The organism is Lactobacillus sp. ESL0684 (assembly GCF_029392675.1).
Classification (GTDB): Bacteria; Bacillota; Bacilli; order Lactobacillales; family Lactobacillaceae; genus Lactobacillus.
Genome location: NZ_CP113941.1, coordinates 107,672 through 223,014 on the forward strand (window position 1 = coordinate 107,672; position 115,343 = coordinate 223,014).

The 115,343-nt window shown below is 36.2% G+C and carries 104 protein-coding genes and 1 riboswitch (2 of these 105 running past the window's edge); of the genes, 75 read left to right on the top strand and 29 right to left on the bottom strand.

Going from position 1 to position 115,343, the window contains the following annotated elements:
- Positions 1 to 342, top strand: partial view of a tyrosine-protein phosphatase gene (locus OZX56_RS00520; RefSeq protein ID WP_277139770.1) — the 3' end only. It extends 426 nt beyond the left edge of the window; the window shows 342 of its 768 coding nt (coding positions 427–768); the start codon falls outside the window, past its left edge; its stop codon occupies positions 340 to 342.
- A 77-nt stretch (positions 343 to 419) separates the two neighbouring features.
- On the opposite strand, the gene OZX56_RS00525 is transcribed toward OZX56_RS00520, so the two are convergent.
- The gene (locus OZX56_RS00525; protein ID WP_277139771.1) at positions 420 to 1,493 is read right to left on the bottom strand and encodes a P1 family peptidase; all 1,074 of its coding nucleotides are present in this window, start codon (positions 1,491 to 1,493) and stop codon (positions 420 to 422) included.
- 24 nt (positions 1,494 to 1,517) lie between these two features.
- Positions 1,518 to 2,741 (bottom strand): C39 family peptidase, encoded by a 1,224-nt coding sequence (locus tag OZX56_RS00530; RefSeq protein ID WP_277139772.1) that lies wholly within the window; start codon positions 2,739 to 2,741, stop codon positions 1,518 to 1,520.
- Between the two features lie 384 nt (positions 2,742 to 3,125).
- On the opposite strand from OZX56_RS00530, the gene OZX56_RS00535 reads away from it, so the two are divergent.
- The 8 genes from OZX56_RS00535 to OZX56_RS00570 all read left to right on the top strand — a co-directional run bounded on the left by OZX56_RS00535 (position 3,126) and on the right by OZX56_RS00570 (position 12,238).
- A complete protein-coding gene (locus OZX56_RS00535; RefSeq protein WP_277125121.1) occupies positions 3,126 to 4,490 on the top strand; it encodes an amino acid permease in 1,365 nt (454 codons plus the stop codon).
- A 16-nt stretch (positions 4,491 to 4,506) separates the two neighbouring features.
- Entirely contained in the window at positions 4,507 to 5,094 is a 588-nt protein-coding gene (locus tag OZX56_RS00540) for a M15 family metallopeptidase (protein ID WP_277125119.1), read from the top strand.
- A gap of 190 nt (positions 5,095 to 5,284) precedes the next feature.
- Positions 5,285 to 6,154: a PRD domain-containing protein gene (locus OZX56_RS00545; RefSeq protein ID WP_277125117.1), complete on the top strand. Its 870-nt coding sequence runs from the start codon at positions 5,285 to 5,287 to the stop codon at positions 6,152 to 6,154.
- Between the two features lie 141 nt (positions 6,155 to 6,295).
- Positions 6,296 to 8,245, top strand: coding sequence for a beta-glucoside-specific PTS transporter subunit IIABC (locus tag OZX56_RS00550; protein ID WP_277139773.1), 1,950 nt, complete (start codon positions 6,296 to 6,298; stop codon positions 8,243 to 8,245).
- A gap of 24 nt (positions 8,246 to 8,269) precedes the next feature.
- A complete protein-coding gene (locus OZX56_RS00555) occupies positions 8,270 to 9,715 on the top strand; it encodes a 6-phospho-beta-glucosidase (RefSeq protein ID WP_277125113.1) in 1,446 nt (481 codons plus the stop codon).
- Between the two features lie 31 nt (positions 9,716 to 9,746).
- The gene (locus OZX56_RS00560) at positions 9,747 to 10,079 is read left to right on the top strand and encodes a histidine phosphatase family protein (RefSeq protein WP_277139774.1); all 333 of its coding nucleotides are present in this window, start codon (positions 9,747 to 9,749) and stop codon (positions 10,077 to 10,079) included.
- Positions 10,080 to 10,346: 267 nt separating this feature from the next.
- The gene (locus tag OZX56_RS00565) at positions 10,347 to 11,570 is read left to right on the top strand and encodes an IS110 family transposase (RefSeq protein ID WP_277139775.1); all 1,224 of its coding nucleotides are present in this window, start codon (positions 10,347 to 10,349) and stop codon (positions 11,568 to 11,570) included.
- A 239-nt stretch (positions 11,571 to 11,809) separates the two neighbouring features.
- Positions 11,810 to 12,238: a histidine phosphatase family protein gene (locus tag OZX56_RS00570; protein WP_277139776.1), complete on the top strand. Its 429-nt coding sequence runs from the start codon at positions 11,810 to 11,812 to the stop codon at positions 12,236 to 12,238.
- A 72-nt stretch (positions 12,239 to 12,310) separates the two neighbouring features.
- Here OZX56_RS00570 and OZX56_RS00575 read toward each other — a convergent pair whose 3' ends face one another.
- Positions 12,311 to 13,546 carry an MFS transporter gene (locus OZX56_RS00575; protein WP_277139777.1) on the bottom strand — a complete coding sequence of 412 codons (1,236 nt, stop codon included), beginning with the start codon at positions 13,544 to 13,546 and terminating at the stop codon, positions 12,311 to 12,313.
- Positions 13,547 to 13,724: 178 nt separating this feature from the next.
- Here OZX56_RS00575 and OZX56_RS00580 point away from each other — a divergent pair, with 178 nt between their 5' ends.
- Positions 13,725 to 14,603: a cytochrome C5 gene (locus OZX56_RS00580; RefSeq protein WP_277140332.1), complete on the top strand. Its 879-nt coding sequence runs from the start codon at positions 13,725 to 13,727 to the stop codon at positions 14,601 to 14,603.
- Positions 14,596 to 14,955: a hypothetical protein gene (locus OZX56_RS00585; protein ID WP_277125107.1), complete on the top strand. Its 360-nt coding sequence runs from the start codon at positions 14,596 to 14,598 to the stop codon at positions 14,953 to 14,955. The genes OZX56_RS00580 and OZX56_RS00585 overlap by 8 nt, the downstream gene beginning before the upstream one ends.
- 76 nt (positions 14,956 to 15,031) lie before the next feature.
- On the opposite strand, the gene OZX56_RS00590 is transcribed toward OZX56_RS00585, so the two are convergent.
- The 4 genes from OZX56_RS00590 to OZX56_RS00605 all read right to left on the bottom strand — a co-directional run bounded on the left by OZX56_RS00590 (position 15,032) and on the right by OZX56_RS00605 (position 19,341).
- Complete coding sequence (locus tag OZX56_RS00590; RefSeq protein ID WP_277139778.1) at positions 15,032 to 15,835, bottom strand: ABC transporter ATP-binding protein; 804 nt, start codon at positions 15,833 to 15,835, stop codon at positions 15,032 to 15,034.
- Positions 15,813 to 16,727 (bottom strand): ABC transporter permease, encoded by a 915-nt coding sequence (locus OZX56_RS00595; RefSeq protein ID WP_277139779.1) that lies wholly within the window; start codon positions 16,725 to 16,727, stop codon positions 15,813 to 15,815. Before OZX56_RS00595 ends, OZX56_RS00590 begins: the two co-directional genes overlap by 23 nt.
- Before the next feature lie 27 nt (positions 16,728 to 16,754).
- Positions 16,755 to 17,720, bottom strand: a complete 966-nt coding sequence (locus OZX56_RS00600; protein WP_277139780.1) for an ABC transporter substrate-binding protein — start codon at positions 17,718 to 17,720, stop codon at positions 16,755 to 16,757.
- Between the two features lie 388 nt (positions 17,721 to 18,108).
- Complete coding sequence (locus tag OZX56_RS00605; protein ID WP_277139781.1) at positions 18,109 to 19,341, bottom strand: MFS transporter; 1,233 nt, start codon at positions 19,339 to 19,341, stop codon at positions 18,109 to 18,111.
- A 101-nt stretch (positions 19,342 to 19,442) separates the two neighbouring features.
- On the opposite strand from OZX56_RS00605, the gene OZX56_RS00610 reads away from it, so the two are divergent.
- On the top strand, positions 19,443 to 20,291 hold the full coding sequence (locus tag OZX56_RS00610) for a helix-turn-helix transcriptional regulator (protein WP_277139782.1): 849 nt from the start codon (positions 19,443 to 19,445) through the stop codon (positions 20,289 to 20,291).
- A gap of 76 nt (positions 20,292 to 20,367) precedes the next feature.
- Here OZX56_RS00610 and OZX56_RS00615 read toward each other — a convergent pair whose 3' ends face one another.
- On the bottom strand, positions 20,368 to 23,361 hold the full coding sequence (locus tag OZX56_RS00615; RefSeq protein WP_277139783.1) for a TIM-barrel domain-containing protein: 2,994 nt from the start codon (positions 23,359 to 23,361) through the stop codon (positions 20,368 to 20,370).
- Positions 23,362 to 23,519: 158 nt separating this feature from the next.
- Here OZX56_RS00615 and nagA point away from each other — a divergent pair, with 158 nt between their 5' ends.
- From nagA to OZX56_RS00645, 6 genes are all read left to right on the top strand, one after another.
- The gene (nagA, locus tag OZX56_RS00620; protein WP_277139784.1) at positions 23,520 to 24,674 is read left to right on the top strand and encodes an N-acetylglucosamine-6-phosphate deacetylase; all 1,155 of its coding nucleotides are present in this window, start codon (positions 23,520 to 23,522) and stop codon (positions 24,672 to 24,674) included.
- 164 nt (positions 24,675 to 24,838) lie between these two features.
- Positions 24,839 to 25,003: a hypothetical protein gene (locus OZX56_RS00625; RefSeq protein WP_277139785.1), complete on the top strand. Its 165-nt coding sequence runs from the start codon at positions 24,839 to 24,841 to the stop codon at positions 25,001 to 25,003.
- Between the two features lie 89 nt (positions 25,004 to 25,092).
- Positions 25,093 to 25,662, top strand: a complete 570-nt coding sequence (locus OZX56_RS00630) for an IS3 family transposase (protein ID WP_277139786.1) — start codon at positions 25,093 to 25,095, stop codon at positions 25,660 to 25,662.
- Between the two features lie 232 nt (positions 25,663 to 25,894).
- A complete protein-coding gene (locus OZX56_RS00635; RefSeq protein WP_277139787.1) occupies positions 25,895 to 26,101 on the top strand; it encodes a helix-turn-helix transcriptional regulator in 207 nt (68 codons plus the stop codon).
- 21 nt (positions 26,102 to 26,122) lie between these two features.
- Positions 26,123 to 26,998, top strand: a complete 876-nt coding sequence (locus OZX56_RS00640) for a TdeIII family type II restriction endonuclease (RefSeq protein WP_277139788.1) — start codon at positions 26,123 to 26,125, stop codon at positions 26,996 to 26,998.
- The gene (locus tag OZX56_RS00645; protein ID WP_277139789.1) at positions 26,995 to 27,690 is read left to right on the top strand and encodes a site-specific DNA-methyltransferase; all 696 of its coding nucleotides are present in this window, start codon (positions 26,995 to 26,997) and stop codon (positions 27,688 to 27,690) included. Before OZX56_RS00640 ends, OZX56_RS00645 begins: the two co-directional genes overlap by 4 nt.
- Before the next feature lie 77 nt (positions 27,691 to 27,767).
- On the opposite strand, the gene OZX56_RS00650 is transcribed toward OZX56_RS00645, so the two are convergent.
- From OZX56_RS00650 to OZX56_RS00665, 4 genes are all read right to left on the bottom strand, one after another.
- Positions 27,768 to 28,826: a DNA adenine methylase gene (locus OZX56_RS00650; RefSeq protein ID WP_277139790.1), complete on the bottom strand. Its 1,059-nt coding sequence runs from the start codon at positions 28,824 to 28,826 to the stop codon at positions 27,768 to 27,770.
- 530 nt (positions 28,827 to 29,356) lie between these two features.
- Positions 29,357 to 29,488, bottom strand: coding sequence for a hypothetical protein (locus OZX56_RS00655; RefSeq protein WP_277139791.1), 132 nt, complete (start codon positions 29,486 to 29,488; stop codon positions 29,357 to 29,359).
- Between the two features lie 70 nt (positions 29,489 to 29,558).
- A complete protein-coding gene (locus tag OZX56_RS00660; RefSeq protein WP_277139792.1) occupies positions 29,559 to 30,035 on the bottom strand; it encodes a nucleoside 2-deoxyribosyltransferase in 477 nt (158 codons plus the stop codon).
- Positions 30,036 to 30,050: 15 nt separating this feature from the next.
- Positions 30,051 to 30,851, bottom strand: a complete 801-nt coding sequence (locus tag OZX56_RS00665) for a tyrosine-protein phosphatase (protein ID WP_277139793.1) — start codon at positions 30,849 to 30,851, stop codon at positions 30,051 to 30,053.
- A gap of 144 nt (positions 30,852 to 30,995) precedes the next feature.
- Here OZX56_RS00665 and OZX56_RS00670 point away from each other — a divergent pair, with 144 nt between their 5' ends.
- The 8 genes from OZX56_RS00670 (at position 30,996) to phnE (OZX56_RS00705) (ending at position 38,571) form a co-directional block, all read left to right on the top strand.
- On the top strand, positions 30,996 to 31,475 hold the full coding sequence (locus tag OZX56_RS00670) for a universal stress protein (RefSeq protein WP_277139794.1): 480 nt from the start codon (positions 30,996 to 30,998) through the stop codon (positions 31,473 to 31,475).
- Between the two features lie 244 nt (positions 31,476 to 31,719).
- A complete protein-coding gene (locus OZX56_RS00675; RefSeq protein ID WP_277125075.1) occupies positions 31,720 to 32,655 on the top strand; it encodes a phosphate/phosphite/phosphonate ABC transporter substrate-binding protein in 936 nt (311 codons plus the stop codon).
- Positions 32,656 to 32,905: 250 nt separating this feature from the next.
- Complete coding sequence (locus tag OZX56_RS00680; RefSeq protein WP_277125073.1) at positions 32,906 to 33,841, top strand: phosphate/phosphite/phosphonate ABC transporter substrate-binding protein; 936 nt, start codon at positions 32,906 to 32,908, stop codon at positions 33,839 to 33,841.
- A 171-nt stretch (positions 33,842 to 34,012) separates the two neighbouring features.
- Entirely contained in the window at positions 34,013 to 34,951 is a 939-nt protein-coding gene (locus tag OZX56_RS00685; protein ID WP_277139795.1) for a phosphate/phosphite/phosphonate ABC transporter substrate-binding protein, read from the top strand.
- Positions 34,952 to 35,241: 290 nt separating this feature from the next.
- The gene (locus OZX56_RS00690; RefSeq protein WP_277125069.1) at positions 35,242 to 36,177 is read left to right on the top strand and encodes a phosphate/phosphite/phosphonate ABC transporter substrate-binding protein; all 936 of its coding nucleotides are present in this window, start codon (positions 35,242 to 35,244) and stop codon (positions 36,175 to 36,177) included.
- A gap of 12 nt (positions 36,178 to 36,189) precedes the next feature.
- On the top strand, positions 36,190 to 36,963 hold the full coding sequence (gene phnC / locus OZX56_RS00695) for a phosphonate ABC transporter ATP-binding protein (RefSeq protein ID WP_277139796.1): 774 nt from the start codon (positions 36,190 to 36,192) through the stop codon (positions 36,961 to 36,963).
- Entirely contained in the window at positions 36,956 to 37,759 is an 804-nt protein-coding gene (gene phnE, locus OZX56_RS00700) for a phosphonate ABC transporter, permease protein PhnE (RefSeq protein ID WP_277139797.1), read from the top strand. Before phnC ends, phnE (OZX56_RS00700) begins: the two co-directional genes overlap by 8 nt.
- Complete coding sequence (gene phnE / locus OZX56_RS00705; RefSeq protein WP_277125063.1) at positions 37,759 to 38,571, top strand: phosphonate ABC transporter, permease protein PhnE; 813 nt, start codon at positions 37,759 to 37,761, stop codon at positions 38,569 to 38,571. The genes phnE (OZX56_RS00700) and phnE (OZX56_RS00705) overlap by 1 nt, the downstream gene beginning before the upstream one ends.
- A 40-nt stretch (positions 38,572 to 38,611) precedes the next feature.
- Here phnE (OZX56_RS00705) and OZX56_RS00710 read toward each other — a convergent pair whose 3' ends face one another.
- Complete coding sequence (locus tag OZX56_RS00710; protein WP_277139798.1) at positions 38,612 to 39,178, bottom strand: DNA-3-methyladenine glycosylase I; 567 nt, start codon at positions 39,176 to 39,178, stop codon at positions 38,612 to 38,614.
- A 173-nt stretch (positions 39,179 to 39,351) separates the two neighbouring features.
- On the opposite strand from OZX56_RS00710, the gene OZX56_RS00715 reads away from it, so the two are divergent.
- Entirely contained in the window at positions 39,352 to 40,398 is a 1,047-nt protein-coding gene (locus OZX56_RS00715) for an aldose epimerase family protein (protein ID WP_277139799.1), read from the top strand.
- Positions 40,399 to 40,404: 6 nt separating this feature from the next.
- Here OZX56_RS00715 and OZX56_RS00720 read toward each other — a convergent pair whose 3' ends face one another.
- Together OZX56_RS00720 and OZX56_RS00725 are read right to left on the bottom strand one after the other, a co-directional pair.
- Positions 40,405 to 41,802, bottom strand: a complete 1,398-nt coding sequence (locus OZX56_RS00720) for a basic amino acid/polyamine antiporter (protein WP_277139800.1) — start codon at positions 41,800 to 41,802, stop codon at positions 40,405 to 40,407.
- 277 nt (positions 41,803 to 42,079) lie between these two features.
- Entirely contained in the window at positions 42,080 to 42,730 is a 651-nt protein-coding gene (locus OZX56_RS00725; protein ID WP_277125055.1) for a GntR family transcriptional regulator, read from the bottom strand.
- A 174-nt stretch (positions 42,731 to 42,904) separates the two neighbouring features.
- On the opposite strand from OZX56_RS00725, the gene arcA reads away from it, so the two are divergent.
- The 8 genes from arcA to OZX56_RS00765 all read left to right on the top strand — a co-directional run bounded on the left by arcA (position 42,905) and on the right by OZX56_RS00765 (position 51,233).
- Positions 42,905 to 44,134, top strand: a complete 1,230-nt coding sequence (gene arcA, locus OZX56_RS00730) for an arginine deiminase (RefSeq protein WP_277139801.1) — start codon at positions 42,905 to 42,907, stop codon at positions 44,132 to 44,134.
- 29 nt (positions 44,135 to 44,163) lie between these two features.
- The gene (gene argF, locus OZX56_RS00735) at positions 44,164 to 45,204 is read left to right on the top strand and encodes an ornithine carbamoyltransferase (RefSeq protein ID WP_277139803.1); all 1,041 of its coding nucleotides are present in this window, start codon (positions 44,164 to 44,166) and stop codon (positions 45,202 to 45,204) included.
- Positions 45,205 to 45,315: 111 nt separating this feature from the next.
- The gene (locus tag OZX56_RS00740) at positions 45,316 to 46,734 is read left to right on the top strand and encodes a basic amino acid/polyamine antiporter (protein ID WP_277139804.1); all 1,419 of its coding nucleotides are present in this window, start codon (positions 45,316 to 45,318) and stop codon (positions 46,732 to 46,734) included.
- 17 nt (positions 46,735 to 46,751) lie between these two features.
- Positions 46,752 to 47,693: a carbamate kinase gene (gene arcC / locus OZX56_RS00745; RefSeq protein WP_277139805.1), complete on the top strand. Its 942-nt coding sequence runs from the start codon at positions 46,752 to 46,754 to the stop codon at positions 47,691 to 47,693.
- 296 nt (positions 47,694 to 47,989) lie between these two features.
- On the top strand, positions 47,990 to 49,882 hold the full coding sequence (locus OZX56_RS00750; RefSeq protein ID WP_277139806.1) for an SLAP domain-containing protein: 1,893 nt from the start codon (positions 47,990 to 47,992) through the stop codon (positions 49,880 to 49,882).
- A 298-nt stretch (positions 49,883 to 50,180) separates the two neighbouring features.
- Positions 50,181 to 50,417: a BspA family leucine-rich repeat surface protein gene (locus OZX56_RS00755; RefSeq protein ID WP_277139807.1), complete on the top strand. Its 237-nt coding sequence runs from the start codon at positions 50,181 to 50,183 to the stop codon at positions 50,415 to 50,417.
- Between the two features lie 193 nt (positions 50,418 to 50,610).
- On the top strand, positions 50,611 to 50,868 hold the full coding sequence (locus tag OZX56_RS00760) for a hypothetical protein (protein WP_277125042.1): 258 nt from the start codon (positions 50,611 to 50,613) through the stop codon (positions 50,866 to 50,868).
- On the top strand, positions 50,862 to 51,233 hold the full coding sequence (locus OZX56_RS00765; protein WP_277139808.1) for a type II toxin-antitoxin system PemK/MazF family toxin: 372 nt from the start codon (positions 50,862 to 50,864) through the stop codon (positions 51,231 to 51,233). The genes OZX56_RS00760 and OZX56_RS00765 overlap by 7 nt, the downstream gene beginning before the upstream one ends.
- A 75-nt stretch (positions 51,234 to 51,308) precedes the next feature.
- Here OZX56_RS00765 and OZX56_RS00770 read toward each other — a convergent pair whose 3' ends face one another.
- The gene (locus OZX56_RS00770) at positions 51,309 to 53,630 is read right to left on the bottom strand and encodes a M13 family metallopeptidase (protein ID WP_277139809.1); all 2,322 of its coding nucleotides are present in this window, start codon (positions 53,628 to 53,630) and stop codon (positions 51,309 to 51,311) included.
- Positions 53,631 to 53,908: 278 nt separating this feature from the next.
- Here OZX56_RS00770 and OZX56_RS00775 point away from each other — a divergent pair, with 278 nt between their 5' ends.
- The 6 genes from OZX56_RS00775 to OZX56_RS00800 all read left to right on the top strand — a co-directional run bounded on the left by OZX56_RS00775 (position 53,909) and on the right by OZX56_RS00800 (position 62,570).
- Complete coding sequence (locus OZX56_RS00775) at positions 53,909 to 54,394, top strand: hypothetical protein (protein WP_277139810.1); 486 nt, start codon at positions 53,909 to 53,911, stop codon at positions 54,392 to 54,394.
- Positions 54,395 to 54,447: 53 nt separating this feature from the next.
- Complete coding sequence (locus tag OZX56_RS00780) at positions 54,448 to 55,842, top strand: metallophosphoesterase (RefSeq protein WP_277139811.1); 1,395 nt, start codon at positions 54,448 to 54,450, stop codon at positions 55,840 to 55,842.
- 107 nt (positions 55,843 to 55,949) lie between these two features.
- Positions 55,950 to 57,899, top strand: a complete 1,950-nt coding sequence (gene asnB / locus OZX56_RS00785) for an asparagine synthase (glutamine-hydrolyzing) (RefSeq protein WP_277139812.1) — start codon at positions 55,950 to 55,952, stop codon at positions 57,897 to 57,899.
- Between the two features lie 19 nt (positions 57,900 to 57,918).
- The gene (locus OZX56_RS00790; protein ID WP_277139813.1) at positions 57,919 to 59,187 is read left to right on the top strand and encodes a carboxylate--amine ligase; all 1,269 of its coding nucleotides are present in this window, start codon (positions 57,919 to 57,921) and stop codon (positions 59,185 to 59,187) included.
- Positions 59,188 to 59,311: 124 nt separating this feature from the next.
- On the top strand, positions 59,312 to 60,532 hold the full coding sequence (locus OZX56_RS00795) for an MFS transporter (protein ID WP_277125030.1): 1,221 nt from the start codon (positions 59,312 to 59,314) through the stop codon (positions 60,530 to 60,532).
- A gap of 88 nt (positions 60,533 to 60,620) precedes the next feature.
- Entirely contained in the window at positions 60,621 to 62,570 is a 1,950-nt protein-coding gene (locus OZX56_RS00800; protein WP_277139814.1) for a M13-type metalloendopeptidase, read from the top strand.
- A gap of 92 nt (positions 62,571 to 62,662) precedes the next feature.
- On the opposite strand, the gene OZX56_RS00805 is transcribed toward OZX56_RS00800, so the two are convergent.
- The 4 genes from OZX56_RS00805 to OZX56_RS00820 form a co-directional block, all read right to left on the bottom strand.
- A complete protein-coding gene (locus tag OZX56_RS00805; protein ID WP_277139815.1) occupies positions 62,663 to 64,693 on the bottom strand; it encodes a KUP/HAK/KT family potassium transporter in 2,031 nt (676 codons plus the stop codon).
- 121 nt (positions 64,694 to 64,814) lie between these two features.
- Positions 64,815 to 65,234 (bottom strand): hypothetical protein, encoded by a 420-nt coding sequence (locus tag OZX56_RS00810; protein ID WP_277125025.1) that lies wholly within the window; start codon positions 65,232 to 65,234, stop codon positions 64,815 to 64,817.
- A gap of 113 nt (positions 65,235 to 65,347) precedes the next feature.
- Complete coding sequence (locus OZX56_RS00815) at positions 65,348 to 66,232, bottom strand: hypothetical protein (protein ID WP_277139816.1); 885 nt, start codon at positions 66,230 to 66,232, stop codon at positions 65,348 to 65,350.
- 172 nt (positions 66,233 to 66,404) lie between these two features.
- Positions 66,405 to 67,595 (bottom strand): nucleoside transporter C-terminal domain-containing protein, encoded by a 1,191-nt coding sequence (locus tag OZX56_RS00820; protein WP_277139818.1) that lies wholly within the window; start codon positions 67,593 to 67,595, stop codon positions 66,405 to 66,407.
- A gap of 301 nt (positions 67,596 to 67,896) precedes the next feature.
- On the opposite strand from OZX56_RS00820, the gene deoC reads away from it, so the two are divergent.
- The 5 genes from deoC (at position 67,897) to OZX56_RS00845 (ending at position 73,378) form a co-directional block, all read left to right on the top strand.
- Entirely contained in the window at positions 67,897 to 68,550 is a 654-nt protein-coding gene (gene deoC / locus OZX56_RS00825) for a deoxyribose-phosphate aldolase (protein ID WP_277139819.1), read from the top strand.
- Between the two features lie 21 nt (positions 68,551 to 68,571).
- Positions 68,572 to 69,759, top strand: a complete 1,188-nt coding sequence (locus OZX56_RS00830; protein ID WP_277139820.1) for a phosphopentomutase — start codon at positions 68,572 to 68,574, stop codon at positions 69,757 to 69,759.
- 208 nt (positions 69,760 to 69,967) lie between these two features.
- The gene (locus OZX56_RS00835; protein WP_277139821.1) at positions 69,968 to 70,918 is read left to right on the top strand and encodes a sugar-binding transcriptional regulator; all 951 of its coding nucleotides are present in this window, start codon (positions 69,968 to 69,970) and stop codon (positions 70,916 to 70,918) included.
- A 13-nt stretch (positions 70,919 to 70,931) separates the two neighbouring features.
- Complete coding sequence (locus OZX56_RS00840) at positions 70,932 to 72,230, top strand: pyrimidine-nucleoside phosphorylase (RefSeq protein WP_277139823.1); 1,299 nt, start codon at positions 70,932 to 70,934, stop codon at positions 72,228 to 72,230.
- A 206-nt stretch (positions 72,231 to 72,436) separates the two neighbouring features.
- Positions 72,437 to 73,378 carry an NAD(P)H-binding protein gene (locus OZX56_RS00845; protein WP_277125012.1) on the top strand — a complete coding sequence of 314 codons (942 nt, stop codon included), beginning with the start codon at positions 72,437 to 72,439 and terminating at the stop codon, positions 73,376 to 73,378.
- Between the two features lie 76 nt (positions 73,379 to 73,454).
- Here the strand turns inward: OZX56_RS00845 and thiW are convergent, their stop codons facing one another.
- The 3 genes from thiW to OZX56_RS00860 all read right to left on the bottom strand — a co-directional run bounded on the left by thiW (position 73,455) and on the right by OZX56_RS00860 (position 75,465).
- Positions 73,455 to 73,964, bottom strand: a complete 510-nt coding sequence (gene thiW, locus OZX56_RS00850; protein ID WP_277125009.1) for an energy coupling factor transporter S component ThiW — start codon at positions 73,962 to 73,964, stop codon at positions 73,455 to 73,457.
- 52 nt (positions 73,965 to 74,016) lie between these two features.
- Positions 74,017 to 74,111, bottom strand: a riboswitch (TPP riboswitch).
- Between the two features lie 49 nt (positions 74,112 to 74,160).
- Entirely contained in the window at positions 74,161 to 74,805 is a 645-nt protein-coding gene (locus OZX56_RS00855) for a histidine phosphatase family protein (RefSeq protein WP_277125007.1), read from the bottom strand.
- A 12-nt stretch (positions 74,806 to 74,817) separates the two neighbouring features.
- On the bottom strand, positions 74,818 to 75,465 hold the full coding sequence (locus OZX56_RS00860; RefSeq protein WP_277139824.1) for a matrixin family metalloprotease: 648 nt from the start codon (positions 75,463 to 75,465) through the stop codon (positions 74,818 to 74,820).
- A gap of 151 nt (positions 75,466 to 75,616) precedes the next feature.
- Between OZX56_RS00860 and helD the strand changes: the two genes are divergently transcribed.
- The 4 genes from helD to OZX56_RS00880 all read left to right on the top strand — a co-directional run bounded on the left by helD (position 75,617) and on the right by OZX56_RS00880 (position 79,055).
- Positions 75,617 to 77,911 carry an RNA polymerase recycling motor HelD gene (gene helD, locus OZX56_RS00865; RefSeq protein ID WP_277139825.1) on the top strand — a complete coding sequence of 765 codons (2,295 nt, stop codon included), beginning with the start codon at positions 75,617 to 75,619 and terminating at the stop codon, positions 77,909 to 77,911.
- A gap of 9 nt (positions 77,912 to 77,920) precedes the next feature.
- Positions 77,921 to 78,370, top strand: coding sequence for a GNAT family N-acetyltransferase (locus tag OZX56_RS00870; RefSeq protein ID WP_277139826.1), 450 nt, complete (start codon positions 77,921 to 77,923; stop codon positions 78,368 to 78,370).
- 87 nt (positions 78,371 to 78,457) lie between these two features.
- Positions 78,458 to 78,694: an AbrB family transcriptional regulator gene (locus tag OZX56_RS00875; protein WP_277139827.1), complete on the top strand. Its 237-nt coding sequence runs from the start codon at positions 78,458 to 78,460 to the stop codon at positions 78,692 to 78,694.
- Positions 78,681 to 79,055 (top strand): type II toxin-antitoxin system PemK/MazF family toxin, encoded by a 375-nt coding sequence (locus OZX56_RS00880; RefSeq protein WP_277139828.1) that lies wholly within the window; start codon positions 78,681 to 78,683, stop codon positions 79,053 to 79,055. The genes OZX56_RS00875 and OZX56_RS00880 overlap by 14 nt, the downstream gene beginning before the upstream one ends.
- Positions 79,056 to 79,079: 24 nt before the next feature.
- Here the strand turns inward: OZX56_RS00880 and OZX56_RS00885 are convergent, their stop codons facing one another.
- Complete coding sequence (locus tag OZX56_RS00885; protein ID WP_277139829.1) at positions 79,080 to 79,646, bottom strand: SGNH/GDSL hydrolase family protein; 567 nt, start codon at positions 79,644 to 79,646, stop codon at positions 79,080 to 79,082.
- A 75-nt stretch (positions 79,647 to 79,721) separates the two neighbouring features.
- Here OZX56_RS00885 and coaA point away from each other — a divergent pair, with 75 nt between their 5' ends.
- Both coaA and efp read left to right on the top strand, forming a co-directional pair.
- Positions 79,722 to 80,636, top strand: coding sequence for a type I pantothenate kinase (coaA, locus tag OZX56_RS00890; protein WP_277139830.1), 915 nt, complete (start codon positions 79,722 to 79,724; stop codon positions 80,634 to 80,636).
- A 123-nt stretch (positions 80,637 to 80,759) separates the two neighbouring features.
- Positions 80,760 to 81,332 (top strand): elongation factor P, encoded by a 573-nt coding sequence (gene efp / locus OZX56_RS00895; protein WP_277124994.1) that lies wholly within the window; start codon positions 80,760 to 80,762, stop codon positions 81,330 to 81,332.
- Between the two features lie 78 nt (positions 81,333 to 81,410).
- On the opposite strand, the gene OZX56_RS00900 is transcribed toward efp, so the two are convergent.
- The 3 genes from OZX56_RS00900 to OZX56_RS00910 form a co-directional block, all read right to left on the bottom strand.
- A complete protein-coding gene (locus OZX56_RS00900) occupies positions 81,411 to 82,376 on the bottom strand; it encodes a Gfo/Idh/MocA family oxidoreductase (protein WP_277139831.1) in 966 nt (321 codons plus the stop codon).
- Between the two features lie 48 nt (positions 82,377 to 82,424).
- Positions 82,425 to 83,204, bottom strand: a complete 780-nt coding sequence (locus OZX56_RS00905; RefSeq protein WP_277139832.1) for a hypothetical protein — start codon at positions 83,202 to 83,204, stop codon at positions 82,425 to 82,427.
- A gap of 185 nt (positions 83,205 to 83,389) precedes the next feature.
- Positions 83,390 to 84,187, bottom strand: a complete 798-nt coding sequence (locus OZX56_RS00910; protein WP_277139833.1) for a DUF6612 family protein — start codon at positions 84,185 to 84,187, stop codon at positions 83,390 to 83,392.
- Positions 84,188 to 84,348: 161 nt separating this feature from the next.
- Between OZX56_RS00910 and OZX56_RS00915 the strand changes: the two genes are divergently transcribed.
- The gene (locus OZX56_RS00915; RefSeq protein ID WP_277124986.1) at positions 84,349 to 85,041 is read left to right on the top strand and encodes a 2,3-diphosphoglycerate-dependent phosphoglycerate mutase; all 693 of its coding nucleotides are present in this window, start codon (positions 84,349 to 84,351) and stop codon (positions 85,039 to 85,041) included.
- Between the two features lie 185 nt (positions 85,042 to 85,226).
- Here OZX56_RS00915 and OZX56_RS00920 read toward each other — a convergent pair whose 3' ends face one another.
- Both OZX56_RS00920 and OZX56_RS00925 read right to left on the bottom strand, forming a co-directional pair.
- A complete protein-coding gene (locus tag OZX56_RS00920; protein WP_277139835.1) occupies positions 85,227 to 86,420 on the bottom strand; it encodes an MFS transporter in 1,194 nt (397 codons plus the stop codon).
- Positions 86,413 to 87,912 (bottom strand): FAD-dependent oxidoreductase, encoded by a 1,500-nt coding sequence (locus OZX56_RS00925; protein ID WP_277139836.1) that lies wholly within the window; start codon positions 87,910 to 87,912, stop codon positions 86,413 to 86,415. Before OZX56_RS00925 ends, OZX56_RS00920 begins: the two co-directional genes overlap by 8 nt.
- 246 nt (positions 87,913 to 88,158) lie before the next feature.
- Here OZX56_RS00925 and OZX56_RS00930 point away from each other — a divergent pair, with 246 nt between their 5' ends.
- The 22 genes from OZX56_RS00930 to OZX56_RS01035 all read left to right on the top strand — a co-directional run.
- Positions 88,159 to 89,028: a helix-turn-helix transcriptional regulator gene (locus OZX56_RS00930; protein WP_277124980.1), complete on the top strand. Its 870-nt coding sequence runs from the start codon at positions 88,159 to 88,161 to the stop codon at positions 89,026 to 89,028.
- Positions 89,029 to 89,241: 213 nt separating this feature from the next.
- On the top strand, positions 89,242 to 91,041 hold the full coding sequence (locus OZX56_RS00935) for an FAD-dependent oxidoreductase (protein ID WP_277139837.1): 1,800 nt from the start codon (positions 89,242 to 89,244) through the stop codon (positions 91,039 to 91,041).
- 136 nt (positions 91,042 to 91,177) lie between these two features.
- A complete protein-coding gene (locus tag OZX56_RS00940; RefSeq protein ID WP_277139838.1) occupies positions 91,178 to 92,218 on the top strand; it encodes an alcohol dehydrogenase catalytic domain-containing protein in 1,041 nt (346 codons plus the stop codon).
- Between the two features lie 82 nt (positions 92,219 to 92,300).
- Positions 92,301 to 92,945 (top strand): TetR/AcrR family transcriptional regulator, encoded by a 645-nt coding sequence (locus OZX56_RS00945; RefSeq protein ID WP_277139839.1) that lies wholly within the window; start codon positions 92,301 to 92,303, stop codon positions 92,943 to 92,945.
- Between the two features lie 269 nt (positions 92,946 to 93,214).
- Positions 93,215 to 95,050, top strand: coding sequence for an FAD-binding protein (locus tag OZX56_RS00950; RefSeq protein ID WP_277139840.1), 1,836 nt, complete (start codon positions 93,215 to 93,217; stop codon positions 95,048 to 95,050).
- Positions 95,051 to 95,067: 17 nt separating this feature from the next.
- A complete protein-coding gene (locus tag OZX56_RS00955) occupies positions 95,068 to 95,505 on the top strand; it encodes an FAD-binding protein (RefSeq protein ID WP_277139841.1) in 438 nt (145 codons plus the stop codon).
- Positions 95,506 to 95,598: 93 nt separating this feature from the next.
- The gene (locus tag OZX56_RS00960) at positions 95,599 to 96,786 is read left to right on the top strand and encodes an FAD-binding protein (RefSeq protein WP_277140333.1); all 1,188 of its coding nucleotides are present in this window, start codon (positions 95,599 to 95,601) and stop codon (positions 96,784 to 96,786) included.
- Positions 96,773 to 96,976: an FMN-binding protein gene (locus OZX56_RS00965; RefSeq protein ID WP_277139842.1), complete on the top strand. Its 204-nt coding sequence runs from the start codon at positions 96,773 to 96,775 to the stop codon at positions 96,974 to 96,976. The genes OZX56_RS00960 and OZX56_RS00965 overlap by 14 nt, the downstream gene beginning before the upstream one ends.
- A gap of 242 nt (positions 96,977 to 97,218) precedes the next feature.
- Positions 97,219 to 97,668: a fructose PTS transporter subunit IIA gene (locus OZX56_RS00970; RefSeq protein WP_277139843.1), complete on the top strand. Its 450-nt coding sequence runs from the start codon at positions 97,219 to 97,221 to the stop codon at positions 97,666 to 97,668.
- Positions 97,669 to 97,673: 5 nt separating this feature from the next.
- A complete protein-coding gene (locus tag OZX56_RS00975) occupies positions 97,674 to 97,991 on the top strand; it encodes a PTS fructose transporter subunit IIB (protein ID WP_277139844.1) in 318 nt (105 codons plus the stop codon).
- A 3-nt stretch (positions 97,992 to 97,994) separates the two neighbouring features.
- Positions 97,995 to 99,092 carry a PTS fructose transporter subunit IIC gene (locus tag OZX56_RS00980; protein WP_277124973.1) on the top strand — a complete coding sequence of 366 codons (1,098 nt, stop codon included), beginning with the start codon at positions 97,995 to 97,997 and terminating at the stop codon, positions 99,090 to 99,092.
- A gap of 73 nt (positions 99,093 to 99,165) precedes the next feature.
- Positions 99,166 to 101,832, top strand: coding sequence for a glycoside hydrolase family 38 C-terminal domain-containing protein (locus OZX56_RS00985; RefSeq protein WP_277124971.1), 2,667 nt, complete (start codon positions 99,166 to 99,168; stop codon positions 101,830 to 101,832).
- A gap of 8 nt (positions 101,833 to 101,840) precedes the next feature.
- Complete coding sequence (locus OZX56_RS00990) at positions 101,841 to 104,462, top strand: glycoside hydrolase family 38 C-terminal domain-containing protein (RefSeq protein WP_277139845.1); 2,622 nt, start codon at positions 101,841 to 101,843, stop codon at positions 104,460 to 104,462.
- A 59-nt stretch (positions 104,463 to 104,521) separates the two neighbouring features.
- Positions 104,522 to 105,967, top strand: a complete 1,446-nt coding sequence (locus OZX56_RS00995) for a PRD domain-containing protein (RefSeq protein ID WP_277139846.1) — start codon at positions 104,522 to 104,524, stop codon at positions 105,965 to 105,967.
- Between the two features lie 233 nt (positions 105,968 to 106,200).
- Entirely contained in the window at positions 106,201 to 107,424 is a 1,224-nt protein-coding gene (locus OZX56_RS01000) for an IS110 family transposase (protein ID WP_277139775.1), read from the top strand.
- A gap of 159 nt (positions 107,425 to 107,583) precedes the next feature.
- Complete coding sequence (locus OZX56_RS01005; protein ID WP_277139847.1) at positions 107,584 to 108,120, top strand: PTS sugar transporter subunit IIA; 537 nt, start codon at positions 107,584 to 107,586, stop codon at positions 108,118 to 108,120.
- 14 nt (positions 108,121 to 108,134) lie between these two features.
- Positions 108,135 to 109,013 carry an ROK family protein gene (locus OZX56_RS01010; protein WP_277139849.1) on the top strand — a complete coding sequence of 293 codons (879 nt, stop codon included), beginning with the start codon at positions 108,135 to 108,137 and terminating at the stop codon, positions 109,011 to 109,013.
- A gap of 132 nt (positions 109,014 to 109,145) precedes the next feature.
- Entirely contained in the window at positions 109,146 to 110,057 is a 912-nt protein-coding gene (locus tag OZX56_RS01015; RefSeq protein WP_277139850.1) for a LysR family transcriptional regulator, read from the top strand.
- Positions 110,058 to 110,243: 186 nt separating this feature from the next.
- Entirely contained in the window at positions 110,244 to 111,728 is a 1,485-nt protein-coding gene (locus OZX56_RS01020; RefSeq protein WP_277139851.1) for an FAD-binding protein, read from the top strand.
- Positions 111,729 to 111,754: 26 nt separating this feature from the next.
- On the top strand, positions 111,755 to 112,972 hold the full coding sequence (locus tag OZX56_RS01025) for an MFS transporter (protein WP_277139852.1): 1,218 nt from the start codon (positions 111,755 to 111,757) through the stop codon (positions 112,970 to 112,972).
- A gap of 24 nt (positions 112,973 to 112,996) precedes the next feature.
- On the top strand, positions 112,997 to 114,868 hold the full coding sequence (locus tag OZX56_RS01030; protein ID WP_277139853.1) for an FAD-dependent oxidoreductase: 1,872 nt from the start codon (positions 112,997 to 112,999) through the stop codon (positions 114,866 to 114,868).
- A gap of 4 nt (positions 114,869 to 114,872) precedes the next feature.
- A protein-coding gene (locus tag OZX56_RS01035) for an FAD-dependent oxidoreductase (RefSeq protein ID WP_277139854.1) crosses the window boundary here: on the top strand, positions 114,873 to 115,343 show its beginning. Its footprint extends 972 nt past the window's final position; only the first 471 of its 1,443 coding nucleotides appear in the window; its start codon is at positions 114,873 to 114,875; the stop codon falls past the right edge of the window.

Here is a 115,343-nt window from a genome sequence, read left to right on the forward strand (position 1 = left end):
GATGCAGCCCTAGTCTATCATTGCAGTGCGGGTAAGGATCGAACTGGCATGGTATCAGCATTAATCTTAATGGCATTGGGGATGGATGATGATACGATTGCTCGCGATTATTTATTAACTAATGAACTGTATGGTTTTGCGGTGTCTCATCAATTGCCTACTAACGATGAAATTGCCAATTTGGTTGCTAAAATGAATGTGACTAAAGGTGAAGGAACCGCGATTCGCGGTATTACGGAAACAATTCGTGGTGGCTGGGGCGATTTTGCAACCTTTTTTGAAAAAGAATTGGGTTTTAGTAAAGCTGATTTAACGAAATTGCAACAGTTGTATTTAGAGTAGCAAGTAATAGGACAAACTAAATAAGACAACCTCGAACTATAAGTTGTGGTTGTCTTATTTTTAGTTGTTAATAATGATTAAAGACCTAGTTCTGTTTTAAGCTGGAGTGCTTGTCGATCGTTTCCTAACTTGTTCAAGGCATCTTTTAGCGATAACATTGGCTTGCCTTCACGGTCTAGCGTAGTTTCGGCATGGACTAGAGAACTTAAGATGGCTTCGTTAACAATGTCAACAGTCATGCGGAAGTAGCGATCAATCTTGTCATCGGTAATTGCCTGAATATTACTTAATTCATCTTTAGGAAAATGGCTAACACGATTAGCAGTAGAAAAGGCTAGCGTGATTTCACCACTACCGTTACCAGTGAAGGATCCTGTCCGAGTGATACCAACACTTGAGCGTTTAGCAATCCGCTTAAGTTGGCGTGAGTTAAAAGGAATATCGGTAGCAATTATTGTAACAATGCTACCTTTTTCTTTTTCCTTTTTTAGTTGCGTGATTTTTTGGCCAATAGCATGACCATAGATGTTCAAGTCTTCGCCAAAGCCAAAATTAGACATAACTAGTGCTCCCATGGTAAAAGTCTTATCATCAATTTTAACTTGGCGGGAAGCAGAACCGATGCCGCCTTTAAGGTCATAGCAGCTCATTCCTGTACCACTGCCGACAGCTCCTTCAGTAAACTTTATTTTGGCATTATCAAAAGCCTCAGTAACATCAGTCTCAGTTACCCCTAGATCTCGAATATGATTAATGGTACTGTCATTGCATTCCATTACGATTGGATTAACGCTACCAGTAGATAAGCCGATTTCTGGATTTTGAGCCAGCATTCTTTTGACTAAAGCAGTATAAGCCGTTCCAACGCTAAGTGTATTGGTTAAAACAATTGGGGTTTCAATTGTGCCTAATTCTTCAATTTGTACTAGACCGGTGCTTTTACCAAAGCCATTAATTACGTGGACAGCAGCTGGCATCTTTTCTCTAAAGATATTGTCTTGACAGGATTCAATTACAGTAACACCTGTCTTGAATTTGTCATTGCTGATGGTTTTGTGACCAACAGTGATTCCAGCTACATCAGTGATTAAGTTGTTGATACCTGGTTGTGTATCGCTATTAGCGTTTAAAAGTGGTTTATTAAGTCCCATAATATTACTTCCTTTTCTCAATTATTAATAAATTTCAATGGCCCATTTTCTGACTTGATAAGCCTGCCCAAATTGCTGTTTACTAATCCAATAATGACCATTAATTGGATCAGAAACGTGGAATAGATCTTGGCTAAAGCCGTCAAGCAAGGCTGCATGATTATTCTTATAAGTTTTACCCCAAGGATACGTATCTGGTTCTGGTTTGTCAAAGTTGATTGTTACATAAACTAGAACGGGATTGCCACGCTTTAAAGCGGTAATTAAACCTGACTCAGTTACGCCAGTTAGATCTCGCAGGTAAGTATAATTGCGTCCCCATCTCAGCAATGCAGGTGGAAAGATTGCTTCAAATCTACCCTTAACATTTTTGTAGGGTGATCCGCCGAAACCATGATAAGGATTGTAATCTGGTGCAATTGGCATTTTATCAATGAAGCTTTGATAGTCAGTTGATTCTAGATGGTGGTGATAGTGCAAACCCATTAATAAGGCTGCAGCTTCGCAACCATTTTCAATTTGCCAAAACATTTGGTTAATGTTTTCAGTTGGTAATTGCCAGAGATCTTGGTTGGGCAGTTCAGCAGGTAGCTGACCTAATAGGCAGTCTGTTGTAGGCAAGAATTTATTTTCGCCAACTTGCAAGAACTCGTTACCAAATTGATCATCCATTACTGCTAGTACTTTAAACTTGGTTTTGGCAGGAATGATATTTATTGGCTGACCTGCTTGATTAAAACAACACGTTCCTTGCGGATTAATAACCATGGTAGCTTGCTGGATTAAGTCATGCTGATGTGTAATTAAAGGTTCATTATCGAGCCAAATATCAGCTTGCTTTAGCCAGCCACCATCGATTGTCTTAAGCCATGGTTGGTGGAACAGATCGTACCCATTGCCGATTATTTGGACAGGACTTTTTAGTGGTAAATGATCTAATAATTGGTGCTGGTCAGAATAGAGCTGACTACCATGACTCCGCTTTATACGTCCCCACTTTGATTGTGGATAAAGTTTGACTTCATGAAAAAAGTTAAAGTTGCGAAAATAAGCCTGCGAAAAAGCTACTAGGCCAGTCGTTGTTGAAAAATAGAGTTTACCGTCGTTATCTTGGACTAGCTCTTGTGCTGATAATTGACTGGCATACTCGAGACTGTCGATTACTTGTAAATGATTACTCATTAAGGTAGCAGAGTAACTATTAATCACTATTAGCTGTTGCTTTTTAAAATGATAGATTGTTTTCATATAAGACTCCTTTCTAGAATTGATTAGCTTAATAATAGCATAATTGACTTGCTAATTTTGCCAATTATTAATTAGATAAGGCTTATTGACAAAGTAAGATATTGAGTCTAGTATTTTTATTACAATAGAGGTTGCAATGATTATTAGCTTTACTTGAGCGTGCGAAGAGCGAAGATGGTTAAGTTAAGAGTTATTGCCGAAACTGAAATATTGTTCGCAAAGTATTTTGGTTGGGCTACAAGAGCATATCTTGTAGACTGTCCCAAGCTTTTTGGGGAGTGCTATCTAATTAGGATTTCAATTTTTACCTCATTGTATTTACAATGAGGTTTTTATTTTGATCAAAATTTTTAAATTATCGTTATTATGTTAGGGAGCAGGATATTGAAAGCAAAACAAGAAGAAAATACCCCACATTTGAAACGCTCGATTGGGGTTTTTGGTGGAAGTAGTATTTTAGTCGGTATAATGATTGGTTCAGGTGTGTTTTACATCGGATCGTATGTTTTACAACGTTCGCACATGTCAATGGGTTATGCGTTATTGGCTTGGTTAGTTGGCGGATTAGTTACCTTATTGGGCAGTCTTTGCTTTGCAGAACTGGGAGCAATGAATCCAGAAACTGGTGGAATTTATGTTTATCTTTCAGATGCCTATTCACCAGTCGTTGGTTATATGTTTACCTTCCAAAGCATGGTCATTGGTGGTCCAGGTTCTATTGCTGCGATTGCAATTGCCTTGCCGATGGCATTAACGAGCTTTTTTCATTTTAATGATTTAACGGTCAAAATGATCGCGATTTTGTTGATAATTATTTTTACAATTGTCAATTACTTTGGCGTAAATATCGGTGAAGTAGTGCAAAACTTTTTTACGGTATTAAAAATCTTACCGTTAGTTTTAATTATTGGCTTAGGAATTTTTGGCGGTCACTATTTACCAGACTTATCTTTAAAGATGCCTGTAGGTAATGGCAATTTAATGGATATTGTTCAGATGATTGCCTTTGCGGTAATTGCTTCATTATGGGCATTTGAAGGCTGGACCAATTTAAATACAGTGGCTGGAGAGATGAAAAATCCCCAAAAGAATTTACCTAAAGCATTGATTCTGTCGGTAGGTTTTACGACAATTGTTTATGTCTTATTTAATTTTGCTATTTATCGCTCATTACCAGCTAAAGCCATTGCTAAATCGATTAAAGCTGGTCAGTTATATTTAGGGACAAATGTTGCCCAGAGTTTTATGGGTTATGCTGGGACTATTTTGGTTGCAGTAACCATGGTTTTGGCTATGATTAGTTCATTAAATGGGATGATTCTAGCATTTTCACGTTATTATTATGCAGTTTCTAAGGATGGATTATTATGGAAAACTTTTGGTCATATTCATCCTAAGTACCGCACTCCTGATCATGGTCTATTAATGCAAATGATAATTTCTATTATCTTAGTATTAACACGTGATCTAAATGAACTGACTTCTTTAGTAGTCTTTAGTGGGGCAATCTTTAACCTATTATCAATTTTGGCTGTACCAGTTTTACGTCATCGTAAGCCAGATGCTATAAGACCATATAAGGTTTGGGCATATCCTTGGACCGTGATTATTGCAGTAATTGCGTTTTTAATTATTTTGATTAATAATTTCTTTGATGATCCAGTAACTTCATTACTAGGGCTATTAATTCCAGCACTTTCGGTAGGGGTTTATTATTACTTTAGACACAAATATCCAGTTAACGAATAAAGTTAGGTAGTTTTGAATGAACATAAAACAGATAGAGGCTCAAGTAGCTGCAATTAAGCCAGATCCTGGATTTTTAAATATTCAAAAAGTTGATTCGAACATAATCGTCGATTTAAAGTACGCAACACCAGATAATTTTACTGGACATAAAATTTATGACTTTACTACTGCCATTGCTAGGGCGGGTACGGCTAGAAAGCTAGGCATTGCTGCTAAAATATTGTATGAGCGAGGTTATCGCATTAAGGTTTGGGATGCTTTTCGTCCTAACAGTGCGCAAAAAAGAATGTATCAGATTTATCCACACGATGAATGGGTGGCGGCTCCTAATCCTAATTACAGTCATGAAAAAGGTGTTACTTTTGATTTAACAATTACGGATCTAGCTGGCAAGGAACTGCCGATGCAAAGCGGTTTTGATGATTTTACGGGTAAGGCATTAAGGAATTATCCCAGAACTGGGCAGCAAGAGCGTAATTACCAAATTTTGGATAATGCGATGCAGCTAGCTGGTTTTCATGGGTATGAAAGTGAATGGTGGGATTATCAAGATAACGATGCAGATAGGTATCAACCTGCCCAAGCTAACCCTAATGACTACTAAAACGTAGCACTAATTTGCAATACTTAAAATTTTTTTGCAAATAAGTATTGAAATCGCTTTAACACTTGTTTATAATTAAAAAAGTATTGAGCGTGTTACTGATTCGATCAGGCATTAACCTATGAATAAGCATTACCATAATTGGAATGGTTATTTGTAGGCTTTTTTATTGGAAAAGGGAGTTGGCTGAGTGAAATTTATTAAGAATTTTAACAATAACGCTGCTTTGGTGTCAGATGAATCTGGGGTTGACTGGGTTGTAATTGGTAACGGAATTGGCTTTGGCAAAAAAGCAGGCGATGCGATTGATGAAGCGAAAATTACTCGGCGTTTTGTCGCTGTCCAAAAGAATATCAAAATGATTGATAGTGTCAGCAATATTGATGCAAGGACTTTGAATTTAACTACTGACGTCATTGATTTAGCTTCAAAAGAATTAAATATTACCTTTTCTGATTATCAATACCTATCTCTAGCTGATCACATTGATTTTATGTTTAAGCGTGCCGATGAGCATTTGGAATTAGGTCAAGAAACTGTGCGTTGGGAAGTAGGAAAATTATTTCCTAAAGAGTTTCAAGTTGCTAAGAAAGCACTGCAGTTAATGCGTGATGAGAGCAAATTAGATTTGCCCAAAAGTGAGACAGTTTTGTTAACCTATCACTTTATTAATGCCGATTCGGACCAGACCAAGCTGCAAGATACGATTAAAATCACTAAATTGGTGCGTGGTGTGGTTGCAATTATTGAATACCAATATGGAATTCAATTAGATACAGAATCGTTTAATTTTAGTCGCTTTATGACACATCTACGTTCATTCATGGTACGTCATATCACTAGTAGCGATGATGATATTGGTAGTGGTCAAGAATTGGATAGCGCGTTGCTAAAACTAATGCAGGATAAATATCCGAAGGCTTATGCTACGGTATTAAAAATTGGAACTTACTTGCATAAACAAGCCGGATGGGACTTGCAACCTGATGATGAAGTTTATCTAACCTTACATGTTTGGCGAGTTACCCATAGACAAAGTGATATTAAAGAAGTAAAATAACAAATGTTTTTTAGCCAAAAGGCGTGTTACTGTAATTAACAGGCATTAGCCCGAAGGTTTAGAGAAGATTCTTTTACATGTTAGTAAAGGGAGTTTCTTTAAGCCCTCGGGTTTTTGTTTTGTAAATTTAAGGAGGAAGTTATGGCTTACGAAGAATTAAGTCAAAAGATTATCGACGGAGTCGGTGGCAAGGATAACGTAGCTAGCGTTGTTCACTGTACTACTAGACTCAGATTTAAGTTAAAAGATGAGAAAAAAGCTGACGATGAGGCAGTTAAAGCGACTGATGGCGTAATATCGCTGGTTAAGTCAGGTGGTCAGTATCAAATCGTAATCGGTAATAACGTTGCTGATGTCTATGATACCTTGATTAAAGTTGGTGGCTTTGCTGACGGCGGAGCTGTAGCTGATGACTATGTTGATAATAGCAACATGAGTCTTATGGATAAGTTCATTGACTTAATTTCTGGTATTTTTACACCAATTTTAGGACCAATGTGTGCTACTGGAATGATCAAGGGCTTCAACGCCATGTTTGTTGCTTTTGGGTGGCTCACTGAAAAGTCCGGTACTTATATTGTCTTAAATGCAATTGGTGATAGTTTGTTCTACTTCTTACCAATTGTTCTAGGAATTTCAGCTGCTAAAAAGTTCAAAATTGATAGCTATTTGGGTGCGGTAATCGGAGCAGCACTTTGTTATCCATCAATTGTGGCAATGACTAGTAGTAAAGCTACATTATTTACACTATTTAAAGGAACCATTTTTGAAGCACCAATTCATATGACATTTTTGGGAATTCCCGTAATTTCAATGAATTATACTTCAACAGTTATTCCAATTATCTTAGCAGTTTGGTTTGCGTCTAAGGTACATAAGCTGGCGCGTAAGATTATTCCTGATGTGGTCAAGACTTTCTTAGTACCATTAATGGTAGTAATAATTACAGTACCAATTACCTTATTAATTATTGGGCCAATTGCTACTTGGCTTGGTGACGGGATTTCGGCAATCGTAAGTGGTATTTATAACTTTAGCCCGATTATTGCTGGTATTTTGATGGGAGCCTTCTGGCAAGTCTTTGTTATCTTTGGCGTTCATTGGGGTTTTGTGGCCGTTATGATGGCCAATATTGCAGCAATGGGCTACGATCCAATCTTGGGTCTTTCATTGGCCGCTTCATTTGCGCAAACTGGTGTTGTATTAGCTATTATTTTCCAAACTAAAGACGAAAAAACTAAGAGTTTATCAATTTCGGCTGCAATTTCTGGACTATTTGGGGTTACCGAACCTGCTATTTATGGGGTAACCTTGCCACGTAAGAAACCATTCTACATTAGTTGTATTGCTTCAGCTGTTGGTGGTGCTTTGATTGGTGCTTTAGGTACTAAGGTTTATATTATGGCCGGAATGGGAATCTTTGCGATTCCGGATGCCATGGGCAAGAACGGTATGGACCGTGGATTTTACGGTTTAATCGCTGCAATGGCTTTGGCACTTGTTTTAGGCTTTGTTTTACAAATGATTTTTGGCAAGAGTTCAGTTGATGAACCATTAGTAGAAGCAGCGCCTGCAGGAACTGGCGCAGACGCTACTCATGAAGCTGATAAGGTGGTCACTAATGAAGTAGCTACTGTTATCCCAGAAAAGTTGACAGCACCTGTAAATGGTGAAATAGTACCATTAGAGCAGGTTAAAGATGAAGTCTTTTCAAGCGGTTCAATGGGTAAAGGTGTAGCAATTAATCCTAGCGATGGCAAAGTTTGTTCACCACTTAGTGGTAAGGTTGCGATGGTTTTCCCAACTGGACATGCCATTGGTTTGATTTCAGATAATGGCGCTGAAGTGATGATTCATATTGGAATGGATACAGTAGAATTAGATGGCAAGGGCTTTAAGACTTTAGTTGAAAAAGACCAAACTGTTAAAGCTGGCGATCCATTAATTGAGTTTGATTTAGAGGCTATTAAAAAAGCTGGCTATGTAGTTACAACACCAGTAATTGTTACTAATACTAATAGTTATCAGGAAGTTAAAGTGCTGGCTAACGATCAGGTCAAAATCGGTGATCAGTTGCTTGACTTAGAATAAATTAAATAAGAAAGGTTGGTATATATGAAGACGAATAATTTTCCTAAGAACTTTTTGTGGGGCGGAGCAACCGCTGCTAATCAATTAGAAGGTGCCTATCAAGCAGATGGCAAAGGGTTGTCCTTACCTGATATTCTGCCAGAAGGTCGCGATCGGATGAAGGTAGTCAATGCACCAGACTTTGATTTTACTATTGATGAAGATAAGTACTATCCTAACCATGTTGGAATTGACCATTATCACCATTTTAAAGAGGACATTGCCTTATTCGGCGAGATGGGCTTTAAATGTTATCGCTTTTCAATTGCGTGGTCACGGATTTTTCCTAATGGCGATGAAACCGAGCCTAATGAAGCTGGCTTGAAATTTTATGATGAAGTGATTGACGAATGTTTGAAGTATAATATTGAACCGGTGATTACCATTTCACATTACGAAATGCCATTAAATCTGGTTAAAAAGTATGGTGCTTGGAAGAACAAAAAGTTAATTGACTTCTATGAAAGATTTGCACGGACTGTTTTGACTCGTTATCACGATAAAGTTAAGTATTGGATGACCTTCAATGAGATTAATAGTGCAGCGCATTTTCCGGTAATGAGCCAAGGGCTAGTTGCTGCTAACGGTGCTAATGATAAGAAGAATGTTTACCAAGCTTGGCATAATCAGTTCGTTGCTAGCAGCAAGGCTGTTAAGATCGGTCATGAACTTGATCCTGATTTACAAATTGGTTGTATGATTTTGTATGCAACTACTTATAGTTATGATGCTAATCCTGCCAATCAATTAGCGACATTGCAGGATAATCAAGCTAATAATTTCTTCTGTGCAGATGTACAAGTTCGTGGTCATTATCCAGCTTATACCAAGAGTTTATTAGCTCGTAATGGTGTAAAGCCAGAAGATTTGGATGTTACCCAGGAAGAATTAGACTTACTGGCTGAGAATCCGGTGGACTACATTGGCTTCAGTTACTACATGTCATCAGTTGTTGACGTTACTAATCAGGATGCTGAGACTGTTAATGGTAATTTGATGGGCGGAGTTAAGAATCCGTTCTTAAAATCTAGTGACTGGGGTTGGCAAATTGACCCAACTGGTCTAAGAATTGCGCTTAATCAATTATCAGATCGTTATCAAAAGCCATTATTTATTGTTGAAAATGGTCTAGGTGCATTTGATGAACCAGATACAAATCATTATGTTGCAGATGATTATCGGATTGATTATTTGCGTGAACATATTGAAGCTATCTCACAAGCGATTGATGATGGTGCTGATGTAATGGGTTATACTCCTTGGGGTTGTATTGACCTAGTCAGTGCTTCAACCGGTGAAATGTCTAAACGTTATGGCTTTATCTATGTTGATGAAGATAATGAAGGCAATGGTAGTTTTGATCGTTATAAGAAGAAGTCATTTGATTGGTACAAGAAGGTAATTGAAACTAACGGTTCCGACCTAAAATAACAAAGTTAAAACTTTGGAAAGGCAAAAAGAAATGAAACACAAATTGATAAAAGCGCTGCTTTTAATCTCAAGTTTATCCACCACTTTTCTGATTAGCTCAAATCCCGCTGAGGCCAAGAGTAAGAATACAACTAAGCCAGTGACAATTTATTTAACTCGTCACGGAGAAACAACTGCTAACGTAATGCATCTAGCTCAAGGTTGGAGTGATTTTACCCTGACTGATAACGGGGTCAAAGGTGCAGAATACCTTGGTCGAGGCCTAAAGGGCACTAAGTTCAAGGCTGCGTATTCTGGCGATTTAACTCGTCAGGAAAAGACAGCTGAAGGTGCTCTCAAGTATTCCGGCAATAAAACATACTAACCTAGTAGTGGGTCAATATTCGACGGAATATTGATTCACTGCTTTTTCTTTGTTTTAAAATTGAAGCAGGGTTGAAGTTAATATGCCCTAGTTACTTTTGACGCTTGTACCTAGTACTTGACGCCCTAAATAAAACTGACAGCTTCATCAGTTAAACTTAAATCTCTTCGTAGTATGTTGGCACTTGATGTCCGGTATAGAAAATTAGATATAGTTTAGCTTGTAACTTCTACCCTGCACAATTAAGTTAGTTGGAGGTATTTGAAGATGAATAATTTAGTTGTAGTGGGAATTGACGTGAGCAGTCGTAAATCTGCTGTTTGTATCATGCTTAATAAGCAAGTCATTAAACAGTTTAATATCACCAATGATGCCATTGGTTTTCAGCAGCTACTTGATGAATTAGAATTTTATCACCAACAACCACAGATTGTCTTTGAAGCAACTGGGGTTTATTCTTGCAGATTGCAGGCTTTTCTTAACCAATATCATTATCGCTACACTATGCTTAACCCACTTAAAGCCAAACAGCAATTAGATCAATTTAGACGCAATAAAACTGATCGCCGCGATGCTAAAGATTTAGCTTACTCACAGTTTATTTATCATCGCGGACCAACTTATCTACAAGACCCTAACTATAAGCAGTTAGGTGCCATGAGTCGTTTTTATGAGCAATTAACTCATGATTTGGTTTCAGCTAAGAACCGGTTACACCGCGTATTACAGTTTACTTTTCCTGAGCTAGAAACCTTAACTAGTCATCCTGACGGTACGAATTATTGGCGCTATGTCCAAACTTTTACGCATCCACAAATCGTTAAAAATTTAGGTTACGAAGGAGTTATGCAGTATTTTTTAAGCTTCCATGGTATTGGTAAGCAGCGTGCAAATAAGTTGGCAACTAACTTACTTGAACTGGCTGACACAGCTTATCCAGCAGTTGATAAAGCTGCTTTTGAAGTTGAACAAGCTAGATATTATGCTCAACGACTAACCAAACTAACTAAAGAGCGTGAAAATGTCATTCAAAAGATGTCTGACTTAGCTAGTAAATTACCCAACCGTGATCTAAAAATTCTTGAAAGTATTCCAGGTATTTCACAAATTACCGCAGTTAGATTATTAGGTGAATTAGGCGATATCAGACGTTTTCGTAATCCTAATGCCTTAAATGCCTTTGTTGGTTTAGACTTACGTCATTACCAGTCGGGCGAAATGGAATTGACTGATCATATTAGTAAACGTGGCAATCCCATTGGTCGTAAGATTCTCTACCGTACGATTGGACAAATGGATTCAGTAAGATATTCTGAGCCTTGTCACATTGCCGATTATTACGAAAAGAAAAAACGATCTTCTCAAAGTAGAAACTTCAAGAAGATCGCCATCGCAGCAGTCCACAAACTAACACGGACTGTCTACTATTTGATTGTGCATGATCAATTATATGATTATAGCGTAGTCAAAAATAAACAGGGCTTTAACTAAAACCAATTGATCATAAGATTACTATAACAGCTTAGTTCAAAAATGCAATTGGACTAAGCTTATTTGGGTTACAACATATTATCTAAGTTTAATCTACTTAAAGATAATTCTAATGACGGACTACAAGAATTATGATTTAATACCTTGATATACTTGACTTTGAGTAGAAAAAAGTAAAATTACAAATTGATCAACGTTTACGTGAATGCAATTATGGTAGTTATGAAGGTCGTCCTGATATGGCTAAAAATGTGCCAGAAATTTCGGCATATTTGGGCTATAGTAGCATGGAAGAATTCCAAACTAAGGCTGGTAAGAGATTACAGAATGAAATGCAGGATGGCTACTATGGCTTAGATAAAGAAAATAAGTTGAATACGACTTTGCCAGACGCTTATCGTGCAGAAAGCTCTCAAACAGTTGAAAAGAGAATGACAGCTGCTCTAAAAGCAATCGCTAAAAAACAACAGAAAAAAGGTGGCAATGTCTTAGTTGTAAGTTCAGGCATGTCAATCAACCTATTCTTATCAACACAAGACTATCCACAATATGAAGGAACTGGATTAGCTAATGATTCAGTCACGAAGTTAACTTACCGCAATGGTAAATTTAAACTATCAGGTGAGATTGGTAGTTTGGAATACTATAACGCTGGTAAAAATAAATAATACTCGATAATTTTATACCCTTTCAAAAATAAAAATACTGTCTGTAACTTTAGAGTTATAGGCAGTATTTTTTTACTTAGCTGATTTTTTGAAGCTGAAAAAGATAATTAAAATAAAATTGAGTAACAATGTAATTCCGGTTGTCCAAAAGACACTAGCGTAGTTGAAGACTCCAGAAATAGTCGAGCCCATCAGTGAACCAAAGACTGAACCAACTGCTTGAAAAGATTGGTTATAACTAAAGATCCGTCCAAAACTTTCTGCAGGAGTATTGAGTGTTAGTACAGTCTGAGCAGCTGGCAACATTGCGGCACTAGCAATTCCTAATAAAAAGCGTAAACCGGCTAGAACCCATGGCGAATTAGTTAAAGCCATTGGCACAAACAAGATGGCACCAGCTATTAAGCCAAGTCGTAATATTTTTAAGGGTCCAATTTCATCCATTTTATGACCAACTTTAGAAGCAGCTAGCAGTGTTCCTAAGCCTGGTGTTGCAGCAACAATACCAGCAATAAAAGCGACGTTTTTACTATTTGGCATCATTGACTTAACGTAAAGTGAGACGATTGGATCAATTGACATGTTAGCTGCCTGTACCAATAAGGTTGTAATAAACATAACAATGATTAACTTGGTATTAGGCAGCGTATGCATGATTTCCTTCATTGGTTTCATTTCTGTTCGTGAAATTGGAGTAAAATCTTCATGAACTAAGAAGGTAGAACCAAGGAACACCAATAACATTAAAAAGCCAGTAATGAAGAAAGGAATTCGATAACCCCAGGCACCGCCTAACAAATTACCAAAGAAACTTGATAACACTCCGCCAAGTAAAGGCCCAACTAAATTACCAGCAGTTCCTGCAGTCATCATTTGACTCATCACCCAACCACTTTTTTGGTGGGGAGTTTCACCAGCAATTAAGGCAGTGGCGTTATTAATATAACCGGAAAAGGCACCTTGGATAAAGCGCATCACAATGATATAACCTGCGTTTGGTGCAAAACCAGTGGCAGTAATTGTTAACGCCATTACGCCAGAAGCACGCATACACATTAGCTTTCGTCCTTTACGATCAGCTAAATTGCCCCAATAAGGAGAAACAATTGCTTGTGCAATAAAAGTTACGGCAAAGGCCAAACCAGAATACATGCTGATTTGCAATTGACTATAATGGCCAAGATCAGCAATAAATAACGAAATAAAGGGCATGGTCATTGAATAGCCCATACCAGTGATAAAACAGCCTAGCCATAAGGTGTAGAATGCCTTGTACCAATTGGCTGATAATTTAATATTTTTGGTCAAAATTCACTCATCCTTTTGTAAAAAAACATATCATTTCTATGATAGCACTAAGAATTGCTAAAAAATTATTAAATTTGTAATATTTGCAAGATAATCGTGTTAGGATGATGTTTCTGAAAGGAAGAGTTACAGCATGAGTAAAAATTCACGCATGACTAGAAGCGAGTATCGTAAGCAGATGTCACATGATGTGGAAATTTCACAAACGAACTCTTATGTTCAAGAAAAGGTTGAGGTTTCACAAACGCGAACCAATTATCGCCATTTGAAATTGAATTTTTGGGAAGTTTTTTCTGATCGACCATATCTTGCAGTGGCAATTGCGGTTTTAGCAATTTTCTTAGTGATGGTCAAATTATGGTGGTTATTAGGAATATTATTAATTATCGTGGTAGTTGGTATCTATATTATTGGCCGCAGCCACCATCCTGACCGCGTACTTAGTTTAGAATTTAAGTTAAAGGCTACCAAAAAGTTAAGTATGCTAAGGGCCCTGCAATTTGGTGGTTCGATGGTAATGTTTCTGGCTACTTATATGAAGAAAGTAGTCACCGTTAATTTTTCAACGGCTGGTTCAACTGATGGCTTGCAAGTTGTGCAAGGTGTATTGTCTAATCGCGGCGGGTTTTATGGTCAACAAGGCTCGTATTTGTTAAGCCTGCTTAATACGTTGACTGGCGGACAACTTTGGGGGAAATATCGTTATGCGGCTAATAGCGCTCAAATGATGAATAGTGATGCGGGACGATTAATCATTATGTGGGTGCTATTATTGATGATTGCACCAGCGATTTCGTTCTTAGCACAATTTTTTAAGGAGCCGTATTCAAGAAACGTTGTTTTAATATCAGCGGCAGTTGCAACTGTTAGCTTTATCTTAACGCCTCACTTAATGAATAAATGGATTGTGGCTTATGCCATGGAGAATCAAATGACTCATGCACAGGCACAAGCAGCTGTGCATGTGGGGCCAATGGCTTATGTTGCTATGCTTTGTGCAATTTTAGTGTTAGTAATTGCGATATACCGTGTTTTTAAACAGGATCGATTTGAATAAAAGATTGAAAAGAATATGCGACTTTCTAATAACGTTATTTGTACTGATAATTATTGGTATAGCAGGTTTTAAAGTATTTGATGATTATGGAGAATCTTTACTTAAGAATGCAGTATATTCAAAAATTAAACAAAAAAACACCGTTCACAAATATAGTGTGAATACCAAAACAGATAAAAAACTTATTAATGAAAATACAGAATTAATATCTATAGAATCAGATAATCAAGGCTCTGGAAATATTCTTTATTATATTATAAAAATTGGTAAATCAGATTATGGAGTAATGTTTAAGAGTGCTGGCTTATCAAAACAACCAAAATTGAAAGGTATCAAATATTTAGGAAAATAAAAGTTTCCAAGCAAAAAGCCTCGCAGAAGATAAATCTGTGAGGCTTTATTTTGTCCAATATAAAGATGAAACTTTTTTAAGCTAGCAAGATGGCATCGTCTTTTAGTTCTGTGCCAACGTGTTTTTGGAATAATTCCATGAGCTTTGGGACTGTCATTTGCTTCTTTTCTTCATCAGCAAGGTCTAAGGCTACACGTCCCTGATGGAGCATAATAAGCCGATTGCCATAGCGAATGGCATCTTCCATATTGTGGGTTACCATGAAGGCGGTTAGTTTTTGCTCAGCGATCAATTTCTCGGTTAAATTCATTACTGTGATCGAAGTTTGCGGATCTAATGCGGCAGTGTGTTCATCCAGTAAAATTAAATCGGGACGCCTGAGTGTTGCCATTAAGAGAGTGATAGCTTGACGCTGGCCGCCAGATAGCAAGCCGATTTCGGTATCTAACCGATTTTCTAAGTTTAAGTCAAGCTGGGCTAATTGTTCTTTGAAAAAGCTGCGATCTGCTTTTTTAACGCCAGCACGGAAAGTTCGCCGTTGACCGCGTTTCATTGCTAAAGCAAGATTTTCTTCGACAGTTAGCCGCACAGCAGTCCCCATCTTAGGGTCTTGAAAAACGCGACTAATTCGTTTTGAACGTTTAGTTACTGACTGTTTACTAATATCTTGGTCATTGAGAATAATTTTTCCTTGTTGAATTGGCAAAGTACCAGCAATACTGTTGAGCAAAGTTGATTTGCCGGCACCATTACTACCAATAATGGTAACAAAATCACCGGCTGCTAGCTCTAAATTGACACCGCGCAAGACGCGATTTTCATTAACGGTTCCTTGTTCAAAAGTTTGATGTAAGTTCTTAATTTTCAATACTTGAGACATTGTTCTTTTCCCCTTTGTTTTTATTTGATAAATGAAAATTAGGTAATGCCAAGCAGATGATTAAGACTAGAGCAGAAGCTAATTTAGCATCAGAAGGTTCAACATTCATTTGGAAGACAAGTGCCAAGATTAGCCGGTAAATAATGGCGCCGATTACTAACGTAACTAAGCGCATGCCAATTGGCAAATGCCGCAGTAAAACTTCGGCGATAATAATGGAAGCTAAGCCAATAACTAGGGTTCCAACACCAGAGTTCAAGTCTGCGAAACCATTATTTTGGGCCAATAGTGCACCAGAAAGGGCAATGCTACCGTTAGAAATCATATAACCCCAGATTTTCATACTTTGAGTGTTAATCCCATTAGCAGCACTCATCTCAGGGTTGTCACCTGTTGACCGCATGGCCAAGCCGATTTCTGTTCTAAAGAAGCCAACTAGTAAAATAATTGCTAGTAAGGCAACGATTAGTCCCATAACGATCACGGCATTGTTGTGAGATAACCCCCAATCTTGGGCAATTGAAAAGAGGGTTCTTTTGCCTAATAAAGAAACGTTGGCTGCATTTTTCATTACTCGAGAAGTGATGGAATATAATCCCGTCATGGTTACAATCCCGGCTAATAGAGAAGGGATTTTTAATTTAGTATTTAACACTCCAGTTACTAGTCCTGCTAGCATGCCGCCGCCAAAGGCAGCAATAGTTGCTAGAACTGGATTGACTCCGCTAATCAGGCACATTGTGGTAATTGCTCCGCCTAACGGAAAACTTCCTTCGGCTGTCATGTCAGCTAAATCTAATATTCGAAAAGTTAAATAGACGCCAATCGCCATTAGTGACCACAACAGTCCTTGTGAAGTCGATGATAGCAATAAATCTGTAAAAGTACTCATAGTAATTCTGTTTTCTGCCTTTCTAGCTTACTTAGGTGCTTTAATCGATTTTGGATCAATCTTTAAAGCTTTAGCCATGTCCTTATTAACTACTAATTTTAAATTATCGGCTTTTTCGACTGGCATGTCTTTAGGTTTGGCTTTGCCGGATAAAATTTTAGCGGCCATTTTACCAGTTTGTTTACCTAAAGCTTTGTAATCAATCCCAATAGTGGCTAAACCACCAGTTTTAACTTGATCAGCTGAACCAGCAACTAATGGAATTTTGTGCTTCTTGACTACTTTACCAACTAGGGATGATGCGGAAGCAAAGGTGTTATCTGTAGGAATGTAGATTCCTTGTACCTTTCCAGCTAACGTTTCAGTTACTTGTTGCACGTCATTAGTAGTATTGGCGGTTTTAACTAAAACTTTTACCCCGGATTTCTTCAGTGCTTTAATTGCCAAATCAGCTTGGATCTTTGAATTGGATTCACCAGCATTGTACATAATGCCAATGGTTTTAGCTTTTGGCACAATTGATAGCAATAGTTTAATTTGATTATCAATTGAAACCATATCGGTTGTTCCTGTAACATTGCCGCCTGGCTTAGTATTCGATTTTACTAATTTAGCAGCTTTTAAGTCGGTAACGGCAGTGACCACGATAGGAATATCTTGAGTTGTATTAGCTAAACTTTGTGCTGCTGGCGTCCCAATTCCTAATACCAGATCAGACTTATCATTGATTAGTTTGTCACTCATACTTTTCAAATTATCTTGGTTATTTTGCGCATTTTGATAATCAATTTTCAGATTCTTACCTTCGACATAACCGCCAGCTTTTAGGCCTGCCTTAAAGCCTTTGTATGCTTGGTCAAGCGATGGGTGCTGCACAACTTGCAAAACGCCCACGTGCTTAACTTCAGCTTTTTTGTCTGACTTATTACTGCAGCCACCTAATAATAGTAATCCAGCTAGGCTAAGTCCCAGTAACATCTTCTTAATCTTCATTATTATTGTTCCTCCATAAAAAATTGTAATAAAAAATACCCACTTATTTCTAAGCAGGTATCACAAAGTCATTTTTTAAAATTCATTGTTGTGCTTAGCCACTTAGAATTATGTGACTAACCGCAAACAAATCGCTCTAGCCATCATAGATAAATTCAAACTTACGTTTCGCTTGAACTCATCTAGATGAATCCAAACGCTATCTAAAATAGCTAAAGTAATAACGAGTATTCAATTGTAATTGATGACATTCAGTTCTAGCCATGAGAATTACCTCCAACACTTGATGAGAGAATTATAAATTATTAAAAAAGTAAAGTCAATAGCTAAAATTATTAGGTAGTCTTGTATTGTGATTTTAATATCTTTCGTCAAAAGAAATTTTAAATTACTGTTTTTGTTTAGCCGAATGCATGACGGCTAAGGTAACTATGAAAACACCAATACTAACAGCAATTATGCCATATAATGCGTAATTAACTCTAGTTGTTCCCGCGATACTGGTAAAGATAGTGGTCATTAATGGCCCAGCAATCAATAAAATAGTATTGAGCATCCCCACAGAAGAAGCCAGAATATCGTGATCAACCGAGGTAATCAACCATTGTGATAATTTGGGACTGCCCACTCCAGCAAAGAATCCTAACAGGCTACCAAAGACTAGACAGGCAAGCATATTTTTGGTAAGTAAAGCTATTACCATAGCAATACTAGCAAGGGTGTCTAGCAAAGAAATAATAAATAATGAGGTTTGCTTAAAAATTTTGGTACCAATTGCACTACCTAAAGCCATCCCGATTGAATCAAGTGCCCCAAATAATGCAATTGTGAAACTATAAGTACCAACTAGCATGCTTTTATTACCAGCAACTAGAATTGAAAGTAATGGCTCGATCGTACTGAGAATACCGTTAAGCAAGGCGAATACTAAGACGATAGTTAGTAAGCCATGAGCTGTTTTTACTTGGTGATAGGATGATTTTAAGGTTGCCCAAAAGGACTGTTGATTAACATTAGTGTTGATTGGCTGCTGCTTCTGGTAGTTACGGCCAACATTGAGATAAAGTAATCCTGAAATTAAAAAGGTGACAGCATTAACAATTGCCAGGTTGGTATACGACATGAAAAGCAATAGTCCGGAACCGATAAACTGTGCTAGCATCGTAATAACTTGATTAATTCCGTTAGTAAAGCCTTCAGCTTCAGCTAAATCGTTTTGTCCAACTAGATCGACGATTAACGGAGTTGATAATCCGCCAGAATAGGTACCTGCTAAATCAGAGATGAAATTAAGTCCGATAACTAGTAAAACCAAATTCCAACCCGCTAAGTTGCTAGCAAAGAGCAGACCAACAACTAGGTAAAGCGCGCAGCGGATTAAGGCTAGGGTAACAATCACATGATATTTGTTTTTGGTGCGATCAGCAAAATAGCCGCCAATACTGGATAATAAATTAGGAATAGCTTCCATAATTGCAATTAGCGATAGTGCTAATGAATAGTTTTTTAATTTGCTAGCATAGGTCATGAGGGCCAAGTAGAATAGAATATTACCAGCACCAGACAGCCAACTAGCAACTGAAAGTTTACGATAATTTTTGTTTCTTAAAAAAATGTCCATAAGTTTCTCCTTTATTTAACGATATATTAAGTATATTTAAGTTATAATTAAAAAAACGAAAGTAGCGTATTTGACACTTTTTAAGATAGTGGGTAGCTAAAATGACGATTGGCGAATTATTGAAATCATATCGTGTTAGACAAGGCAAAACTAAAAAAGACTGGGCCGGCAAGGTTATCAGTCCTTCATATTATGGTAAAGTGGAACAAGATCGCCACAGAATTACCGCCCAAGATTTAGTTAAATTGTTGCAGTTTAATAAAGTTCCATTAATGGACTTTTTTAGTGAACTAGATCAAAACGTCGATAATCAACGCCAATTGAAGCAAAAGATTAGTCAGGCAGTAACATATGCTTTTTATCACAAATCCAATAATGAATTGTTGGCTGTTAAAGAACTTGTTAAAAACAGTAATTTGCCTGATAAGGATGAGCAGTTATTGTATATTGACGCGTTTATGGCAATGACTGATAGAGATTTGTCAGAGTTGAGCGAGGATAAGCAGAATAAATTAAGAGAGCTAATTTTTAATATTCCTGACTTTAATCGCGAAAAATTGGAATTATATTGTAACTTTATTGACCTATATGATCTTGATAGTAACTTAGTAATTACCAAGAGAGTCATTAAGCAGTTTCAAAAGACGACAGATGTAAATATTCAAGAACTTTTATTGGGTATTATTGTTAATGTAGCTGATAATTGTATCGAACAAAAACGTGATAATGAAGCTGCACAATTGCTAGAGTTTGCTGACCAGATCCCGACTAGACCAGAAATCTTTTTCCTTAAAAATGTAATTTACTTATTTGCTAATCTGCTTAAGTATCATTTACAAAATGAGCCAATTTATCTGACTAATGTCAAGCTGGCATTACAGAATTTCACGATTTTGGGGATGCCAGAATATGGTCAACAACTGTCAGACTTTGTCGAAAAAAATAAGTAAGAATTTAGCAAACTAAAAATAGCTTTACCTCTTAAACAGGAGATAAAGCTATTTTGTTAATTCAATAATGACCGTTTTATTTCTTGGCTCTAAAAAATTCGATTTCTTTAGCAGCAACTATTGCACCAGATGCTTCATGAATAGTCAGGCGTAATGATTTAGCACGCACGTCACGGAGGCCAACAACCTTGTTTTTACTATCGGCTTTCCAGTGAATATGTTCAGCGTAAGTAGTGTAATTCACCTCATCGGTAGAAATCGCAATACTAATATCAGTAGGATTACCATTATGGTCAATATTGCGTGGTACTAGTACCATACGGCTCAGTTTCTCAATATCTTTAAAGGTAAAAGTTAATTGCAGAGGCTTTTCTTTAGTAGCAACAGTGTTAGTTTGCCATTCACTAGCTAGTTTTAGGTCAGTTAAGTATTGCAATGGATGATTAGGTTCACTGGTAAAATTAGCGGTAACAGCGATATCTTTAATTGCATATTCACTAGCGGCATGTTTAGTGATAACTCCGAAGTAGTCTGACCATTCAGATACTTTATTGCCCATGACATAGCGCATTCGGATAATATAACGGGTATTGGGAGCTAATTCATGGAAAGTAAAGGAACTCCCAACAATTCCTTGGTAAAGAATCTGATTAATCTCTACTTCTACCTGACTGGTTTTTGACCATGCAAGTTCAAAAGAGTGTGCCGTAATCTTGCTTGGATCAACTGCTGGCAACTTAGGTGATGGTAATAAACTATCAGTAATGGCGTGAACGAGGACATTATCGCCATAAACATGATTATGAATAATGATTTCAAACTTGCTAGTAGTAATATCGCGAGCGGCTAATTTGATTTGTAGTGCCGCTTGTTTAGGAGCTTGATAATAGTTGAATGCTGGTACAGGACTGTAATTCGAATTGTAGAAGAAGCCTTCTTTAGCATGGTTAAAGGCATCAATTGTTCCAAATTCTTGTAGTGATAATCTTTGGTCATTAATCTTAACCGTTATTTGATCAGGATAAGCATCACACATAATAGTAAGCATAGTAGGTTGTTCTGGTTCAAGACTTGGATAATTACCCTGAATAGGATCAATGGTTATCGTTAGCTCATTAGCGCTTTTAATGCTGCTAATTTTGGTTTCAGTATGGTTATGAATAAAATCGTTCAGATCATCATCGTCATAAATTGTGGTACTGCTTTGTCCCTGTGGATAGAAGACAAAATTGCGCTGACCAAAGTCAAAAATACTTCCGCCGCGAACAAAAACGGGTAAGTGCCACAAAGCATAAGTAAGATGATTATAAACTCGACCACCAGCATATTTTTCACCAGTAAACAAGTCAATCCACATGGTGCGCTGATCGGGTAAATATAGGTTATCTTTGCGTGAGCGGCCATTGGCATCTTCACGACCATTGGTAATTGGAGCAATTAGTAAATTGGTACCAAGCATAAATTCACTTTTAAACTGTTCAGTATAATTAACTAACTCATTAGGAAAGTTAATAAATATTGGGCCGACAATTGTAGCACCATTTTGAGCTTGATAACTTAGTGTATATAGATAACTTTGGAACTGATAACGTAATTGTAAATATGCTTGGTTAATCTCAGTTATCTTTTTATTGAAAGCAAAAGGTGTTTTACTAAACTCACCTTGATCATCAAGATTAAATAATAGTGGGGTAAAGGCTTTCCATTCAAAGTCACGAATATTAATTTGCGCATTACCGCCGCCTTGGTCGCCGTCAACTGCTGTACTAGCAAAGGGTATCCCAGACAAGCTAGCTCCAATGAGTCCAGCAACTTGGGTAGTGATGTTTTCCCAATTACCACCGATGTCGCTAAAGATGATGGCTGCTTTTGACTGCATACCTATGCTGCCGTGAGTATTTAATACTAGCGGTCGCTTGCTGTTTAGACTAGCTAGCAACTTTTCATTATCTGATGTCACTGCTGCGCTATTATTTGTTAATGTGAAGCTAGTGGTGTTTGGTAAGTCAGTTTCTTTTGCATGCCAATATCCTGGTTGCACATCTTGGCTGTGTGCATATTCATTAAAGCTCGCAAGCGCCTCGTGATCGGGTTGAGTATTATAGTTAGGGATAAACCAGCTTAAAGCAAAGTGTAGTTTTTTGTAACGATCGATCATTGCGCGAGCTGAGAATTGATAATCTTCTTCGCCGTTAAGAGAGGCCTTCTTGGTGGCAACTGTAGAATCTTGAGTACGCGTGTAATAATTTCCAGCAATTTTGCTAGCATTGCGGTCTTTAGCCTGACTTGGTTGCCATAAGGTAGTTTCATAATTACCAATATGACCTAGGCCTAAGCTATATTTTGGCGGCATTAGCGGTTTACCAGTTAAGGAATAATATTTTACTAAGATATCTTGAGTAGTCTTACCAATTAGGTAAAAAGTATCAAAAATCCGATCTTGATGACTAATAGTTGTTAGGCGATGATCATTAACGCCGAAATCATAGGTGCCTGTTTGGTTAGTATTGCGCAATTCGCCATAGCCAGTATTAGACCAAAAGAAAGGAGTTTGCGTGATTACGCCGCCTTTACCAGTAATTTGATCGTGCTTAATCTCAATTTGGCGACCTTTATGGCCGAAATAGCCATTTTGCAAACCACCACCATAGTAAAATTCGTTTTTATTCTGAACCAAAAATTCACTTGTCTGGTTAGCGTTAAGTTCTAAAGGCTTAGCTTGCGCCATCCGAGTTCTATGTAATTCCTCATCAAAAATACTAATTATAGCTGGTTCTTTTCCAAATAAGATTTGATAATGCCCAGCTTGAATAATAAGTGAGTCATTAGTTGCTCGTACTGTAGACTGATTAAAATGAGATTGATCAAAGTTAGCTAATTGAATTAACGAAGTCTGATTTTCCTCAAAAATCTTAGTTGGATCAAGTAAAAATCGGAAAATACCGTCAGCTAATATGTAAAAGCGGGCGACTTCTCCTGTTGAATAATGCAGTTCGTAATAATTTTCACAGCGATTGGCACCAGTTAGTGAGCCTAACTGGTGTTTTGGATTTTGAATATCTTGTATCATGCTTTTGCTTCCTAATATAGTTTTACCTAGTATCCATTATAACTAAAAATTTGCTATTTTCGTTACTATTTGTGATTAAACTGGTCAAGACCAATCTGTTAGGCTAAAATAAGTTTAGCAATAACAATTTAAATTTTTAATTCAGGAAAGGGGAAACAATGACTTATTATATCCATGCAGATAAATTTTTCTTAGAAAATACCACTGAGGAGGGTGGTTATCTGGAAGTTCAAGATAATGGCAAATTTGGTTTTTATTATCGTGAAAATGAAAAACCGGCTGGCAAGATTATCGATTACACAGGTCAATGGATTGCACCGGGCTTAGTTGATACTCACGTTCACGGTTCGCTCAAAGAAGATGTCATGAAGAGTGATTGGCAAGGAATTAATCACTTGTCAGAGGGTTTTTTACGGTCGGGTGTAACTAGTTGGCTGCCAACAACTTATACGGCTGGTGCCGATACACTCATGCAAATTTGTCAAATGTTTGGCAAGCACAAAGGTGAAGAAACAGGTGCCAAAATTCAAGGACTGCATTTTGAAGGCCCGTATTTTACCGCTGAACATGCAGGAGCAGAGAATCCAAAGTATTTACTTGATCCAGATATTGATCAGTTTAATGCTTGGCGCGATGCATCAAGTGGTTTATTAAATAAAATTTCCTTAGCACCTGAAAGAAAGGGAGCCAAGGAATTTATTCGTGAGGCTGTTAAAGAAGGCGTAGTGGTTTCTTTAGGACATTCTAGTAGCAATTATGAACAAGCTACTGATGGCATAGAAGCTGGTGCAACGATGTTTACTCATACTTTTAATGGGATGCCAGATCCTTCTCATCATGCACCAACAATGTCTAATGCGGCAATGGCCTTAAATAATGTTACGGCAGAGTTGATTTGTGATGGTCATCACGTTAAGCCAGCATTGGTGCGTGCTTTTGTGCAATTAAAAGGCCCAGAACATATTGCCCTAATTACTGATTGTATGGAAGCTGGGATGATGCCTGACGGCGATTATAGCTTGGGTGAATTACCAGTTTATGTTAAGGATGGTATGGCTCGGCTAAAAGACGGTGATAATTTAGCTGGTAGTATTTTGCAACTGAATACAGCTGTTAAGAATATCGTTGACTGGAATGTAGCTACTCCAGAAGCAGCAATTATGATGGCTTCTTATGTTCCAGCTAAGAGTGCTCATATTTTAGATGAGTGTGGTTCGATTGCACCAGATAAGGCCGCCGATTTCTTAGTGCTTAATCCAGATATGACCTTGAGTGAAACCTATTTAAATGGTGAATCACGTTATCAAGCTTAAAAATATTGTGCAAAAAAATAGAACCTAGCTTTTTGAGCTTGATCTGAACCCCAAAATTAAGACAAATTAATTTCGGGGTTTTTATTATGTCCAAATTATCTAAACAAGACAAAATTGATATTTATAATCTAATGTTGTTATTAAACCGAAAGGACGCCCTAAGCATGACTCCCAAAGAAAAGCTGATCAAGCAGGAAAATCATCGTCTCAAACAACGGGTCAAGGACTTACAAGAGCAGAACTTGCAGCTTACCATCGAGAACGAATACGTAAAAAAATTGCACGTCTTAGTCAACCAAAGGACCAAGAACCAAAAGCCGAAGAAATAGCGCAGTCAGTTACCCAGCTAAGACGTGAACTTAAAGTCAGTGTAACTTTTATTCTTGAAACGATTAATGCAAATCCAGATCTGCCACACATGTCGCGTAGTAATTATTACTACACCATTAACAAAGCAGATAAAGATGCGAAAAATACGCCGTTAATGACTTTAATTCGTAAGATATATGAAGCTAACCAGCATCGTTACGGTTATCGTCGGATTGCTTTAGCAATTAATAATTTAGGGATTAAAGTTAACCATAAAAAAGTAAAGCGATTAATGCTCAAAATGAAATTATTTGGCATTAGCATCAAGGGCTGGCGTAAATACAACAGTTATCGCGGTATTCAAGGTCCAATTAAACCAGATTTGATTAGACGTAATTTTAGCGCTATTTTACCTAATCACAAGTGGTATTCCGATGTCACCGAGTTCAAACTTAATGGTCAAAAGACTTATTTGTTACCAATTATTGACGGTTGCACGCAGGAAATTATTTCTTACACAATTTCACGTCATCCTAATTTAAAACAGACTATGGCAATGTTAGAGTTAGCTTGGCAGAAGCATCTGGCATTGAATAGACTAATATTTCATACCGTAAGTATAGAGAAATTACGAAACACAATACGTGTGAGAGAATTACTACTTGTTTTATATTTTTAAAATTACCAAAAGTGAGCCTCTCCATTGTGCAAGTCTATTCTCAACGTTTTAGCCAGCAAAACCGTTTTCTGTATCGTCTCGAATAGCCAAGCTTCATTTCAGGTCTCTTTTTAAATGCCACATCACTCAAAATACTCGAAAAGTTTGTTGCTACTTTATCAAAAGTGAAGTTACTCATAAGCCGTTGATTGATAAGCAACTAAATTTTAATCTTAGATTAGGAGGTATTAGTATGATATCTATTGATTTTGGTAAGCGTCTTAAAGAACTCAGAGTTAATGCTGGGATTAGCCAAGAAAAGTTTGCTTTAAAGATCGATATGGATAGAACTTACTACGCTTCTGTAGAAGCAGGTAAGCGAAACATATCCTTATTTAATATTAAAAAAATTGCAGATGGATTTGGAATATCTCTTAGCGAATTATTTGAAAATTTATAATTTATATGAAGGGTAATTACAATGTCGGAAGAAACGGAACTTAAAACTTTTATCATTGATCAACTTAAAGATATGGCTAAAACTATTGTTAAAAATACAGAAAAAAACATTAAATCTAGAACTAATAATCCATTCAATAGTATATCTGATGAAGTTGGAAAGCATATGGGATTAGGAAGAAGTTTTGATTCACAGTTAGGAACACGACTGCAAAAAATAGCTTTATATCTTGCAAGAAGAAAATATGGAAAAGAAAACGTCCCAAATATTATTTTAATGAGTTCTAAGAACAATCAAGATATTGTTAATGTTGTTCGTATAGCATATGACTTGAGTCCTGAATTTGGAATGACACAAAAAGTATATTGGAAAGAACCAGGTTTTGACTTCAAGGGTGTATTTACACATGAACTTATAAAGCTTTATAAAAAAGATCCTAGTAAATTCTGTATCAAAAACGACAGTATTCATTGTACAATTGATGAAATATTAACTATAAAAAACAAAATTAACGAGATAGATGAAAACGGAAATGGAATTCCAGTAGATTTGGTATTCTTCGATAAAAAAGATAATGCACACACATTTGAGCTTAAAGCTGGCGGTAATCTTGATACCAAAAATACTAAGTCAAACGTGAGCGAAGTTGAAAACTTGAAACTTATTTTTAAGATCTTCGGTAACAATGAATCTAAATTTGCAACATGCTATAATAACAATGGAGAAGGTAATACACCTAAGGGAACAATATTTAATAAATTATCTTCTAAAGAACAAGCAGTTGGTAAAAACTTTTGGGAAGAAATACTTCCTAAAAGTTTAACCTACGACAAATTTATACAAATTTATCATAAAGCTTTCAAAGAAGCAAAAGTAGAAGAAACTATCGTAAAATGAGTTTTTACAATATATATAATGCTGATTGTCGTAAACAAATTAAGTTAATTAAAGATTCTTCCGTTGATTTTATATTAACAGATCCTCCATACAACATAGCAAAGTATTCTACAGGTAATATAAACCTTTCAGGAAGAAGTTCAATAAATAACGATGTAGGGAAATGGGATTTAAATGCTATTAATCCTGCTGATTTTTTATATGATTTTAAGAGAATACTTAAGCCTGACGGAAATATTTTTATTTTTACCAGTTACAATTTAATTGGTAAATGGCATGCTGTTTTTGACCCAGAATTTGACACTTTTCAATTCTTTATATGGCATAAAACTAATCCTATACCCAAAATATATAAAAATGGCTTTCTAAATAGTTGTGAAATGATTATCTGTCTTTGGAACAAGGGGCATAAATGGAATTTCTCTTCTCAAACAAAAATGCATAATTTTTATGAATCACCAATATGCATGGGAAACGAGCGCTTAAAGAATCCAAAACATCCTGCACAAAAACCTTTAAAATTGCTAAAGCATTTCATAAAAATAGCAAGTGATGAAGGTGACATTGTTTATGATCCATTTATGGGTGTAGGCTCTACCGGTGTAGCAGCTAACTTGCTAAATCGATCATTTATAGGCTGTGAAATTGATGATATATATTTCAATGCAGCAAAAGATAGATTAAAAATATAGTAAAAAGATTATTTCAATAGCTGAAATAATCTTTTCTTATAATAGCAAGTTAAAATAATTCTGAAGCATCTTAATAATTAGTAGTTTGTAATTATAAGATGCTTTACTTTTTTTTCATTTCTATTCATAAAACTGACTAAATAATTTTTTGTAAAACTTTCAATATGAAATGTATCATGATACATTTCATAAATAAATTCCGTGTTTTTTATTATGAGCATAAATCGTGCTGATGTATGTTTTAAGCAATTAAATAATCGCTTTTGCTCTGATTTGCCAAATTTATTTTTATCGTATGTTGAAAAATCACTATCATAAGGCGGATCAAGAAATATAAAGTCATTTTTATTAAGTCTTAGTTCATCAATAAATTTTTCAAAATCTTTATTTTGAATAGACGTATTTCTTAATTTGTCAAAAACTTCAGTTGATAAAGCATATCTTATTTTTTTTCCAAAGTCTTTTTTGTTATAGCTTATTCCACCATAAGGAACATTAAAATCTCCATTTTTATTATATCTAAACATTGAAGAGTAGCAGTATTCACGTATAAACCAAAAAATAGCTGCTTGCCTACCTTTAGAAAAAGAAGTCATATTATTTAGTAGATAGCGTATATACATATAATAAGCAGATTTAACAGCAGCTTCTATATTGGCCATTTTATCTTTACTAGAAATAGCACCATTTTCTTTTTCTAACTTTGCTGATCTTTTTATTTTTCTAGAAAGGTTACTTTTTAACTCTTTTACAAAAATACGGCTATAATCACTAGTAAATAATTTGAATTCTTCCAAAAATATTCTGACAAAAGTATCTATTGGAATATTTTGGTTATATACATCCAAAACAAGACTTTTATTATCCTCAATTATACTACTGATTAATAAAAACTCTTCGTACTCTTGTTGAATACATCTTACAAAATCCTTATCTTTATCCTTTATACAATTATAAAAGTTTATAAGATCTGACGATTTATCATTAATGTAGCAAGATGGATTACTTGTATCAAAAAAAACTGCTCCACCACCGACAAAGGGCTCGACATATCTTCCGCTATAAGTCGGAATTTTTTTTCTTATTATTTCTAACTCTTTTTCTTTGCCACCTGGCCATTTTAAAATAGGTTTCATACATTCCCCTGTTTTAACTATTTACTATTACTTTTTTAAAATAATAGCTTTATTTGGAATATCATAATATACATTAAATTTCGTTTTTCCCGTCTCCACACCAAGATTTAATAAAAAACTCTTAGGAAGCCTAATTATCATATCCTTTTATAATAAGTATGTTTCTAAATATACGAGATCATCTGTCATAAAAGTATTCCTTGCCTTATATAGTGCTGTTTCAGACTATTATGTGCCTATAATTAGGGAAAAGCAACTTCAGAATTTTGATTTTTAGGTTATGAAATCATCATCGTATAATAACTACTTAATTCTATTTGCACTGTATACTTCCAGAAAAACGTTCAAAAGCTTAATTTTCAATCTCACTGCTGAAGATGACCTACAAATATTAAAGAAGTAAGCGATACCACCGTAAATCAAAATTAGCTTCTCAGTTTAATCTTAAGAAGCCTTTTTCTTTAGTAGCCTATTTAAAAGCATCCCAAATTTAAAACTGAAGTGCAATGTTAATTGTTAAATAAAAAGTATCAGCTGTCAATTAATAACGAATTAGGATAATTTTGCTTGATATTTTGAAGAGCCAGTGCAGGTTGCTGGTCAGTATTTGAAATAAAGCCATGCAAATCAGTTGTGGTTAAAATATTAATTTGTTGTTCCATTTAAAACTCCTTAAATTTAGAATGCAAAAAAAGTTAAGCAGAAGTCGCTTAACTTTTAAATTGTGTTTCTTTAATAAACAGCTCCATCATAGAAATTATAACGAGGCTTATTGAAGTCAAAATCTTTTAGTTCACTAATTTTAATGGCGTTATCGCAAGCACCCCAACTCATTAAGTTGATTGGCTTACCATAATCTTCATCTGGCATAACTAATAAAATGTATTTTCCTTGACCTACGGCGTAACCCATTTCCATTGCTAAACCTGGATCTTCTTCATCTGGCAGATAAACGCCAAGCACTACATCACTTGATTTAATACCAACTAAATCGCCATTGTATGTAGCAGTTGCCCATTCGCGATCATGTAAGTATTCAGGATGCTCGGCTACGTTAATCCCTTTGTATTGATTATCTAGTGGGACATAGCTGTTTTCTAAATCGATCGTAGGGTTGGCTTTTAGTGCTTGCATGGCTGCCTTATAAGCATCATTTTGCTTTTCATTAAACCAACCAGCACCAAAATAAACGGTTTTTGTTTTCGTCATCGGTCTTTTGCTCCTTTATTCTAAATAGATTTTACGCAACTGACTGATTTCATCATCAGTCAATTTCATAATATCACGCAGATAGTTGTTAACGCCACCATAATTTTTATCAAGCGTTTCGAAAACATGGTCAATGTATTCAGGGTGAACGGTTTGGAAGTCCTTAATAATATTTAAGGTAGCCTCGTTTGCTCCTTTTGCTTTGGCTTTAGCTAGGAAATCTTCGACAAAATCCGCGGTTGTCACGTTGGTTAATAAGTAATCTTGCTTAATGGTTTGAGCAGGAACACCTAAAGCGCTCAAAATGAGCAATGCACCAAAGCCGGTCCGATCCTTTCCAGCTGTACAATGGAAAATTAGACTTTGACCGTCTTGATCATTGGCTAGTAGTAGATCAAAGAAATGACGGTAAGCCTTTTGTGCGGAAGCGCTAGTAATCATGTCGTCGTAGGCAATAAACATATGCTTAAAACCAGCCTGCGGATCTTTTTCGCCCATGGCAACGACATTTTCAACACTGCTAGAAGCATTAGTTAAATCTTCGCTAAAAACAGGATCAAAATCATAGCTAGCACCTTCAGGAATTCGATCGGGTTCGGCTTCAGCTTCGGTACTACTTCTGAAGTCTACGATGTATTTCACACCGTAATCTTGCAAAAGCTTTTGATCATTTTCATCTAGTGTTCCTAAGTTTGCCGTCCGCAATAATTTGTGCATCTTTACGGTTTTGCCGTCTTTAGTTTGGTAACCACCCAACTCGCGAAAGTTCCGTCCACTTTTGACACCAATTAGTTGGTTTTTAAGTTTTTCTGTCATCTTTTTCCATCCTTGCCTTTTGACTTTTAAGTTCTATTTTAGCAATAAACCTTTTTATAAACAATTACAAAAAAGCCGAGTTAATTCAAAACTATGTTAAAATAAAATCTAAAGTAGAATACTATATTTTTAGAGGATGATTACATGAGTACGAAAAAAAACAATATTTTAGTTCCAGTTGATGGCTCGGATTCTGCTGAAAGATCTTTTGATAAGGCAGTTAAGATTGCGCTATCAGAGGGGGCGCACATTGATATCTTAAATGTGATTGATACCAGACAATTTTTGGGTGAAATGCAAGATACGGTGATTACTAGTGATACTTTTTATCAGATGACTCAAGATGCAGCTGAATACCTCAAAAGCCTTAAAGCATGGGCTCATGATAATTTTGACTTTGATGATATCGATTATCACATTCGTTATGGCAGTCCAAAGGCGATAATTTCCTATGACTTTATTAAAGATCATCATAATAATTTGATTATTATGGGAGCAACAGGGTTAAATCGAGTTGAGAGAATGTTAATGGGCTCAGTAACAGAATATGTTAATCAGCATGCTCTGGCTGACGTATTGATTGTACGCACGGATATTAACAATCAGCCTCTTAAACAAAAATGATTTTTTTGCTGAATGCTCTTTCATTTTAGCTTAAAATCTGCTATCATCTTGATTGGTTAATTTTGTGGCTAAAGGAGATGGCAACAATGACGATGAATGTTCAAAATTCCAGTATCAATTTTGTTGTTCAGCTTTTACAGTTTCCAAAATTAAATAATTTAAAGTGTAATTTCAAGATGGACTTGATGTGAATTACTTAGGTAATTTGCATTGAGTCTTTTTTTGAGCTTTAGGGAGGCCGATGATGAAGAAATTTAAGCGGATAATGATAAGTGCGTTAGCTGCAATTAGTGTAGTGACTTTAACAGCTTGTGCTAATCAAAAAGAGTCAAAAACTAGTAAAAGTAATGACCCCAAGTCGTTGAATGTGCAATTTGTTCCTAGTGATGCTTCTGGTCGTATGGAAGGTGAGGGTAAACCGTTAGAAAAGATGCTCTCGAAACGGTTAGGTATTCCAGTTCATGTGACTACTTCGACTGACAATAATGCCGAAATCGAAGCTATGAAATCCAAGAAGGTTGATGTTGGCTTTTTGGCGGCGGATGCCTATGTTCAAGCTCATAAGCAAGGTGCAGCCGATGTACTTTTGCAATCTGAGCGTTATGGAATTAAGCAACCAGGCGGAACTTGGACTAAGAAATTGGTACACACGCTGCGTGCTGAGATAGTTGTCAGAAAAAACTCTAACATCAAAAGTTGGAAGGACTTAAAAGGTAAATCAATTTCAATTCAAAGTCCAACTTCAACAACTGGTTATATCTTTCCAGTGGCAGAATTAAAGCAAAAAGGCTTAGATGTAACCAAAAAGTGTAAGTTAGTCACGGTTAATGGTCACGATATGGCAGTCTTAAATGTTATGAGTGGCGATACTGATGCGGCTTTTGTATTTGAGGATGCACGTAATAAAGTCTTAAAAGATGCTCCTAAGATTAAACAAAAGGTAGTGCCGATTTACTTTACTACACCAATTCCTAATGATACTATCTCGGTTTCTCCAAGTATGCCGAAAGCATTTCGTAAGAAGTTGGCTAATGCTTTTATCGATATTAGTAAGACTAAAGACGGTCAAAAATTAATCCAAAAAATGTATGACCAATATGGTTATCGTAAGGCTAAAGACAGTGATTATGATATAGTTCGTAAGTACGAGAAAATCGCCCAATCACTTAAAAAGCATTAACTTGGTTAAAATTTATTGTTGCAGCAACCCGAATATTTATGCTATATTATAATCGTAACGAACGTAAATATTAGTGGGAGGTTGAGGGCAATGATGAATAATATTCTTGAATTAGCAAAGAATTATTACTGCTTGACTGATTATGCACATAAATTAACAATGTTCGTTTTTATTGAAATATTAAATAAAGGTATGATGTGATTTTGCATCATGCCTTTTTACGTGTGCAATTATGCCATGGAGGGGCAAAATGAAAAAAATAAGACGGTTTTTATTAGGCTTTGTTGCGATTTTGGGTACAGTATTGTTAACAGCTTGTTCACAGCAAACTTCACAATCAAAAAGTAAAAGTTATACGCCCAAATCGTTAACTGTAGAGTTCGTTCCCAGTATTGCAGCTAATAAGTTGGAGGGACGGGCTAAGCCATTAGAGAAAATGCTTTCTAAAAAACTAGGTATACCAGTACATGTATTAGTCTCAACTAGTGATAACGCGCTAATGGAGGCAATGCGTTCTAAGAAAGTGGATGTCGGCTTTTTGCCGCCTGATGGTTATGTGGTCGCTCATCGACGCGGTGCAGCTGATGTATTATTGCAATCTGAACGCTACGATATCAAGCAACCAGGTGGTCGCTGGACTAATACGTTAACTAAATCGTTTAGGGCAGAAATTGTGGCACGCAAGGACTCTAAAGTAAAGAATTGGAAAGATTTAAAGGGAAAATCAGTTTCGATTCAAAGTCCCACCTCAACTGCTGGTTATATTTATCCGATTGCAGAATTGAAGCAAAAGGGCTTTGATGTTTTGAAAAATTGTAAATTAGTGACAGTAACAGGTCATGATCAGGCTGTTTTGAATGTGTTAAATGGTGATACGGATGCTGCCTTTGTGTTTGAAGATGCTCGTAACAAGGTGTTAAAGGATTATCCGAAGATTATGAGTAAAGTAGTGCCAATTTACTTTACCAAGGCACGAATTCCGAATGATACTGTTTCGGTAGTACCTAGCATGTCTAAAGCATTTCGGAAAAAGCTGTCTAAGGCTTTTATTGAGATTAGTAAATCCAAAAAAGGCCATAAACTCATTGAAAACGTCTATGCTCATGAAGGGTATGTACCAGTCAAAGACAGTGACTTTGATACTGTACGCAAATATGAAAAAATTGTTAAGACAATGCAAAAATAATTAAACAGGAACGTTAACCCTTACTGCTCATTGGGATAGCAATCTTGTGGGAGCTGAATTTTAAATTTTAACTGGTAAATACTATATATTGTGGTATAGTGATATTGAAAACTATATGTAGTGGACGTAAAAAGACATAATTTTTTAAAATAATCTTCTGGAGTAGCTAAAATGACCAAATTAAAAAAAGTAATTATAACGTTTTTCTTGTTGTTGTTAACTGTAGGTGCAACAGCTTGTTCAAACAAAAAGGAAACTTCAAGCAAGAGTAACTCTCCTAAATCAATTAATGTACAGTTTGTGCCAAGTATTTCAGCCAATAAGTTGGAGTCTCGGGTTAAACCGATGGAAAAATTGTTATCAGATAAGCTTGGAATTCCGGTTCATGTAACCATGTCAACTGACTACAATACGGTAGTTGAAGCAATGAAATCTAAGAAAGTTGATGTTGGCTTCCTGCCGTCTGATGCCTATGTAATGGCACACAAGCAACATGCAGCTAATTTACTGTTGCAGGCGCAGAGGTATGGTATCAAGCAACCTAATGGTCAGCAAACTGATAAGTTAGTTAATTCATATCGTGGTCAAGTTGTTGTTAAAAAGAGTTCTGCTATTAAGAGCTGGAAAGACTTAAAAGGTAAGTCAATTTCTGTTTCTAATCCGACATCTGATTCTGGTTATGTTTTTCCAGTGGCAGAATTAAAGCAAAAAGGTCTGGATGTGCCTAAAAGTTGTAAGTTGGTAACAGTGACAGGTCAAGATCAAGCTGTGTTAAACGTCTTGAATGGTGATACAGACGCGGCTTTTACCTTCGAAGATGCTCGTAATAGTGTTAAAGAGGACAACCCAGATATTATGTCTAAGGTAGTGCCGATTTACTTTACTAAGCAAATTCCGAACGATACTATTTCGGTTGTGCCGAATATGCCTAAATCCTTCCAGAAAAAGTTAGCCAAAGCCTTTATTGAAATTGGAAAATCTAAAAAAGGTAAGAAAATTATCGAAAGAATTTATAGTCACGAGGGTTATACTTACGGTAAGGATAGTGACTATGATGTCATTAGAGAATACAATAAGGTAATTGCCTCGACTAAAAAGAAGAACGATTAAACTAAATAAACCAAAAATTATCCGAAAAAGTTGACTGAAATTCCTTTGCTAAAACGAATATTTTTGTTATCATTGATTAGAATGTATACAGTATAGCTGAAAGGGAGTGAAAGCCATGCAAAGATATGAAGAGCGCAACGCGTTCATTAGTGTTTTTGCAGTTGTTGCTTTTATTCCCCACAGAATAAGAGTATTGTTCGCGTTTTATTTGAAAGAATTATTGAAAGACTTAAGATTAATTCACGTTTGTGTTTTTGCATTAAGTCTTTTTTTGTGTCTAGGAGGGCATAATGAAGAAGTTTAGAAAAGTTCTAGTTGGTGCTGCTGTTTTTTTGGTAGCAATAATGGCAACCGCTTGTTCCAATAAGAGTAAGCAAGAAAGCCAAGATAGTTACACACCCAAGTCTTTAAAAGTGCAATTCGTACCTAGTCAAGCTGCAACTAAGCTCGAATCACGTGCTAAGCCACTTGAAAAAATGCTTTCCGACCGTTTAGGAATTCCAGTTCATGTGTCAATGTCAACTGACTATAACACGGTAGTCGAAGCGATGAAGTCTAAAAAAGTTGATGTTGGTTTCTTGCCACCAAATGGGTATATTTTAGCGCATAAACAAGGTGCAGCTGATGTGTTGTTGCAAGCACAAAGATATGGCGTCAAACAACCTAATGGTCGACCAACTAAGGACTTAGTTGATTTTTATCGAGCAGAGATTGTTGCTAAGAAAGGTTCTAAAATTAAGAGCTGGAAAGACTTAAAGGGTAAGTCAATTTCTGTGCAAAGCCCAACTTCATCTGCTGGTTATGTTTTTCCAATTGCTGAATTAAAGGAAAAAGGCTTGGATGTTCCTAAGAGTTGTAAATTGGTAACTGTTACTGGTCAAGACCAAGCTGTCTTGAATGTCTTAAATGGTGATACAGATGCAGCCTTTGTCTTTGAGGATGCCCGTACAATCGTTCAAAAAGATAACCCAAAGATTATGGATCAGGTTGTCCCAATCTACTTTACAAAGCCAATTCCTAACGATACGATTTCGGTTGTTCCAAGCATGTCAAAATCTTTCCAGAAAAAATTAGCTAATGCCTTCATTGATATTGGTAAAACCAAGAAGGGTAAGAAGGTAATTGAAAGTATTTATACTCATGAAGGTTATGTTCGCGCTAAAGATAGCGACTTTAACGTTGTGCGTAAATATGAAAAGATTATCGAATCAACCAAAAAGAAATAGAGGATATATCTGATGGCAAATTCTTCAACACAGCCAATTATTGAATTAAAGAATGTACAAAAAATCTATGGCAAAGATATTGTTGGCTTAAAGGATGTTAATTTAACAATTAATCAAGGTGAGTTTGTAGTTATTGTTGGCTTATCAGGTGCTGGGAAGTCGACTTTATTACGATCAATTAATCGGTTAATTGATATTACTTCAGGTGACATTTTAATTAATGGTAAATCAATTACGCAAGCTAAAGGTAAGAAGCTGCGATTATTACGGCGTAATATTGGAATGATTTTCCAAAGCTTTAATTTAGTTAAACGTTCAAGTGTCCTGCGGAATGTTTTGACTGGACGTGTAGGCTACTATCCAACTTGGAAGAGTAGTTTGAATTTATTTACTAAAGAAGATAAGCAAAAAGCATATGAAGCTTTAGAGCAGGTGGATTTAGCTGATAAGGTTTATGCACGAGCTGATGAATTATCAGGTGGTCAACAACAACGGGTTGCGATTGCCAGAGTTTTAACTCAGAATCCAGATATAATTTTGGCAGATGAACCAACTGCTTCGCTAGATCCGCAAACTTCACGTCGTGTATTACAGGATCTAAAAATGTTAAATGAAAAGCATGGCATGACTGTCGTAATTAATTTACATAGTGTCGATCTGGCTCGGGAATTTGGTAAGCGAGTAATCGGTGTGCGTAGTGGCGAGATTATTTATGATGGCAAAATGAGTGAGACATCTGAAGCAACTTTTGCCCAAATTTATAATGGCGGTGAGCAGGATGACTGATACCAATAAGGAAATGCTACTGGAATTACCTAAGAAAAAATTCAAAGTTATGAATTTGCTGTGGGTCATTATTTTTGTAGCTGGATTATTTGTTTCAACAGATGTTACTAATACCAATTTAGGGGCGTTGTTTGCCAACTTTAGTCAATTTACGGATATTTTTATTCAGATGTTACACCCTGATTGGTCTTATTTAGGTTCGGTTGTTCCCTTACTCTTAGAGACAATCAAGATGGCTATTTTGGGAACAGTCATTGGTTCTGCTTTGGCCTTTGTCTATTCGTTGTTAATTGCACGTAATATTATTAAAAATAAGGCAGTTACTGGCGTTTTAAGATTAATTATGAATATTATCAGAACAATTCCGGACTTGCTGCTTGGAGCAATCTTTGTAGCAATTGTCGGAATTGGGCCAGTTGCCGGTGTTTTAGCGTTAGCAATTTGTACTTTTGGAATTGTCGTTAAATTGTTTTATGAGGCAATTGAAACGATTGATCCTGGTCCAATTGAAGCATTGACCGCAGTTGGTGCCAATAAATTACAAATTATTATGTTTGCTGTTTTACCACAAGTAATTACGTATTTCATTTCATATTGTTTGTATGCTTTTGAAATTAATGTTCGGGCCTCAACTGTACTTGGCTATATTGGTGCTGGTGGTATTGGACTGTATCTGCAACAGACGCTGCAAGTCTTTGATTATGCCAAAACGGGAACAATTATTATTGTAATTATTTTGGTTGTGGTCTTAATCGATTATGTTTCGTCTAAATCTCGGGAGGCGTTGATGGACTAATGAATACAAAAATGAAAACTTTACCTCCTAAACCAGTTGATTCGAAAAAAAGATTATTGCACTGGTCACTAGGGATAGTCACTGTTGCATTAATTGTTTGGTCTTGTACTGGAATGGACTTTGGTGGAATTAAGGCAACGGCTGGACAGATTGCTGGTGCGATTTTTAGTGGGATTTTTCATCCTGATTGGTCATATGTGTATAATGGTAGCGGTGAAGATTTGGTTTCACAATTATGGCAAACTATCTGTATTGCATTTTTAGGAACGTTTATTTCTGCAATAATTTCCTTACCATTTGCTTTTTGGGCTGCGCATACGAAACATAAAAAATGGTATGTCTCGCGTACAGGTAAGATAGTTTTAGCAATTGTTCGGTCATTTCCAGAAATTGTGTTGGCCTTAATGTTTATTAAGGCAGTTGGTCCGGGTTCGGCAGCCGGTGTGTTGGCCTTAGGATTTCATTCAGTTGGGATGCTAGCAAAGCTATTTTCTGAAGCAATAGAAAACTTGGATGACGGTCCAAATGAAGCTGTTACGGCAGTTGGAGGATCTAAAACTAATGTAACGATGTTCGCAACTTTACCTAACTTAATGCCAGCTTTAATCTCTAATACATTGTACCGATTCGATGTGTCAATTCGTTCAGCTTCAATTCTTGGCTTAGTTGGTGCTGGTGGTATTGGTTATCCGTTAATTATTGCTTTGCAATATCGCCAATGGGATCGTGTAGGAATTATCCTATTAGGTATCATTATCATGGTAATTGTGATTGACTGGATTTCGGGTATGATTCGGAAGAAGCTAGTTTAATAACTAAAAATAAGCAATGCTTGACTGCATTGCTTATTTTTTAGCCATGATATTTAAATACACAGTATTCTAAGTGATCATTAATTAAACCAATACTTTGCAAATATGAATAGATTGTAACTGGGCCAACAAATGAGAACCCATCTTTTTTCATTTGCCTAGCTAAGTCAGTAGCAACAGAATTGGTAGTAGGTAATCTCTCGGTATTCTCAAAATGATGCACAATTGGTGTTTTAACAAATTGTTGTAAGTATTGAGCAAAGCTGCCTTGGGTTGCTTCAATTTTTAAAATCATTTTGGCATTATTAATTGCAGCAGTAATCTTCATCCTGTTACGTATGATAGAACTATCCTGCATTAGTCGAGTAACATCTGTTTCGTCCATCTTTGCAACAGTTAACAAATCAAAATCATTAAATGCTTTGCGAAAGTTGCTTCGTTTATGCAGTACAGTTGACCAACTTAGACCAGATTGAAATGACTCTAAGACTAGCATTTCGTAAAGATGTTTTTCATCTAAGTTTAGTTTTCCCCATTCATGATCATGATATTTCTGCATTAAAGTATCACTGTCGGTGCACCAAGGACAGCGTTTTGTTTCAGTCATGATAAAAGTCTCCTTTGTTCACTATTTTACTTGATTTTAAGTAAGTACGCAAAAAAATGTGGAATTTTTTGCAACTATAAAGAAAACAGTTTATAGTTATTGTGTAAGCGAATTCAATGCCTACCAATTTTAGCTTTGGTAGTATTTAATAAAATACTTAGGAGATAGTATTAATGATAAATAAAACGAGTGGGACAGTAGTAGATTTTGATGAATATCAGGAACAAAAAATTAAAAAGTTCAGTTTGACCAATCAACATGGAGTTACTCTTTCGGTATTGGGCTTAGGTTCAACAATCTATGAAATTAGTGTTCCAACTAAAACTGGTAAACGTAATTTAGTATTAAATTATGCTCATAGTCGAGATTATTTAGATAATCCCTTCTATGTTTGCATGGCGATTGGGAGAACTGCTGGACGAATTGCTAATGGAAGATTGATGCTTGATGGTCAAACTATTCAATTACCAACGAATGAAGGTTCAACTACTCTTCATGGGGGTGCTCAAGGCTTCAATACACAAATTTGGCAGGGTGAAATTGTTCATGCGACTAATGAAGATGTGATCAAGATGTATCACGAACAAGCTAGCAGTGACGGCTTTCCTGGTCAAATGCTAGTCTGTGTTACGTATTCCTTAACTAAGGATGATGTAGTAGAGATTAAGTTTAGTGCTAATAGTAATGAAAAGACGGTTTTTAATCCTACACAGCATACCTATTTTAACCTTGGTAAGACTGAGACTATTAAGCAGCATTGGTTAAAGATAAACAGTAATCAAGTTTTAGAATTAGATAAGCAAAAGATCCCAACTACCAAAAAATTGCCTGTTGCTCATACATCGTTTGATTTTCAAGGTTCAACTAAACTTGGAACAGCAATTGCGGCAATGAGTGACACAAACGAAAAGGGCCTTGACGATCTTTTTGTAGTTCAACCTGATGAAAGTGGAATAATTGCGGAGCTAGCAGATCCAGAAACCAATATCAGTGTAGCAATTGAATCTAAGCGTAATGGATTAGTCGCTTTTACTGCTAACTCCTTTACTGAAGAGCACATGAATCTAATTAGAACAAAAGGTGTTGGACGGCCATACGCAGGGATAGCTTTAGAACCTGAAACTTTGACTGGTCTGGAAAAAGAAAATGATTTTTCTGAGATTGAGTTACAACCAAATAGACCAAAGTCTTATACAATCAAGTACCATTTACACTTTTAAAAATCATTATAGTGATAGTTTTCCAGTGATTAAGACTATTAAGGCAGATAGACCAATAATTGTAATAATTGCGATAGCTAGTTTTTCTGGTAAAGTTAATTTTCGCTTCGCTTTGATTGTGCGATAGTAAAGATATAGACCAGGAATATAAATAATTGTACAGGCAAGAAGATATTTTAAGCCAGCTGAGAGAATCCCAATTACTTCAAAAATCAATGTACCTACTCCAATTAATAATTGTAGTAGGTTTTTTTCTTGCCAGGAAATCTTGACTTGAAAGGCAGCAATAATTAGATAGGTAATGATAATGGCAACAGTACTTAGACTATAGGTTAATTTGTATGCTTTATTAGTAAATAATAGACTGATTAAAAATAGTTGAATTACTGTACCGGTTACTAATAATGCGGTTGTTGGTGCCCCGAAACTATTTTTATTATTCAGCTTATTAGTTAAAAGTTGATCTTGAGCCATTGATTGCATTGTTTCTGAAGGTAAGATAGTTCCGGAAATTAAAGTACCAAGTGAAGATAAAAGTACCCCCACAGTAATTAATAAGCCTCCCCAATTTCCAACTATTTTACTTAACAAATAGGCCATAGGTGGTTGAGGAGCATTAATCAATTGTTTTCGAGTGAAATAGCCATAAGGTAAAATCGAAGTTAGAATATAAATTACGAGTAATAAAATAACGCCTACTAAAGTAGAACGTCCTGCAGTTTTTTTACTTTTTGCGCGTGCGGCTAAAACAGTGGCTCCCTCTAATCCGACGAAGAGCCACATCATAACTACAAAACAATTTTTTACTTGTGAAAAAGTAGTCTGCAAATTGAAGGAATTAGTCAGATTACCCCAAAAGTTACGAGAGAAAAAGCCAACTTTAAAAACTACCCAGCTAATAATGATAAAAGTGATAATTGGAACTAATTTGCAAATTGTAATAATTGAGTCTAGAAAAGCAGCATTTTCAATCCCACGCGAAACTAATAAAATTAACAGCCATGTGCAAATACTAGCCCCTGTAATTGTGTAAGGGCTATTACTTTTAGAAAAAATTGGTAAAAAACTCCCTAATGTACTCATGAAAACAGTTGAGATTGCGACATTACCTAGCCAGCCTGACATCCAATAACCCCAACCGCTTAAAAAGCCAGTGAAATCGCCAAACCCTTTTTTGCCGTAAGCAAAAATACCATCAAGTTGAGGGCATTTATTGAGTAAATTATTAAGTGTTGCTGCTAGTAATAAGCTTCCTAAGCCAACAATTCCCCAAGCAATTAGGGCAGGACCAGGTGCGGCTGCTTGCGCTAACTGACTGTTGAGAGCTAAAACTCCCGCCCCAATTGAAGCAGTTACAATTAACATGACTAAAGTGAAACCGCCTATTTTTTTCTTTTTTTCCATTATCCTTGAATTCCTTGTCCATTAATTCACTATCTTGGAAGCGCTTATATAATAACACATTATTTTAATAGATGCAAAGAAAAAAACAGAAAATATTCACATACAAAATACAATTGATAATAATTTAACTTATCACAAAAAGATTGGATAAAAAATACATTTCAACTTATTCTGTTGAAATGTATTTTTACAAGTACCTAATATAGGAAGAAACTGGAAAGTTTATCATGAACTTATACAAAATTTTCTAGTTTCTTCCTATTATATAGACTAATTATCAAGAAACATCATAGCGAGAATTATTGGGATTCCAATGTACCTCTTCGATATATTTACGTAAGTCAGCTGTATTATGCTGCTTGAATAAGTTAAGGATATGTTGATGCTCAAGAATAGTTTGCTTCAATAGATTAGTAATTTCTGTGTCAGATAGTTTTGCGTAATCCTTGCCAATAAAACTTTTCTTTTTACTTCTTAATTCTTGTCTTAATAATTTATTGGCACACTTATCTAAATAAATATCATGAAATTGTTCTTGTAGCTCATTGTATTTTGTATACAGCCGATTGGCTAGTGCAGAATTCATGCTATCTACGTAAAATTGCATGAGTGAGTAATCTTGATCGGTTAATTGGTCAATAGTTGATTCAGCAATTTTGCCATCAAGTAACCCAATTAAACTATAAAGCTCACGTAAATCTTTTTTGGTATAAAACTTAATTCTAAAGCCTTTATTGGGAATTCTTTCAAGAATATTATCCATGGAAAGTTCTAATAAAGCCTCTCGTATAGGGGTTCTACTCATTCCAAGCTGATCTGCTAAGGATTGTTCCGTGATGTGCTCATGGCGATTAATTTTTCCTAGTGTTAGTTGTTGGGCTAAATAATTATAAACTTTCTCTTTTGGAGAAAAAATTTTGTTGGTCATAAAAAACACCTCCAAGCTTGATTATAATATACTTCCAGCAGGTTTGAAAAAGGTAATTTTTACTGTTCAAATCAAAAAAATGTTTGACAGCGTTTGCAGTTATGTATTAATATTCGACGTGTTGAGTGCACTTCAATCAAAAAAATCAAAACTAGTCACAAAGGAGTGATTTTTATGTCACAACATGCAATTCATGTAACTTCAGAAATTGGTAAGTTAAAGACTGTTATCTTAAAACGACCTGGTGAGGAAGTTGAGAATATTACCCCAGATTCAATGGAGCGTCTATTATTTGACGATATTCCCTATCTGCCAATTGCTCAAGAAGAACATGACGATTTTGCTAATACTCTAAAAGATAATGGCGTTGAAGTCTTATACATGGAGCAATTAGCTGCTCAAGCTTTGGCTGATGAAGGCACTAAAGAACAATTTCTAGATCAGATGTTGGCAGAGTCAGGTTATGCTGCTGGGTCAGTTCATGATGCCTTAAAAGCATATTTACTTAGCTTGGATAACCAAGCAATGGTTAACAAAATTATTGCTGGTGTTCGCAAGACTGATATCGATGTTAAGCTGAATTCATTAGCAGAATTAGCAGAAGATGCCGAATATCCATTCTTGATGGATCCAATGCCGAATACGTATTTTACAAGAGATCCGGCAGCTGCAATTGGAGATGGTTTATCAATTAATCATATGACTTTTGCTGCGCGTAACCGAGAATCATTATTTATGCAATATATTATTGCTAATCACCCACGCTTTAAAGATCAGGGTATTCATGTTTGGCGTGATCGGAACCACACTAGCCGTATAGAAGGCGGAGACGAACTGGTACTTAGTCAGCGTGTTTTGGCAATTGGTGTTTCACAAAGAACATCAGCTAAGGCGATCGAGGATATTGCTCATAATTTGTTTAAGGATTCTGATTTTGATACCGTTTTGGCGATTCGGATTCCACATAATCATGCAATGATGCACTTAGATACTGTCTTTACGATGATTAATTACAATCAATTTACGGTGCATCCTGCGATTTTAAAAGCAGATGGAAAACTTGATGTATACGTTTTAACTGCTGATGAAAATGGTCAAATTAAAGTTGATTATCATGACGATATTGTTGAAGTTCTGAAAAAAGAATTGAATCAATCAGAAATTGACTTAATCCCAACTGGCAATGGTGATCCAATTGTGGCGCCAAGAGAGCAGTGGAACGATGGTTCTAATACATTAACAATTGCTCCAGGAGAAGTAGTAACTTATAACCGTAATTATGTTTCAAATGATTTGTTACGTGAACACGGTATTTTAGTACATGAGGTTCGCTCGAGTGAATTATCACGCGGTCGTGGTGGTCCTAGATGTATGTCAATGCCAATCGTTAGAGAAGATATTTAATAGTTTGATAAGATGGAGAATTAATTATAATGGACAAAAGATTTAACGGAAAAAAGAACAGTATATTCCAAGGTAGAAGTGTTTTATCTGAGACTTCATTAACGCCTGCAGAAATGAACTATTTGATTGATTTTGGTTTACATTTGAAATATCTCAAACGGCATAATATTCCACATCGTTATCTTGAGGGTAAGAGTATTGCTCTTTTGTTTGAGAAGGCATCGACTAGAACTCGTTCATCTTTTGTTACAGCAGCAGTTGAACTCGGAGCTCATCCAGATTACTTAGGTAAAGATGACATTCACTTAGGAAAAAAGGAATCAGTTGAAGATACTGCTAAAATCTTGGGTAGTATGTTTGATGGAATCGAGTTTCGTGGTTTTAAACAATCAACAGTTGATGGTTTAGCTAAGTATTCGGGTGTACCTGTTTGGAATGGATTAACTGATGAATGGCATCCAACACAAACAATTCCAGATTTAATGACTCTAAAAGAAAACTTTGGCTATCTCAAGGGTCTAACTTTGACCTTTATTGGTGATGGTCGCAACAATGTTGCTAATTCACTTTTAGTTGGTGGCTCAATGGTTGGCATAAATGTTCATATAGTAGCACCAAAATCATTGTTACCTTCAGAAAATCATGTTGAAATTGCTAAAAAATATGCTCAAGAAAGTGGCTCAGAAATTGTAATTACTGATGACATTGATAAGGGTGTTAAAGGTTCGAATGCAATCTACACTGATGTTTGGGTATCAATGGGTGAGTCAGATTGGGAAGAACGGGTTAAGTTGCTAAAGCCATATCAAGTAAATATGGATTTAATGCGTAAAACTGGTACTCCAGACGATGAATTGATCTTTATGCATTGTTTACCTGCTTTTCATGACACAAAGACCGAATATGGTAAAGAGATTGAAGAAAAGTATGGCATCACCGAAATGGAAGTAACCGATGAGGTCTTCCGTAGCAAATATTCACGCGTTTTCGAGGAGGGGGAGAATCGTAAGCATGGTATTAAGGCAATTATGGCTGCAACATTAGGTGATTTATTCATTCCTAAAGCTTAGGTTTAAATTAATTAATATCTCTGTTATAAAGTTACAAAAAGGCAGCAGTTTTACTTCAGAAGTTCTTTGGTATGCGGCTGTTTTTTTATTAAAAAATCTAGGAGATTTACAATGGATAAAGAAACAGGAATTAGTAAAACGGGGTTAACTGCCCTGATTGTTAGTTCTTCAATTGGAACAGGCATTTTTGGAATTACGAGTGATCTCGCTAATGCAGCGGCTCCAGGACCAGCATTACTAGCTTGGCTATTTTGTGGGATTGGTATCTATGCTTTAGTATTGTCACTTAATAATCTGTCGAAAAAACAACCAGAATTAAATTCCGGTATTTTCAGTTATGCTAAGGCAGCTTTCGGACCACTTGGAGGATTTCTAAGTGGTTGGGGATATTGGTTGTCTGCTTGGCTAGGAAACATTGCTTTTGCCACAATGCTGATGAGTGCTATAGGATACTTTTTCCCTGTATTCAAGGGTGGACAAAATTTGCCGTCAATTTTTGTTGCTATTATTTTTGTTTGGGGACTAAGCTGGCTGGTAAATAATGGTGTGGAAAGTGCAAGTTTTGTTAACACTATTGTAACTATTTGCAAGCTAGTTCCACTGGTAGTATTTATGATTATTACCATAGTTGGCTTTAAAGCAGGAATTTTTACTGCTGACTTTTGGGGCAATGTGGCCAATAATCTATTGCACGGTGGTAAAGTACTTAGTATTTTTGGTCAAATGAAGCAAAGCATTATGATTATTATGTGGGTCTTTATTGGGATCGAAGGTGCTAGTGTATTAGCCAATCGTGCCAAAAGGCGTTCAGATGCACAAGCTGCAACCATTATGGGATTAGCAACTTTAATTATTATTTATGTTTTTGCATCAATCTTACCTTATGGTGTTTTGAGTCAAGCACAATTAGCCACAATTAAACAGCCAGCCATGGCAAATATCTTGAAACATGTTGTTGGTGATTGGGGAGCAAGTTTTATTAATGTCGGTGTTATTATCTCAACAATTGGTTCTTGGCTATCATGGACTATGTTACCAGCTGAAACCACAACATTGATGGTTAAGGATCAAACCCTACCTTCATACTGGGGTAAATTAAACGCTAAAAATTCACCCACAACTTCTTTAATAATTACTGGTGTTATGCAGACATTGTTTCTGTTTACCTTGCTAGCAACGGATTATGCTTATAATTTTGCTTATACATTGGCAACAGCAGCGATTTTATTAAGTTATTTGCTGGTTGGTGTCTATCAAATGAAATATTCATACCAAAATGGCGACTGGGGTCAGTTTGCAATTGGAATATTGGCAGCTGGATTTCAGTTATTAGCAATGATTTTAGCTGGATGGCAACAAGTATTAATGACGACGCTGGCATATTTACCAGGATTATACTTCTATTGGGAAGCATCCAAAGAATATAAGCACAAAATAACTAAAATGGAAAAAGTGGTAATGGTAATTATTTTATTGTTAGCACTATTAACTATTACTTTATTAATTAACGGCACAATTAAAATAAATTAGAATTGAGGAAATTATTTATGACAAATAGTCGAGTTGTTGTTGCCTTAGGGGGAAATGCGATTTTATCAACTGACCCAACAGCTAGAGCGCAACAAGCAGCAGTTAAAAAAACAGCAAAAGTTTTAGTTAACTTTATTAAAAATGGTGACGAGCTCATCGTAACTCATGGTAATGGACCACAAGTTGGTAATCTACTATTACAGCAATTAGCTGCTAATAGTCCTAAAAATCCTGCTATGCCACTTGACACAGTTGGTGCGATGACTCAAGGAAGTATAGGTTATTGGTTACAAAATGCTCTGCAAACAGAACTGGCTAAAAATGGGATTGCTAAAGACGTTATTTCAATCGTAACCCAAACTGTTATTGATGGGCAGGATCCGGCATTTAGTCAGCCATCTAAACCAATTGGTCCGTTTTATGATGAAACCGAAATGACAGAAATGAAACATCAAAATCCCGATTGGGTTTTTGTTGAAGACTCAGGACGTGGGTACCGAAGAGTTGTTCCTTCTCCTAAGCCACAAAAAATTCAAGAGTATCGTGCAATTCAACAAGTAATTGATAATGGCACTGTACCAATTGTTGCTGGCGGCGGCGGAATTCCGGTGGTAGAGACTGATCAGCAACTTGTGGGTAAAGAAGCTGTAATTGATAAAGATTTTAGTGCAGCTAAATTGGCTGAACTTGTGGATGCAGATCGGTTAATTATTTTAACTTCTGTTGCTGGCGTTTGTATTAATTTTGGTCAGCCCGATGAAGAATGCTTGGGTGATGTGAGTGTACAAGGACTACAAAAATATATTGCTGAAGATCAATTTGCTAAAGGCAGTATGTTGCCTAAAGTACAGGCGGCAATTAATTTTGTTGAAGCAAGTGGCAAAGAAGCAGTCATTGGCTCCTTAGATAATGTTAACCAAATTATTCAGGGTACTTCTGGAACAGTGGTTAAACCTTAGAACTTAAATTTTACAATAAAAATGTTTACTTAATGATGATAGTAGAGAGCCTAGTTGGGCATGCTACTATCATTTTTTATGTTACGGCAACGGAAAAGGATTGCTTTTTAAAATAATATAAGTTATTTTATTTATAATTTTAAAACGATTATGTTATTTATCTTATCAACTTTTAGGTTATTTAACTAATTTAAAAAGATTGAGAAACATTTGTTATTTAAATTGATTTAATCGAAATATATAATATACTTAAAAAATAAAGTTTTTAATTTAGGTATATTCGGAGGTAGAATACTTTGTATAAAAATGATGAAATAAAAATAACAAAAGTAGGACATAAGATATTGCTGAGCGCAGCAGTTGCTGGAGGTATTCTAGGTTCGGTAGCAATGACTAATGCTAATAGTGCATTGGTAAAGGCAGATTCGCAAGTGGCTGAAGTAGCTAAGAGTAAGGCAACTAAAGCAACAACAGTCCAGAAGGGACAATTGAAGAAAAACGCTTATACTTATAACCAAAAAGGTAAACGGGTTGGGAAGAAGGCTTTAAAAAAGAACAAAATTGTAAACCTATATGGAACTAAAGTCATTAAGGGAAAAAAGTATTATTTGCTTGATAACGGCAAGTACCTTAAGGCAGATAATGTAAAATTAGCTAAAACAGTAACAGTTACTAAGACGACACGGCTCTATAACAGTAAGGGTAAAAAGGCTGGCAAGACAACCGTTAAATCTGGTAAATCGGTTGCAACGTATGGTACAAAGAAGATTAAGGGTAAGAAATATTATTCACTTGGTAATGGCAAATACTTGCCAGTAGCTAATGCTAAAAAGCAAACTTCGGCAGCTAAACCTGCCCCAAGTGAAAGTGCCAAACCTGACAAGCAACCAACTGAAAATAATCAGTCAAATAAACCAAACGGTTCCGCAACTAGCACTAACACTTCAGCAGCACCAAGTAACTCTGGAACTGCTGCTCCTAGTCAACCAAGTAATGGTGGCAATAACTCGGCAGCAGCAGCTCCCAGTCAGCCAAGTAATAGTAATGGAACTGGTGCGATAACTACACCTGATAAACCAAGTGATAATAAGCCAGCAACTACTCCGAATAAGCCCGATAATGGTAGTGACAACTCAAACTCAACGCCAGCTAAGGTAAGTAAAGTTGCTGAACAGGCCAGCTCTGTAGCAACTGCTATGCGCCCAGGTGTTGATCAAGTTGCTAAGGGTTTGGAAGGATTGCGTAGTTCGCTGACTCCTAGCGAATATCAAGCTATTAAAAAAGATCTTGCTGGAGTTATGGCTGATATCGGAAGTTTACCAGCTACTTGGGATGTTGAGGCTCAATCACAAGCTGTTTCAATCGGATTTAAGTTGACTGCAATAATTAATGGATTATCTAATAAAGGCCTTAAAGCAGACCTTAACCTTATCTTTCATGGTATGCAAAACGTTGGTAATAGTTTAGATCAAACTCAAATTGATAATCTTAAAGGGATTTATAGTGCATTTGAAAATTATCATGGTAATGATGAAACATTAAAGGGAGTTGCTGATGTTGCAACTCAATTACGTCCAGGATTAGCACAAATTTTTTATGCAGTAAATAGTTTACAAAATGATTTGGCTGGTAATAATGATTTGAAGCAAATGGATCCTGAGCAAAGTGAAAAAGTTCAAGCGGATGTAGTCAATATCTTAAAGGGGTTAACAACTCTTAGCGATAGCGTTCAAGATAAACAAGTTGCAGAGATTCAAGCTGCTTATAATAGCATTTTAGGTCTAAAAGGTAATTCTGATGCTACATTAAACGCAATTGGAGATATAGCAACAACTTCGCAATCTGATCTATCTAGCATTTACAATTCAATTTTGAAGATTGGGCAAGATGCGCAGGGATTGGACTTTGATGCTATGGGTAACAGCTTTGCGCATATTTTGACACAATTACAGGGAACTAATTTGCATGATCCCAGTGCTGTGCAAACTAGCTTGCCAGTAATCTATAATGATATTAAGGCAATTATCAACCCATTTAAAGAGACACAAGTTGGTACTGATGTAGTAAGTATTATTGATAGTATTGAGAATCTGAATTCTAAGATGGGGCAAGATCAAACTAAAGAATTAAATGATATTTATGATGCTATTCAAAGTAAGCAGTTTACTTGGTTGAATAATTTTGAATAAAGAAAAATAAAAAATATTTACTTAATAGTGATAGTAAGGCAAGTTGATCAATTTGCTGCTATCACTTTTTTATTGGTATAGAGTTAAACCGAAATAGCTCAATGTATAATATATTATATGTTATTTTATTTGGAGCTATTTATCTATTATAAAAGTACCTGGTTGTTTATAAAACCGCTATTAATGTTATTTAGCTGGTCTTAATTGAGGCTGCAAGCTTTCGTTATTTAACTTGATTAAAAAAAGGAATATACTTAAAGCCAAATTGGAGAATTAGGTATATTCGGAGGTGGAGAGATTGACTAATAGCGATAAAAAAAGTTTGACTAAGATAAGTCATAAAGTGTTAGACAAAGTTGATACTAGTCAGGTAACAGATATGCATAAAATGTTTGCTTTCTATCCAAAACTTAAGAGCTTAGATGTAAGTAATTTTAGAACGCAGAAAGTTACAAGTATGATGGCTATGTTCCATAAAGTTCTTGGACCAATCGAAGGAATAGATAACTTTGATTTTAGTTCCATAAATGAATGATGGATATAATGGAAATGCAAGTAATCATTACAATATGTACAATACAGCATTATCTAATGATTAATTAATAATTTTTAACAACCTAAAAATCCCTTAACTGTTAGTGTAATTCTGACAATTAGGGATTTTTTGTTTGAAAAGCAAGTTAACCGGTGTATACTTGTAGTTACATAAATGGAATGGAGCAAGTAAAATGGAAAAAGACTTAGGTAATATTATAGCTAGAAAGACTGGTAACTCGGTATCATTAACGATTCCGGCTAAGGCAAAGGTTAAAGTAGGACAAAAATTTAAATTAGTTCAGGAAGATAGTGACACATTAATTTACAAAGCGATTGATGCAAATCCTTGGTTTAATGGTGATTATGATAATGTTGACTTTAGAAAAGAAATGTCAGATGTTGGCAATCCCGATACAATGCAAGTGGGTAAGGAGAATATTGCATGGTAAGGTATCCTAAGCAAGGAGATCTTATTTGGATTGATTCCGAACCTCATGTAGGGCATGAAGAAGGAGGACATAATCCAGAAACTGGAAATACTCAGAGACCAGCGGTTGTAATTTCTAATACTAGTTACAACGAAAAAACTGGACTAGTTGTCTGCATGCTTTTTACTCACGACTTAAATAAAGGGAAAGCTAATCTTTATTATCCAATTATAGATTTAGCCAGTCAATTATCAGGGAGTGTGATTACTTTTCAGATGCCTAATTATGATTTTCAAGGTAGACATGGAAAAGTTGTGGGTCACGTAAAGGAAAAGGATTTAGAAATACTTTTAGCTAAGGCGTATCAAATCTTAGATAAACGCTAATTTTAAATTGAAATATTGCAAACTAAAAAAGCCGCACAATAATATGTGCAGCTTTTTTAATTATGTTGGTTGAAATTACCAAATCTTTACTCGTTTATTTGGAGCCAACCACATGCCATCGCCTGGCTTAACGTTAAAGACCTTATAAAAGTCATCTTGACATTGGACTTGCACATTGGCACGTAACGGACTAGGTGCATGGGCATCTTGGGCTAATAGAAATTTGGCTTCTTGAGGAGTTGTCTTGATACGCCAAATTCGTGCATAACTTTCAAATAATTCACGCAAATCCGCGTTTTCACTCTTTGCTACTTCAATTGCCGTGGATAAACCACCCTGATCAGCAATATTCTCTGACACTGTTTGCTTGCCATTTACTTTTCCTGAACCATATTTAATGCCATTAAATAATTTGATTTCTGCTTGAATCCGTTTTTGAAATTCAGCGTAGTCTTGCTTGGTCCACCAATTGTCTAAATTACCGTATTTGTCAAATTGGGCACCATTATTATCAAAAGCGTGAGAAATCTCGTGACCAATTACACTGCCAATCCCGCCCAAGTTAGCAGCTTTACTTTGATTTTTATCATAAAAAGGTGCTTGTAAAATCGCAGCTGGGAAAGTAATGTCATTGCTGTACACATTATAAGCAGCATTAACAGTGTCACCAGTCATGCTCCATTCAGTGCGATCAACTGGCTTAGATAACTGGGCATAGTTTTCTTTATTTTCTTCAATTGCAATTGCGCGGTTGTTAGAATATAAAGTTCCGCCTTGGCTTGCTGGGGTCACTTTTAGATGATGGTAAGATTCTGACACCTTGTCTGGGTATCCTACCTTGACAACCATCGCTTTTAACTTAGCAATTGCTTGTTGTTTAGTTGCTTCAGACAACCAATTGTTATTTTGTAGCCTTTTTTCATATGTCTGCAAGAATTGGTTAATCATGGCTGTAACATCTTTTTTAGCAGCTGAGCCAAAATATGTTTTACCGTAATAAATCCCAATTACCTCGTCAAAGGCGCTATCGGCAGTGGCGAAAGCTTGCTTATCTGCCGACGCTAACTTGGTTGTGCCATTTATAGCTTGAGCGTATGGTAAACATGCTTCTTGGAATTCTTGAGAAAGGTCTTCAACGGCATCATTAATAAAGTTGACAATTAGCCAGCTTTTAAGGCCATCAAAATTTTTGCGGTTAATGACTTTATTGACATTATCTAAGAAGCTTGGATCAGTTATCAAGATTCGCTTAGGTTCTTGCCCCACGGTTCCTTGTAGGAACTTTTGAATATCAAAGTCAGTAAATTTGGCTTTAAAATCTTGCAAGTTCATTGGGTGATAATTGCTAGTAAGATCAGCACTTTCTTCAGCTGAGCCAGTATTTTTAGCAATTAATTGATCAAATTTAAGTGCATCTGCTACATAGGTGGTGGCTTGGGTCTTATCGACGCCTGCCATGGTTAATAGCTTAATAGCTTTTTGTTTTAGCAAACTTTTTAGTTTTTTGAATTCTGATTTACTATAATTACTTGCATCAGGCAACATAGTTCCGATTTCGCTAAAATAAAGCGCATTGGTTTGAGCGTGCTTCATGTCTGGACTAGCATAGAATCCAATTGGAAAGTCAATAATAGTGTTGTCTAAGTCTGCTGCTTTAGCATTAAGGTCGTCGAAATCTTTAATATTTTCCAGTTGTGCCAGATCTGCCTTAATTGGTTTTGCACCATCGTGATTACGTTTATCAGTATCACGGGCAATCTTATATAGTTCAACTGCCTTATTAAGATCTGGGATATTAGGCACTGCCTTTTTTCCGTTAGCAAAGTCTGCCATATCTTGACTTAATTGCTGGTTAACTTTTGAGTTAATATCGTCAAATGAGCTTGTCCGGAATTCATCTGCTGGAATTTTAGCTTGCTGCATCCAAGTAGAATTAACTGCTAAATACAAATTATCTTGTGGACGTGTCCCGACTTTTGGTTGCAACAGATTGCCGCTACCGCCGATAGTTGCCTTGGATGTTTTTTTAGGTTGCTGATTAACTACTTTAACTTTGGGACCGGTAACTTTTCCCGTGTTACTTTGCTTAATCCAGAGATTTTTACCCGAATATTTGCTACCTGCAAGACGATAGTAGAGCTTACTCCCAATGTAACGTGCTTGGTCAACACTAACTTTGGTATGCTTTTTTAGTTTATGCTTAGTGGCCTTACCCTTAGCGTTATAAATACGTGAGTTGCGACGCAACTTAGTAGTACTTTTGTGGGTTTGCTTTTTAGCTTTAGTGGCCGCCAGTACTACTGATTGATTATTATTGGTATCAGTAGCTGTATTAAGCGGACTGAGTGTGATAATCGCCACAATTATGGCAATTATTAACTTAAATTTACGTTTCATCTTACTCCCTTATCTTGTGTTTTAATTACCTAGCAATTTAAGGTTAATTTTATCCTTAATAATTAATAATGTCTATAAATTGACGAATAATAAGTTGCTTGACTTTATTTAGGCTTAAACTATAACTATACTCAAAAATATAGTTAGTTTTAGCTGGTTGTTTTTGAATTAGTTAATTTAATCAAAAGTGATGTTTAAGTCTGAAATCGCTTAAAAATAATAAAGGTACTACTTAATAGCCGTATTTGTTATAATAGAAGTTAATTTAGGAGGAAATCATGGAAGAATTAGCAACAATGACTTTGGCTGACAATTTGGCCAAAAATCAAACTGAAATTCTAAATAATGAACAAGATTTTAATGCGGAAGCTGTCTATGAAGCAATTGATAGCTTGCAAATTCTGCACAAGCCGATTAAAGAATACTTTGACATGACGCAAGAACAATATTATGAGTCAGAAAGTGATCATAAATTGACCTTGATTAAGTTATCAGAAAAACTGGCAGATTTACATGATCGTGTGTTAACTAATCATGTGGATGGTTTTGTTAATCAAAACCAACTTAATTTGACTTATAATCATGAAAATCCTTATGAGGATGATTTTTATAATGCAGAAGTTGATTATCATGTTATTACTTATAGCCTTAAGGTAATTAGTGCTGTCCAGGCTGTTGCCGGTAAAGATTTACAGACTGTTTTGTCTAAAGATGCTGTCTTATCAATTGGGTTGGCAGCACACGCTTTGGCAAATCGGGTATAGTTGTTTAAAAGCTGGGTATAGTCCGGCTTTTTCTTTAGCTTTGAGGCCAAATAATGAATATTTTTAAGCAAGTTGTAGGTATGGCCAGTCATGTTAAGGACGTTAGAAAACGACCTATTTATTCTAAAAAAGCTAGCTTAGACCCGCTGCAATCATATCGCAGTGTTGGCGAGTATCAGGTTGGCGCTGATGAAAGAACTCCGCGCGGACAAGAGTATCACTTAACTGTTTATCAAGATGAAAATGATTTATTACATCAGGCACTTAGCTTAGAAAGTACCGAAAAGTTAGCTCCAGAATATGTGCGTGAATTTAATCCGGAACTAGATCGTTATCGTGCTTTTGTTAGTCCGCAGACTGGGCGGCGCTATGTAGTAGAAGAATATTTGGATCAATTTGTTGAACGGGTGCGCAAGCATATTCGGCAAGGTGATAATTCAGTTAACGTGAGTTTAATTTCTGATACACATTATAAAGACCGTAATAGTAGTGACTTTTATGGTTGGAATGGTCTAACGCATGTTAACGAGTTTTCTTATCTTGACCAAGCAAAGCTACTAGATTTAAAAGTACACTTAGGTGATTGGATTGACGGCTCTGATACTGGATTTTTAAGTGAGAGTGAATTAACCAAACTACGTGATTCGTTTTGCGATAGTCAAGTGCCAGCAGTGCTAATTAAAGGTAATCATGATGAAAACGATAAGTATGATGAGCATCATGATTTGCGTGCCTCTTTTCCTGAAAACGAATTTGAAAAAATCATGTGGCCCAAGATGTATGCTCAAAAGGGGATTAATTATGTGTCACGGGTTCACGGAGTCTGTTACTATGATGTTGGTAATTTGCGTTTCATCTCCGTTAATACTTCGGATGTACCATATATCTTAAATGCTCAGGGACAAAAAAAATATGATGAGAAGTTAACTTTGGCGATTCGTGAAGATCAGATTGAGGAAATTATTGAAATTTTGACGCAGTCATCAAATAAGCAAATTATTTTAATGAGTCATGCTAATCCAATTAATCGTAAAGGTTCAAATGCTCTTAAGTATAATGGTCGTTCGCTGCATGAATTGCTGGTGGCTTTTAACCAGCGTGAAAAGGGTCGGATGCATTCTGTGCAAGGAATTCCGGCAGAGTTCCGCCTAACCAATGATTTCGACTTTACTAAAATTAAAAATGCTAGAATTATCGCTTACTTTTGCGGTCATCGGCATCGTGAAGACCAGTATCGCATTAATGGCATTCAATATATTTTGTTTAATTGCTCAGCTTTAATGGGTGAAAGTCATTCACTGACTACCAAATACAATAAAAATTGGCATCGTCAGCTTGATTCTCAAACTGAATTTGCAGGTTATATTGTAAATATTGATTTGACTAAGCACTTGATTCAGGTCTTTGGGTACGGTGCTGCTTCTAAGCGTAGATTCTTTTATATTTAGTTAAATAAGAACGGGGAGTTTGGAAAACCACCGCCTTTTAGCATATAATAGAAAAGTTAATTAAAAGAACTGATAAAACTAAAAAAACTGATTAAGGAAAGATAAATATGTGCGGAATTGTCGCTTTTTACGATCCAGCAATAAATGACAAGCAAGCCGCCATTGGTAAGATGATGGCGACGATTAAACATCGGGGGCCAGATTCAGATGGCTTTTACACTAATGATAAGGTTGCACTTGGCTTTAGAAGGCTATCAATTATCGACTTACGGGGTGGCAGCCAGCCAATCTATAATGAAGACAATACCAAGGCGATTATCTTTAATGGTGAAATTTATAACTTTAAGCCGTTAAGAAAAGAATTAATTGCCGCTGGTCATACTTTTACTACTAAGACTGATACGGAAGTATTATTGCATGGCTTTGAAGAGTGGGGCATGGATGGCCTGCTTAAACGAGTACGTGGCATGTTTGCCTTTATTATTTGGGATGATGAAAACCAGACAATGTATGGTGCTCGAGATTTCTTTGGTATTAAGCCGCTATATTATAGTAACGAAAATGGCCATTTATTAGTAGGATCTGAACTCAAAAGTTTTTTGGCTTTTCCTGGTTTTAAGCGTAGATTAAACACTGAGGCTGTTAAGCCATACTTAATGAACCAATATAATGATTTAGATGAAACCTTCTTTAAGGGAGTTTATCGTTTTCCAGCTGGGAACTGGTTTGAATATCATGATGGCGAGATGAAGACTCATCAATATTGGGATGCTGAATATCAAGCTAATAATCTTAGCTTTGAAGAAACGGTTGAAAAGATTGACGAGGACCTGAAAGAAACGGTTGAACTTTATCATAACGCTGATGTACCAGTTGGGGCATTTCTATCAGAAGGGGTAGATTCGAGTTATATCACGAGTATTTTAGATCCTGATGATGTATTCTCAATTTCTTTTGATGATGCGACTTATGATGAAGCTTCAAAGGCGAAAGATTTAGCAGATATCAAAGGCTGGAAATTTTTCTCAGATAAAGTAAATGCAGACGAGGCCATGAATGACTTTGCGGAAATGCAATATCATATGGATGAGCCAGATGCTAATCCGTCGATCATCCCGCTGTGGTATCTGTGTAAAATGGCGCGCAAGCATGTGACTGTTGCTCTATCAGGTGAAGGTGCTGATGAATTATTTGCAGGTTATGTCAATTACGGTATGCATACTCATAATAGTGTGATTAAAGTCTTTACTTCTCAATTGAAAAAACTGCCAAAGAAAAATCGGGTAAGATTAGCGCACAAGGTTAAGAAAATGCCGAACTTTCCTGGCAAGGTTCACCTGTATACTAATTTAGCTGAGCCAAGTGAGTTTTATGTTGGACAGTCAGTAATCTACGATATGGATTATCCCACTATCTTCACTGCTGATGATGCCAATAGTATTTTGAAGCCATCATATCGTAACAAGCTAACTGTTAACGGTATTTATCAACACGATTTTAAGAAAGTTAAAGATCTCGATAATGTACGTCAAATGCAATACATTGATTTGCATCACTTTATGTTAAATGATATTGAGCAAAAGGCGGATAAGATTTCGATGGCACATTCACTGGAGTTGCGGGTGCCATATCTTGACCGTAAGATTGCTGAACGGGCAAATTCAATTCCAACGGAATATTTAGTTAATAAACATGACACTAAATATGCTTTACGTAAAGCGAGTGAAAAGGTTTTGCCAGATGAATGGGCTAAACGACCTAAATTAGGCTTTCCGACCCCAATCAAAGCCTGGTTAAAAGAGCCACGTTTTTATAAGCAAGTACGTGAGTTATTTAGTGAAGACTTTGTTAGCGATATTTTTGATCAGCAAAAGATTTTGCAAATGTTAGATGATAATTATCAAGGTGATGGTTCAGCACGTCGGCAAATTTGGACGATCTATACTTTCCTTGTGTGGTACAAGTTGTTCTTCGTTGATTATGAAGGAACAGTTGCTAAGTATCAGCACGTGCAACCAGAAGTAGCTAGTTTACTTGAACAAGGAAAGCTAGTTTGATTAGGAGCAGATTTTAAAAATGAAGCAAGATTTTACACCAATCATTCTTGGTAGTGATATTAACGTATATGGAATGGCTCGTTCATTCAATGAGGCTTATGGAATTAGTGTCAAGGCATTGGCTGATACACAATTAGCGCCAACACGTTATTCGAAGATTGTTGATGTTGAATTGCACCATGGCTTTAGTGAGGATCCAACTTTTATCGAAGTCATGCGTGAGCAGATGCAACTTTATCAAGACCACCAAGAACCAGTTATTTTGATTGCTTGTGGTGACGGGTATGCCGAGCTGCTTTCTAAGCATAAAGAAGAGTTACAACAGACCTTTGTTGTGCCATATATCGACTATGATTTACTGGAAAAACTGATCTCTAAAGAAGGCTTCTATCAGATAGCTGAGGAGCATGGCTTGCCATACCCAAAGACTAAAATTATTACTAAGGCTGACTTTAAGAATGCAGACTATTTGGACTTTCCATTTGATTATCCAGTAGAACTTAAGCCAGAAGATCCAGTTTCTTGGCTTGATGTCCAGTTTGAAGGGCGTAAAAAGGCCTTTACGATTCATGATGAAGAAGAACTCCAAGATATTGTAGGCAAAATCTATAATAATGGTTATCAGGCTGATTTAATCTTGCAAGACTTTATTCCAGGTGATGATTCTAACATGCGTGTATTGAATGCTTATGTTGGTAAAGATCACCGTCTCAAAATGTTGTGTCTAGGACATCCATTGTTAGAAGATCCAACACCACAGGCAATTGGCAATTACATGGCGATTTTGCCAGAATTTAACGAAAAGCTGTATGAACAAGTTGAGGCTTTTTTGGAAGACCTGAATTATACTGGAATGGCCAACTTCGATTTGAAATACGATGAGCGTGATGGTGAGTTTAAATTCTTCGAAATTAATCTGCGTCAAGGTCGTTCGAGCTTTTACGTCACGCTAAATGGCTATAATCTAGCTAAATGGTATATTGATGATTATGTCTACGATACTTTGAAGGATAAGCCAACTGTTTACGGGAATAAACTTAAGTCTAAGCAAGTTTTATGGCTAGGTGTTCCAGTAAAAATCTTTAAGCAATATGCTTATGATAATAAAGCAAAGCAAATTGCTGAGGAACTAATCCATGAAGGACGCTATGGTACGACGGTTTTTTATGATAAAGATCATGGCTTTAAGCGTTGGTTATTAATGAGGTATATGTTCCATAATTATTACGCACGATATAAGGAATATTACCAAGTTAATAAGGGACAATTCTTTGGTAAGAAAAACTAACTATGATAAAGGATAATTTCAGAATCAAGCTGAAGTTGTCTTTTTTCTTTGCTTGAGGGTGTTCTTTTTTATGGGTTATTGCTAAACTATTAGATGGACTTTAATGATAGAAAGGACTGAAAAAATGAAACTTACACATGGATCAAATAATGAAACAGAAATCAAATTACGTTGGTTACTTCTAGGTGAGTTAGCCACGTGGATTGGTGAAAGCTTTGTTTGGCCGTTAACATCAGTTTATCTGAATAAGCAGCTCCACATTAGCTTGTCGGTTATTGGAATAGTACTATTTTGTAATTGTGCTAGCAATGTTTTGGGGTCGCTGGTTGCAGGACGATTATATGATCGCTGTGATCCATATCCGTTAATAGTTGCTGGTCTAGGTTTAGATGCAGTAGTTTTATTTTTAATGGCCTTTTTTCATGGTTGGCCAGAATACTGGGTTTGGCTCACGATTACTGGCTTTATTAGTGGTTGGAATGCTACATTAATTAATTCGATAGCAACTAGTTTAAAGAAATATCCAGGGCGGTATGTTTTTAATTTAATCTATTTTGCTCAAAATCTAGGGACAGTGACTGGTACCCTAATTGTTGGTTATTTGTATGATTTTTCGATTGAATTCTTATTTATCTTGGCTGCATCTTTATTTGTAATTGCTTGTATTAATGCGGCGATTAATTATCGGCCAATTATTAGCTTTCATCAAAAGCGGCAAAGTCAAAAAAAGACTGGTGGCAATATTCCCAAAGCTGAACCGATGCCTAAACCTAATTTTATGTTAATGATGGGATTTTTGGTTTCATTAGCAGTAACCTGGTTAATGTATATGAATTGGGAGTCTAATCTTTCCGTTTACATGGTTTCACTTGGGATACCATTCCATATGTATAGTTTATTATGGACGTTGAATGGCGCAGTAATTGTGATTATGCAAATGATTCTGGCTCGTTTTCCGCGATTATTTAAAAACCTATTCCAGCAAATCATTTTTGGGACATTTATGTTCGCTATTTCCTTTGTTACATTGATTTTTGCGCGTGATTTTGGTCATTTTGCTTTATCGATGTTCATTTTAACGTTAGGTGAATCAACCGCCTTTCCGGCTGTCCCTGCCTATATCAATGATTTGTCGCCAATGAGTAGTAAAGGTAAGTATCAAGGTGAAATTAATGTGGCTCGTGGTACCGGACAAGCCTTTGGTCCGTTATTTGGCGGGATGATTATTGACCATGCCGGTTATTTGCCGTTTTTTATGGTAGCAGCGATTGGTATTTTACTGATGATTATTTTATTAGTGCCACTTCATGCCAAATTGCGCAAAGATATTACTTTGTATAAATGATTTTGTAAAGAGTTTTTAATGTTTAATGATTCAATAAAATGATAATATTAGACTATGTAAATTTTAGATGAAGAGGGGGAATTACTGAATGAAAAATATTAGTGCTGTCCGCGGTGGCAGTGGTGGTGTGATTGAACCTAAAGTAGGTACTAGACCACAAGATAATATTTACTTAGCCGTAAATTCTGAATGGTTAGAAAAGACTGACATTCCTGCCGATCGTTCACGAATGGCAGCGTTTGACATGATTGATGTCAATGTTGAAAAGCACTTAATGCAAGACTTTGCGGACTTTGCAGCTGGCAAAAAGGCTGTTCCCGCTATTGCTAATCTCGACAAAGCAGTGAATTTGTATAAATTAGCTAAGGACTTTGATAAGCGTAATGCTGATGGAGCACAGCCAATCAAAGCTGACTTGACAAGGTTGACAGAACTTAAAGACTTTTCTGATTATAATTTGAACGCAGCTGATTTAGCTAGTTTTGCTTCAATTCCATTTGGACTTAGTGTTGATCCTGATATGAAGAATACTAAGGTTAATTTGTTGGGATTTTCAGGTCCAGGAACCTATTTACCAGACACTACTACTTATGAGACTGAAGATGCTCCTAAGTTGTTAGCTATTTTGCAAAAGCAGTCTGTTAAGCTGTTGGAAATGGCAGGAATTGAGACTGAGCAAGCAGAACAATATGCAGCAGATGCAATTAAGTTTGATGCAAGACTTGCTAAGGTGGTTAAGTCGGCTGAAGAGTGGGCTGATTATCCAGCTTGTTATAATCCGATGAAGATTGCTGACTTTGAAGCTAAGTTCAAAGACTTCAAGATTAAGCAATACCTGGTAGCAGTTGTTGGTGAAGAGCCTGATCGAATTAATGTGGAAGAACCACGTTATCTTGATCATATCAATGAGATCATTAATGAAGCTAATTTTGCTGAAATCAAGGGTTGGATGATTGTTAACTTTATTAATGGTGCAGCGTCTGATTTATCACAAGATTTTCGTGAAGCAGCTTTTCCATTCAGTCAAGCATTGTCCGGACAACCTGAACTGTCTAGTGGTGAAAAACAGGCTTATCATATTGCCAATGGAGCTTTTAGCGAAGTTGTTGGTGTATATTATGGGCAAACTTATTTTGGTGCTGAAGCCAAAAAAGATGTTGAAGATATGATTCACCGAATGCTTGATGTATATGAGGAGCGCTTGCTAGCTAATGATTGGTTGTCAGAAGCAACTAAGCAAAAAGCAGTTGGTAAATTAACAGCTTTAGAACTGAAGATTGGCTACCCAGAAAAAATTGAAGACATCTATAACCGTTTGGAAGTAACTCCCGCTAGTCAAGGCGGAAGCTTGTATTCGAATGATCGTGCATTTGCAATTGCTGAACAAAAATATAATATGGAACAATTGCATAAAGAAGTTGATCGGACTGTTTGGGCAATGCCAGCCAACTTGGTTAATGCATGTTATGATCCTCAAAGAAATGATCTAACGTTCCCAGCAGCGATTTTACAAGCGCCGTTTTACGATTTGAAGCAAGACAGAGCAACTAATTTTGGTGGAATTGGTTCTGTGATTGCCCATGAAGTTTCACATGCATTTGATAATAATGGTGCTCAATTCGATAAATTTGGGAATATGACTAATTGGTGGACTGACGAAGATTATGCCGAGTTTAAAAAGAGAACTCAAGCAGAAATTGACTTATTTGACGGTCTTGAATATGGTCCAGTTAAATTAAATGGTAAGCAAATTGTATCAGAGAATATTGCTGATCAAGGTGGTCTTACCGCTGCCGTTGAAGCCGCAAAGAATGAAAATGATGATTTAAAGAAATTATTTGAAAACTTTGCACGGATTTGGGCTAATAAGCAATTAGTTGAATCCATTAAATCGCAAACAGCGGTTGATGTGCATGCGCCCGGTCCAGATCGAGCTAACGTACAGATTCAGTGTCAAGATGACTTTTATGAAGTCTTTGGTGTAAAACCCACTGATGGTATGTGGCTCGATCCAGCTGAGCGCGTGCACATCTGGTAAAATTTATTAGGTTTTTTAGCTATTTTAGCTAGATGAATTACACGAAAAGACCCTACTCCGTTTGGAGTAGGGTCTTTTTTATGTTGTATTATTTAGTTATTGTCTGCATTTTTTAAATTGGAATAGTCTTTGGGAGCAACCCGTTTAATATGCAGGTTGCCTTCTGGTTTACCTAAAATTAGTGGCACCTTTTCGATTACTGTATCAGTATATTCTAAACCAAACCAAGTGGCTGGATTAGATGAGAGATTCTGGAGCCAGACACGAGCTTGAACAATCCACTTTTCATAGCCCCTTAGCTTAGTTAAAGGGCTGACCATGTCATTAATAATTACAAAGGAAAAGTCGCCAACGTCTCGTCCAGGCGTAGTAGTATATTCTTGGGGCTGAGCTTCAATTGTCCCATCCTTAATAAGATCATGAACAATTTGCCGCAGATAAATGTTGACACTAGTTTGCTTTTTAAAACCTAAGAAGAGCTGAACGTTAATCACATTCTTGGTGTCATAGGTGTTAACCGCGTATTTTGCGGTAAAAGGTTCGTTAGTAATATTCACGGAAACAAACCAATACGCTTTAGCACGTTTAGGTCGCTTATCCAAAATTGAGTACATCACTTCACGCTTAATGAACTTATTATATTTAACTTTAGCCATATAGACTAAATTAGTAGCATAAATTGGATAGTCTTCATCGTGACTAAGATCAGTTAACATATCAGTACATTCGTCTAAGCGAACGTAAGTATGAGCACCTTCATGTTTATCCCGTACTTGATTACCAAAGTACCAGATGAACATGACTACGCCGATTAGACCAGCGATTAAGACAGTTACGTAACCACCACGCATGAATTTAGTTAAACTAGAAATTAAAAACATGCTTTCAATAAAGCCAAAAATTAACAAGAAGCCTAATCGTAAAACTAGCGGTTGCTGTTTGCTACCTAGGTATTCGAATAGTAATAATGTTGTCATTAGCATAGTCACGGTAATTGCCAGACCATAAGCGGCTTCCATGTGTTGCGATGTTTGGAAGAAAATTACTACTGCGATGGTTCCGGCACAAATCATTTTGTTAATCGCAGGAATATAAATCTGGCCATGTTCAGTAGTAGGGTAGTTAATATTCATCCTAGGCAAGAACTTTAACCCAATAGCTTCAGAAACTAAAGTGAATGAACCAGTAATTAGAGCTTGTGAAGCAATAATTGCAGCTAATGTTGCCAAAATAATGGCGAATAACCGCCAACTGCTTGGCACAGCTTCAAAGAAAGGGTTAAGTTCAGTTCCATTAGCTTGATAGTGTGGATTTTGCAAGATCCAGACACCTTGTCCTAAATAATTTAGTGCTAAACAAATGAATACGTATGGCCAAGAACCACGAATATTGGCCTTACCAACATGACCAACGTCTGAATAAAGAGCTTCGGCACCGGTTGTAGCTAAGAAAATTGATCCAAGAATGAAAATTCCAACTTTGTTAGCTGGACTAAACAAAATCTTAATTGCCCAAATTGGATTAAGCGCGGCCAAAATTGACCAATCTTGTCGCAGATTAATTAGTCCAATAATCCCTAAAAAAGTAAACCAAATAAACATAACGGGACCAAAGGCTTTACCGATACTACTAGTACCTAGCATTTGGATTGAAAAGAGCAGTAATAAGATAATGATGGTAATCATAATTACTACTCCTTGGTTAGGCACAGGAACATTAGCACCGAAATGCATGTTCTTTAAGCCTTCAATCGAAGTCGTAACGGTTACTGCGGGAGTTAGCGTTCCATCAGCCAGCAATGCGGCACCGCCCAATAAGGCAGGAATTACCAGCCATTTGGCACGTTTGCGAACTAAAGCATAAAGAGCAAAAATCCCGCCTTCACCACGGTTAGTGGCATTTAATGCAACTAACACGTATTTCACTGTGGTTAACAAAGTGACAGTCCAAAAAATTAATGAAATTGAACCTAAAATTAGTTCACGATTAACGGAAGCAATGCCGCCATTACCAGCTAAAATTGACTTCATTACGTAAAGCGGACTGGTACCAATATCTCCATAAACAATCCCAATAGTAATCAAAAGTCCAGCAGCTGAGATTCGTTTCTTATTCTGCTTCATAGTTATTGCATACTCCCTGTAGATAACAATAATATATTTATTTTTAAGTAAAAAAGAACGTCATAATGACATTCTCTTCTAAGCATCTATTTTGTTCTTTTTTTAACTATATTACAAGTAATTATGACAAAGAATTAGTAATGTGGGAACGTCTGTCCTCATACCAATTTTCCCAATCTTGATAAGTAGTCATTTCCGTTGGTGCAATGTTATCTTGTTTGACAATTTCATCAACTAGATTTTGGAAATTTTGTCCGTGATATTGCAAAACATGCTTAACTAATTCGCGCCGTGAAAAGTTAATATTATCAATAATGTAATGGTTAATATCAACCATATTGGCGTCAGTGTCATAAGCATCCATAATTTCTAAATCACGCTCGTTGAATTGAGCAATATAGAAATCGGCAAAAATTTGTAAATAATCAGGTTGACTAGTAAATTCTTCTTGCGGCATAGTTTTCCAGTTAGCTTGTGGCACTACTACTTCAAGATCAATTGTTTCTTCATTATCTTTGGTATTTTTTTCTTTTTCAGTCAAAGCAGACACTCCTTTAATAAAAATAGGAAACGTGAAAGTCAATAGTCATTCTACCGAGTTTACACACTAAAAGCAACTTTTGCGGTAATTTATCCTTAAAACGAGGATATTAGTTAGGGTTTTAGATAAGTTTGAATATCTTTTTTGGTTATTTGGTTAATATTACTGCGACCACTCTTGCGGTACATATCAATTAAGTCTTGCGGACTCCAAGACATTGCATCAAAGCCTAGGCTACCAACTTGTTTACGCAATTGGGTAATTTGATCGTCTGTTACGGTCTTGCCATGCACCTTGTGATCGCCCATAGAGCCTTCACCAGTCTTACCAGCATTACCAGTATCTTCATTGGCCTTGTTTGTAGAAGAACTATTGGTATTTGCTTGAGTGGATTGCTTGTTGGTAGTCGAATCATTATTAACTTGGCTAGCTTTTTGATCAGCCTTAATGCCGTCCTCAGCTTCTTGTTTATAAGTAGCATAGTATTTGCCATTAATGTAAGGCAAGTCTAAGATACTTTGATACTGCTTAATTGCTTCACTGTATTTGCTATCAGTTTCGGCTTTTTTAGCATCAGCCAGCAATGGTTTGATTTCGTGTTGGTAATTGTCTTGTACTTCGTTAACGGTTGTTTTTAACTTTTGTCCTTGCTTATTTAAAACAGAATAGCCATTATCTTCATTAGTGACCGCAGCTACTTTTTGTAAAGCAGTACTATATTTGCCATCTTTAGTAGCATTAACGGCTGCTTGCATATTATTAGCTTGCTTTTCATAAATTTGTGCGGTTTTGGTTTGTTTGACTTCATTGGCTTTTGCAAAATCACTGCGAGCTGCAACATAATCTTGATCTTTAACAGCTTCCTTGCCACTGTTCATCGCCTTTTCATAAGCAGCATCTACTTTGTTGCTGCTGGCTTTTTCTGTGCCATAAATGACACCCCCGCCAATGGCAATTACTGCTGCTGCAACAATTGCCCAAATTGTAGTTTTCTTCATAATAGGAAATTCTCCTCCTTATTAAACCTTATCTTAATTATAATTGCTTTAGTGATATTTGACTACTGCAGATGTTTTTTAATAAAAATCTTTAAGGTTTAAGTAGGTTTTCTGCTAATTAAAAACGAGCGCTTGTAAAAAACGCTCGTTATAATTTTTGTAAATAACTGAATTAGAAGTATAAACCAACAATCGTACCAGTCAAAATTGAGGCCAAAGTTGCACCAAGCAGTAATTTCATTGAAAACTTGGAAACGATCGTACCGGCCTTTTTGCTAATCGATCTAATTGAGCCAGTAATAATACCGATCACGCCGAAGTTGGCAAAGGAGATTAAATAAGATGAAATAATCGCGTTAGCCTTAGGCGTCAAAGTTGCAGCAATTTTAGTTAGATCACCTAAAGCAACAAACTCGTTAGTTAAAATCTTGGTGGCCATCAAGCTACCTACCTTGGTAACATCTTGCATAGGTACACCCATAATAAAGGCAATCGGTGAGAAAATATAACCAAGAATGCTAGTGAAGCTAATATGGAAGATATTAGTAAAGGCGCTGTTCAAAAATGAAATTAAGGCAACGAAGCCGATTAGCATTGCGGCAACGGTGATTGCCATATTAAAACCATCTTGAATATAGTTGCCCACGACTTGGAAAAAGGGCTCCTTTTCAGTCGTATTTTCTGCTTCAACATGTAGTTCGTTATCTGCTGTTACATCGTATGGATTGACGATGCAGGTAACAATTAGTGCAGATAAGATATTTAAAAAGACAGCAGTTACTACGAACTTACCAGGTACTAGTTGCATATATGACGCTAATACAGCTGCTGATACTGCACTCATAGCAGATGCACAGATAGTGTAGAGCCTTTTTTCATCTAGTTTAGGAATTTGCTCTTTAACTGTTAAGAAAACTTCGGGCTGACCTAAAATAGCAGTCGAAACAGCGAAGTAACTCTCAAGTTCGCCCATTCCTGCCAACTTATTAAGCAAAAAGCCGGTCCACTTGATAATAAAAGGCAGGATCTTTAGATAATTGAGAATTCCCACTAAGGCTGAAATGAATACGATAGGCATTAGCACGTCTAGAAAAAAGACTGAGGCTCCCTTTTTGATTACTACCCCGCCAAATACGAAATTAACGCCGGCAGCAGCTTGGGTCATTAACCAACCAAAAAAGTTAGAGATTGCGCCCATTGCACTGACACCGCCAGAAGTTTTTAAACAAAGAAATGAAATCAGCAGTTGCAATGCAAACATAATTCCGATTTTCTTAAACTTAATATGTTTACGATCGTTGCTGACTAACCAGCCGATAATGAAGACTAGGGCCATTCCGGTTAGTAAGAATAAAAATTGCATGAAGATAAACCTTTCTACTAAATAATACAGTCCAAATTAAACAAGGTTAATAATTAATCTGGAGTAGGTTGATTTTAAATTAATTACTAAAAGGATTGCGCTACCAATTGCCTTTTAACTTGACTTGCATAGATTAGCACGATTCTTTACATATGTAAACAGTTTATGTGAAATTATGTTCATAAGCTTTTATGAAAGGCTTGATCTAAAATTGAATTTCAAAAATGCTACAAATGTTCAACTAAAACATTTACATTTGTAAAAAAATAGTTATACTTTAAAGTGAAAGGAGTTGTTGAACATGGATAAAACAACATTAGCTAAATATTTAGATCACACACTTTTGAAACCCAATGCAACTAAGGAGGATATCTTAAAGACCTGTGCTGAGGCTAAGGAATACAATACCGCTTCAGTTTGCGTTAATTCTTATTGGGCAAGTTTAGTGGCTGAAGAATTAAAGGGTACGGACATTAATACTTGTTGTGTAGTTGGTTTTCCTCTGGGAGCTATGAGCAGTGAGGCCAAGGCTGATGAAGCAACTAAGGCAATTGCCGATGGGGCCGAAGAAATTGATATGGTAATCAATATTGGTGAATTAATTGCTGGTAACGATGATGCAGTGTTAGCTGATATTAAGACGGTTACTGAAGCAGTTCATGCTCAAGGCAAGATTCTTAAAGTGATTATTGAAACTTCATTTTTGAATGATGAACAAAAGGTTCGTGCCTGCAAGTTAACTGAACAAGCCGGGGCAGACTTTGTTAAGACTTCTACTGGTTTTAGTTCTGCTGGTGCTAAGGTAGAAGATGTTAAGTTAATGCGGGAAACTGTTGGCGATCGCTTGGGCGTTAAAGCTTCAGGTGGTATCCACTCATATGATGAAGCGATGGCAATGATTGAAGCTGGTGCTAGTCGTTTGGGTGTCAGTGCAACTGTTGACATTTTGGCTTAATTTTTAAAAGAGGCTAAACAAATGAAATATAAACGTATTTTTGGTCTAGTAATGGATTCAATTGGTACTGGAGAAGCACCAGATGCTGCTGATTTTGATGATGTTGGTGCTGACACTTTAGGTCATATCGGTGAGTATTTTAAAGGTGAACTAAAATTACCTAATTTTGCTAAGTTAGGTTTATCTAATTTACGTGATACTCCTATTGCAGGTGTGCCTGTGCAGGCTAGGCCAATCGGTGCTTACGGTAAGATGAAAGAAGTTTCAGTTGGTAAAGATAGTCTTGACGGTCACTGGGAAATGATGGAAATGCCTGTAATGCAAGAGCTTAGTTTCTTTCCTAATGGCTTTCCAGACGATTTGCTAGATAAAATATCCAAGTTTTCCGGTCGTAAAATTGTCGGTAATCGTCCAGAATCTGGAACTAAGATTATTGATGAGCTTGGTGAACACCAAATGGAAACTGGTGACTTAATCATCTATACTTCTGGTGATTCAGTTTTACAAATTGCTGCACATGAAGATGTAATTCCGGTTGAAGAATTGTATCGGATTTCGCGTTATGCCAGAAGTCTAGTTAATGGACCAGAATATATGGTTGGTCGAATCATTGCTCGGCCTTACGTCGGTAGTGGTAAAGGTCATTTTACTAGAACTGCTAATCGGCATGATTTTACTTTGGAACCAAGCGGTAAGACGGTGTTAGATCATCTGCAAGCTGCGGGTTATAAGACAATCGCTGTTGGTAAGACAATGGATATCTTCTCAGGTCACGGAATTGATGAAAACTTTCATAACGAAAGTAACATGGATGGCATGGATCATGTCGATCACGTGATGCAAGAAGACTTTACTGGCTTTTGTTTCATCAATTTGGTTGATTTTGATGCAATGTATGGTCATCGTCGCAATACTGTAGGAGATGGTCAAGCCTTAATGGAACTTGATGAACGTTTAAGCAAAGTCATTAATAATCTAAATGATGACGACTTATTGCTAATTACGGCTGACCATGGTAACGACCCGACGTATAAGGGTACCGATCATACTAGAGAATATGTACCGTTACTAGCATATTCACCAAGTATGCAGAATCCAAATAGTTTAGGTATTAGAGATACTTTTTCTGACTTTGGTGCAACAGTTCTGGATAACTTTGGGGTTGAAGGTAATGGTGTTGGTACCAGCTTTTTGGCAGATTTAAAATAAAAAATAATTAGAGTAATTCTTTTACAAATAAGATCCAAGGTTTAGGTAACTGAAATTATAAATGGCGTAGACATTACTAGATAAGCGTCTGTGGTATATTAAAAGGCAGAGATTAATTCCCAACTAGATTATGGTAAACTTGATTAAGTTCAATAATTTGAATAGTTCATTGAAGAATGTATTTTGTCAATTATGGTGGAGATAGCCAATGCCTGAAAAATATGATAAGAGAAAACTAACCCAGAGTGCAGCAGTTGCACGGCTTTATTATGAAGATAACTTAGGACAAACGGAAATAGCTCGTGATATGGGTATTTCCAGACCAACGGTTTCGCGGCTGTTGAAACTTGCACGTGAAGCTGGTGTGGTCAAAATTGAAATTAGTAATCCCTTAGTCAATACTACTAATCTTAGCGAACAATTATCTGAAAAGTTTAAGTGCAAGATTTTGGTTGTGCCTAATAACTTTAATGGTGAATTGACTGCGATTAAAGGTGTTGGTGCATATGCTGCACAGTATCTGACTCAGTTGGTTAAGCCACACGATATTATCGGTCTTGGCTGGGGGCAAACGATTCATATGGTTACCTCGCAACTAGAAAAGCATTCTGTTCCTGATGTGTCTGTTGTCCAGCTTAAGGGTGGAGTAAATATCAATAATGAAGAAACTTATGCTGACGAGAGTGTGACAGAGCTGGCTAATGCTCTAGATGCGTCGGCTCATTTCTTACCATTACCGCCATTTTTTGACAATAAGTTAACTAAGGAAATTGTCGAACAAGACCAGTTTATTGAGAATACCTTGAAGCTTGGTCGCAAGGCTAATATTGCTATTTTTAGTGTAGGAACTGTTCGTAAAGACGCGTTGCTCTTTCAACTGGGATATTTCAACAATGCACAAAAGCAGGCCCTGCAACAAGATGCAGTTGGTGACATTGTTTCTCGCTTTATTGATAGTAATGGTGAGATTGTTAGTCGTGAATTGAATGATCGTACAGTTGGGATTGAGTTAGCCGATCTTAAGACTAAAGCCCATTCTGTTTTGATTGCCAGCGGCATCTTAAAGGCACCGACAGTCTATGCGGTCATTAAAGCAGGCTACGCTAACGAGTTTATTTTGGATCAAGCAATTGCACAGGAATTACTCACCTATCAATAATGAGGTGAATACTATGCGAATGGTAGACATAATTGACAAAAAAAGAAACGGTCATGAACTAACAGATGAAGAAATTCAGTTTTTTGTAGATGGTGTTGTTAATGGCACAATCCCTGATTATCAGACTAGTGCGTTGCTAATGACCATTTACTTTAATAATATGACTGATCATGAACGAGCAACTTTGACTCTAGATATGATGAATTCTGGAGATCACTTGGATTTGTCTGAAATTCCTGGAATTAAGGTTGATAAGCACTCAACAGGTGGCGTTGGTGATAAAGTCAGCTTGCCGTTAGCTGCTATGGTAGCTGCCGTGGGCATTCCTGTACCCATGATTTCTGGGCGCGGATTAGGCCATACAGGTGGTACGCTTGATAAGCTAGAAGCAATTCCGGGTTATCAAGTTGAAATTAGTGAGCAAGCGTTTATTGATCAAGTTAAACAAGAAAAGTTGGCAATTATTGGTGCAACTGGGAATATTGCGCCCGCTGATAAAAAGATTTATGCGCTCCGGGATGTAACCGACACAGTTGATTCAATTCCCTTGATTGCTAGCTCAATCATGAGTAAGAAAATTGCCTCTGGAACAGATGCTTTGGTTATCGACGTTAAGACTGGTTCTGGTGCCTTTATGAAGACTTTGCCAGAGGCTGAGGAATTGGCGCACGCATTGGTAGAAATCGGTAAGGGTGTTGGTATGAAGTGCATGGCACTAATTTCTGACATGAACCAACCACTAGGTAACAAGGTGGGCAATACCTTAGAAATTGAAGAAACACTTGACGTTCTTAAAGGTAATGGACCGCAGGACTTACTCGAATTGGTTTTAACTCTTGGTAGTCATATGGTTGTTTTAGGTGGTAAAGCTAAGACAACTGATAAGGCAAGAAAGTTGCTTGAACAGACAATTGCTGATGGTTCGGCTCTAGATCGCTTTAAAGCCATGGTAGTTGCTCAAGGCGGAGATGGGTCAGTAATTGATGATTATAGTGTAATGCCACATGCTAAATATCAAATTGCTCTACCTGCTAAAACTAGTGGTTATGTAGCACAATTAACGGCTGATGAAGTTGGAATTGCCAGCATGAAACTTGGTGGTGGTCGTCAAAAGGCCGATGATGCACTTGACTATGGTGTCGGTATTGAACTTAATAAAAAAGTCGGCGATCGCGTTGAAGCCGGCGAATCCTTGTTAACTATTCATGCTAATCGTGAAGATGTTACTGACATTAAAGAAATGCTTTATGACTGCATTGAGATTGCGGATGAAGCTAAACCTTATCCAATGATTTATAAAATAATTGAATAATTTAAAAAAGTAGTTAGACGACTATGTTAGTTCTAACTACTTTTTTTGTCTGAAAATTAACCTTGGTATTTTTGTAATAGTTAAGCTACTTAGCAACTTTACAATACAGCTTTCATAAGAAAAAGTGTTACTGTATTAAATATTCATATTAGACTTTGCTCTTAAAATCACATAAACTGTAAGCGATTGCTAAATAGGAGGAAAACATGAACAAAATAATTTTAACAGGTGTTGATGGTAATTTAGGTGGTCAAGCTGCTAAGAATTTATTGAAACTTAGTGACAAAGAGAACTTGATCTTTTGTGGCTATAATGAACAAGTATTGCAAAACTTTGCTGATCAAGGAATTGAAACTCGTCAAGCAGATTTTAATTCTAGTGATGGTTTAGCCGAAAAATTTGCTGGCGGAGATGTCTTGGCACTAATTTCGATGCCTTTTGTAGGGGAAAAAAGACAACGGGCACACAAAAATGTAATCGATGCTGCTAAAGAAGCTGGTGTTTCCAAGATTGTTTATACTTCATTAGTTAACGCTGGCGATCCAACCAATCCAAGTATTGAAAAGATTGATCATGCTTATACTGAAGACTATATTCAAAAGAGTGGGTTAGACTATATTATCTTACGTAATTCGCAATATGCAGAAGCGATGGTTACCAATTACTTTACTTTTGTAAAACAAGGTAAGGATTTAGCTAATAGTCAAGGTGACGGTAAGATGGCGTATATTTCACGTAAAGATTGTGCCAAAGCGGTTGCTTATGCTACATTAGCTGACGATTTGCATCATAAAATTTTGAATATTAATGGTAAGGATCTGATGACTATCAGTGATTTTGTTGCGATTGCTAATAAGGTCACCGGTAATAATATTAAGTATCAAGAAATTACTGATGAAGAAAATTATCAACTTTTTGATGCAATGGGAGTTCCAAGAAATACTTCTGGTAAATTTAAAAAAGATTCTGAAGCACCGTTTTCATCAGATGGAATGGTTTCATTTTCTAAAGCTGTGCGAATGGGTAAAATGAGTTCTTATACAGATGACTTTAAAAAATTGACTGGAGACGAACCAATGTCAGTTGAGTATATGTTTGAACATCAAGCAGAATTTCAAATTGGTGAAAGACACTCAAAAGATGATTAATTAAAAAAGTAGTAAAAAATAGCATTCCTGGCAAATCAAGAAAGATTGAGCGGGAATGCTATTTTTGGTTATTTATCTAAAAAAATAATTTTTGTACCTTTTGAAATTGCTTGATTTTACCAAGCTTTAGCATGATGATGGCAGCAACCGTTGAACCGATTAGGGCTGCACCAATAAATCTAGGCGTGTAAACGAACCAGTACAGATTATTGGCACTACCCGTGAACCAAACCATTACTGGAAAAGATAGTAGAGAACCAATAATGCCAGTACCAAAGATTTCGCCTAGACAGGCGGCCCAAAGTTTGCCAGTTATTTTATAGCAAATACCAGCAAGGAGTGCGCCAAAAATTGCTCCAGTCAGAGCTAGCGGTGGAATACCTAAAATTAGCATGCGGATAATGCCACACATGGTTGCCATAATGGTGACATAAACTGGGCCTAACATAGTTGCGCCAATTACGTTGATGACACTTGACATAGGAGCCATCCCTTCGACTCGAAAAAGTGGTGATAAAGCTACGTCTAGCGCAATCATAATTGCTAGAATTGTTAATTTTTCAGTTTGTTTTCCTTGGTTAGTCATCGTTTACTCCTTGGTAGTATAAAAAAGTCCTCTGCGCAGATTGTGCAAAGGACTTTTCAAGTTAGTCTATCCCTTGCGCTAGTATTATCTAGATCAGGTTTATGAGTATCATCTCAGCCAATATAACGGGCACCCCATAGACTTTTTTGTTTTATTTTAACTTTATTGTACTCTATAAAAAATAAAATGTTAATGGTTATAGTTCCATTTTATTGTAAGAAGTAACTTCCATTTTTTGGTTAGTCATTGTCATCATGGTAATCGAGGCATTGCGTGGGCTGACACTAATATCGAAATTACTGTAACGTGCTGCAATGCTACGAATAGTAAATCCATGAGTTACCAATAGAATATTTTCAGCACCATCCAGCTCACTAATTAATTTAAATCCCTTATCAAGTCGTGCCCAATATTCTGCAGCATTTTCGGCATCATGAAACGGATCGGCTTCTTTAAGCCAATCTTTGGCAGTGTCGATTGATTCGTTTTTTAACAAGTCATAATGATTCTGGTAACCATGAGGCCCACCAATCATTTGCCAAGCCATGTCACTATCCATTCCTTCAAAGTATCCATAAAATTGCTCACGAAAATATGGACTAGCTATATGCTGCAATTCATCATGATTTTGATTATGTTCAATAATAATGTCACAAGTGTCACTAGCCCGTTTTAAATCACTTGATAAAGCAATATCAAAAGGGACATCCCGTAGTGTTTCACCAGCTTGCTCAGCGCCAGTAATACCTTTTTGGGTTAACGGAGTATCGCACCAACCTTGCATTTTGTTGTAGCGATTAATATAAGTTTGTCCATGGCGTACGATATAGATTCTTTTCATGATTTGCTCCAATTATTTTTTCTGATAGATTTTGTTAACGTTTTTGACATCAATTGGCTGAATATCATATAGCGAACCTGATGGATACATGACAGATTTGCCTTGGTTGTGATCAAGCCCGATCGCGTGGCCCAACTCGTGTTCAACTGTGTTGACAATTCTTTGGTGAGTATAGCCGTATATCAAATTATACAGGTAGAAAGTATTTAACTGAATTTTGGCTTTAGCAATGAGCTTGTTTTTGGGATTATAGGTAACTTGGGTTTGTCCTGCCGCGTCTGTTTCAGAATCAAACATTGGTTCAATCGTAATTTGAGACTTTTTTTGCTTGCTCTTTTTAAAAGTAAAAGCATTGGTATCATTCCATGCTTTAATTGCCTCATTGCTAGCATCAACTAATTCGGGGTCATCATTTAGGTCAAGATAAACTGTTGCAGTTGGCTTTTTCCAGTGACAATTTTTACTTTTATTTTTAGTAGTTTTGGTTTTGCTCTTTTTCTTGACCTTTTTAGACTTCTTAGCTTTTTTAGCTGCAACGATTTCATCTGGGAAACTTGACTGTGAATTATCAGGCTCAAGAGCAGTTGCGGTACTAGTAAAGGTTAAGGCAGCGATTATGGCATATATGAATTTACGCCAAAATTTTAGCGGTTTTTTCATTGATTAGTTATCCTCCAACACTTGTTATTATAGAAGAAAAAATTAACTTTTTCATGAATTATTATTAAACTTTATAAATCAGCTCGAGATATTATATATAACTGCAAATTCATGTTAAAATGGAATGCAAGTTTTGAAAATAGGTGACTTTATGACAAAAGCGACAGATGATAAACAGTTTGAGCAGCAACATCTTGACTATCTGTTAAAGATGATTAAACAAAAGAAGTTAGAATTAACTTCGGCAATTAAGTCTGCTGAAGGTGAGGCAAGGAATCTTAATTCACATTTTTTTGACGATGTTAAATTAGATTACGATGGCTATTCGACTTCGATGGAAACGGCATTGTCTATTCATCAGCAACAGCAATTACTAGATGAACGGGAAAATGCTTGGCAGCAATCTGCTAAACAATTAGGTACAGTTAATCGCCTCGAGCAAAAGCCATTTTTTGCGCGAGTTGACTTTAAAGAAGGCAGTGAAAAACCTGAGACGATTTATATTGGTCTAGGGTCTTTTGCCGATCCTGATAATCATTTTTTAATTTATGATTGGCGGGCACCGATTTCTTCAATTTATTATGACGGTAAGCTTGGTCAAGTTTCTTATCAATCGCCTGAAGGCGAAGTTACTGTTGATATGACTAAGAAGCGCCAGTTCATGATTGAAAATGGTAAAATTGTCAACATGTTTGATACCAATGAATCAATTGGTGACCAGATGCTCTTAGAAGTTTTGGGTGAAAAGTCAAGCACGCAGATGAAGTCAATCGTAACTACGATTCAGCAAGAGCAGAATAAGATTATTAGAAACACTAGTGCAGATTTGTTATTTGTGCAAGGTGCTGCTGGATCTGGGAAAACGTCGGCTATTTTACAACGGATCGCTTATCTGCTTTATCGGTATCGTGGTAATTTAACCAGTAGTGACGTAATCATGTTTAGCCCCAATCAGTTGTTTAATGATTATATCAAAAATGTTTTGCCAGAAATGGGCGAACAAAATATGGTACAAATGACCTATTGGCAGTTTGTTGCTCGTCGTTTACCAAAGATGGAAGTTGAAAACCTCTTTGATCAGTTTGAAGATCAAGCTGCCAGTTCTGCAATTGGCCGTTTTAAAGATTCGACGCAATTCTTTAAGCTATTAACGCACTACGCCAAGCATCTAAATAAGCGAGGATTGATTTTTAAGAATATCTATTTTCGTGATACTAAGCATCCTTATTTTACTAAAGAAAAGATCAATGAGATCTATTACTCGTACAATGAAAACTATAATTTAACTAACCGAATTGATGCAACTCGCGAGGAATTGATCAAGTCACTTAATCGCAAGATTAATTCGGAAACTAAAAAGCCGTGGGTTAGTGATGCAATTCAGAGTTTAAGTAAAGAGCAACTTAATGCTTTGTATGATAAACCTGATCAGGAATTTGAATCTGAAGAAAAAGAAGAGAAGTTTCTAGGTCGTAAGATTGTGATGAAAGAACTTGATAAGGTCTATCAACAAATTCAGCATAATAGTTATCTTAATATGCCGGCACAATATTTGAGCTTTTTGCGAGCTGTTCCCAAGATGATTGATTTAACCAAATGGCAAATTAGTGCGGCTGACTGGTCTGAGCATATTACACAGGTTAAGCAGGGCTTAAAAAAACACCAATTGCACATGAACGATGTATCAGCTTATTTGTATCTGTATGACTTAATAACTGGTCGGCAAGTCAATTATGAAATGCGGTATGCCTTTATTGATGAGATTCAGGATTATACGCCGTTTCAGTTGAGTTATCTTAAATTTAACTTCCCACGAGCAAAATTCACGATGTTAGGGGACTTAAACCAGGCAATCTTTACTAAAGATGATAGCCGCGACCTTTTGAAGCAGATTAGTAGTCTATTTGATCCAGAAAAAACGGATGTGGTGCAATTAACTAAGTCGTATCGGTCAACTAGGCAGTTAACTGATTTTACTAAGCAAGTGTTGCGTCAAGGTGAAAAGATTGAATCGTTTAATCGACAAGGGCCCAAGCCAGCATTCTGGAAACGCGATAATAGCGACGAGGCAATTGCTGCATTGGTTCAAATTTTAAAGGATAATACTGAAGTTAACTTAACAACAGCTATTATTACTAAGGATTTAGCTAGTGCTAAGGATGTTAGTAAGCGACTAAAACAAACAGGAAGTAAGGCAACGTTAATTGCGACAGCTAATCAACGTTTGGTTGATGGTACACTAGTTTTGCCGTCATACTTAGCCAAGGGCTTGGAATTCGATGCGGTTGTGATGTGGGATGCTTCTGATCAATGTTATCATGAAGCTGATGAAACACAACTGGTCTATACGATTGCTTCGCGAGCAATGTATCAGCTTGATTTGATTTATGTAGGTCAAAAGAGCCGGCTGCTTACAGTAGACCCTGCTACATATGTAGAAAAGTAGGTAAGAAAAATGACAGGTAAAGAGCAATTTAAGTTTAAACGGATAGCTGAAATGACCGGACGGGAAATGTTCTGTGTTGCTAAATTACGGATTGATACATTTGTGACAGAACAAAAAATTACGGATCCTGAGCTTGACGATGATGACTTAATAGCGATTCAAGTTTATTTGTTAAATGATGATGATAGTGCTGCCCAAGCAGTATGTCGCTTGTTTAAAGAAGATGGCAAGTGGATGTTAGGACGGGTTGCTGTTGCTCAAAAAGCACGCGGACAACATTTGGGAACCAAGATGTTAAGCCAAGTTCATGAATACCTGCAAAATAAGGGTGTTAATCGTTTATATTGTCATGCGCAAATGCAAGCTAAGCCATTTTATGATTATTTAGGCTATCAAGCACAAGGTGAAGTATTTACAGAAGCTGGCGTGAAGCACATTATGATGTATTATGATTTATAAGTAAAAAAAGTCGCTTATTTAGCGGCTTTTTCTTTGAATTTTCATGTAATTACTAATATAATTACGTTAACAAGAGAGGTGCATTGTATGGTGAAAACACGTAAGCAGGGGAATTCTTTAATGATTACTATACCTGCAGAGTTTAAAGTTGAAGCAAATGCTGAATACCAACCTGTAATGGAGGATAATGGTGTAATTTCTTTTATTCCAAAGCATGATAATATTTTTGCTCAAAACCCGGAATATGATCTTAGAGCAGCAATAAAAGAATTAGGAGTATCTGATAACGGTGATTTAGTAGGACGAGAAGATGTTTGGCAATAATAACGACTGTCCCAAACAGGGCGACTTAATTTGGATCGATGCTGAACCGCATGCTGGACATGAATATGGTGGTCATGCACGTGACATCAATAATATTAGGCGTCCAATGTTAGTTGTTAGCTCAGATATTTATAATGAACGAACGGGTATGGTAGTAGGTTTTCCAATAACTTCTAAAGTGCCACGTGAATTCACAGTTAGTATGAAAATATCAACTAAAAAAATTAATGGATATGCAATTTTTAGTAATTTGCTGGGATATGACTATTCTGCTCGTCATGGACAAGTAATTGATCATTTAAATAAAGCATTGCGAATGCAGGCTTTAGCAGCGGTAAAAGATATTTTTGGTATCTATTAAGTTTAGTTTAAGTAAAAAAGTCGCTTATTTAGCGGCTTTTTCTTTGACTGCGGTTGTAACCAAGTTAGTTAATAGTTCATTACCCTGGTCACTTAAATGTAGACCATCTTCTTGGAAATAAGTTGAGATATTACTTAATTGGCTGAACGCATCGCGCATATTAATAAAAGGGATATGATATTTGTTCGCAATGATTTGGGCAATTTGTTGATAATGTGCTGATTTCTGTTCGTCGTAGCATTGCATGATGTTTTTATTATATGGATCTTGGGATAATGGCCCGACTATAATTACTTTATTAGGGCCAATTTGGGTAACTATTTTTGTTAAATTGTCGGTATATTGGTTGCTAGGGATGCCCCAAGTTGCCATGTCATTGGTACCAAATTCGACTACGATAATATCTGCTGCTGAGTCAATTAAATTAACTCGCTTAAGTCCATCTGCAGTGGTTGCGCCGCTAAGAGAAACATTTTTAATTGCGAAGACTGCCCCTAATTTAGTTTGTAAGCTACTTGTAACTAAATCGGTATCGTGACCAGCTCGATAACCATTAAAAATTGAATCACCGAATAAAATAATCTCTGTCATTTTAGATATCCTTTCTGTTTTATTATTCTTATTTACCTTATAATAAAAGAAATAGAATTGAAGGGCAATTATAAGATGAAGAATTATTTACAGTTTGATCGGGATCAGTGGGCCTCTTTTTCGTCTGCTGATCAGGTTAAGATTACGGCAGATGAGTTGGCCAAAATTAAGTCACTGGGTGATGTGGTGGACTTAAACGATGTTCGTCAGATTTATGGTAGTTTGGTTAAGTATCTGCATTTGGCTTATGAAGAAAAACGCTCTTTACAACAAAAACAATGTAATTTCTTGCAGGAAAAGCTCAAGCCAGCACCATTTATTATCGGCATTTCAGGATCAGTAGCTGTTGGTAAGTCGACTACGGCAAGACTGGTGCAGTTATTGCTAAGTCGGACTTATCCGGAATTAAAAGTTCACTTAATGACTACCGATGGCTTTATCTATTCTAATCAAGAATTGAAGCGGCGTAATTTATTTGAGCGCAAGGGGTTTCCAGAAAGCTATGATATGCAGCTGCTCAATAACTTTTTGCAAGATGTTTTAAGTGGTAAAGCTGATATTGTTTATCCGATTTATTCTCAAGAACTTAGTGATATTGTGCCTGGGCAATATGGTCATGTTCGTCAGCCCGATATCCTGATTATTGAAGGAATTAATACTCTGCAATTACCAACTAATGGGCAAATCGTTACTAGTGACTTTTTTGATTTTTCAATTTATATTGATGCGCCTGAAGAATTAATTGAGCAATGGTTTATGCAGCGGTTTGACCGAGTTTTGGAAATGAATAAGCATAATCCGCATAACTTTTATTACCAAATGGCCAATGGTCCGCGTCAAGATGCTTTACAACTGGCACAAGAGACATGGCAAATGGTTAATTTGGTTAACTTGCGAGAATATATTGCACCGACTAAGCAACGGGCGACACTAATTTTGCATAAAACTACGGGTCATTTAATCGATCAAATCTACCTCAGACACTTTTAATTTGTTATAATTATTGGTATGAATACGATTTATTTATTATTAATTAAAAAATTTGCTTTGCCTCCAGCGTGTTTTTAAACAGGTAAAATATTATTTCATTAAAATTATGAGGAGACAAAAGCAATGGTACAAGCAATTAATTTAAAAAAAGGTATGGTTTTTAATCAGGATGGTAAGCTGATTCGGGTGCTAAAGGCCAATCACCATAAGCCTGGCAAGGGTAATACCGTTATGCAAATGGACTTGCGCAATATCGAAAGTGGCGCAGTAGTCCACAAGACGATGCGCCCAAGTGAAAAGGTTGATTTAGTCGATATTACCAAAAAGAAGGCACAATACCTTTATAATGAAGGTGACGTGTATACCTTCATGGATACAGAAACCTATGAGCAATATGAAGTATCTAGTGAACAACTTGGTGATGATAAACTTTATTTGATTCCTAATATTGAAGTACAATTGGAATTTGCTAATGATAGTAAGTTACTGGGGGTTGAATTACCATCAACGGTCGAAATGAAGGTTACGCAAACTGAGCCTGGCATTAAGGGAGCAACGGTTACTGGCTCTGGTAAGCCTGCTACTATGGAAACTGGATTAGTAGTACAAGTTCCTGATTTTGTTAAGGAAGGCGAGAACTTAATCATTAATACTGCTGAAGGTGAATATAAATCACGTGCTGAAAGTAGCAAGTAACAGATAATTGAAGAAAGCAAAACAGGTTATTGGGCAATAATTGCTCAATAACCTGTTTTTATCTAATTAAGAATAAAATTATTGGACTGATGCTTTAGCGGCTGTTAAGACATCCATCACGGCAATACTGTGATCGTAAAGTTGATTGGCGGTTTCAGTATCATGATTATCAATAATGGTGACAAAGTCATTGAATTCACTGGCCATTCGATGATCATACTGATTAAGCTTTACTCTCTTTGTTTCACCTTTTCTAAGCTCGACGGTAAAGCTATCAAGTACACCTGTGGAACCGTCAAAGTAAATAGAACCTTTTTCTCCTTCGATAAATGAGCGTGGAGTAGTATAACTATCTTTACTTGCGATTAAAACAGCCTGTTTATCTGGATAAGTTAGGTTCAAAATTCCCGAGGTGTCAATTCCTCTTTGCATAACGGGATAATATTGCACGTGGCTAGGCTTGCCAAAAAGTCCCACAGCTAAATGAATATTATAAATATTTAGGTCGGTTAGAGTTCCACCGCCTTTAGCTGGATCGAAAACTGGGGCAATTTTACCTACTAAGAAATTATCGTAGCGACTAGAATATTGAGTATAGTTAAGTGAAATAATGTGAATGGGAGCAATTTTAGGGATTAGCTTTTTAATGACCTTGTAATTCTCTAAATGAATATTAGTGATGGCTTCGACAATAATCACATCGTGTTCATCAGCGATTTGTTTTAATTCTTTGGCTTCAGTGGTTGTTTCGGTATAAGGCTTTTCGCAGATTACATTTTTATCTGCCTCAATTGCTTGCTTGACTACCTCATAGTGCAAGGAGTTAGGCACTGCTACATAAACGGTGTCAACATTTGGATCATTAACTAGGCGGGTATTGTCTGTATAAACTTGCTTGATACCGTACTGCTTTGCTAAATCATGTCCAATTTGTTCACTACGCTTAGTAGTCGAAATAGCTGCTAATTCTAGGTTGTCAATTTGACCAGCGGTAGTCAAAAAGTCGTGGACAATATTGCCACTACCGATAATTCCTAATTTCATAATTAATCCCTCCATATTATTAAAAAAATCATCTTGATAATAGATTAGCTAATTGTTACCTGCATTAATTATATTGCTGGGAATTGTTAACTGATTGTAAGCACCGAGTTTGGTTAAATCGGCCTTTAAGTTGAGTGCTAATGACTTATTGTAGGTTGCTTTAGCCTGTAATTGACAACTAGTCAGTTTTTGTTGCTTGATGATCATTTTAACATTAACTTTTTGGACTTTGAGAGATTTGGCTAGTTGTTTATCATTTAAGTTAAGCCCTTTAGCAAAGCTAGTAATTAATTGTTTGGCTATCTTTTGGTTGGTAATATTGGCAGTAAGGGTATAAGTACTACCAGTGTGTTTCACTTTAGCCTGTTTAGTTAATTGCTTAGTAAAGTTTGCATTCGAGCCTAACTTTTTGGGAATATTTTTGATTTGAGCAAATTGTTGCTGTTCAGTTTGGGTTAAAGCTTTTGGTTCCCAAGCGTTGTCTTGAAGTGTATAGCTCTGATTTTGCGCACTATCAATCCATTGGTTAACGTTATTGTTGGTGGTCTTGCCATTATCGGCTTGGCTGTTACTTGAACTAATTAAGTGAATTACCATTGGTTTGCCACCAAAAATTCCAGTGGTCTGAAAATTGGCGGTGTTTTTATTGTATTTAAGTTTTAGATTAATATTAGCTTTTGCGCTAGTAACTTTACTTAAATCTTTTTTGGCAATCTTGATAACTTTATTCTTGGACAGTGCAGCAGCAACTGGTTGGCTGCTTGTTAAAGCAATGCTAGTTAAACCTAAGGTTGCTAGTGCAGCAATAATTAACTTTTTAAATTTCATGAGGGACTCCTTCGTATTTTTAATTTACTAAAAGTATATCATGATTAGGGTAAATATTGGGGGTAATCAGGTACGCAAGCAGTTTTATCAATTTGGTTAGTAATAAAATATCAAAAAAGCTATCCTACAGCTTTAGTGAAAGTTGTAGGATAGCTATTAAAATAGAGGACATTATTTAGAATAATCTATTTCTTTTTAGGCTTTGCTTTTGGTAACGGCTTGCCATTAAGTGCATTAGTTGGAATTTTAAGGAAGTCTTGGCTACCCATATTATTATAGCTTTGGCTAACTGTAAATTTCATTAATTTGCCAACTTTAAGATTGACATGGTAACTAAATGAAGTCATCTTTTGGTTCTTGACCACTAATTTGACAGTCATACTTTGAAATTTACCAGCCTTTTCTAACTGACGATAAACTTTTTGTTGTTTTGGACTCTGCGTATCAGTGATAAAGACTGGATCAACAGCTTGTTGCATGATCTTTTTATCTTTGAGATTAGCTGTTAGTGTGTAGGTGTTGCCTTTACGCTTCATCTTGTAAGCATCAGTCAGCTTAGCTGGTGGATCAATTAGCATTTCATTGTGCATGATACTATCAAGCAGATCTGCATAGGTGTGACCAGTAACTTGGTCGAGCTTAGCTTTATACCAAGAACTTTGTCCATTAATGTATAAATGGTTTGAGTGGTCGGCCCATTCTTCAGAAGTTTGGGTTTTACCGTTACTAGTTGTTTGATAATTAATATGAAAAACAGTTGGATTTCCACCAAAAGTAGCTTTGGTACTAACCTTTTGTTTATCAGTATCGGTTCCCAAAATTACCGTTTGGGTAGCTTCACCGCTCTTAAATGACTTTTGTGCTTTTTTAATAACTTGTGTTTTATTTAAAACTGGTTGACTTTGCTTTTCTTGTTTAGCACAGCCACCAGCAAGTAGAGCCGTGGCTAGCCCAAGACTTAAGAATAACTTTTTGAATTTCATGATGATTAATTTTGCTCTTTTCTTTTATGAAATCTAATTATGTCTATTGTATCGTAAAAGCAAAATTTTAAAAACGATTTTTAATGGTTAACCCTATGAAAATAAAATGTAAATGTGTAAAATAGTAAGTGAAACATTTAATTTGCAAAAGGAGATATTTCATGTCGAAATTAGTTTTGATTCGTCACGGACAAAGTGAATGGAACCTTGAAAATAAATTTACTGGTTGGGTTGATGTCGACCTTTCAGAAAAGGGCGTTGAAGAAGCCAAAAATGCAGGTAAGTTGCTCAAGAAGCATGGTTTGGAATTTGACCAAGCCTATACTTCTGTTTTGACTCGGGCAATTAAGACTTTACATTATGCTCTAGCAGAAAGTGGACAACTTTGGGTACCAGAAACCAAGTCATGGCGTCTTAATGAACGTCATTACGGCGGTCTACAAGGTTTAAACAAAAAGGCAACTGCTGACAAGTATGGTGATGAAAAGGTTCATATTTGGCGTCGTTCATACGATGTTTTACCACCAAAATTGGCTGATGATTCAGAATACAGTCAAGTACATGACCGTCGTTATGCTGATCTTGACCCGAACATTATCCCACGGACTGAAAACCTAAAGGTCTGCTTGGGTCGAGTAATGCCATTCTGGGAAGACAAGATTGCTCCAGATTTATTAGCTGGTAAGAATGTCATTATTGCCGCTCATGGTAATTCATTGCGTGCTTTAACTAAGTACATTGAAAATATTTCTGATGAAGATATCATGAACTTAGAAATGAAGACTGGTGAACCAGTTGTTTATACTTTTGATGATCAATTGAAGGTAACTAATAAAGAAAAATTAGACGACTAAGCTAGTCTAATAGAAAGTCATTTCGGTATTAAGCCGAGATGGCTTTTTTAATTGGATAATTTTGAGGGATGTATCAATGATAATTCATGAAGTTAGTGGAAAAATGTTTCAAAGAAAAAATTCTGTTAATTAAATACTACGAAAGTATTTATAGATAACAGAATTTTTTGGATAATTTAATTTCTTTATTTTTGAGTATTAGATGCTGTTACTAAATTTTTCTGGAATTTTGATAAAAAACAAACAACAGCAATTGCAAGAGCTACTAAGCCACTGACAGAAAACACATTAAGTCCAATATTTTTAACTAATGCTACTAATGGATTAATTATAAAAGGGCTGACGATACCACCAATTGAATATATTGCAGTATAAATTCCTAAAGACATAGACACACTATTCTTATCAACAGAGATTGAAATTAAGTAAGGAAACTGTCCCATACCTACACTCATAGCTGCTCCAACAAAGAAGCTGCCTAGAAATGCTAAAAATAATGAATGACCAAGTCCCACTACTAAATAAGAAATACCGTATAGAAGAAAAGCGAGAGCAATTGAAGAATATTTGAACTTACTTCCAATTTTTCCTACGATTAAACCGCATAGCATACCACCAATTAAAGAAACTGTTGATGTCATTGCTGCTTGAGATGTTGCTCCTAGTTTTTCTTGAACTATGAACAAAGAAATATTGTTATTTAGTACATTGTTCAATAACATAAGCAAAAATCCCCATGCAGCGCAGTAAAAGACATATTTATTTAATTTTATTTTAGAACTTACTTTAGTAGAAGTATCTTGCTCAACTTGTGGATGTAAAGGGATTAGCAAAATAGCAGTTAGCAAAATAAAGAATGAGAATAAATAAATCCAATAATTGTTTATCCAGCCAATTTTTGCGGCTAACTGACCGCCACCCATAATAAAAATAATTCCGCCAATATTAGTAAATGTAGTGGTTAAGCCCATAGTGGATTCTTGCTCACTTATGGGTAGCATTTGTGAGATTAGTACTTGCGATAAATTAGTACAAGCACCTTGTCCTAGACCAACTAGGCAAGAACTAAGTAAAAGAACTACAAAATTCTCATGATAAATTAGTGGAATTAAGCCACCAATTACCACTAAAATTATTGATGTCAAAGTTAAAGTTTTAAGGTTAAGCTTGCCAGCAGTGAGTTTTCCAACAATCAGTCCAGCAAGCATCATAAATAAATTAGGTAAAGAGGTTAGCATTTGAACACTAGTATTATCCAAACTAAAATATTTTGCTATCGCCGCATATGATGGTGTTATTGCTAATGCTGCCATTCCCATGCAGCTAACGGCTAAGATACCAAGACGGGTTTTGGAAATGTAGGCTTTATTACTATTCATTTGTCTTACCTATTTTATTAGCATAAATGGCAGCATTTGTACCCGCTATCCGTCCAGAAGACCATGTAAAACCTGATGCTAGACCTTCAAATGCTGGATAACTATGGCCTTCATAGTAACCACCAGCATTGGCTCCTCCAGTATAAAGACCAGGAATAGGTTTTAATTCTTTGTCTAAAACAGCCAGGTCTTCGTCTACGCGTACACCGCCAACGGTACCAAGATATGTTGCTTGAGCAATAAAGGCATAAAATGGTCCCTTTTTAATTGAATAAAGTAAAGATTTAGCTGATTTAGAAAATTCTTGATCATTTTTATTTTCAACAGCTAAATTATATTTAGTAACTGAATCTCTAAATGCTTCTTTATTAAGGCCAGCATTTTCTGCAAGTTCATCCAATGTTTGACCAGTAAAGGCTGTTTTGCCAGCAACGGCGTCATTGGCTAGTTGTGTAAAGTCACCACTATCTGTGGTTGCACCTGGACCAGCTTGTGAAACCTCTTCTAGATTTTTGTTTTTAGTAAAAGTATCTAATGTATTTTGATCAACAATGAAGAAATAGATTCCACCTTGTGACCAAGCTGCATTAGCCCATTCAACTGTGTCATAGACTACATCTTCATTAGCAAAACGAACACCTTTTTTATTTACCCATAATTGTGGTGTTAGTAGTAGCTGTGTTAACGGATTAGATGAGAATCCCGCTAAATGTTTAGTTGAGCTATTTTGAGTAACTGTCGATTTGGCTAATTGTGAAGCATGGATTAAGGCATGACTGTCTATGTCGACACCTCCAGCTTTAACCATTGCGTCTATGCCTTCACCATTATTGGGTACGCCAAGCTTTCTTAATTTATTCGTATGCATTGTTTTAGATACTTTATTAAAATCGCCACCGTAACCGCCTGTAGCAACAACTACTGACTTTGCCTTTATAATGAGCTCTTGACTGTCTTTTTCTGCCTTAATTCCTGTAATCTGATTATTTTCTAGCAGCAAATCTTTCATTGATGTATTGAAAACAAATTTAACTCCAATGTTTTTCAAAGTTTCTTCAATCTTTTGATAACTTTTTTCTTTGTTTTGATACATATGATAAGATCCACCACGATAATTATCATTGCGATGAGCGAATTGAGTTGTCTTTGAAGTTGGATTTAATTTAATTTCCATACCCATTTTTTCAATCCAAGCCAAAGTGTCAGCAGAAGTATTTACGATTTTGGCAAGTAAAGTACCATTTGATAAGAAATGGTTGTATTCAGCTAGTTGAGCAATAGCTTCTTTAGTTGTTAATTTTAATCCAGCATCTCTTTGTTCTTGTGAGTCGATTGCAAAAAAGCCACTTGAGATTTTAGTGTTACCACCAATTTTATCTTGTTTTTCTATGATAATTACATTTGCTCCTTGTTGTGCTGCAGCATAAGCAGCAGCTAAACCAGTACCACCCGCGCCTGCAACTAAAACATCAGTATTCATTATTTTTTCCATTTATGTTCTCCTAAAGTTATCAACAATTTCCATAATCATGATTAAAGTTTGTGATTTAAATCTTAATTATGATAATGCTTTAATTAATCGCTGTCATTTTTTGATTAAGAGATAATACAGATGGTGCTAAAACGAGAAAATTACTCATCCCGAAGTTCTTTTTATAAGTTTAAAGGTTAATAATTATCAATAAAATAGTTAAACATTGTTGCTACTTATCATTGTTTCCATGTGATAATGATAACTATGATGAAAATTTTTAAAACTAAAATGCTGATTACTTTGCCGCTTAGATTAGAACAAACAAAACATAAAAATGCCAGTAAAATTTACATAATTGAATGCTTGACTGGTTGTATTTTAAATGTCGATGAAAAAGCAATTGTATTACATACAGGGGACCTTATTTTACTGTCTTCCTTTAAATCTATTTCTTTGGCTTCTCCCGATAGACAGATTGAAGTAGTAATTAGAACTTTTTTTGAAGAAATTGATTTACTAATGGCCAGACCGATTTTTATTGCTGGTGATAACTCACTGATTTCTGATTTTTTGCAGCATGATAATGAAGGCAGCACTTTTCTTATCTTTCGGCATTTGCAGTATTGTCACGGTTATTGTGACCAAATAGCAACTTTAGAGCAGAGTAATAGTGTAGATCGTTATCTTCACTATGAAATACAAATTTTAGTAATTGCTTTACTTACAGAACTATTACGTGTTCGGACAAAAAGCAATTCTGCTTCGGATTCTCATTTTCCCCGAACCAAAAATATTCGTTATACGTCAAAAGAAATGAAAGGTGGTGCAATTTTGAAATATATGGTAATGCATATTAAAACAGTCAATTTAGTAACTATTGCAAAGCATTTTAATTATCAGCCAAATTACTTTTCAAAAATGTTTAGAGAGATTTTTTCACAAAGTTTCTCTGATAAGTTAGGCGAAACAAAAATTGAAATGGGGAAAAAATTGTTGTCGCTTACTAATAAATCCATTCATGATATTAGTGAAGAGCTTGGATACAAAAGCACAACTTCTTTTAGCAGAAATTTTAAAAAGCGTACAAAAATTAATCCAAGTCAATATAGAAGCTTTTTTTCTAAGAATAAATAAGAGTATGACATTTTTAATAATGAAATACACTGATAATTCAAATATAAGATAGGCAATATAATCTTTAATAAATATATGAGTAAAGAGTGTAGTAATATTTATTGAAACAAGCTTTTAATTAATGGTAGCGTTTTTTAAAAAGCACTTTCATATTTTATTAAAAGTGATAAAATTAACTTGTTAATTTAAAGTAGTTTTTAGCGGAGAAAAATAATGAATTATACTAAAGATATTAACTGGGCAGCCAGTTATGATGTAATTGTTTTAGGCTTTGGTGGTGCAGGTGCGACAGCAGCACGCTTTGCAGCTGATAAAGGTGCAAAGGTAATGTTGGTTGACTCAGCTCCTGAAGGACACGAAGGTGGTAATACTCGTTATTCAGCTCAATTAATTGGAACTGGAACGGATTTTGCTAAGTCAAAGCAATATTATCAGAATTTAACGGCACCAATGAATCTTGATGAAGATATGATAGATACTATGGTCAACGGCATGGTTGAGATGCCGCAATATATTGAAAAATACTTAGATGTTGAGCCATGTAGTGTTAAAGAATATTTACCGCAAATGAAGAGTGCCTATCAAGAATATCCAGAATATGCTGGTTCAGAGGACTACGATTTTACTACAGTGCACCAAGGCTTATTTGATGCAGCTTTGTGGCAAAACCTAAAGGATCAAGTGGTTAAGCGCCAAGATCAAATTGACGTATTTTATAACACGCCAGCGCGTGAATTAATCCAAGATCCTGAAACTAAAGCTATTTTGGGTGTCGTAATTGAACGAGATCATAATTTGCTTAATATCAAGGCCAAGAATGGTGTGGTTATGGCAACTGGTGGTTTTGAAAATAATCAGGAAATGGTAGAAGACTTTTTAGGAGCTAAAAAGTTAGCGCCATTAGGCACCCTTTATAATCAAGGTGCTGGGGTTACAATGGCCCAAGAAGTTGGTGCTGATTTTTGGCATATGGCTAACTTTGAATCATTAGGCTTATTGCACGGAATGTCATTTTATGTTGCAGATGGACAGCGGGGCCGCTTGATGATTGGCGAGCAGAACCAGGCTGTTGCACACGGTAGTTCATTTGTAGTTGGTGATGACGGTACTAGATACTTCAATGAAGCTGAAGAAAATCGCCACGGTCATATTAAGAACCATGGTCAATGGAAAGTTCCACTAAATCAAGAGCACCCATACTTGATTTTTGATGAAACTAAATATCAAGAATTGATGGCTGATGAGATTATTGGACAATACAAGCCATTTACTGAAAATGTAGTTAAAGCAGATTCAATTTCAGATTTAGCAACTAAGATTGGTGTAGATTCAGCAGTTCTTGAAACTACTTTAAGTCGCTTTAATCAGGCAGCTGAAACCCAAAATGATGCAGAATATCACCGTGATCCGAAGACTTTACGTCAATTCGCTGGGGAGAATGTGTATGCTGTCCGGTTGGCACAAACTGTTTTGAACACGCAAGGTGGACCAAGACGTAATCCTAAAGCTGAAGTTTTGGACACTAAAGGTAAACCGATTCCTCATTTGTATTCTGCTGGTGAACTTGGCGGAATTTGTGCTAATCAGTACCAAGGCGGTGGTAATTTAGCTGAATGTTTGATTTTTGGTAAAATTGCTGGTGAAATGGCAGCTGAAACTAAGGCAGCGATTGTCAGTGAAAAACCTGCTACGTCTGCTAGTGCGGATTTAACCTCTGATCTTAAAGAAGAACAATATGCTACTGGGGCAAATCAATATATTGGTAAGTCTAAGCAAGGCATGGGTGACGAGCTAGTTGTCAGAGTAACTACACCTAATGGCAAGGATATCGAACAAGTAGAAGTTTTAAAGCAAGCTGAATCTGACGATTACGGCTTGAAGGCTGTTAAAGAGCTGCCAGCTGCAATGGTTAAAGAGAACACAGTTGATGTTGATGCTGTTTCTGGAGCGTCTAGCACTAGTCGCGGCTTAAAGGATGCGGTGAAAGACGCGCTGAATAAAGCTGATAAATAAATTTAGATTTTAAAATTAAAACTGCGCTAATAGTGAAAATATTGGAGCAGTTTTAGTTTGTTTTAAAATGGATTAGAACTGTTATAATATTTAAATAAAAGTGCAATAAATCTAAAAGTTAAAGGAGAAGTTACTGATGAGAGGCTTTGGTATGATAGATAAGGGTAAGGTAGACTGGATAGAACTAGCTGAACCCAAATTAGTTAGGGAAACTGATGCAATTATCAAAATTACTGGCGTTGCATTCTGTACTTCAGATATTCATTTAGTTGAAAGTGGAATTATGCCAAGCATGAAAGGCCATGTTATTGGGCATGAAGCTATTGGTATCGTTGATAAAGTTGGCAGCCAGGTTCATGACTTTAAATCGGGAGATCGTGTGGTTGTTCATGACTTCAGTCCTAACTATGGAGACTTGACTAGTCAAGCCGGCATGGCGAATTACTCTCCTAACTCATCACGGACAACTAATCCAAATTTGGATGGTTTATTTACTGAAAAAGTTTTATTTGAACGTGCAGATTCTGGGTTGGCCCATATTCCAGATAATGTTACTGATACGCAAGCCCTAATGGTGGCTGATATGGTACCGACTGCCCTAACAGGTATTGACTTTTTAGATATTAAATTTGGTGAAACTGTGCTAGTTATTGGTATAGGACCTGTTGGATTAATTGGTGTTGAAGGAGCTGCAATTGATGGTGCTGGTAAAATTATTGCAGTTGGTTCACGTCCTGCCACTAAACAGGTTGCACGTGAATATGGTGCTAATGTTATCATTGATTATCACGATGGTCCGATTGTTGACCAAGTTTTGGCTGCCAATAATAATCAAAAAGTTGATAAGGTGCTAGTTGCTGGTGGTAATAACAGTGTCATTATGGATGCTTTTAACTTAACTAGAAATGGTGGCAAGATTGCTAATTTAACATTATTCACAGTGCCAGAAATTAGTATTCCGACATCTCCTAGTGTAGGAGATGTTGCTTATCGCACGCTTAGCCTTAATGCAGGAAGACTGTACTTGGAGCAATTACTTAGTTTAATTAGTTATGGGCGTATTCACCCAGAAAATATTGTCACTAGGGCATACCATGGCTTTGATAAAATACCTGATTCATTTACTTATATGGCCAATAAGGGCAGTGATGTTATTAAGTCAATTGTATTATATTAAAAACAATTATAATAGAGCAGTTTTTAGCTGCTTTATTTTTCTCTATAATTAGTTATTATATAAATATTTAATGGTGGATAAAATGGTGCAAGATCGTAGAATTAATAAAACTAAGAAAGTAATTGAGGATGCCTTCTTAGAGTTACTGGAATATAGACCGCTAGCTAAAATTAAGGTAACTGATATTGCCAATAAAGCTAATATTGCTCGTAAAACTTTTTATGCTCATTATCATGACTTAGAAGACCTAACACTGCAGTTATACCAGAAATCAATTAAGGGATATCAGAAAATACTTTATTCAGTCACTAGTTTGCAAGAAAAGCCAACACTCAAGCAGGTGGTTGGATTGGTTAATTTTGTTGACCATAATAAACACTTGATTAAGGCCTTGAATACTGTTAGCGAGCAACGAATGAATAAACAGGTGTATGCAGATAATGGTCATGTTGTGCAAAGCCGGTTAACTGAGTGTTTACCAGAATTTGATTGGGATACTACAAAAGTAGCAACGGTATTATGTAACTTTTTAACTACTGGAACTAATGAAATTATTAAAGCATGGGTTGAAGATCCGAGTTTTATGAATAAAAAACAACTAATTTATCTTTTATATCAATTTACAGTGAGACCTTTTGATCACTTTTCTGATCCTCAAAAAACGAATCAAGCAATTTCTGAGGAATTGGCCAAACCAGAATATTCGAGTTGGCAGTATTTTATCTAATTGCAATTATTTAGTAACAAGTGAATTTAATTGTAACAAAAGTAACATTTTGATGATTGTAGAATAGGAAGCCTTTAAAATTGGTATAGAAATAGTAACAGATTTAAAATTAATTAATTATAGTTTAAATATATTGTGAAATTTTATACATTATAAAGAAAGCGGTTTATATAATGTGTAAGCGTGATACCATAAAGAAAAGCAAGATAGTTAGATTAAGCTTAATCTAGCCGCTTGTAGAAACAGTAACAATTTTAGGAGGTTATTTTATGGCAAGACATTACCCAAAGCAGTGGGATGCAATTTATGATGTAGTTGTTTTAGGTTATGGTGGCGCGGGTGCAACCGCAGCAAGATTTGCAGCTGATAATGGTGCAAAAGTTTTACTAGTTGATTCTGCTCCAGAAGGTAGTGAAGGTGGTAATACCCGTGTAGCTGAACAATTTTTGGCTTCAGGTGACGATTTTGATGGCTTGAAGCAGTATGAAACGGCAATGAATGCACCGTTTCACGTTGATGATGATGTCGTTGATACTTTGGTACATGGAATGGTCAACATGTACGATTATGTGGAGAAGTATTTGGGAGTACCACCATTTAGTTATAAAAAGCAATTTAATGGTAAATCTGTGGCTGTCAAATTCTTACAAGAGTATCCTGAATTACCTGGTGCTTCTGCTTATGATATGATTACAGTTCAGCCTAAGTATGGTCAAGCTGCTTTGTGGAAATTGCTTAAAAAAGAAGTTGATAAGAGATCTGACAAGATTGATGTTTGGTATAGTTCTCCAGCACGTCATTTGATTCAAGATCCTGAGACTAAGACAGTTATTGGTGCTCAAATTGAGCGAGATCATGTTTTGCGTAGTATTAAAGCTCGCAATGGTGTGGTCTTAACTACTGGTGGTTTTGAAAATAGTGAACAAAAAGTTAAGGACTATCTGCAAGAGCCATATATGGCCCCAGTAGGTACTTTATATAATCAAGGTGCTGGTATCGATATGGCCTTAGAGGTAGGTGCCGATTTGTGGCATATGCGTAGCTATGAATCACTAGGTTTCATGCATGGCTTATCTGTTCGAACCGAAAAGGGTAAACGAGGTATTGGTACTGAAGGTGTAACTTGGCAACCAGTTAGCAACGGTAGTATAATCGCGGTTGGTGATGATGGTACTCGCTACTTTAAAGAAGATGATGTCAATCGTCATGGTCATACTGATAATCATGGAATGCATCGAGTACCACTAGGACAAGTTCATCCGTACATGATTTTTGATCGAAGCAAAGCTGATGAATTAGCTAAAGAATATGGAGAGAATCAACAAGAACCACCAATAATCGACTTTATGAAGTATGCAATTAAGGCTGATTCGATTTCGGAACTAGCAAAGAAGATTGATAAAGATCCAGATAAATTGACAGAAACAATTTCTGACTTTAACTTCTTTTGTGATGAAGGTAAAGATTATGCATATCATCGTGATCCTGTAACTTTGCGCAAGTTTGACGATGGACCTTACTATGCTGTTGCTCTGCGACAGGTAATGCTGAACACTCAAGGTGGACCACGGCGTAATAGTCATGCTGAAATTCTTGATCCAGATGGCGATCCAATTCCACACTTTTATGGTGCCGGTGAATTAGGTGCACCATTTGTTAACCAATATTCTGGTGGTGGTAACTTAGCAGAATGTTTAATTTTTGGTAAAATAGCTGGTGAAAATGCCGCTAGTACAAAAGCAGTTGTCAAAGATGATAATGCTAAAGACTTGTTAAGCAGTGAAACTACTAGTGATTTTGTTGTAACTAGTGATGATAAAAAGAAAGCTACTTTTACTACAGGACCTAATCAATATATTGGCCGTAGTAAAGCTGGTATGGGAGATGAATTAGTGGTTCGAGTAACCGTTGGTCCTAATAAGTCGATTGAAAATGTAGAAGTTTTACAGGAATCTGAAACTGAACATGGTTCTGAAGCTTTAAGAGAAATGCCTAAACGAATGGTGGAAGCTAATACTTATGAAGTCGATGCTGTATCCAGTGCATCTTCAACCAGCAATGCTTTACGTGATGCAGTTAAAGATGCTGTGTCACAGGTAAAATAATCTGAAGGTATTAAAAAATGACTGAACAAAATTATGTATACAATCAGCCGGCAAAGTGGGATTATGTAGCCGATGTGCTGATTGTTGGTACAGGAACTTCTATGCACGGAGCTATTAAGCTTGCTGACTCTGGACTAAAAGTAATAGCTATTGATGCAAATGAATTTCCTGGTGGTGCAACTGTTTTTTCTGGTGGCGGAGCGTATTTGCCATTAAACAAGTTTTCAGTTAAACATGGTGATACTAAAGCTAAGTGTATGACTTACTTAACTAAACAGAAGCGTGAAGTGCCAATTGGAGAAGACGTTATTGAGTCCTATATAGGTAACTCTAATCCGATGATGGAATACATGGCAACCATTTTTAAGGATTATGGGCTTTATCCAACACCTGGTGGCACTGAATTGTTCGGAGATTACCATGCGGAATGGGATGGTGGTCGTGCGGATGCTTGACGAACAATTTCGTGGAAAAATGCCAAAGGACTGCCAGATATCCCTAAATGGGAAGATGCATATATTGACGCCTTTAAAAAACGTGGTGGTAAGATTCTATGTTCAACTAAGGTAACTAAATACGTTTATCGTTATGATGAAACTGGACTACCAGAAGTATTAGGATTGATTGCTGAATGTGATGGTAAAGAAATAGCATTACGAGCTAAAAATGCAGTCTTAATAGCAGCTGGCGGATTTGAATGGAATGATGATCTGCGTAATTCTTTCTTAGCTAGTGAAACTCCTTATGCTTGTTCATTGTCTACTAATGATGGGACAGCGTTGCAAATCACAATGGCTTTAGGTGCAGACCTAATTAACATGTCTGAATGTTGGGGACAATTAACTTTTAAGGAAAAAGCAGAAGAACAGAAAAGGGATCGTGTTCCAGCAAATATAGTGTTTGAGCGTTACTTCCCAAGACAAATCATTGTTAACCAAAAAGGTCGTCGTTTCATGAATGAGTCTTGTAGTTACGATGCTTCATATCTAACTTTTGCTCCATTTGAAACTTATGGTCAAAATGAGAAAACTAACTTACCTGCTTGGCAGATTTTTGATCGTAAATTTGTTGATGACATTGGCTTTAATACTTCGTTTTTTGTTGGAAAGATGGATAAACGTGGTGTACCACCTTATTTTGTCGAAGCAGATACACTTGAAGACTTAGCTGATAAGATTGGTGTCGATAAAGAAGGGCTAATGAACGAGGTAGTGAAGTGGAATAAGTATTGTGCAGACGGTGCAGATCTTGACTTTCATCGTGGTGAAGACTACATGAATCAGATGTTTAATCGGATGCACGATATGAGTTTGCCATTTGAAAAGAACTTAGGTCCGATTGACCACGGCCCATATTATGCTGTTGAAGTTGCAACAAACACCTTAGGCACTTGTGGTGGCCCTAAGATTAATAACTGTGCACAAATTATGCATGTTTCGGGTAGACCAATAAAAAATTTATATGTATGTGGCAACTTTACTGGATTTGGTGGACCAGGACGTGGTTATGCTGGTGCAGGTGGTACAATTGGATCAGGTCAAGTTTTTGGCTATGTTGCTGCTAATCATATACTTGCTACCAAGGATAATCAGGAGTCTGATGAAATTATTTCGTCAGCGTCAGTTAGTGAACCAGCTGTTAATGAGAGAGAAGATTACCATCTCGAAAAAGATGAATATCTCGGTTCAAGTGACCATGGAATTGGCGGCAAGTTAACCTTGGGTGCACTATGTTGATAAAAAGATTCAGACTGTACGAGTTGTCAAAAGTCATGAAACACCAGGAATTGGTGGTAAGGCTTTTTCGCAATTATGTACAGAAGTTTTGGCTGCTAATAGTAGTGATATTGATGTTGTTTCGGGAGCTACAGTTACATCTACTGCATATAAGGAAGCGGTTGAAGATGCCTTGAGTCAGATAAAATAATAACTTAGATTAGAAAGGTCTCAATTATCTTAATTGATAGTTGAGGCCTTTTTTGTTGTTCATCTGTAAATAAAGTTTAAAGGATGAAAAAGCGATTTAGCTTATAGAGCCTTGGTAACTTACAGCATATTTTAAAATATGTATTTTCCAACTTAATTGGAAATATTACCTAATTACAAAGTCTTTAACGGGTATTATGATTAATAATGTAATCGATTTCAAAAAATAGGAGTGAATAATTAATGAATTTTTCCGCGGATGATATTTTTTTAGAAGTAAATGTAGCAAGTGTTACTGCTTTTTTAACTTATGCTGCTGAAGCTGCAGTTAATGCGGGATTTACCATGGATCCTAAGGAACTGAATAATAGTTTTTTAGAAAGAGAGCAGGAATTTTCGACTGGACTAGAAGATGGTTTTGCAATACCACATGCTAAATCTGTGGTAATTAAAAAAACTGGTTTCTTATATTTCAGATTAAAAAATCCACTTGATTGGCAAACATATGATCATAAGCCAGTAACAGATGTTTTTGCCTTAATGGTTCCGCCAGAAAATGCGGGTAATACTCACCTAAAGATGTTAGCAAATTTATCAACAGCTTTGCTTGAGGAAGATTTTAAAGTAAAACTGCGGACATTAACTTCTAAAACAAAAATAGCAGATTTTATTAATCAAAAGATTGGAGAATAAAAATTATGAATGTAGTCGGAGTTTCAGCTTGTCCAGCAGGCTTAGCACATACACCAATGGCTGCTAAAGCCTTAGAAAAAGCAGGTAAAGAGCTTGATTGGAATGTAAAGATTGAACAACAAGGAATGATGGGACCAGTTAATGCGATCACCCAGACAGAAGCAGATAAAGCAGATTTTGTCTTAATTGCTTCTGACCAAAAAATTACTAGCATGGAACGCTTTGAGGGTAAACCTGTAATTCGGGTTGACATCAATACGTGTATTCAGGCACCAAAGGCTGTCTTAAAAAAATGTGCTACAGCAATTAAAAAGGAGGATTAGAAATTGAAACGAATTTTGAAGGAATGGGAAGGCGCTATTATGAGTGGAATCTCGTATATGATTCCAACAGTAATAGGTGGTGCCTTGATTGTTGGGATACCGCAGTTGATTGGAATGTGTTTTGGTTATGGTGACTTGTCAAAATTTGCTAAAAGCACAGGTTTCTTCCATATGCTGTATCAAATTAATTCAGTTGGTTGGATTGGAATAGGTTTAGTAAACCTAGTAATAGGTGGTTACATTGCTTATGCACTGGGTGATAAAGCAGCGCTTGGGGCTGGCTTCATTGGTGGACAATTAGCGACCAATAATAACTTGGGATTTCTAGGTGCAATTGCTGCTGGGCTCATTGCAGGATATGTAACACGTTGGTGTAAAAAGATTAAAGTACCTGAAAAATGGAATTCCGCAATTGAATTAATCGTTATGCCATTATTGACTGTGGGTGCTGTCGCGGTGTTTGTTGGAGTAATTTTAACACCACCGTTAGCGTGGATTAATTCTGGATTAACTGCTTGGGTTAAGTACATGATTAATCAAAAAACCAATGCAATTTTGCTTGCTGCTATTATGGGTGGCATGATTGGTGTTGATCTTGGTGGTCCAGTTAACAAGGCAGCATGGGGTGTAGGAAACTTCTTTATGATTGAGGGAATATATAAACCATGTCTGTATACCAATATTGCTATTTGTGCTATTCCAATGGGCTACGCAATTATGAGTTTTATGTGGCCTAAAAAACGTTTTTCGGCTGAATTATTGGAAATGGGTCACAATAACTTGATTATGGGGACTTTTGGTATTACGGAAGGTGCGATTCCATTTATGATGAAGGCACCACAACTGATTATAGTTAATGTGATAGGTGGTGCTTTAGGTTCTGCTACGGCTGCCTTTTTGGGTGTAGGTTCACACGTACCACCACTTGGCGGCTTACCAGGAATCTTAACAGCTGATAATGTTTTTGCTTATATTGCTGGAATCCTTGTTTGTGCTTTATTTATCGCAGTAGTTGCTCCACTAATTGCAGATTTTACTGATAAAGATGCAACAGGCGAAGAAAATGTTAATGAAGATGATATTCAATTGAATATTCAATAACAAGTGAGTGAAGACTATAGTTTTGAAGTTGATCAAGATTTTAAACTATAGCCTTTTTATAAGGAGCAAAAAATTGGTTAAGCAAGTCTACATTGTTCCCCATACACATTGGGATAGAGAGTGGTTCTTTTCTGCTGCTAAGGCGAAAGTGTATTTACTAAAAGACTTAAAAGATGTGATTAATTTACTGGAAAATAACGAGGATTACAAATGTTTTTTATTAGATGGACAAGCCTCTTTAATAGTTGATTATTTGCATTGGCGTCCGCAAGACATGGATCGAGTTAAAAAACTGGTTCAGACAAATAAGTTGAACATTGGTCCATGGTATACCCAAACTGACCAATATTTGGTTTCAGGAGAAAGTATAGTAAATAATTTGCTCATTGGTATGCAGAAAAGTGAGCGATTAGGTGGATATCTGAATGTAGCGTATGTGCCAGACTCCTTTGGTCAAGAGTCTAGTATGCCGCAAATATATCAAGATTTAGGTATAACTGATGCAGTCCTTTATCGTGGCTTTTCAACTGATAATGTCAAAAAATCAGAGTTTATTTGGCAAGGTGAAGATGGTTCTAAGATCAATGTTTACCGGATGGCAGCTGGCTATTTTGTAGGAGGAGTAATCGATGAGACCAAGTTGAAAGAGATTATGGAGCGAGAACCATTTAAAATAATACCTGAGCAGGCAACAACTAATAATTTATTGTTACCTAATGGCTCAGATATGGCGCCAATTCGCTTCGATTTACCTAGCTTTGTTGATAAGCTTAATAAAAGCAACAGTAAGTATCAGTTTAAAATTTCTACAATAATGGATTATATTAACGCTGTTAAAGCTGATGATCCTAATCTAGTCGTTTTAAGCGGAGAGCAAGATTGTGGTCGAGATATGCGGGTTCATAAATCGATATATTCTTCTAGGGCAGATATAAAAAAATATAATACTAAGTTGCAATATTATTTAAGTAATATCATGGAACCGCTGCTTGTAATGGGAGACTACTTTGATTTGGAATATCCGAGAGCTGCTGTACAGGATATTTGGAAGAAAATGTTCGAGAATGCTGCCCACGATTCAATGGGAAATTGTGTTTCTGATGCTGTCAATGAAGATATTAAATTGCGATATAAACAAGTAGCTGATATCGCAACAGGGTTAGTTGATATTACGCTGCGCCAAATTGCAACTAAGATTAGCAACAATGATAATCCCATTACTCTGACGGTATTTAATACTTTGCCCTTTGTAAGAAATGATGTTGTTAACAAGACACTGTACTCACCAAGTAGGAATTTTAAACTACAAGCTAATGATGGTAGTGAAATATCATATGAAGTTAATTCTATTAAAGATGTAACGGAGTTGATTTTAGGTTCAACAATTCAGCTAGATCCTGGAAGGGAGATTTATTATCCCAAAAAAGTATATGAAATTAATATAGATCTTTATTTAACTAATATTCCCGCTTTTGGTTATAGGCAGTGCTATCTATTGCCATTGGAAGATAGTATTTTAGGGCTTAATAAACCTAAAAAAGATAGTGTAATTGAGAATGACTTTTATAAGATTAAGGCTAATCAAGACGGTAGTTTGGATATTTTAGATAAATTAAATAACTATAATTATCGAAATCAAGCGATTATAGAAGAAAATGGTGATGATGGTGATTCCTACAACTATTCACCGCCTGAGGATGATCTGGTTATTTATTCAACTGAACAAGAAAATCGAATTAGGACTTATTCCAACAAATTAAGAAGTAAAATAATTATTTGCTTTGACTTTAAAGTTCCAAGTAATTTACAAAAACGAGCTAAAAAGATAACTGATGTTAGTATGCCTGTCAAATTAGAAGTTAGTTTAAACCAGTCGTCTAAAATTATTAATTTTAAAATCGATATTGATAATAGATGGGCAAAAAGTCATCGCTTATGTGTGAACTTTGATAGTCAAATCATGACTAAAGTTAGTATTGCTGATATTCAATTTGGTAGTATCAAACGCCCCTTGGTTAAAGAGCGTGAATTGGCTGAATGGAGCAAGTCACCAGATAATTGGCAGGAAAGACCTATTTCCATCAACACTATGCAAAGTTTTGTTGCTTTGTCACAAAAGACCCGGTGTATGGGGGTTGTATCAAATGGTGTTAGAGAATATGAATGTGTTGGTATTGATAATCGAGTTATTAGATTAACTATTTTTAGAACGTATGGAATGCTTGGGAAGAGAGACTTATTATATCGCCCAGGGCGTGCTTCGGGCGATGAAACGGTACCAACTCCTGCAGCCCAATTAAATAAAAAACTATCATTTGATTTTGCCTTAATTCTTGAACAAACAGAATATGATCAGACTGATTTAGCAAATATTGTAAAAGAGTTCGAAACTCCGTTGCTAGTTTACGAGTATGCGGAATTTTTAAATGGTAGGCTAACTTTTCCGTTTAATCCAGTTTCTCGTTCATATGAACAGGAATTTAGTTTATTTAAAACCGATGGAAATTTGACTATTAGTACGATTGAAAAGAGTCAACAGGGCGCAGGATATATTGTCAGATTATATAATCCACTGTTTCATGTTGTAACTGATCGCATGATATTTGCTAAGCATCCTAAATTGGTTCAACTAGTTAACTTGAAAGGAAACAAGATTAAGGATTTGACGATTAAAGCGAATATTGTAGAAATTCCACAAATAGAACATGCAAAGTTTGTAACAATTTATTTTGAAGTATAGGAGAAATTATGGTTAAAGCTTATTTTGTAAATCATACCCATTGGGATAGAGAATGGTATTTCACTACCCAAGATGCACAAGTGCTGAGTGACCAATTGTTTACGCAAGTGCTTGATGAATTGGAGGAACATCCAGAAGCTAATTTTACTTTAGACGGTCAAATGTCGATTATTGACGATTATGTTGAAATTCATCCGGAAGCTAAGAGTAGAATTCATAACTTAGTAGAGCGTAAGCAGCTGTTTATTGGACCATGGTATACGCAGACTGATGCACTAATACCAAATGCGGAATCGTTAGTAAGAAACTTAATAATTGGGATATTAGATGCGAAGGAAAACTTTGGTGAACCAATGATGTTAGGATATTTGCCTGATACTTTTGGTTTTAATGCGAATTTACCAATGATTTTGAATCAAGTCGGGATTCATGACTTTTTATCTTGGCGCGGTACCAATTTTAAGAGACAGGCTAACTCAGTTTACTTTAAGTGGAAAGCATTAGGTGGCAAAGCTGTTTTTGCAGCGAATTTTCCTTTGGGATATTATACGGGTCAAATAGACTTAGAGTCTAAGAATAATTTACAGGATTTTGTAAAAAACAGATTAGACCAAGGGATTGAATTTGAAGCTCTAAATGGTCATAATGCTGAAGTCTTGGTACCTTCAGGGATTGATCAAATGAATATTATTCATAACATTTCTGAAACCATAACTGAGGTTAATAAGTATTCTAAAAATGAGCTAGTTATTAGTACTTATCCAGAATTTATGGCTAAATTACATCAAAAAGATTTACCGGAATATCAGGGTGAATTAAGATATCCAACCTACTCAAGAGTTCATCGCACTATTTCATCAGTTAGGTCAAGAAACAAGCGCAATAATTTTAAACTTGAACAAATAATTACTCGTCGGTTAGAACCATTAATGGTAATTGCGAAGTTTGCTAAAGTGCCCATATCTAACGGAATAGTGATTAAACTATGGAAGTTATTATTTAATGTGCAACCACATGATACGTTGGGTGGGAGTGTTACAGACAATGTGGCAGAAGATATTAATCATCGATTTAAGCAAGCGTTCGAAATTGCAGATGGTGTTGAAAATTATATTAAGAAACGAATAGCTCAAAGTTTGGCCTTATCAGATCATGATGTAATGGTCTTTAATACTGATCCTTATGAATTTAATGGTCGTAAGATAGTTGAAATAATAAGTTCTAGTGAGAATGTTTGTTTTCCTAAAGAATATGATGCGGTTATAGTAGCTAAAGAAGAGGTTCCGCCTCGTCCGCATATAATGCAACTAACGCCAAATGGTTATGAATTTAAGGATGAACCAGGTTACTTTAAGCTAAAAGTCAGTTTGTCAATAACGATGGCAGGATTAGGCTATCGGGTGATTCATTTTGAAGATAGTGAATCGTCAATGCCAGCACTAGAGCAAGTGCAGGGAGACTCGATTTCTAACGACAACGTTAAGCTTATTTTTAAAGATGGAAAATTCAAGTTAATAAATAAAAATCAAGTATTTACAGATATTATAAGTATCTATGATCAAGCCAATGATGGTGATACATATGACTTTTCTCCTTTAATCGATGATAGTGAAATGCGGTTGCCATGGAATGGTAAGCTTAAAAAGACTAGTTCAGCAGATATTGAGCAATTGGTCTTATCAGGTGAATGGCAAATTCCAGCTACTTTAGCTGATAGGGTAAAACAGTCGGATAAAGATATGGCTGTGATTAAATATAAACTAGTTTTAAGTTTAAGCTCAACAGCTAAAATTGTCACAGCAAAGTTAAAGATTGATAACCAGGCTTTTTCACATCGGCTGCGACTTAGGCTTAAAACGGGAATTAATACTGAATTTGCTCATGCCCAAATTCAAGGTGGTTTTACTAAAACTAAGAATATTCCTATTGCTGATAATTGGAATGATGAATTTGTTGAAAAGCCAGTAAATATCTATATTTTTGATCGTTATGTTGGCTTAAAAGATGCTGAAAATGGTTTGTACTTTTTGGGTAAAGGTCAAAAAGAGTATGAGCGAGTCGATGATGCTCTCTATATAACTTTAATGGCAACAACTGGAGAACTTGGTAAACCAGATTTATTATGGCGCCCGGGTAGAGCATCAGGGGATACGACTTCTGTTGGGCATGTGATGATGCCGACTCCGATGGCGCAGGAAATTGGCATAAATGAATTTGAATTTGGGTTATATGCGCCGTGCGACGAAGAATTATCAGAAGATAAACTTTCTCAAGAAATGAATCATTGGTATTCACCTTCGGTTAGCTATCAAATGCAGCAATATAATTTATTCGTAAATCGTTTAGACAATAAGTTGTGGGATATTGAAAATCCAACTGGGGATTCACAGTTAGGTACGGATGAAACATGGTTAACAATTATTCCTGATGTTGAGGTATCAGCTCTATATCCTGCTTATACGCTCAAAGACCATTTAGTTTTACGTTTATCAAATATGACTGAGTTTGCAAAGGATATGTCTTATTTAAAGGATCAAGGATATATTCAAGTAGATAGCCTAGAGCAAACTGTAACTCAAAGCTTTAAGATACAGCCTTATGATATGATTACCGTGATTAAAAAAATATAGAAGGTTAAATAGCGTAACTAGTTCTATTATTTTAATCGATTGAGAAGAGGTTGACTTGTATGGAACTTTCTCATAAAAGATTAGGCAATATCCTGAAAATTCTATTGAATGATTCTTCTAATAAATACTTTTCTGCTTCATTTTTAGCTCAAAACTTTGGTGTTAGTACCAGAACAATTAGAAATGATATCCAAGAATTAAATAAAGAGCTGGATAAATATAATGTGCAAATCAAGAATAAACGTATGGCAGGATTTTATATCGAAGGTGTCTCTAAACAAACTCGTAAAAGGTTACTGGATATCACGCAGAGTAAATTGCCGGCTTCAAATTTTTTAGAGCGAATTCAAGAAATTGAACAATATTTGTTAGTTAATGATGTGGTAAACATTACCGAATTAACAGAGCAATTTTTTATCAGTGATAATACTTTTTTTAGTTATTTGGTAACAATTAAAAAGGAATTTTCAAAATTTGATTTAAAAATCTCCAAAAATCAGGATAATTATTTTGTGGAAGGTTCAGAACTAGCGAAAAGAAATTTTATAATTACTAGATTAATAAATAAAAAAGCCAATACCTATATTGTTGATTTTACAGAACAAGAAAAGACCATTTTTTATAATGTTGACTTAGAGTTGCTTAAGCAAATTGTTCATGGCTTTTTACGACATTATAATTATAAAATAACGGATATCAATGCTAAGAACATAATTTTACATGTAGCATTAAGTATTTCTAGAGTTAAGTTAGGACATCATTTAGATTCAAGTAATATCTTAAAAATAGATCAAACAGTTTTAAATTCGTTGTTGGTCTTATCAAGAAAGATTGAAGAAAAGTTTCAAATAAAATTTAATCAAAATGAAGCAAATGATTTAATTTATCATTTTGCTATAAATTATCCTGAATGTGTGACAAATAGTAAATTTGATATTAGTAAAAGCATTGAAGAAGCGGTAACTACTTTTTTAACAAATATCAAAGTTAAATTTGCAATTGATTTGTTAAACGATCAAGAACTGCATGTTAATTTAATTCAACATTTAACAAATTTGGTTAAGATCAAAAAAATGAATGGTGACAGAAAGAATCCATTACTGAACGTGATCTTGTCTACTTTTCCTTATGCTTATGAAATGACGGTTTACGCGGCACCCGTCTTAGAAAATATGTTAAAGTTGCATCTTAATGATGATGAAGTATCTTTTATCACGCTTCATATTGGTGCTGCTGTTGAAAGACAAGGAGAATTATCTGCCAAGAAAAATGTTGCTTTGGTTTGTAGTACTGGTGCTTCTATGGCTGCCTTAATCAAGGCAAAGTTGCAAACGCAATTTAGTTCTTTTATCAATATTACAGGTACGTATACTTATGATGAATATTTAGAAGGTAGCGCTGCTAACAATGATTTTTTAATAGCTACTGTTCCATTAAATAACTCACCAATACCGGTAATAAAACATACTAACCTAGTAGTGGGTCAATATTCGACGGAATATTGATTCACTGCTTTTTCTTTGTTTTAAAATTGAAGCAGGGTTGAAGTTAATATGCCCTAGTTACTTTTGACGCTTGTACCTAGTACTTGACGCCCTAAATAAAACTGACAGCTTCATCAGTTAAACTTAAATCTCTTCGTAGTATGTTGGCACTTGATGTCCGGTATAGAAAATTAGATATAGTTTAGCTTGTAACTTCTACCCTGCACAATTAAGTTAGTTGGAGGTATTTGAAGATGAATAATTTAGTTGTAGTGGGAATTGACGTGAGCAGTCGTAAATCTGCTGTTTGTATCATGCTTAATAAGCAAGTCATTAAACAGTTTAATATCACCAATGATGCCATTGGTTTTCAGCAGCTACTTGATGAATTAGAATTTTATCACCAACAACCACAGATTGTCTTTGAAGCAACTGGGGTTTATTCTTGCAGATTGCAGGCTTTTCTTAACCAATATCATTATCGCTACACTATGCTTAACCCACTTAAAGCCAAACAGCAATTAGATCAATTTAGACGCAATAAAACTGATCGCCGCGATGCTAAAGATTTAGCTTACTCACAGTTTATTTATCATCGCGGACCAACTTATCTACAAGACCCTAACTATAAGCAGTTAGGTGCCATGAGTCGTTTTTATGAGCAATTAACTCATGATTTGGTTTCAGCTAAGAACCGGTTACACCGCGTATTACAGTTTACTTTTCCTGAGCTAGAAACCTTAACTAGTCATCCTGACGGTACGAATTATTGGCGCTATGTCCAAACTTTTACGCATCCACAAATCGTTAAAAATTTAGGTTACGAAGGAGTTATGCAGTATTTTTTAAGCTTCCATGGTATTGGTAAGCAGCGTGCAAATAAGTTGGCAACTAACTTACTTGAACTGGCTGACACAGCTTATCCAGCAGTTGATAAAGCTGCTTTTGAAGTTGAACAAGCTAGATATTATGCTCAACGACTAACCAAACTAACTAAAGAGCGTGAAAATGTCATTCAAAAGATGTCTGACTTAGCTAGTAAATTACCCAACCGTGATCTAAAAATTCTTGAAAGTATTCCAGGTATTTCACAAATTACCGCAGTTAGATTATTAGGTGAATTAGGCGATATCAGACGTTTTCGTAATCCTAATGCCTTAAATGCCTTTGTTGGTTTAGACTTACGTCATTACCAGTCGGGCGAAATGGAATTGACTGATCATATTAGTAAACGTGGCAATCCCATTGGTCGTAAGATTCTCTACCGTACGATTGGACAAATGGATTCAGTAAGATATTCTGAGCCTTGTCACATTGCCGATTATTACGAAAAGAAAAAACGATCTTCTCAAAGTAGAAACTTCAAGAAGATCGCCATCGCAGCAGTCCACAAACTAACACGGACTGTCTACTATTTGATTGTGCATGATCAATTATATGATTATAGCGTAGTCAAAAATAAACAGGGCTTTAACTAAAACCAATTGATCATAAGATTACTATAACAGCTTAGTTCAAAAATGCAATTGGACTAAGCTTATTTGGGTTACAACATATTATCTAAGTTTAATCTACTTAAAGATAATTCTAATGACGGACTACAAGAATTATGATTTAATACCTTGATATACTTGACTTTGAGTAGAAAAATTGACTTGGCAAATTTTCATAATGATCTTATGCAATTGTCTGATTATTTAAAATCTTTGAATAATCCATATGGTGCAATTGATAAGTTATTTGATAGAAATAATATTTATTTGTTAGATGAGCAATTGACAAAGCGTCAACTACTAGATATGCTAATCAAAAATTTAGAGAGCCAAAAAGTTGTAACTAAAGATTATATGAAAAAAGTATATGAGAGAGAAAAAATGTATTCTACTGCAATTGGCGGTAAGATTGCTATTCCACATTCTCTAGGGTATGCCACAAAAAAATCTAAGGTTTCATTTGCAAGATTAAAAAGACCAATTCTTTGGGATGAGAACAATGAGGTAAAATATGTATTTTTACTAGCAATTTCAAGAGAAGATTATTTAAGTATTCAGAAGCTGTTTGATTTTATAGTTGACTTACAAGGAAATACAAGTTTTCGTCAAATTATTGATAGAAGTAAAAATCCGCAAGAAATTAAAGATGCTATTAGTATGTTAATCAAAACTAGTTATTAATTATGGAGGTAGATATGTTAATTGGGTCGATCGAAGCAGGAGGGACAAAGTTTGTTTGTGCAGTGGGTGATGAAGAATATCGGATTAAAGATGAAATTGTCTTGCCGACAACTATGCCTGAAGAAACACTTACGAAAGTTATCGATTATTTTAAAGGGTATAAGTTGGACTCTCTTAGTATTGCATCGTTTGGACCAATAGAAATTAGAAAGACGGCAGCTAATTATGGCTGCATTACTACTACACCTAAGGCAGGCTGGCAAAATGTTAATATTGTTAGCATTTTGCAAACAGCATTAGATATTCCGATATTTTTTACCACAGATGTAAATGGAGCGGCTTATGGTGAATACATTGCGTCTAAGTTATCTGAGACGCCAGTTAGTTCACTGGTTTATTACACTATCGGAACAGGAGTAGGTGGTGGAGCAATACTGGATGGCAAAATTGTAGGTAGTTTGGGTCATTCAGAAATGGGGCATGTTTTTGTGAAAAGACATCCAGATGATATAGAGTTTCAAGGAATTTGTCCATATCACAATGATTGCTTAGAGGGCTTAGTTTCTGGGCCTACTTTTGAAGCTCGGCTTAGTCAAAAAGGTGCTAGTGTTTCTCTGGAAAATCATGTTTGGGATATTATGAGCTATTACGTTGCTCAAGCTGCGATGCAAACAACACTTATCCTACGTCCAGAAAAAATTGTTTTTGGCGGTGGTGTGACAAGTGAGCCATTTTTGAAAAAAGTCAGAAAAGATTTAAATGCTATGCTTAATGGTTATGTAGAGATGCCCAACTTGGACAAATATATTACGATGCCGATGTTTGCAAATAATAAATCTGCTACTATTGGAAACTTTGCATTAGGAAAAAAGCTTATAAAAAGTAATAAATAGCATTGTACAAATAATCACAAGAGTAATATACTTAGTTTATAAGTATCCGCTTTTATAATTTAAAATTAAATCACATTAAAAGAAAAACTCTAATCCGATGTTGAATAATTCAATAATAATGGAGAGTTTAAAATGAATTTTACCCAATTAAAATGTTTCATCAAAGCAGTTGATAATTCTAGTTTTACAATTGCTGCTGAAAGGCTTAATTTTTCACAATCGGCAGTATCGAAAAACATTAAAGATTTAGAAAATACTGTTGGTGTAACTTTAATTAATCGTGCCCACCATCGTATTTCACTTACTAATGCTGGTAGATATTTTTATCATGTTGCCCGCAATGTAGTAGATGACATGGATTATACGGTTGCCTATTTGCAGAATCAAAAAAATAATACGGAAACTTTATTACGTGTTGGAGTTTGTGATACACCGTTAGAACAAAAAGTATTACCGATCTTTTTACGAAAGTTACGCAAATCAGATAGTGAATTAAATGTACAATTTGTTTTTGTCTTGAAGAATTCTATTGGTGAATTGCTTAATCATCATGTGGACGTTTGTATTATTGCTCGTGATGATGTAGATATTGTGCCGGATGTGCAATTTGAATCGTTAATTTCTGGACACTTTGTCGTAGCTTGTCCTGAGGATTCTGCTCTAGCTAAAAAAGAGTTAGTAACACTAAATGATCTTAGAGATAAAAATATCTTTTTAATTGATCCTAATAGTTCACTCAATGTACAAATCCAATATCAAAATTTATTAATTCAAGATATGGGAACGCAAAATGTCAAGTTTGTTCAAGATTATATGACAATGGATATTTATGTTAAAGCTGGCTGGGGATATGGCATCTTACCTAATTTTATTGCTGATTATCAAGCTAATGGAGCTAGCTATATTCCAGTTGATTATCATGAAATTTCACCATATGGAGTAGCATATATGGATTCATTTAATAATAAAGCTGTCTTAGAAAAGATTAGCAAAGCCTTGAAAAGTGCCATTAGAGAAGTTGTTCCTCTGAAAAACAAATCGTAGAAAATATAATAATTATTTTTAGCCTGTAATAGCTTACTAATTTAACTATTACGGGCTTTTTTTGTATCTAAATATTTTGTTTATTCCATTATGTAATCCTCAATTCTAAATTAAGTGCAAAGATTCACTTGAATAATAGTATTATGAAAGCGGATTAAGATAATTCTTTTTAGTGAGGGATTAAAGATGAAAGATACTTATGATGTGATAGTAGCAGGTGCTAGTAATGCTGGTGCCATGGCAGCAATGGCTGCTGCAGAAAATGGGGCTAAAGTTTTATTAATTGATAAAATGGCTAGCTCCAGATTTCTTTTTCGGTCTTTTTTTGCGGCTTTAGACAGTAATGCACAAAGAAGAGCTGGAATAAAGGTTGATAAAGCTAAGCTAATGAATTTTTTAACATTATTTTTTCAAGATAATGTTGATGAGCGGTTGCTTTGGACATGGGCTAACCACACTGATGAAACAGCTAATTGGCTAGAAGACAATATTCTAAAGCCTAATGGCGGTATTTTAAAACCTCAAGTAGATGCAAATTATGAAACTGTAGTCAACACTGCTTTTAATACTGAATTAGCAGTAGCTACTCCAGATAATGATTGGGCACACTACGGTGATTGGATCATGGATAAACTCAAGGAACTTGGAGTTACTCTCAAGTACAACACCAAGCTGGAAGAGTTGATAACAGCTGATGATGGTAGTGTTACAGGAATTGTTGCTAGTGATCGTAATTCAGGTATTAAGACGGAATTTTATGCTAAAAAAGGTGTCATCATTTGTACAGGTGGTTATGGTGCTAACACTGAGCTAATGCAGAAGTGGGATCCACTAGGTTATAAGAAAAATGTCTATTCTGATAGTCCACGTGATGATGGGTCAGGTATTTTAGCAGGGTTAAAGGCTGGTGCTGCTCGAGATGAAGAACCAGCAGAAATTATCTTTGATCGCGGTGCAGTTCATGTTGGTACAGATGCGGAAAAACACTATGTGGTTGACTATAAAGATCCGGGTTATTTTTGGATGGGAGCTTACCCATTACTCAAAGTTAATTTAAATGGGGAACGTTTTGGCAACGAAAGTGTTCCGTACCAATTTGATATTAATGCGGCAGCTAAGCAACCAGGATATTTGGAGGCTGAGATTTGGTCGGGAGATACTATGGATCACCTAGCTCAATTTAAGACGCAAGGTTGTTCACGGTTAGGTTTTCCAGGAATTTATAACACTGAAGAAAATAAGGCTGAGGTTGAGCGCCGAATTGCGGATGGCATGATTCAAAAAGCAGATACAATTGCAGAATTGGCCCAGAAATTAAACTTACCAGGAGATAACTTAGTCGCTAGCGTTAGGACATACAACAAAATGTGTGACCAAGGCATTGATACGGATTTTGGTAAAGAACAGTTTAGATTGTTCCCAATTAAAAAGGGACCATACTATGGTGTTATTATGGGTGGCCGTCTGCTAGCCACACTAGATGGTTTACGAATTAATACCAAAATGCAAGTCATTAATAAAAAAGGGCAAGCAATTCCACATCTTTATGCAGCAGGTAATGCTAGCGGAGGGTTCTTCTGGGGTAGTTATCCAGACAGAGTACCAGGACTTACTTGTAGTCATGCTCAAACATTCGGTCGATTAGCTGGGCAGTTTGCTAGTGAGAATTAATTTTATTTAAGAAAGAAGATTTAATAATGGAAGAAAAACAATTACCAAAACTTTCTAATTATCGGTGGGTGATCTTAGCGATTGCAGCATCACTTGATATGATTAGCAATTATGTTCAGTTTCAAATATCTGCATTAGCCACTCAGATTATGCCGGAGCTACATTTGACTCAACCACAATTTTCGAGTTTATTGATGGCGCCGATGTTAATTGCCGTGTTTCTCAGTATTCCTGCTGGGTCATTAGCAGATAAGTTTGGCGCTAAGAAAATAGTTACAGTTGGTTTAGTTGTATCGGTTATTGGAGCATTCGGTCGCTTATGGGCTAGTAACTTTATTACAATGATGATAATGCTACTATTATTTGGTGTTTACATGGCGTTACTCAACGCTAATACGATGAAATTATTTGGGACTTGGTTTAAACAAGATACTAACATGGCGATGGGAATTTTCTTTGCATCAGCCAGTGTTGGAATCATGCTTTCGCAAATTACGGGACCAATGTTTCCTAATGTTCAGACCGCTTATATTTTTTCATCAGTTGTTTTACTTATTTTAGCAGTTTGTTGGATTGTTTTTGTTAAGGATGTTCCAGCTGGTGAGGAATTACCTAAACAAGAAGTTGTAGCCGAACACAAGGAATCTTCATGGGACTTCTTTAAAGTTGCTGCTAAAAGTAAAAAGACTTGGATTGTTGCAATGTCTGTTGGCTTCGGTATGGGTGCAAGTGAAGCTTTTTCTGGAATTTTACCTCAAGCTTTTGCAGCTAGAGGAATGACACCGACGCAAGCCGGTACGATTGCGGCAATTGCTACTGTAGGTAGTATGTGTGGTAGTGCTTTTGGTCCAGCAATTGTTGATAAATCAAAACGTGCTAAACCATTAATGATGTTGATTACTATTTTAGGTGGTATTTCAATGGCAATTACTTGGTACATGCCTCTAGGAATAGTGCTAACAGCTAACTTAATTCTGGGTGGACTGCTAGGTGCAATGACTGGACCAATTATGCAAGCAATGCCAATTCAATTTCCTGAAATTGGACCTAAATATGCTGGTAGTGCCGGTGGCTTAGTTGGTACGATTTCATTACTACTTTCATATTGTGTACCGGTAATTATTTCTGCGATTGCTGGTAAGAGCTATGTAACTACTTTTATCGTTCAGGGGACAGTTTTTGCTTTAACAGCGATTTTTATTGCACTATTACCTGATGCTAACAGTGCACGTCGCCACGGATAGGATTCGAAAGGATTTTGGTTATAAATGAAAAATAAAATTACAAATAAACCTGGTAAATATACTGGCTCAGGTCAGGGTAAAGATGAGTTAATTAATGTTGAAGTTGAAATTGGTCAAGATAAGATAAATCAGATCAAGGCTATGAATAATTTTGCTCCGGATAGTTTGGCTGCCAATGCTTTCCAAAAAATGGCACAGAAAATTATTAATGAGCAATCTGTTGATGTTGATGTTGTGTCTGGTGCTTCGGAAACCTCTCGCGGAATAATTACGGGTGTCAAAGAAGCTTTGACTAAAGCAGATGTGGATTTTACTGCTCTAAAGTCTAATGGATCAAAGAATACAGGTACTACTAAAGAAGTAATTGACGTTGATGTCGCCGTGGTTGGTGCTGGGTCAGCCGGTGTTGCGGCTGCTCTGGCTGCTAAGCAAGAAGGTGTAAGTGTAGCGTTGATTGAAAAGACAGTATCCCCACTTGGAGCGGGAACTTTTGCTGGAGGGATGTTTGCGGTGGATAGTCAGCAGCAAAAAGACGCAGGAAAAGTAGTATCTAAAAAATGGCTTTATGACGAATATATGGATGCTTCTCAAGGCTACATGAATTCAATTTTAGTGCGCCGGATTATTGATGAATCAGGCAAAACTGTTGATTGGCTTAATGAAAATGGTGCTATTATGAAACTGGTTGATGCCGGTACAGGTGGCAGCTATGATCATATTGGTATGCCCGCAACACTTCATGGTTATCAAGAAGGTGGAACTAAGGCAATTACTAACTTAATAGATAAGTTTAAATCATTAGGTGGTAAGGTGTATTTTGGTTTTGCTGGTAAAAAGATACTGCAAGATAATACTGGCGTAGTAACGGGATTAATTGCGCAAGGTGATGAGAGTGAGCTTGAAGTTCATGCTCAAAAAACTATTATTGCTACTGGTGGTTTTGGTGGGAATCCTAAAATGCGTAAGGAATATTTGGGTGATGTTAGTACACCAGGTCAAGTTTTGCAAAACACTGGTGATGGCTTAAATATGGCTTGGGATGCTGGCACTGCTCATCATATTAATGGTTCAACGCATTATTTCTGGCAGACTTTTAGCAATGAAGATACTAATGCGATGGCTAAGTTAATTGGTCCAGATTGGCTGCCATTAAATGCTTTAGCAGACTTTCCCAACTTACGGGTTAATCTTCGTGGACAACGCTATGCTAGTGAAACGCATGCTTTGGATTTTGCTGTACATGGTGCTGAGTTGTCTGAGCAGCCTAAACAAACTGAATTTGTTATTTTTGATCAAGCCATGCTTGATAAGATTAAGGCAGGTGGTACTGCGGCAATTGAGGAACATTATGACAAATGGAAGAATAAACGACAATTTTACATGGAATTTAATTTTCCAACTGATACCGCTGAGAGTATTAAGCGTGAACATGAAAAAACTGATTTTACTAGCTTGCTCAAGAAGCTATCAACAACTGACGTAGTGTTTGTTGGCAAGACCCTTGCGGAATTGGCTGACAAAATTGGTGTTGACCCAGTTAATTTACAACAGTCTGTTAACCAATATAATCATGCTAAACAAGTAGGAGACGACGAGTTATTCTTTTCTGATCCTGAGCGTATGATTCCTGTAGAACAAGGACCATTTTATGCGGTGAAATTTATCGCACGCAATTTGGGTACACTTGGCGGTGCCACAATTGATGAAAAGATGCACGCTCTTACACCTGCTGGTGAACCTGTAACTAATTTGTATGTTACAGGAGCGGATGCCTCAGGAATGTATGGTAAGGCTTATGTTGATTTTGAAGGTGGAACACTTGGTTTTGCCTATATTTCTGGTCGTTTGGCCGGAATTGATGCTGCCCAAATGGTGAAGACAGATAAAGAAGGATAAAAATATGACTCAAAAATATGATGTAGTGGTTGTTGGTGCTGGACTAGCTGGCTTTGCAGCTGCTACTGAAGCTGTTGATAATAATTTAAAGACGTTATTAATTGAAAAAGGCAAGATCACAGGCGGGACTGGTAACTACGTTGAAGGGGTCTTTGCAGCTGATTCTGAATTACAGAAAAAAGAGCATGCGGTAATTGATAAAACCGAGCTGCTCAAAGAAGAGCTGGAATACTCACACTATAAAGGTGACGGCAAGATGTGGCAGAAGTATATTGCCAGTGCTGGTAAGAATGTTTCTTGGCTTGAAGAACGTGGAGTTAAGTTTGCCATGGTAGTTAGTATGGGAACTAGCGTTAGAAGTTGGCACTTGTTTGAAGGTAAAGGGCATGATGCGATCCATAATGGTCTAGAACCATATGCTAAGAAAAGGGGGCTAACTATTAAAACACTGACTAAAGTTACGGATTTAAAGCAA

Coding starts and splice junctions, on each gene's coding strand:
- OZX56_RS00725 (WP_277125055.1), bottom strand. CDS start 42,730: ATGACCAACAAAATTTTTTCTCCAAAAGAGAAAGTTTATAATTATTTA.
- OZX56_RS00565 (WP_277139775.1), top strand. CDS start 10,347: ATGAATAATTTAGTTGTAGTGGGAATTGACGTGAGCAGTCGTAAATCT.
- OZX56_RS00680 (WP_277125073.1), top strand. CDS start 32,906: ATGAAAAAAATAAGACGGTTTTTATTAGGCTTTGTTGCGATTTTGGGT.
- OZX56_RS00920 (WP_277139835.1), bottom strand. CDS start 86,420: ATGAATAGTAATAAAGCCTACATTTCCAAAACCCGTCTTGGTATCTTA.
- OZX56_RS00590 (WP_277139778.1), bottom strand. CDS start 15,835: ATGTCTCAAGTATTGAAAATTAAGAACTTACATCAAACTTTTGAACAA.
- OZX56_RS00690 (WP_277125069.1), top strand. CDS start 35,242: ATGAAGAAGTTTAGAAAAGTTCTAGTTGGTGCTGCTGTTTTTTTGGTA.
- OZX56_RS00800 (WP_277139814.1), top strand. CDS start 60,621: ATGAAAAATATTAGTGCTGTCCGCGGTGGCAGTGGTGGTGTGATTGAA.
- OZX56_RS00600 (WP_277139780.1), bottom strand. CDS start 17,720: ATGAAGATTAAGAAGATGTTACTGGGACTTAGCCTAGCTGGATTACTA.
- OZX56_RS00650 (WP_277139790.1), bottom strand. CDS start 28,826: ATGAAACCTATTTTAAAATGGCCAGGTGGCAAAGAAAAAGAGTTAGAA.
- OZX56_RS00885 (WP_277139829.1), bottom strand. CDS start 79,646: ATGACAGAGATTATTTTATTCGGTGATTCAATTTTTAATGGTTATCGA.
- OZX56_RS00805 (WP_277139815.1), bottom strand. CDS start 64,693: ATGAAGCAGAATAAGAAACGAATCTCAGCTGCTGGACTTTTGATTACT.
- coaA (WP_277139830.1), top strand. CDS start 79,722: ATGAAGAATTATTTACAGTTTGATCGGGATCAGTGGGCCTCTTTTTCG.
- OZX56_RS00710 (WP_277139798.1), bottom strand. CDS start 39,178: ATGACTGAAACAAAACGCTGTCCTTGGTGCACCGACAGTGATACTTTA.
- OZX56_RS00840 (WP_277139823.1), top strand. CDS start 70,932: ATGCGAATGGTAGACATAATTGACAAAAAAAGAAACGGTCATGAACTA.
- OZX56_RS00530 (WP_277139772.1), bottom strand. CDS start 2,741: ATGAAAACAATCTATCATTTTAAAAAGCAACAGCTAATAGTGATTAAT.
- OZX56_RS01025 (WP_277139852.1), top strand. CDS start 111,755: ATGGAAGAAAAACAATTACCAAAACTTTCTAATTATCGGTGGGTGATC.
- OZX56_RS00770 (WP_277139809.1), bottom strand. CDS start 53,630: ATGAAACGTAAATTTAAGTTAATAATTGCCATAATTGTGGCGATTATC.
- OZX56_RS00765 (WP_277139808.1), top strand. CDS start 50,862: ATGGTAAGGTATCCTAAGCAAGGAGATCTTATTTGGATTGATTCCGAA.
- OZX56_RS00935 (WP_277139837.1), top strand. CDS start 89,242: ATGAATTATACTAAAGATATTAACTGGGCAGCCAGTTATGATGTAATT.
- thiW (WP_277125009.1), bottom strand. CDS start 73,964: ATGACTAACCAAGGAAAACAAACTGAAAAATTAACAATTCTAGCAATT.
- OZX56_RS00605 (WP_277139781.1), bottom strand. CDS start 19,341: ATGGACATTTTTTTAAGAAACAAAAATTATCGTAAACTTTCAGTTGCT.
- OZX56_RS00715 (WP_277139799.1), top strand. CDS start 39,352: ATGATAAATAAAACGAGTGGGACAGTAGTAGATTTTGATGAATATCAG.
- OZX56_RS01015 (WP_277139850.1), top strand. CDS start 109,146: ATGAATTTTACCCAATTAAAATGTTTCATCAAAGCAGTTGATAATTCT.
- phnE (WP_277125063.1), top strand. CDS start 37,759: ATGAATACAAAAATGAAAACTTTACCTCCTAAACCAGTTGATTCGAAA.
- OZX56_RS01030 (WP_277139853.1), top strand. CDS start 112,997: ATGAAAAATAAAATTACAAATAAACCTGGTAAATATACTGGCTCAGGT.
- OZX56_RS00640 (WP_277139788.1), top strand. CDS start 26,123: ATGTCGGAAGAAACGGAACTTAAAACTTTTATCATTGATCAACTTAAA.
- OZX56_RS00875 (WP_277139827.1), top strand. CDS start 78,458: ATGGTGAAAACACGTAAGCAGGGGAATTCTTTAATGATTACTATACCT.
- OZX56_RS00815 (WP_277139816.1), bottom strand. CDS start 66,232: ATGAAGAAAACTACAATTTGGGCAATTGTTGCAGCAGCAGTAATTGCC.
- nagA (WP_277139784.1), top strand. CDS start 23,520: ATGACTTATTATATCCATGCAGATAAATTTTTCTTAGAAAATACCACT.
- OZX56_RS00665 (WP_277139793.1), bottom strand. CDS start 30,851: ATGACAGAAAAACTTAAAAACCAACTAATTGGTGTCAAAAGTGGACGG.
- OZX56_RS00780 (WP_277139811.1), top strand. CDS start 54,448: ATGAATATTTTTAAGCAAGTTGTAGGTATGGCCAGTCATGTTAAGGAC.
- deoC (WP_277139819.1), top strand. CDS start 67,897: ATGGATAAAACAACATTAGCTAAATATTTAGATCACACACTTTTGAAA.
- OZX56_RS00720 (WP_277139800.1), bottom strand. CDS start 41,802: ATGGAAAAAAAGAAAAAAATAGGCGGTTTCACTTTAGTCATGTTAATT.
- OZX56_RS00945 (WP_277139839.1), top strand. CDS start 92,301: ATGGTGCAAGATCGTAGAATTAATAAAACTAAGAAAGTAATTGAGGAT.
- OZX56_RS00830 (WP_277139820.1), top strand. CDS start 68,572: ATGAAATATAAACGTATTTTTGGTCTAGTAATGGATTCAATTGGTACT.
- OZX56_RS01020 (WP_277139851.1), top strand. CDS start 110,244: ATGAAAGATACTTATGATGTGATAGTAGCAGGTGCTAGTAATGCTGGT.
- OZX56_RS00970 (WP_277139843.1), top strand. CDS start 97,219: ATGAATTTTTCCGCGGATGATATTTTTTTAGAAGTAAATGTAGCAAGT.
- OZX56_RS00930 (WP_277124980.1), top strand. CDS start 88,159: ATGATGAAAATTTTTAAAACTAAAATGCTGATTACTTTGCCGCTTAGA.
- OZX56_RS00540 (WP_277125119.1), top strand. CDS start 4,507: ATGAACATAAAACAGATAGAGGCTCAAGTAGCTGCAATTAAGCCAGAT.
- OZX56_RS00645 (WP_277139789.1), top strand. CDS start 26,995: ATGAGTTTTTACAATATATATAATGCTGATTGTCGTAAACAAATTAAG.
- OZX56_RS00915 (WP_277124986.1), top strand. CDS start 84,349: ATGTCGAAATTAGTTTTGATTCGTCACGGACAAAGTGAATGGAACCTT.
- OZX56_RS00760 (WP_277125042.1), top strand. CDS start 50,611: ATGGAAAAAGACTTAGGTAATATTATAGCTAGAAAGACTGGTAACTCG.
- OZX56_RS00940 (WP_277139838.1), top strand. CDS start 91,178: ATGAGAGGCTTTGGTATGATAGATAAGGGTAAGGTAGACTGGATAGAA.
- OZX56_RS00615 (WP_277139783.1), bottom strand. CDS start 23,361: ATGATACAAGATATTCAAAATCCAAAACACCAGTTAGGCTCACTAACT.
- helD (WP_277139825.1), top strand. CDS start 75,617: ATGACAAAAGCGACAGATGATAAACAGTTTGAGCAGCAACATCTTGAC.
- OZX56_RS00675 (WP_277125075.1), top strand. CDS start 31,720: ATGAAGAAATTTAAGCGGATAATGATAAGTGCGTTAGCTGCAATTAGT.
- OZX56_RS00855 (WP_277125007.1), bottom strand. CDS start 74,805: ATGAAAAGAATCTATATCGTACGCCATGGACAAACTTATATTAATCGC.
- OZX56_RS00570 (WP_277139776.1), top strand. CDS start 11,810: ATGGCTAAAAATGTGCCAGAAATTTCGGCATATTTGGGCTATAGTAGC.
- phnE (WP_277139797.1), top strand. CDS start 36,956: ATGACTGATACCAATAAGGAAATGCTACTGGAATTACCTAAGAAAAAA.
- OZX56_RS00975 (WP_277139844.1), top strand. CDS start 97,674: ATGAATGTAGTCGGAGTTTCAGCTTGTCCAGCAGGCTTAGCACATACA.
- arcC (WP_277139805.1), top strand. CDS start 46,752: ATGACAAATAGTCGAGTTGTTGTTGCCTTAGGGGGAAATGCGATTTTA.
- OZX56_RS00795 (WP_277125030.1), top strand. CDS start 59,312: ATGAAACTTACACATGGATCAAATAATGAAACAGAAATCAAATTACGT.
- OZX56_RS00880 (WP_277139828.1), top strand. CDS start 78,681: ATGTTTGGCAATAATAACGACTGTCCCAAACAGGGCGACTTAATTTGG.
- OZX56_RS00685 (WP_277139795.1), top strand. CDS start 34,013: ATGACCAAATTAAAAAAAGTAATTATAACGTTTTTCTTGTTGTTGTTA.
- OZX56_RS00910 (WP_277139833.1), bottom strand. CDS start 84,187: ATGAAATTCAAAAAGTTATTCTTAAGTCTTGGGCTAGCCACGGCTCTA.
- OZX56_RS00820 (WP_277139818.1), bottom strand. CDS start 67,595: ATGCAATTTTTATTCTTACTAACCGGAATGGCCCTAGTCTTCATTATC.
- OZX56_RS00560 (WP_277139774.1), top strand. CDS start 9,747: ATGAAACACAAATTGATAAAAGCGCTGCTTTTAATCTCAAGTTTATCC.
- OZX56_RS00835 (WP_277139821.1), top strand. CDS start 69,968: ATGCCTGAAAAATATGATAAGAGAAAACTAACCCAGAGTGCAGCAGTT.
- OZX56_RS00630 (WP_277139786.1), top strand. CDS start 25,093: ATGTCGCGTAGTAATTATTACTACACCATTAACAAAGCAGATAAAGAT.
- OZX56_RS00740 (WP_277139804.1), top strand. CDS start 45,316: ATGGATAAAGAAACAGGAATTAGTAAAACGGGGTTAACTGCCCTGATT.
- OZX56_RS00955 (WP_277139841.1), top strand. CDS start 95,068: ATGACTGAACAAAATTATGTATACAATCAGCCGGCAAAGTGGGATTAT.
- OZX56_RS00555 (WP_277125113.1), top strand. CDS start 8,270: ATGAAGACGAATAATTTTCCTAAGAACTTTTTGTGGGGCGGAGCAACC.
- OZX56_RS00655 (WP_277139791.1), bottom strand. CDS start 29,488: ATGGAACAACAAATTAATATTTTAACCACAACTGATTTGCATGGCTTT.
- arcA (WP_277139801.1), top strand. CDS start 42,905: ATGTCACAACATGCAATTCATGTAACTTCAGAAATTGGTAAGTTAAAG.
- OZX56_RS00550 (WP_277139773.1), top strand. CDS start 6,296: ATGGCTTACGAAGAATTAAGTCAAAAGATTATCGACGGAGTCGGTGGC.
- OZX56_RS00610 (WP_277139782.1), top strand. CDS start 19,443: ATGACGATTGGCGAATTATTGAAATCATATCGTGTTAGACAAGGCAAA.
- OZX56_RS00860 (WP_277139824.1), bottom strand. CDS start 75,465: ATGAAAAAACCGCTAAAATTTTGGCGTAAATTCATATATGCCATAATC.
- argF (WP_277139803.1), top strand. CDS start 44,164: ATGGACAAAAGATTTAACGGAAAAAAGAACAGTATATTCCAAGGTAGA.
- OZX56_RS00870 (WP_277139826.1), top strand. CDS start 77,921: ATGACAGGTAAAGAGCAATTTAAGTTTAAACGGATAGCTGAAATGACC.
- OZX56_RS00905 (WP_277139832.1), bottom strand. CDS start 83,204: ATGAAATTTAAAAAGTTAATTATTGCTGCACTAGCAACCTTAGGTTTA.
- OZX56_RS00580 (WP_277140332.1), top strand. CDS start 13,725: ATGTCACATGATGTGGAAATTTCACAAACGAACTCTTATGTTCAAGAA.
- OZX56_RS00900 (WP_277139831.1), bottom strand. CDS start 82,376: ATGAAATTAGGAATTATCGGTAGTGGCAATATTGTCCACGACTTTTTG.
- OZX56_RS00845 (WP_277125012.1), top strand. CDS start 72,437: ATGAACAAAATAATTTTAACAGGTGTTGATGGTAATTTAGGTGGTCAA.
- OZX56_RS00670 (WP_277139794.1), top strand. CDS start 30,996: ATGAGTACGAAAAAAAACAATATTTTAGTTCCAGTTGATGGCTCGGAT.
- OZX56_RS00790 (WP_277139813.1), top strand. CDS start 57,919: ATGAAGCAAGATTTTACACCAATCATTCTTGGTAGTGATATTAACGTA.
- OZX56_RS00635 (WP_277139787.1), top strand. CDS start 25,895: ATGATATCTATTGATTTTGGTAAGCGTCTTAAAGAACTCAGAGTTAAT.
- phnC (WP_277139796.1), top strand. CDS start 36,190: ATGGCAAATTCTTCAACACAGCCAATTATTGAATTAAAGAATGTACAA.
- OZX56_RS00625 (WP_277139785.1), top strand. CDS start 24,839: ATGACTCCCAAAGAAAAGCTGATCAAGCAGGAAAATCATCGTCTCAAA.
- OZX56_RS00595 (WP_277139779.1), bottom strand. CDS start 16,727: ATGAGTACTTTTACAGATTTATTGCTATCATCGACTTCACAAGGACTG.
- asnB (WP_277139812.1), top strand. CDS start 55,950: ATGTGCGGAATTGTCGCTTTTTACGATCCAGCAATAAATGACAAGCAA.
- OZX56_RS00950 (WP_277139840.1), top strand. CDS start 93,215: ATGGCAAGACATTACCCAAAGCAGTGGGATGCAATTTATGATGTAGTT.
- OZX56_RS00990 (WP_277139845.1), top strand. CDS start 101,841: ATGGTTAAAGCTTATTTTGTAAATCATACCCATTGGGATAGAGAATGG.
- OZX56_RS00525 (WP_277139771.1), bottom strand. CDS start 1,493: ATGGGACTTAATAAACCACTTTTAAACGCTAATAGCGATACACAACCA.
- OZX56_RS00775 (WP_277139810.1), top strand. CDS start 53,909: ATGGAAGAATTAGCAACAATGACTTTGGCTGACAATTTGGCCAAAAAT.
- OZX56_RS00660 (WP_277139792.1), bottom strand. CDS start 30,035: ATGACGAAAACAAAAACCGTTTATTTTGGTGCTGGTTGGTTTAATGAA.
- OZX56_RS01000 (WP_277139775.1), top strand. CDS start 106,201: ATGAATAATTTAGTTGTAGTGGGAATTGACGTGAGCAGTCGTAAATCT.
- efp (WP_277124994.1), top strand. CDS start 80,760: ATGGTACAAGCAATTAATTTAAAAAAAGGTATGGTTTTTAATCAGGAT.
- OZX56_RS01010 (WP_277139849.1), top strand. CDS start 108,135: ATGTTAATTGGGTCGATCGAAGCAGGAGGGACAAAGTTTGTTTGTGCA.
- OZX56_RS00995 (WP_277139846.1), top strand. CDS start 104,522: ATGGAACTTTCTCATAAAAGATTAGGCAATATCCTGAAAATTCTATTG.
- OZX56_RS00925 (WP_277139836.1), bottom strand. CDS start 87,912: ATGGAAAAAATAATGAATACTGATGTTTTAGTTGCAGGCGCGGGTGGT.